The following is a 112,901-nucleotide window of genomic DNA, read 5'->3' as shown; positions in this document are numbered from 1 at the left end:
TTAGCGGGGGCCATCACCTTATTGCTGATGTACATTGTGCCTATTCTGACCTTCAAGCGCTATTTACATCAGGGCTATCCCGTGGCGCTCAGAAGCGTGGCCTTGGCCAGCATCAGCGTGCCGATTTGCTTCATGATTGCGGGCTTTAGCCAGACCATTTTTGCCCACAACAGCGGCGTGCTGTTTTATGTGGTGGCCATTACCATAAGCTGGAGCATCTTGAAGGGCGCGGTTTATGAGCAAACCGGCGCAGCGGCTTCAGGGCGCTAGTACAATAGGGCTTAAAAGCGATATAATGGCCCCCTCACATCTGAATTTAAACACTAAGGAGTCACCATGGCACTGGTATCAATGCGCCAATTACTGGACCATGCTGCAGAACATGCATACGGTTTGCCAGCATTTAACGTTAACAATTTGGAGCAAATGCGCGCCATCATGGAGGCTGCTGACAAGGTGAATGCCCCTGTGATCGTTCAGGCCAGCGCCGGTGCGCGTAAATATGCGGGTGCACCGTTTTTACGTCATTTGATTTTGGCCGCGGTTGAAGAATTCCCCCACATCCCAGTGGTGATGCATCAAGACCACGGCACCAGCCCCGCCATTTGCCAACGTTCGATTCAATTGGGCTTCAGCTCAGTGATGATGGACGGCAGCTTAATGTCTGATGGCAAAACCCCTGCTGATTACGACTACAACGTCGGCGTGACGCGTACCGTGGTTGATTTCGCCCATGCATGTGGCGTGTCGGTTGAAGGTGAGTTAGGCTGTCTGGGCAGCTTAGAAACCGGCATGGCCGGTGAAGAAGACGGCGTCGGCGCAGAAGGCGTGATGGATGAAAGCCAACTGTTGACCGATCCTGAAGAAGCGGCTGACTTTGTGAAAGCCACTGGCGTAGATGCTTTGGCGATTGCCATCGGGACCAGCCATGGTGCCTACAAATTCACCAAACAGCCTACTGGCGACGTTTTGCGTATTGACCGCATCAAGGCGATCCACGAACGCATCCCAAATACCCACTTGGTGATGCACGGCTCAAGCTCTGTGCCCCAAGAATGGTTGGCGGTGATCAATGAGTTCGGTGGCGACATGCCTGAAACCTACGGCGTGCCGGTGTCTGAAATCGTTGAAGGCATTAAAAACGGCGTGCGTAAAGTGAACATCGACACCGATTTGCGTTTGGCCAGCACGGGCGCGGTTCGTCGCTTCTTGGCACAAAACCCAAGCGAATTTGACCCACGTAAATTCTTGCAGGTGAGCACCAACGCCATGCGCGATCTATGCGTAGAACGCTACTTAGCCTTTGGTTGTGAAGGCATGGCGAGCAAGGTAAAACCTGTCTCATTAGACGCGATGTCTATGGCCTATGAGCGCGGCGAATTGAAACAGTTGGTTAAATAATCACCCGTTTAAACGTCAAAAAAGCGAGCCTAAGGCTCGCTTTTTTATGGTTTATGAGGCTGATCTCTACGAAGAGCAGGGCTAGGCCATCGTGGTTTACCGCCGTCGACCAGCATCGTGAACGGGGGAGAACATGATTTAAGTAGAAGCCTTTGCCTTCTTAATCGGCTTAGGCTGAATCGTCGCCGCCGCACCAGCAGAAGCGCAAATCACCGCCGCCAAAGCCAGCCACTGACCAAAGGACAGATACTCTTGTAGAAACACCAAGCCCAAGATGGCCGCCACCGCCGGCTCTAAGCTCATCAGCGTGCCAAACGTTTTGGCTGGCAGTCGCGTCAACGCCATCATTTCTAAAGTGTAAGGCACCGCCGTCGACATAATCGCCACGGCCACCGCCGTAGGCAAAATTGCACCATCAAACAGCGCCAAGCCATTATTCACAAAGCCCACTGGAAAAAAGATTAACGCACCAATCAAGCTACCGACCGCCACCGCGCTCGGACCATGCATGTGGCCTGCCTTTTGGCCAAAAATAATGTATACCGCCCAACAAACGCCCGCACCCAACGCATAGAGGCAACCGACAAGATCGGCCTCTTGGGCATTACCCAATGGCAATAAATAATAGAGGCCCACCACCACCAACAGCACCCATAAAAAGTCGATCGGACGCCGAGCAGAAAACATCGCCACCGCCAACGGCCCGGTAAATTCCAAAGCCACTGCGACGCCCAAAGGGACGGTATTGAGCGATTGATAAAACAAAAAATTCATTCCGCCCAAAGATAAGCCATAGATCAACAAAGGTTTTTTATCCACACCCCGTAGTTTAATACGCCAGGGCTTAAACACCACCGCCAGCATCACGCTGGCAATAGACAGGCGCAAGGCCGTCACGCCATGCGCCCCAATGACGGGGAATAAGCTCTTAGCGAGTAGGGCGCCTGATTGTATCGACAGCATTGCCGTCATTAAAATAGCAATGGGAAACCAGATGGCTTGTTTGGTAGCGGTCATGAATGGCTCTTGATAGATAAGTATGTGTAAACAGTCAGGAAAAGTAAGTTTTCCCGTCTCAGGCGCATCATCACCCTTACGCCTTAGACTGTCAATAAAAGCCCGCTCTTTTTTAAATCATTTGGCATTAAATAGACAGTCCAATCTCAAAAATAAAGCCATCATCATTAATGCCTTATTAATAAATAAAACCTTTTTGAATAATTAAACATCATTTAAAAATAATATTGTCATTTAAAATAAGTTGGCCTAAATATAATCCATTATCATAAAAATGTGCTTTTAACCGCTTAAGGCCAACATCAGGCTTTATTTAAACCATCCGCCGTCAAATCCCAAAATAACCCATTTCCCTCATCAAATCATTTATTATTACCTGAGCAAATGCTCGTATTATTTAATACTGGTGTCTCCAACGAACAATAACCCAATAGCCCTTCTCCAGAATGAATCTTATGCATGGAAAGCCCATCAACAGGCCCAAGATTCACCAAAAAATCAACCGATTGATTACAAAGAGATTTTGAAGAAGCATCCGTTTCACGTGGAACAACGTCAGCAATCCACCCTCAACCCGCCAAATATCGCCCAACGTCAATCATGCGCTGATTGCTGGATCCTACAAAAGGCTGCGTTAAGGTTTTTAGGCTTTGTTCAAAACGACCGTCAATCAACCAGTCTGAAGCCAATACCAATGGTCGACGCTCTGGATCCGCCAACAAGGCTTCAATGGTATAGCCTGTATAGGTCACCACATTTAGTCCCAAAGCTTTAACAGCCAAAGCTAGTTCTGTGCAGGCCGCAACCTGCTCAAATGGGTCACCGCCGCTGAGCGTTAGCCCATCCAAAAGAGGATTGTTCTGCACTAAAGACACGATCTTGCTCGTCTCCCATAAGTTCTGTGGGCGCATCGACCACGTTTTGGGATTATGGCAACCTCGACAGTGGTGGCGACAGCCCTGGGTAAATACGGTCAAGCGTAGCCCAGGTCCGTCAACGATGGATTCAGGCACCACGCCGGCGACATTTAACAGTAGCGCCATGGCCTATTGATGCTTCACTCGATCGCGCTCTTCCGCTCGCTTAGCGTCATTAAAGCGCGCTAACGTCCCCACCAAATAGCCGGTGATGCGACGGATGCGTTCAAATGCTGGGCCACCATCACCTTCGCTGCGGCCACACTGGGGGCATTCATCATCAATGATGCCGGTGAAGCCACACGCAGGATCACGGTCAACCGGATGGTTAATCGATCCATAGCCGATGCCTGCTTGCTTCATCGCCTGAATGATTTTTTCAAACGCGGACAGATTTTTACTGGGGTCACCGTCTAGCTCCACATAGGTGATGTGGCCCCCATTGGTCAATGCATGATAGGGCGCTTCGACGTTGATTTTGGCAAAAGCCGTGGTGGAATGATAGACCGGGACATGGAAGCTATTGGTGTAATAATCCCGATCCGTGACGCCAACAATGGTACCAAACCGACGCCGATCCATTTTGACAAAACGCCCCGCAGTGCCTTCTGCTGGCGTGGCAATCAAGGAATAATTCAAGCCATAGCGCTGAGCATATTCATCCATGCGCGCACGCATGTGGCCAATAATCGCCAAACCCAAGCGCTGCGCTTCGGCCGATTCGCCGTGATGGGCCCCACATAAGGCCTTAAGGCATTCTGCCAGGCCAATAAAGCCCACAGTCAGCGTACCGTGCTTTAATACCTCACCAATACGGTCTTCAGGGCCTAAATGCTGGGCATCCATCCACACGCCTTGGCCCATGAGGAAGGGAAAATTCTTTACTTTTTTCTGTGCCTGTATCTGATAGCGTGCCCACAGCTGAGCCACCACCAAATCAATTTTTTGGTCCAAGGACGCATAAAAACCGGCCACATCTTGCCGATGTAAGAGGCCTAGGCGTGGTAGGTTGATGGTGGTAAAGCTCAAATTACCGCGACCGCTGACAATGGCGCGCTCAGGATCATGCACATTACCCATCACCCGAGTACGACAGCCCATATAAGCAACTTCTGTCTCTGGCTGATCGGGACGATAGAACGCCGCATTAAAAGGCGCATCAATAAACGAAAAATTAGGAAATAGGCGTTTAGCGCTGACCTGACAGCTTAACTGCAATAAATCATAGTTAGGATCGCCCGGCAACCCATTCACGCCATCCTTCACCTTAAAGATTTGAATGGGGAAGATCGCAGTTTCACCTTGTCCTAGACCGCGCTCCGTTGCCAATAATAGGTTACGCACCACCATACGCCCAGCCGCCGATGTATCGGTACCATAGTTGATGGATGAAAACGGTATCTGTGCGCCCGCTCGAGAATGCATGGTGTTGAGATTATGAATCAAGGCTTCCATAGCTTGGAAGGTGCTCTTATCGGTGTCTTGCCAGCTAGCGGTCGCCACATGTGCCTGTAGCGTGTCGATGAGCCTTGTGGATAAGCCAAAGGCCTTGAGGATTTCTGCTTCAGCCTGTTGATAAGACGAGACATCAGCTAATCCAGGGCCGGCACCCAAGCGCGCCTGACACGCCTCTATCATTTTATTCACAGGCTCATGAGTCAACAAAGCCAGCGCTTTGGCCACATTATCCCGATAGTGCTTGGCATGGGTTTTATCCACACCCGCAGCCATGGCAAAATCAAACATGGGCACCGATTGGCCACCATGCTGATCATTTTGGTTAGACTGTATGGCGATGCAGGCTAGGGCAGAGTAGGCGTGAATGCTTTGCGGCTCACGTAAAAAGCCATGGCCCGTGCCAAAGCCGCCCGCAAACAGCGTTTTTAAGTCGATCTGACAACAGGTCGTGGTCAGAGTTAAAAAATCCAAATCGTGAATGTGAATGTCGCCCGTCTGATGCGCTTGGGCATGCTGTGGCTGCAGCACGAATAGATCGTAGTATTTCTTGGCGGCCTCAGAACCATATTTAAGCATGGTACCCATGGCCGTATCGGCATCAATATTGGCATTTTCCCGCTTTAAATCAGAATCCGCCGCATCAGTGCTGGAAAGGTCGGCAAACACCTGCATCAACGCCCCATTCATTTCGCGCATGCGCTGACGATTCGCCCGATACAGAATATACGCCTTAGCCGTCTTCGCGTGACCAGCTAAAATCAGCTGCCGCTCCACCTCATCTTGGATGGATTCAATCAGCACGCATTCCGACCCTAGAGCCGACACCACTTTTTCAGCCAGCTCATGGGCTTGACCTAGGTTGTCACCACCCACGGCCTCAGCCGCCTTAAAAATGGCCGCAGCTATTTTATCCACACAAAAAGGCTCTACCCGACCATCTCTTTTCTGTATCATCTCCGTCATGACTTCCTCCAAAATACACAATATATTGTGTTAATAATAATTAACAATACAAAATATGGTATCAGAAGCCCATTTTCATGCAGGCGTAAAAAAGCTTTGTTTGCGCTATCACAAATAACGATGTCTTCCACTCAATGCCCAAATCAAGCTCAATCCCTGTCAGAGTCTAGCCTCGACCACGATCAACCGTTTAAACAACACCAGCCGTATTTATGTTCCTGATGGCCGAACATGGTTTCACGTGAAACGTGATAATGGCCTAGGCCAGTTCAATGCAGGCTGCGCTTTAACCATGGTTTGTTGGCCGCTTGTAGGGTGGTGCAAAGCGCAGCGTGCCCACCGTTTTGAATCATTTGTTTCATAATGCTTCGGCTATTTCGCTATTGATTAGTTGTTTTGTTTCGCCCCTTGGGCGACGTCATTTCTTTTGGATGTCCAAAAGAAACGAAGCAAAGAAAAAACACCCCACTTTATCCGCCCGCTACGCGGGTGCCCTCGTTGGCCCGCGCATTGCCGGCGGCAAGAAGCCATGCTTGCCTTAACCGCCCCGGCCCTGCACGAACCGCCTCGGCGGCTAAAAAGGGGACGGTACTTCACCTAAGGGAGACGTGGTGAGTTGTCACACAAGGTAGCTAAAGGCAACCTTCAATCAATAGCAAGATAACCGAAGCAGTAGCGGTTGTTTTCATATTTAGATACCTCCTCATAATGCCAACAAACCATCCTATACAGCATGCACGGCGGGCTTTATAAACGCTGTCGCGATCAGCACAGCCCCAGCAAGCCTCATCCACACCATAAAAAAAGCGCTGCTCCATCGAGCAACGCTTGTCAGATTCACACAGCCATTCTTAGCCATACACCAAAGTTAATGCCCCCAGTAAGCAAAATAAGGCACAGGCGCCATAGCGCGCCAAATACAATGGGATGCGGTCCATAATCCATTTACCACAATACACCACCGGCACATTCGCCAACATCAGCCCCAAGGTGCTGCCTGCGACAACGGCCAATGGCGCCTGGTACTTTGCGGCCAACACAATGGTGGCGATTTGGGTTTTATCGCCGATTTCGGCAATGAAGAACAGCACGCAGGTCGCCACAAAGGCCCCGTATTTTAAGGCGCCACTGCTGGCATCCTCATCCTTATCGGGAATCAACACCCACAAGCCCACGGCAATAAAGCTTAAACCAACGGCCCAGGGAATGACGTTGGGCGGCACAAACTGAATCACCCAGTTGCCCACATAGGCAGAGACGGCATGGTTGATTAAGGTCGCCACCAGAATGCCCAATATAATGGCGTGGCGCTGGCTGAAACGAGCGGCTAGAAATAATGTCAGAAGTTGTGTTTTGTCACCGATCTCGGCAATGGCCACGGCTAGAGTAGAAGATAAGAAAGCTTCCATTGTTTTGACCTCGGTGGGCTTGATTTCGGCAAAAGACACGCATCATGCGCCCACCAAAAGCGCAATGCATGTCTTAAGTCTCATCAATCCCACTGAGTAGGACGTACTGACCATGAGCAAGTGGCTCAAATATGTTGATCAGCACTTTTGGCCAAATGTTGCGCCAAAAAGATTACTCCCCTAAGAGTTAGGCGGATTATAGCCAGCCCCTGTCAAAAACTCAAGCCTTATGTCCATCTTGTAGTATTTCAGCGATCTTAGCGAAGTTGGCCAACCTGTCTTGGTGATCATACATCTGAGCCGTCACCATCAGTTCGTCCGCCTGTGTTTGGGCTAACAGTGCTTGAATGCTGTGGCGCACCTGCGCCTCATCACCCACGATCGAGGCCCCCAGCATGCTGTCCATGTGCATCAATTCATGCGGCGCTGCCACGGCGGTAATGTCGTCAATCGGGGGCGGCAATAGCCCGCCTTGCTGACCTCTGAGCAAGCCTAAGAAACGCTGCTGTAAAGAGGAAAACTGGTATTGCGCCTTCAGCTTGGTATCGGCCACAAAAACATTGGTACCAAGGATGACGTGGGGCTTAGCCAATACGGCTGATGGTTCAAACAAGGACCGATACAAATCCAGTGCCTGCATCATCATCTTCGGCGCAAAATGCATCGCAAAAGCATACGGCAAACCCATCTTGGCCGCTAATTGGGCACTAAATAGGCTAGAGCCCAACAGATACAGCGGCACATTGGTGCCCTGTCCTGGCGTCGCGGTATAAGGCAATGAGCTGCTGTCGCTCAACAAGGCCTGTAATTCAGCCACATCTTGCGGAAACTGGTCGGCACTACCATTGATGTCGCGCCGCAGCGCCCTCATCGTGATCTGATCCGTTCCAGGCGCACGGCCTAGGCCAAGATCGATACGGCCGGGATATAGCGTCTCTAGGGTGCCAAATTGCTCAGCAATCACCATCGGTGAATGATTGGGTAACATCACGCCACCGGAGCCCACTCGGATGCTCTGGGTTTGGCTGGCAATGTGGCCGATCAACACCGACGTTGCCGAACTGGCAATGCTGCGCATATTGTGATGCTCTGCCACCCAGTAGCGATGGTAGCCCAAGGCCTCTGCCTGTTGTGCCACCGCAACGGAATGTGCAATGGCCTCAGCCACGCTACTGCCTTCGGTCACCGGCACCAAATCTAAAATTGAATACTGCACCATGCTGTTCTCCTTACCGCACATGCGCCTATGTCTACCCTTCGTCGTCTGCCACCATCGCCCGTTTGGCGTTGATCTGATAAGGGGTTAACACCGCATGCGCCATTAAATCCACAATCGGGCGGATTAAGCCATCTTTCGCCTTCCACACCTTAGGCGTGAGGCTGCCGGACACGCTAATGGTGTCGCCCTCATCTAAGGTCAACAAGGTGTGACACACCTGTTCGTCAAAAGCGATTAAATTCACCTGAATCATTTCGTTTTGGTAGGTCGCGGCCTGAAAACGAGCCGTCACAAAAGACTTATTCTGGCTGTCTAAACGTTTCATGGGTTTTGCGGTTAAACGGCCGCTGACTAAAGCATCAATCATGACAAACTTTCTACAAAAAAGCCCATGAATCAAGGCATGGGCTTAGTCTCATTGATTTAGGGTAAAGTGGGTGAGCGCGCTGAGGGGCTCGTTCACGTCAAAAATTTTACTGCGTATGCCGGTCACGCCAAATGACGTCAGGCGTGCCGTATGCATGCTTAAATAACGCTCTAAGCTGGCCAAATCCGCAAATAAATACACGCCGCCAGCCTCTTGGGTAGCGGCATTTTCCGTCCATATTTTCCAAATCATGCCCGGCTCGGTGGCGATGCTTTGAGCCAGCTCTTTAAAGGCTGCGCTCATCTCGGCACCAAACGGTCCATCGGTAGGAAAATCAATCTGCAATAATTTTTGCGACACAGTCATTCCTTTCATTCATCATCCACACGCCTAACTTAAGGCATGACGTAGCCATTGAGCCAATTCGCCGAGCTCCGATGCGCGCTGCGGCTGCATTGCCGCCTCATCAAGCACGACTTGAACAATCGCCTCTGGCTGATAAGCCGTGCCCACCAGCCGTTCGGCCAATGCTTCAAACACCTCAGGATAAAGGCTGTCGGTAAACAGCTGAGCACGTGATAGAAGGCCTCTATCCACATCAAAGAAGAGCTCAATGCCGCCCCAGCTAAAACGCTCACTCAACTCATGAATAAATGAGGGCGCTTGGCCAAAATTCCAGTCCCAACTGCTTTGTTTTTCAAATTGGGCCACAAAATTAGGCAAATCAGGCAATGCTGCCGGCGAAATATGTTCAGCCGCCACTCGCTCACCATAGTATTCAAAAAATGCCTCGGTGATGGCCGTCACGATGGCCTCATGCGACACATCTGGCACAATTTCAACCAGATTAGCCACTCGGGCGCGCACGGACGTGATGCCTTTGGCCTGTAGTTTTTTGGGGTCAGGGTTTAAGTAATCGCTTAATCGATTTAAGTCTGTCTCAATCAATAACGTGCCATGATGAAAGCCTCTATCTTTGGTTTCACGATAGGCCGAACCGGAGACCTTACGGTCTCCTTCAGCGGTTTTCACCAGCAAATCATTACGGCCTGAGGCTTCTGCATTCAAGCCCAATTTGGCCAAGGCGGCCAAGATCAAATTCGTCGACACCGTCTTATCGTAGCCAGGCTTGCCGGCCATAAAGGTAAAGCAGGTATTGCCTAAATCTTGAAAGACCGCACCACCGCCACTGCTGCGCCGGGCTAATTTCACCCCATCTGCCGCCATTTTACGGGTATTGCATTCTTTCCAAGGATTTTGGGCGCGCCCAATCACCACCGTATCGGCATTTCGCCATAAAAACAATACTTTATGGCCAGGGTCCATTTGGCGAAAAATGCACTCTTCAACCGCGAGGTTAAACCAAGGGTCGTAGGAGTCTGAAATCAACAGGCGTAATGAATTCATGATTGATGTGCTTTTAAAGCGATGTATTCTTTTTGGAATAAATACATTCGGTAGGCATTATGATAACGGCCCCAGACGAAAAACTCATCAATGAGTTCCCCCTCAATTCTGAAGCCCGATTGTTTATACACATGGATGGCTTTTTCATTCTCAACGTCTACAATCAAATATAGTTTGTGCATATTCAAGACGGAAAAAGCGTAGTCAATACCCAAGCGGGTCGCTACTTTAGAGTAGCCATGGCCCTGATGCTTAGGGTCGATGATGATTTGAAACTCGGTACGGCGATGAATGTAGTCAATTTCAACCAATTCTACCAGCCCTAAAATAGACTCATTGTTGTACACAATAAACCGCCGCTCGGTGCGATCGTGAATGTGTTTATTGTATAAATCCAGCAGCTCAACGTAAGACTCATAAGCCTCTTCAAACCAGTACGACATAATGTTGGCGTTGTTCTTTAGCGTGTGGACAAATGCTAAGTCTTCTCTTTCTAGTGGGCGTAACCGAACACCATCACTCATATTGCAATCCTTTTGTGTACAAGAAGCCTTCATTATAGAGGTTTTTACGCCATAAAGCGAAACCCTGAACGGTGCTTAACAGGTTTAACTTAGCCATGCCAAAACGCTATTTTGTGGATAAGTTAAGTTGTTTTGTGTATATCTATATTATTATTAATAATAACTTAACAGACTTAACCACAAAATCCATCCACACCTTGGTTTTATCAATATTGGTAATAAAATATTAATTTATTCTGTTTAAAGGTTAGATTTAATATCTCGCAAAATACTTATCCACAGGCTAAAATGTGGGCAATCAAGAGCCCTAGCCAGAGCCACCCAATGCGAGGGCTAGGGTGTCCATCGAGTATCCACTACGAAGCCATAGGCATTCTGAGCGCGTCGAATTCGACTGGCCAACACGAAATCTGAGTCAGGTGTGCGTCATTGGCGCTCAAAAAGTGCATTCAGCGCCCATTATGCTCTGCCATCAAGTCGAAACCACCGCCATAGAACCATCTGCAGTAACCGAAACCGTCCCTCGACAACAATCGTCTTGATACGGTCCCAAAACCGAGCCTCCTCTACAGCCCTTATTCCATGGCCTTCTAGCTAGGAACAGGCGGTTTTTTAAACAGGATTAAATTGACATAGGCATTTTCTAGAAAATCTTCTCAGCCTAAATACCTGTGGACAAGTCGGTTTTAGACAAGCTGTCCTGATCAAATAGCGCCGTAAAAACAATTGGCTAACGCCATCAGAAAGCGCTCACAAAATCTGAAATAAAAAGTGACAAGGGCATAGTTATTTTGGTTGCATAACTAAAACTTATCCACAACTCTCGCCTAAAACTCTGGGCTCACACACATTTTATCCACGAGTTATCGACAGATTAAATCACACCCTCTAGTCCAGCCTGGTTCGCTGAAAACGCCTCAAAATAGCCTTAAAAGCCTGATAAAATCGGGGTCCTTAGCAGTAAAATCGGCAGTCATGTCCTATAAAAGTTGATCACAGATAAGTTATCCACAGATTTTTAGCCCCAAATAGGGTCCTATACTTTCTGACGGTTATCATGGGCAAACCCTCATCGTCACTAAGGGCAGTCAGCATCGTTCGCACAAAAAAAACCCGATCCACTGATCGGGTTTTGACGAATCTATCGCACTTAATTAAATTTAATGCTCTGAATGATTTGTTCTGCTTGCGTATGATCCGCTGATTCTTGAGTGAGGGCACACACGGTGAAAATTTTGCTTTCACCTACGGCTAAGCGGCACACTTCAAAAGCCGTCACCCCACCTAAATCATTTTCCATAGAGTAGGTGGCTTGGTTATCCACGCCTTCTACCTCTTTAATGCTCATGTTTTTTACGCCGCTCATGCTTTTACTCACAGCTTCAACCTGCTGTGACAAGTCCTTGATGGTTACTTTGGCACCGGCCGGAATGGGCATGCTCAAGCCGTAGACCGCATTACCGCGGTCGTCGTTGCCCGCCATTTGCAATAAAGTAACGTTATCCACAGGCGTACCAGGCATACGCGCAGAAATCACGGCCGCCTTATCGGCGATTTTATCTTTAAAGCTCTCGCCCACGCTTAAGGTATAGGCGCCATCACTAGAGGTTACTTCTTTAAGTGATTCTTCTTTCGAACCAGAACAAGCAGTTAAAGAAACAGCCACTAATAGGGCGGCGGGTAAATAAGTGTATTGACGAATGGTCATATGGGTATCCTTTGGCATAGAAGCGTTTAATCGAAGCAATATGATGAACCCTCATCTTAACGCACTAAGCATAAAATATGCAAAACGAATGGCATTAATCATGAGTTGTCTATATTATGACTACTGTTATTGAATTAAGTTTGATCACATAGGCCTCAAATTTTACCTGACTGCCTCAAGTCTCTCGCAAAATTTGTCCCTACAGCATAAAAGACTGCTACATTAAAAATCCATAGATGATTGATGACAAATCATTATTTATCTATGCAATCAAATCAGGGAAATCAAATCAGAGAAATCAAATCAGGCTAAACTAGGCCATAACCAGCACAATCTTTTCACAGTCCAAAGAGTAGGGCGACACCACACTTTCACGGTACACTAGCGACATCCTTTAAGCCAGAACAGAGCCCAACCATGATTTTCAACCTAGAAGAACACGGCAGCGCCACCGCCTATCGATTACTGTCTGCCACCATTACGCCCAGGCCCATCGCCTGGGTCACCACCTTGGCCGCTGACGGTACCCCGAATGCTGCGCCCTTTAGTTTTTTCAACATCATGGGCCATAATCCACCTACCGTCGCCATTGGCTTGGTTCGCCAGGCCAACGGCCATGCAAAAGACACGGCGGCCAATATACTCGCCACCCAAGAGTTTGTGATCAACCTCGTCTGTGAGGCCCAAGTGGAGGCCATGAACGCCACCAGCGCGGCCTTCGGCCCCGAAGTCAATGAATTGGCTGCGGGCCAAATTACCACCCGTGCGGCCACCTATGTGGCCCCGCCCTTAATTGCCGACAGCCCCGTGTCGTTTGAATGCGTGAGCCAAGCCACCGTGGTCACAGGACCGAATCAAATGGTCGTGATTGGCCGAGTACGCGCCGTTCACGTGGCGGATGCCTATGTACAAGATGCAGAAAAAGGCTATGTCGATACGCTGGGTTTAAATCTGGTCAGCCGGCTACACAATAATTGGTATGGCCGCAGCACGGATTTATTCCCTCTAGACCGCCCATAATGAGCCTTAAGGCCGCAAAAAAACCATGCCTAAGCATGGTTTTTTTGCTTTGAATCAATAAGATATTACTTACCAATACAAAACCGACTAAAGATCACGCCAAGTAAATCATCAGCGGTGAATTCACCGGTGATTTCCCCCAGCGCCATCTGCGCCAAACGTAAGTGTTCAGCCAGCAACTCAATTTCCGTATCAATTTGGCTGGCAAACAGCAGCTCTTCTTGCGCCTGTAGCAACGCCTGAACATGGCGCTCACGCGCCAAAAAGAGGCCTTCTTGCTCACCTTGCCAACCCACTTGCGCCAACAGAGCCTGCTTGAGTAAATCCAAGCCTGCGCCTGTTTTGGCCGACAGCTTAATTAAATCTGAGCCTGTTTCACGTGAAACATGCGCCGGTTGCTCTTGAGTCAAATCAATTTTATTCTGTACTTCAATGCGCTTCAGCTGTTCCGGTAGCTTGGCCAAGATCGCCTCTGTCGTGGCGTTTAGGCCTTCACGTGGATCAACCAACACCAGCGCCACATCGGCCTGTTTGACCGCAGCTTCACTGCGCTCAATGCCAATTTTCTCCACCACGTCGTCGGTATCGCGTAGGCCAGCGGTGTCAATGATGTGTACCGGCACGCCATCAATGATGATGTGTTCCTTTACCGTATCACGCGTGGTGCCCGCGATGTCGGTGACAATGGCCACATCATCACCGGCTAAGGCGTTCAGCAGCGAAGACTTACCCACGTTGGGGGCACCCACCAATACGACCTGCATGCCTTCCCGCAGAATGGCGCCTTGGCTGGCGCTGGCCAAAACGCGCGTCAGCTGGCTCTGAATATCGGCCAGCTTACCTTTGGCATTCGCTGCCTCGAGAAAATCAATGTCTTCTTCTGGAAAATCTAAGGTGGCTTCCACCAACATACGCAGGGTGATCAGCTGATCGACCAGGGCATGAATGTGCTCAGAAAAAGCCCCTTTTAGCGACCGCAACGCCGATCTAGCCGCGCTTTGACTGCTGGCATCAATTAAATCCGCTACGCTTTCTGCTTGGGCCAAATCCAGCTTATTATTTAGAAATGCCCGTTTGGTGAATTCACCGGGCTGCGCCATCTGCGCGCCCAGTGCCAAACAGCGTTTCAGCAACATATTCAACACCACCGGCCCACCATGGCCCTGAAGCTCAATCACGTCTTCGCCAGTAAAGCTAGCTGGCGCTTTAAAATAGAGCATCAAACCATTATCAATGGCCTGACCGTCAGCATCATAAAAGTCGGTATACATCGCCATGCGTGGCTTAGGGGTTTTGCCTTGGCTTAAAGCCTCGGCCAGCGGCATCAGGTTCTGCCCAGATAGCCGAATCACGCCCACGCCGCCGCGCCCAGGCGCGGTGGCGATGGCCACAATGGTGGGGGGGGTTAAGCTCATGTTTACGCTTTTTTCATAAATTCAGATTTAAGCATCATGCTTTGGCCATCAACCTTACAATCAATGTCGTGATCGCCGTCCACAATGCGGATATTTTTCACCTTGGTGCCTTTTTTGATCACCATCGATGAACCCTTAACTTTTAAGTCTTTAATCAAAATCACGTCGTCTCCATCCTGTAATGGATTACCGTTGCTGTCTTTGACTACTTTCACGTCTTCTGCTTCAACGCTGTCCTCTTCACCCGTCCATTCATGGGTGCAATCAGGACACACAAACAAAGTGCCATCGTGGTAGGTATGGGCGAGGCCACAAACTGGACAATCAGGTACGCTATGCATTATCTTCCCTTTAAAAAAATACCGCTTCATTGTTATCGTCTTGGTATTGTACTTTAAATCGTCACAGCATAGTCTAACGCATGATTTTAAATGATTTTTCCAGCAAGCAATAAAAAAGTTGCCTCCAAATTGCAGGCAACTTTCTGTGATTTCGCTACATTTAACCGACTTGGATCAGCTCAACGTCAAACACCAAAGTGGCATGTGGTGGAATCACACCGCCAGCACCGCGTGCGCCGTAGCCCATTTCTGGTGGAATGGTCAATTTACGTTTGCCGCCCACTTTCATGCCGTTGAATCCTTCATCCCAACCTTGAATCACCATACCTACCCCAAGGGTAAAGCTCAATGGCTGTTTACGATCCAAGCTAGAATCAAACTTAGTACCGTCGGTTAAGTAACCTGAATAATGCACGGTAATCTCTTGGCCTTTAACGGCTTCTGCGCCGGTTCCCAACTCAATATCTTCAATCACTAGGCTCATTTTAAACTCCTCAATAATGAAGTCCTAATGGTAAACGAAATTGGTCGCTTCGGGTATCTTTAATGCGGCCAAGCCTGCCGTAGTCTGCTACGATAAGGCTCTTCACTCGTCGTCTTAGGAACCCACCATGACCTCCATCGTTTGCCTAGACCGCCACAGCATTGAGGCGCGTCCCTTTACCTTCAATTTCCCCCACCAGCTCACCGAGCATGAGGGCTGCACCCCTGACGCCGTAGCCGGGCTAATAGAGGGCCATGAAATTGTGATCAGCAACAAAATGCCCATTAATGCCGCCGACATGGACGCCAACCCACAGTTAAAGATGATTGCCATTGCCGCCACCGGCTATAACCACATCGACGTAGCTGCCGCACGCGAACGCGGCATCGTGGTGAGTAACATCCGCGCCTACGGCAACGATACCGTCGCCGAGCACGCCTTTATGTTGATGATTGCGCTGATGCGTCAATTGCCCGCTTACCAGCGTGACGTGGCCGCCGGCCTATGGCAAAAAGCCAATACCTTTTGCCACTTCGGCGCCCCCATGCGCGACCTCAGCGGCAAAACCCTGGCCATCTTTGGTAAAGGCGGCATCGGCCAAGCGTTGGCCAAACGTGCCTTGGCCTTTGACATGAACGTCATCTATGCCGAACACAAGCAAGCTAGCGGCTGCCGTACTGGCTACGTCTCATTTCAAGAGGCTTTAACCACGGCTGATGTGATCTCTTTACACTGTCCGTTAACGACCGAAACCGAAAACATGATTGACGAAACGGCTTTACAGCAGATGAAGCCAGGCGCCATTTTAATTAACGTCAGCCGCGGTGGTTTGGTCGACGAATTAGCGCTCGTAGCGGCGCTGAAATACGGCCAGCTAGGCGGTGCCGGCGTTGATGTGTTAACCGAAGAGCCGCCCGTTAACGGCAATCCACTGTTAAAAGCTTATTTACCCCACCTCATTGTGACCCCTCACATGGCCTGGGGCAGCGTTGAGGCCCGTAACCGCCTGTTTGACATGCTGTGCGACAACATCAATCAGTTTATGGCAGGCACGCCCATCAGCGTGGTCTAGAGTCATTTAAGCCGAGGATGAGGCGGTAAGCACACCACCAGCTTAGCGCCACCTAATAAGGCGGATCGATCAATACGCAGCGTGCCTTGATGCAGGGCGACAATTTTTTGCACCATTGCCAAACCTAAACCATAGCCAGGCTGTGGCGCTTCGACCGTAGGTACTCGATAAAAGGGCGCCAACACGCGCGCATACTCAATTTCAGGAATACCAGGGCCATCATCTTCAACGCACACCAGCAGGCTGTGATCGGATAGGCGTTGCGCAGAAAAACGGATGTTACTGTGTCCATACTTCACGGCATTACCCAATAGGTTTTTCCACACTCGCTCTAATAAAGCCACATCGCCTTCATACTGGCCTATGCCATCTGGGACAGCAACGGTGATGTGCTTATTTTGAGGCAGTAGGGGTGAAGCGGGCACACAGGCAAGCAAGGACGCCTGTACGTCAAATGATTGTGGACGACCTAAATACTGTTGGCCAACGGAAGCGAGCTGCAATAGCTCATCCACTAAGGTGGCCAATTCATCTACATCGCCAAGCAAGGCTTGAATCCTGGCCTTTTGTTCTGATGCGCCGTCATCCAGCAACACCAGGCCAAAGTTTAGGCGCGCAATCGGCGTTCTTAGTTCATGCGACACAGAATGAATCAGTTCACGCTGACCATTAACCAAATGCTCAATATAGCTCGCCATTCTATTAACCTTATACGCCACCATATAGGTGCTGGCGTAACGGCTCAGCCGCGCACGGGCCGAAAAGTCACCGGCCCCAATGCGGTCCATGGCCTGCATCAGCTTTTTTAATTCTGCCCAATGAAAAGCCGACCACACGGATAAAAAGAATAGAAATAAAGCCAAGACGCTCAAATTAGCCAATAACAAAAAGTCTTCTAACTCACCTAAATCATTAGCACCCGCCGTCACATCGGCCAAGTGCATGATTTGTCCGGTGGCTAATGGAAAATAATACTGCCCGCGTAAGTCCATCGAAGTGGCGACCTTAATCACCACTACCGTTTCTCCACGCTGTAATTGAGCGCGCTGCTCTGGCGTCAAAGCCGCGCCATCGGTTAAGCCAAAACTGCCTTGGTGACGACTCTGATAGGCCGCAATACGCTGATTTTGGGCTTCTGACCCAGCAACGGCCGTTAAGTAGTCCTGTAACACATAAATCTGCGCTTCTTTATCTTTAAGTAAAGCTTCTTCAACCTCATCTGCCATAAAAAAGTACAGCGCATAAACCACAATCATCAAGGCGGCAACCATCGACAATAAGGCTAATGGAAACACCCGTAACACTAAACGCCACATGATTTAATCCCATAAAGTGGGGCAAAATAAATAGCCCTCACCCCAAACCGTTTTGATTTTCTCACCTTGTTCGTCATCAAATTTACGCCGTAAACGCGAAATATGATTGTCAATGCTGCGATCTAAGCCATCAAACTCAAAGCCACGCAGTTTTTTAAACAGCTCATCCCGGCCCAGTGTTTCACCCGCTCGATCCGCCATCGTGATCAATAATTTATATTCAGAACTGCTTAAATCAACCACCTGACGACGCCAAGTAACGGTTCGATCAGCCTTAAAAATCAACAACTGCCCAAAGGCCAATGTTGATGTCGAGCCCATATGCACTGGCTGCTGACGACGCCTCAAGAGCGCCCGTAGGCGAGCCAATAAAACCCTAGGCTGTATCGGCTTATTCACGTAGTCATCCGCGCCTTGTTCTAGGCCCAGAACTTCATCAAACTGATCCTCGCGCGCCGTCAGCATTAAAATCGGCACCGTACTTACGGCCCTAATTTGGGCGCACACCAGCATGCCGTCTAAGCCAGGCAGCATTAAGTCCAAGACCACTAAATCAGGCTGAAGCGTTTGAAAATGGCTTAAAGCGCGATCCCCCCGATCCACAATACTCACCTTAAATTCATAAGTGGATAAATATTCTGCCATTAAGCTGGCCAGACGCACATCGTCCTCAACCAATAACACTGTATACATAACGTTCCTTTCACCCAGCTAGGCGCCTGAACATTATATAAAATTCACGCCTCAGAAACTGCTTTGACGACAATTCAGGACAATTTGACGACACGCCCCGACAATTCCACATCAATTTCTCAATATTTCAATCAGTTAGCCAATGCTAACCTAGCGCTTAACCTTATTTATTACGTTAAGAGGATTTGTCATGACCCCCACCCCTACATCTTGGCCATTAAGCCTCGCCTTACTGAGCCTGTCTACTGCACTTTGGGCCGCTCCCCCTTTAAACTCAAGCGTTCAAGAAGGGCGCTTCTATGCCGGCGTGGGCCTTGCAACGGCTCCTGAATACCTAGGCAGTAAACGGCTCAAGGTTGGCCCAGCGGTAGACATCGGCTATGATTTTGGCAATGGTTTAAGCGTGGGTAGCCAAGGCTTAGGCTTTCAATACGCCTATCCTTTAAATGCGTCTCTTTCTTTATTAGCCGGCGCCCATATTGGCTATCTTCCTGCACGTGAAGACAAAAAAGAACTCAAAGGCATGGGCAAAGTAAAAGGCTCCGTCACCAGCACCTTTAATACGGGCTTACAGCTAGATGATTATCTGGCCCTGCACGCTGGCGCAGAATTGGCCCTATCCGAAAGTAAAAATGGCCACAGCTATTATGTCCGAGCGGCCATCCCTGTACTCAAAAAAGAACACGACCAAATCACTCTGAGCGGGAGCGCCCATTATTTTGATCAAAAACGCATGCAGACGTATCTAGGCGTCAGCACCGTACAAAGCCGCCGCAGTGGCCATCAAGCTTATAGCCCCAAAGCCGGTATTGGCCAAGTAGGCGCTGAATTAGAATGGGTGCACCAGTTTAACGGCCCGTGGTCTCTGACCATGACGGGCGGCATGACACAGTTGGTGGGAGACGCTAAAGACAGCCCTCTGGCCAAACGCAAAACGGCCCCCGTGGCGTCTGTTTTGGCAACCTACACGTTTTAAGCCAGCCATCACAAAAAAGCCGACCTCTATGGGTCGGCTTTTTTAGGGTCACACTCTTTAATCCTCACTCAAACAGGTAAATTAAAGTAACCCATCCATTTCAATATAATTTTCTAAGGCCTTAATTCTATTTTCGGTCGCTTCAGTCAAACAACCCTGCCTCACTAAGGGAGCCATGCTTCCGCCGCGATAAAAATCAGCCTCATAAGTACAGCTTAAATCACGAAACTTAAGCCAGGCTTGCTGCGCCACCTTAAGCTGCTGTTTGCGCTGATCGTCTAATCCTTGGCGATGCTGTTGATACAGCTGATTTAATCGTTGATCTGCTTTTTTAAAATCCAAATAGGCGCATTCATTCATGTCCACCTGGGTAAGGGCACGATCGCAGTCTAGGGCATACACACCGCTGGCCAAACCAAGCGTGAAGAGGCCAATACATCCCTGGATCAAAAAACGTTGCATATTGTGAAGCATAGAAAACCTATTCGTCCTTTCCTGAAAATCACTTTAAAGGTGTAACTCTGTAAGCGTATGTATGACCGCTAAGAAAAAATGCAGCCTAACCCAAACCGCTATTTTTTTCGAATCAATTCATACAGCTCATAACCCGCTTTGTCTTTATTAGGCTGAATCAAAATCATCTGGTTGGCCGAGATTTTTCGAAGCACGCCCACGGCATTATGATTTTGATGAGCAGGTATATTATCTGGCTGGTTTAAATCATAGCTGCGTAAAGGATCGTCATTCACCGTAGCGCCACCAATAAACACCTTTTGTTGGCCCTGACCCTGATGCAGATAGCCACTCACACGCTGTGAGCCCGTTGTTTTTTGAAACCATAGGCCCTTAGCTGTTTGCTTGATTTGGCAGTTAAAGTATGGATAGCGCCCTAAGAATCGGGCACTGATCTGAGTCGAACGACACTGCCAGCGCCCGATCAACTCTTTATTTTTAATTAATTGAGGCTCAGCCTCTGCAAATTTAATCGCCGCCAAATAGGGCTCAACCTCATCGCTTGCCAACGCTTGGTTTTGATAAAGCCCCAAGGTTGTGTGCATGATTTGGTCTACTTCATCAATTAATTGAACATCAGCCTGGGTCACCATCCCTCGCCAAGCCGTATTTTTTGGGGCAGCAACCAATAAAGTCGCCATGAAACACATGGCCAAACCCGTTACGATACGCATCATCACCTCTATACAATCATTCGATCTGAATCCATTCACACGCCTTATCCACGCCTAGCGTTAAGCCAAACGAGCTGTGGGTAAGATAAGGCTGTGGTTAACTTTTCAAGCCACTGATGAAAGCCAACAATGGCATCTATGATCAAGCCTGTGCATAAAAAACCCACGGCCGTTACAAACCCCTGTGGGTAAGATAAAGTCCACAGCATGAAGACATCAATTGGGCGCTTTAACGCTGATGCTCTTGGGTGCATGACCACTGTGGACCAAAAAGCGTAAAAAATCCGAATAAGCAATGCACACCGTGGCGTGATTGACCAAAGGGTGAAAGCCCAATAATTCATCTTGCTTAATGTTTTGATCGAGCAACACCGTTACTTTATGCTCGGTATCAAATGGCAAAGCAAAAGGCGTCACGCATCCAGCCGCCACATTTAAGGTCGACGCCAGCGTCTGGGTAGACGCAAACGACAGCCTAGACTCACCAACTTGCTCGGCAATGTGGCTTAAATCTGCTGGCTGGTGTTCATCCATGACAACCAAGTATAAACGATTGCCTTTTTTATTCTTTAAAAATAAATTCTTAATGCCTTGATCAGGCAATTCAATGTTCATTTTGTAATAATCATCAATTGCCCCTAATGCCGGATGCTCAACCCTCACGTATGCAATGTCTAAATCCGTCAGCAAACTGAGTAAAGACTGTTCCGTCATGATGTCTTACCCTGCACGCGTGCCGTTAGGCACCATTTTTTCAGGCTGGGCGAGCACGGGCACAATGCCATCCTCATAGCCTATGTCAAACAGCATGCCTTCAGACATCTCGCCGGCCATTTCTCTGGGCGCCATGTTCACCACAAATAAAGCTTGTTTACCGACAATCTCCTGAGGATTGTCACGTTCACCACGCATCGCCGACAGAATAGAACGGCGAAAAGAACCAAAATCAACGCTTAATTTCAATAACTTACGCGATTTTTCAACGTCAGAAACGGCCGTAATGGTACCGACCCGAATATCCAGCTGATTCAACACATCAATTTCAATATTAGGCTTCACCTGACTCATGATTTTTCCTTGAATATAATAGATACTCTTACCATACTTCGATTAGTCATAATAAGGTTAGATCTTAATCAAGTTCATGAAATCCAGGCGGCACATCCTCAGGATTTTTAAAACTCACCCATTCAAACGCTTCAGGCTGAGCCATTAAAGCACGCATTAACTTATTATTGATGTCATGGCCAGATTTATAGCCCTCAAACGCCCCGATAATCGGGTGGGCAATCACGTATAAATCCCCCATGGCGTCTAGAATTTTATGCCGCACAAATTCATCAGCATAGCGTAAACCATCCGGATTTAAGACGTCGTCTTCATCAATCACAATGGCATTGGTTAAATTACCGCCCAAGCCTAAATTATGGCTACGCATGAATTCAACCTCTTGCATGAAGCCAAAGGTTCGCGCTCGCGCAATTTCATCTAAATAAGAAGCACCTGCAAAATCAATGGTAAAGGTTTGATTACCACGATTAATGACGGGATGATCAAAGTCGATGGTTAAAGTCATTTTAAATCCGTTATAAGGACTTAAACGAACCCATTTATCTGCTTCTTTAACCTCAACCACTTCTTTAATGCGTAAGAATCTTTTTAATTCCTGCTGATCAACAATGCCCGCATCCTGCAATAGGTATAAGAAAGGCAGGCTAGAGCCATCCATAATTGGGGTTTCAGGTGCATTTAATTCGATACACACATTGTCGATGCCAAAAGCGGCTAGGGCCGACATCATGTGCTCAATAGTCCCCACACGAACCCCAAGCGGCGTCACAATAGTGGAAGACAGACGAGTATCGTTAATTAATTCAGGCACCATTTTTATCCAAGCACCTTCATCACCGGTTAAATCCGTACGTCTGAACTGAATGCCACTATTGCTGGGCGCTGGTTTCAACGTTAATAACACCCGCTCACCTGAATGTAGGCCAACGCCAGTTGCGCTCACTTCTTTGGCTAAGGTTCTTTGTAACATAAGCTTCTCTTTACAATACATGACTATTCCTTTGATTCTAACAAATATTCACCCATTTATTTCATTATTTTAAAATCAAGAAGGGTCAGACCAAGGTCTGTCATAGCTTTTAACTATAACGGTATCTGATTAACTTCGGGGGTAAGCACAGCATAAGTTGAAACTTATCCACAGCAAAAACGATCGTCTAAAATTGTCTACAAAAGGTATACAGTGCACACCGATCTTATCCACAGCCTTAAAAAGCAACTAAGTTGCTCATTTTAAAAGTTGATTAAAGTTATGCACAGGAAAATCGTTTCTTTATCATTATCATCAGTATTTATATATAAAATCATTGATTGAATCATTAAAAACGAAAAAAAGAAAAAACATGAGACAATTAAGTTTTAGTCGATAAAAATAAACCCATCCAACGCTAAAAAAGCAATAACGGGGATAGAAAAGAAATAGGCAGGGGATAACAGAAAAGTTATCAACATGAAAAAAACGTCTGCAAAAGTATCCACAATACGCAACAATGGCTTAGACTAAGTTATACACAGGCTAAAAATAAAGCTAATACCTTGTAAAATAAAAGCATTAAAGGTTATCCACAGAAAAAACCAGACTTCATTAGCATCATCTTTTTTTAAATATTAAAATACTATATTAGTCATAAGCGTTACCCAAAACATAAAAGGGTTAATAAACAGGACACACATCATGAATTTAGCTCAATACTTACAACAAAACCGTATGCAACAATTACCTAAACTATTTTATGCACCGGTTAAAACAGAAAAACTAAATCAGCCCACGCTGTTATTAAGTAACCAACCTTTGGCAAACCAATTTAATTTAAGTCCTGCTGATTTTTTAGCTGGGGATAATTTAAAAGCGTTATCAGGTGACCCAAAAAGTTATCGACAGGCACCGATTGCTACCTTGTATTCAGGCCACCAATTTGGACATTACACGCCACAATTAGGCGATGGCAGAGCCGTCATCATTGGTGACCTTGTGGATAAATATAATGAACGGTGGGAATGCCAATTAAAAGGTGCTGGCCAAACGCCCTTTTCTAGGCATGCTGATGGTCGAGCCGTTTTACGCTCCAGTATCCGAGAATATTTATGTTCTGAAGCGATGGCAGCGCTACACATACCCACCACAAGGGCTTTAAGCTTGGTGGCCTCTGATGACCCTGTTTATCGTGAACGCGTTGAAACAGCGGCGATTGTGGCTCGGCTAGCGCCTAGTTTCATTCGCTTTGGCCACTTCGAAGTGTTTTACCATCGAAAGTTACACACAGATTTACAATTACTGGCTGATCATGTCATTGCTTTATATTATCCACAGTGCCTAAGCGCACCTAATCCCTACCTGGCTTTTTTTGAAGCTGTGAGTAAGATAACTGCCCACACCATTGCTCAGTGGCAGTCGGTTGGGTTTTGTCATGGCGTACTCAATACGGACAATATGTCTATATTGGGTTTGACCTTGGACTATGGCCCATTCGGTTTTTTAGACGGCTTTCATTTTCAACACATCTGTAATCATTCTGATCATGGCGGCCGCTATGCATTTAACCAACAGCCGTTTATTGGGCAGTGGAATTTATCTTGCTTGGCGTCAACCTTATTGCCATTTGTCCCTGAAGCAGAATTAGTAACGGTACTCAATCAATACGCTCAAGAATATCAACAAGCCTATGATCAACGGATGGCTGATAAATTGGGGTTACAAATAGTGCCAGAGGCGGGCTTTGTGCAGCGTTTATTAAAGATCATGGATGCACAGACGGTCGATTTTACGATTTTCTTTAGGCAGCTGGCCCAGTTTGACCCTCATCAAGGCACGTTACCGGACGCTGTAGCGGTTTTATTTACCGAACCTAGGGCTATGGACGAATGGTTAGCTGAGTACGCTCAGCGGCTGTTACAGGAGGGCAGGGCGCATTCAGTTAAAACAGAGGCGATGAATCAAGTTAATCCCAAATACATATTACGCAATCATTTACTGGAAATAGCCATCAAAAAAGCTGAAGATAAGGATTATAGTGAGTTAAATCAGTTGTCTATGATCATTTCTGACCCCTACGCCGAGTGGCCAGAATACGAACAGTATGCGGCATTACCGCCCATCTGGGCCAAAGACATCAGCATCAGCTGTTCCAGCTAATGGTTTCACGTGAAACAGTGCTGGAAACAGAATGGTACAATGAAGCTTATTTAAATTAAAAGAGACACCATGACGGTTTTAACTTATCAAACGTTGGCTGCCCCTTGCTATGCGGAGTTTAAAGACAAAGGCAGCAAATTTATGGCTTTTGCCCATCCGATCAGCAGCAGCGATGAGGTTAAAGCTTTATTGGAGCCACTAAAAAAAGAACATTTTAAAGCCGTGCATTTTTGTTATGCCTATCGCTTGGGCCCAGATGGGGCTGATTTTCGAGCCAATGATGATGGCGAGCCTTCAGGTAGCGCGGGTCGTCCTATTTTGGGCCAAATAGACAGTGCCGAATTGACCGATGTGGTGGTCATTGTGGTGCGTTATTTTGGCGGGACTTTATTAGGCGTGCCTGGGCTGATTCAGGCGTATAAAAGCGCCACAGCATTGGCGTTGGCTGAGGGGGAGGTGTTGTCGAAAAACGTCACCCATCATGCGTTGCTGTCGTTTGAATACGCCACCATGAATGACGTCATGCGCTTAATTAAAGGCCATGATGTGGCTGTTTTATCGCAAGAAATGACCTATGACTGCCGTTTAAAAGTCAGTATCCCGTTGGCACAAAAAGAAGCTTTTTTAAATGCCATCACTCACTTAAGAACGGTTAAAATAAGCTCAACTAACTCAGAATGTCTGCCTGAATGAAAAAAATACTGTTGTTGAAAATGTCGTCCATGGGGGATTTGATTCACTGTTTGCCGGCTTTAACCGACTTACAAAAAGCGCCAGAATGGGCGGATGCTGAAGTCACGTGGGTGGCTGAAGAAGCGTTTATTGACATTCCTACGCTACATCCACGCGTAAAAAACGTTGTGCCGGTGGCGTTAAGACGCTGGAAAAAACGGCTGGGCGATGCGCAAACGTGGCGTGATTATCGGGTATTAAAGCAAAGTTTACGCCAAGAGCATTGGGATGTGATTGTGGATTGCCAAGGTTTATTAAAAAGCGCATGGGTCGCGAGAATGGCTAAGCAACCGGTTAGTGGCTATGACAAACACAGCATTAAAGAGCCGGTGGCTGCTTTTTTTTATCAGCATCGCTACGCCGTATCTAAAACATTACCCGCCGTTGAACGCAATCGTCAGCTGCTGGCCCAAGCCCTAGGCTATCAAATCAGTGGCAAACCTGATTTTGGCTTACCCATATTGGCGCCGCATGCGCTAACGCCCGAACGTGCTTTTGTGACGCTGATTCACGGCACCAGCGCAGAAGCCAAAGAGTGGCCTGAAGCGGCATGGGTGGCGCTAGGGCAGCGATTAAATCAAAACGGCCTTGCCTGCGTGCTGTTTTGGGGCAATGAGCGTGAGCGTTTACGGGCAGAGCGCATTGCCGCGGCATTAGAGGATGGTTTAGTCATGCCTAAACTCAGCATTGCCGCCGCAGGACAAATTATTGCTGCTGCGGTGGCGGTCGTGGCGGTTGATACAGGCTTAGCCCATTTAGCCAACACCCAAAATCGCCCTCTAATTACCTTATATTTAGACAGTGAACCCGATTTAACCGGCGCCATCGCCACGGCTCATACCGATAAAGTCCGTAACTTAGGTGGCAAAGGGCAGCAGCCAAGCGTTGAAGACGTGTGGTCGATTTTGTGTCATTACGATTTATTTTAAAAAGCGTTTATGCAATTAACCATTGAAACCATCGGAGTAATTGAATCTCCGTATCAACAAAAATTTGGCATTGCTCGCCAGCCAGGCTTAGTCGATGCAGCTAAAGTTTGGCTGGTGTTCGCGCCTGAGTTTAATGAAGAATGCGTGCGCGGCTTAGCCGGCTTTGACTATGTTTGGGTGCATTTTGTGTTTCATGCAGCGATCAAAGACGGCTGGTCACCTTTGGTGAGGCCACCCCGTTTAGGGGGCAAGCAAAAAATGGGTGTATTTGCTACCCGTAGCCCCCATCGGCCTAATCATTTAGGCCTGTCTTTATTGCGTTTAGAGGCGGTGGACACCAGTAAAGGGGTGCGCTTATTGCTCAGCGGCGCTGATTTATTAGACGGCACGCCCGTGGTGGACATCAAGCCGTATATTCCGTTTGTTGAGGCCAAACCAGAGGCCCGAAGTGGATTCGTGTCGGGTTCGCCCCCATTATTGACGGTGGTGTGGTCTGAGTTAGCCATGACCCAATATGAGGATCAAGGGCTGACGCCTGAATTTAGAGCCTTGGTGAGTCAAAGCGTGGCACAAGACCCTCGTCCTGCCTATCAAGAAGACGAGCATCGAGTGTATGGCATGCTGTTGGCTGGAGTGAACGTGTCGTTTCAGATTAAGGCCGATGTAGCCACCATCGTGGCATTGGATGTCGCATAAAAAAACCTCGGTTAATCAACCGAGGTTTTTTATTTAGTTGGGCATGGAGCTGGTGAGGAGAATGCTGCCAAATAATAAGAAGATGATGAAGTATACTGCCAAGGCAATCACCATAATCAATAGGTTGGCCTTACAGAAGTTGGCCCGCCACTTTGGGCCCTCGCCAAAGGCCCACACCAACATCATGATTAGGTTAACCAAGGGAATCATTAAAATGATTAAGGTTAAGACCCATTCTTTAACTGACGGAGGGGCCTCCTGCGGCATCCCTAAATGGCCAGAAGCTGTTGATTGTGTGAAGCCGTGATTGTCGTTATTTGACATGGTAATCCTTAGCTAAATACACCTTATTTTAAAGGCGTGGTTTCCCCAGTTTGGGCATTGGTTTTTTCCAAGATTTTCACTAGGCTCCAGCGTTTACTCGGTGCATCGGCCGGTACCTGTTTTGGGTCTAGGTCTTGTACATGAACTTGTAACTTATATTGATAGCCTTCTTCATAATCAAAGCCTTGAATGCCGCCGTAAAAATAAGTCCATTCGCCATCGGCGCCTTCTTTAACCTGCATGCATTTCATCGGCCCTACGCCCACACAGTCGGCAAGTTTTGGCGCGACGTAAAGGGTTTTTTCCTGGTTCGCTTGAGCCGCCGTGGCGGCACAGCCGCTTAAGGCTAATAGGGCGGTTGCCCACATAATGGTTTTCATGAATTGATCTCCTTTAAGGCATGCAATTTATAAGGTTCGTCTGACGCAGCTTAAGTACGGGACATGGGGCATCTTTTGAATGCTTACAGCCATTTAAAATTAATATCTGTTTAGAATAGATAATCTAATAAACAATAAGTTCAGTCAATAAGATTATAGAATAAAAAAAGGTGGCCGTAACGGGCCACCTTTTTTTCTAGGCTTTTGTTTAACGAAGCTTTTTACCGGTTTTTAAATCAAAAATAGTGCTGGGACGGTGATCGCCGCCAATGCGCCCCGCAACCATCAGAGCCTCATGGCCAAATAGCTTTTGGGTTTGACGCGTGTTTTTACACGACACGCCGCCTGAAAAATTCGCCGACGTTGAAATCAAGGCGGTGTTTAACCGCTGACACAATTGTCGGGCCACGGGGTGAGCGTCTACACGCACGGCTAAAGTGGTGTTTTGTTGGCCACGCAAACTGGGTAGTACTCGCCCAGCGCTGGGGCATAAAAAGGTATAAGGCCCTGGCCAATATTGATTAACCTGAGCCTCTTGGGCTTGGCTCAGCGGCTGGATCAATCGATTGAATTGGCGTGAGTGCGCGCCAATGACGATTAAACCTTTATGTTGTGGTCTTTTTTTAAGCTTAATGATGTGGCGAATCGCCCGAGGGTGGGTGGGTAAGCCGCCCAAACCAAAGCAGGAACCGGTTGGGTAGGCAATCACGCCGCCCTGTTTTAAATGAGCTTTTAACGCTTGTAAATAGGCGTGGCTGGCGACGCGAGGAGCAAAGGGACGATGAGGGTGATTAGTCATGGTAGGGGTCTGATTCAGTGGCCGTCAGGCAAATATTGGCCTAGGGCCACTGAAATAAGGTTTAAAGTGCTTTGGCACCAATGTCGTGACGGTAGTGAGCGCCATCAAAGTGCAGTTCATTCACCACACGATAGGCCTGTTCTTGCGCTTTGGCAATGTTTTCACCCAGACCGACGGCACACAGAACACGGCCGCCGCTGCTGATCAAATCGCCATTGGCGTTGAATTGGGTACCGGCATGAAATACCTTACCCAATTCATTAGCAGATTCAATGCCGCTGATGGTGTCGCCTTTACGTGGCGCCTCTGGATAGCCTTGAGCCGCCAACACGACCCCAACGGCCACGCGTTCATCCCACTTGGCTTCTACTTCATTTAAACGGCCGTCGATGCCAGCTTGAATCAGGCTAGGGAAGTCTGATAATAAGCGGCTCATAATCGGTTGGGTTTCTGGGTCGCCAAAGCGGCAGTTAAATTCGATGGTGTAGGGTGCGCCGCTGGCATCAATCATCAGGCCGGCGTATAAAAAGCCCGTATAAGGATGGCCTTCTGCCGCCATACCGCGTACGGTAGGCATGATGATTTCATCCATGGTGCGTTGGTAGACAGCATCGGTCACCACTGGCGCTGGGCTGTAGGCGCCCATCCCGCCTGTATTTGGGCCTTGGTCTTGGTCGTGTAGGCGTTTGTGGTCTTGGCTGGTGGCCATTGGCAAAACATGTTCGCCGTCGACCATGACGATGAAGCTGGCTTCTTCACCGGTTAGGAAATCTTCAATCACCACGCGTGCGCCCGCATCCCCCATGCTGTTGCCCAGTAACATGTCGTCAATGGCGCTGTGCGCTTCTTCTAGGGTCATGGCCACGATGACGCCTTTACCCGCGGCTAGACCGTCGGCTTTGATCACAATCGGTGCGCCTTTAGCGTCTACATAGGCATGGGCTTCTGTCGCGACTTCAAAGGTTTGGTAGCCGGCGGTGGGGATGGCGTATTTGGCCATAAAGGCTTTGGCAAAATCTTTAGAACTTTCTAATTGGGCGGCAAATTGAGTGGGGCCAAAAATGGCTAAGCCAGCAGCGCGAAAATCATTGACCACGCCCGCAGCCAAGGGCGCTTCAGGACCCACGACGGTGAACACCACCTGTTCATCACGACAGAACTGAATCAGCTCATCATGTTGGCTTAAAGGGATGTTTTTTAATTTAGGTTCTTGGGCGGTACCGGCATTGCCTGGGGCCACAAAAACTTGGGTGACTTGCGTTGATTGAGCCAAACGCCATGCCAAAGCGTGTTCGCGGCCGCCTGAACCTAAAACCAAAACGTTCATGAGAATAATCCTTTAATTAGTGATTGAGCAGTAAGCGTGATGGGCTGTATTTTAAGCATGATTGGCTTAGGTTGAAAGGACTTCCCCTTTTTTCAGCCCAGATAAACGTAAAAAAGCGGTTGATGATGAAGAAATCAACCGCTTGTGGGGATGGTTAGCCTATTTAGCCAACATGGCCCGAATTTTAGGCAGCGCCGCTCGGGCGGCCTTTTCGCCTAATTCGATGGCTTCTTTTTTCTGGTCAAAGCCGCTGACGGCGCCCATAGACAAAACATTGGGTCGAATCACCACATCGGCCTTGGCCAATTCATTGTTTAAGGCCGAGGTGTTCATGATGTTGAGGCTTTGGTCTAAATAAGACCAAAAACCATCGCCTTTATTTTTACTGGGCTTCGCGGTGATGTCGACAGCAATCACTTTAGTTGCGCCTAGCTGGCGTGCAGCCGTTACGGGTACTGGTGCCACTAGGCCGCCATCGACGTATTGACGACCGCTGATGGTGGCGGGCTGAAAGACATTTGGAATGCTGGCTGAGGCGCGTACGGCTTGGCCGGCCTTACCCTTATTAAACACCACCATTTTACCGGTTGAAAAATCGGTGGCCACGGCCCCAAATTTAATCGGATAGTTTTGCATCAGCTGCTGTTTGGTTTTGACGTTAATGTATTGCGCCAGCTTTTCGCCTTTGATTAAGCCTTTAAAGGAGAGGGCAAAATCAATCACGTCGGCCTTATTCATGATTTCGGCCTCTAATTCTAGGCGATCAGGGCTCATGCCGGAGGCGTACATGCTGCCCACCACCGCGCCGGCACTGGTGCCGGTGACGATCTTAACCGGGATACCCGCTTCTTTTAATACCTTAATCACCCCAATGTGGGCAAACCCCTTAGATGCGCCGCCGCCTAAGGCTAAACCAATCACTGGGGTCGGTTTAGGGGCAACGGGCGCGGGTGCGTTGGTGACGCCACAGGCGGCCACAACCAAACTACTGAATAACACACTGATGCGTTTTAACATAACCAATATACTCGTAAAAAAACTACTATAAAGGCCTTAGGCCTCGGGACGTTTGGGGTAGAAGTTCACCACCGATTGTTGATCCGGTAAGGTGATTTTTTTCAACCCATGACCATAGACCACTTCTAAAGTGATTTGGTTGAGTTCACCCTGGTAAAAACCTTGATCAATGAGTGATTTTATCGAACTGTTGGCGCTGATGTCTTGATCAAATAGGTTTTGGGCCTGAAGAATGTGGTAGTCGCGCCAAAAAGAAGCCGCACTTTGATAGCTGAGGTTCATTTTTTCCATGTCCATCACGGGTTCGTTAAAACCGTTGTAAAACATCATGTCACCTAAATCATGCATGTCCCATAAACGTTTTGATTCGAGTACAATGTCATGTTTGGCTAAGTAGGCCACAATTTCTTGTAGCGTGTCTGGTCCGAAGGTGCTGAAAAACAGTAGACCCTCTTTTTTTAAGGCATCAGACCATTGAGGAAACACCGCGACAGGGTCGGCCGCCTGATACAGGGCTAAATTACTCCACACAAAATCGGCACTGGCTAGCGGTAAAGGCTGTTCAAGCGTCTGTTGAGTATGAGGTAAGCTTTTTTTGGTGAGTTTTTGCCACATAGATTGCTGCTTCTGATGATTGGCTTGGCTGTTGGCTAAAAACTCAGCCCGCGGATCAAAAATACTTAAGCGTGCATCGGGATAGCGTTGGCTTAAACGCTGTGGGCTTTCATTGAAATCGGCGCCCACCAGCAGGATGTGTTCGGGCTGTTTTTTGATCAGCAATAAGCGTTCGTCCATGCGCTTGGCGAGTTCGGCGTAAATAAACCAGTCTTTGGCTTGCCAGGGCGTGTCGGTTTGAGAGGTGGTGGTCATAATGTGGCCCAAAATTGAGTCAGCGCTTGGGCAAACTCATCTGCGTGTGAGAGAAAAGGTGCGTGTGAGGCACGTTCGAATAAATGCAGCTGGCTATTAGCTAGGTGCTGGTGTAGGTAGTGGCCCATCTTTGGTGGGGTAATGGCGTCTTTTTGGCCAAACAATAATAAGGAGGGCGCTTGAATCAACGCCAAAGAGGCACGCGCGTCAGAATTTTCAATGGCCTGTAGTGCCATGGCCAAAGCCGGCGGCGGGCCATATTGGCACACCAGCGGCAAAACCTGATCTAAGGTGGCTAGGTGTTCTTTGGCGTACAAAAATTGCAGCTGAAAAAACTGCGTCATGTATTTGTCGAAATCTTGATTGAACAGCGTCACCATTTTCGCCAAGGCCGGATTTGTGAGCCCTTCTGGATAATCGGCGCTGGCCATGAATTTAGCAAAACTTGCGGTTAAGCACAGGCTTTTTACCAAATGAGGATGGCGGGCGGCTAAATACAGGGCGATGTGGCCACCTAAAGACCAGCCAACTAAATGCACAGGCTCGGTTAAGGTGGCGGCTAATTCGTCGGCGATGGCTGCTACGTCAAACTTCGAAGGCATGGGTGTGCGGCCATGGCCAGGTAAGTCAGGGGTTAAATACACGCCGTCAGAAGGTAATCTGTGAATTAAATCAGCAAAAACATGGTGATTGGCCGCCCAGCCGTGGAGCAGCAAAATAGGGGAAGAAAGGGGCAACATGTTGAATAAAATACTCCGCAAAAGCCAACAAGGATTAAACCAAATCCTTGGATCAATCTGCGTATTATGCCACGAAAAAATTCACGCCAGCAGCTTAGGCGTGTGCGGCGCCTGTCAAAAGTGCCTGACGTTTACCGAAGACGTGTGCCCTTTATGTGCGCGTGGCAGCTTTGACAGCCAGCCTTGCGGCCAGTGTCAGCAAAAGCAGACATCGTTAACCCAGTGCTTTGCCAGCTACGATTATGCCTTTCCTTTGGCTGGGCTGGTACAGGCATTTAAATATCAAAAAAATCTCATGTTGGCGCATGCGCTCGGGCAATTAATGCAAGAAAGGCCGCCGCCGTTTATTGAAATGGATTTTCAACACGTACTGGCCGTGCCCATCAGCGCCGCAAAGTGGCGAATGCGTGGGTTTAATCAAAGTGAAGAGTTGGCAAAAAGCATTGCGAGACATTGGCAGATTCCTTTAATATCGTCGCATTTGTGTGATCGGGTGGATACCCCTTCACAATCACTATTAAATGAATCACAAAGAATTAAAAACGTGCAAGGCGTGTTTTCTTTTAATAGGGTAAAATTTAATGCAGATCAAGGTAAAATTTTGCTAATCGACGACGTTTTGACCACTTGTGCAACAGTTTCGGAAATGGCGGCTCAGCTCAAGCATCATGGGCGATTCGAGGTGTATGTGTGGGCCTTATTAAAAAAACAAATCGTAAAAATTTGACTAGACTGTTCTTTTTATTGCATATTGCCGAGTAATTATTATGTTCACAGTAGTACTGTATCAACCTGAGATCCCACCGAATACGGGCAACATCATCAGATTATGTGCCAACACCGGTGTGGATTTACATTTAGTGAAACCCTTAGGGTTTCCTCTTGATTCCAGCAAAATGCGTCGCGCAGGGCTGGATTATCATGAGTTTGCTCATGTAACGGTACACGAAGATTTTAACGCCTGTTTAACTGCGTTAGCGGGCAAAAGAATCTTTGCGTTAACCACAAAAGGTCACACCAGACCAGATCAAGTTCAGTTTCAGGAGGGCGATGTGTTTTTATTCGGCCCTGAAACCCGCGGTTTGCCAGCAGACATTCTGGATGAGCTACCCGCGGCGCAAAAGGTGAGATTACCCATGATGCCGGACAGCCGTAGTATGAATTTATCCAATACGGTTGCGGTTATGGTGTTTGAAGCTTGGCGACAATTGGACTATGTGGGTGGGCAATAACACTTTAAGGTTTATTTTAAAGTGACTAAAGACAGGGGGATCGTACGTTTAGGAGGTTAGTTTTCTGAATACGATTTTTTTAAGACTGATGATGTGTGTGGGCTTGTTGAGCTTCGCCGCCGTAGCGCCTGCCGCTAAAGTGGTTCAGCCTAAGCTTGCTGCAGCAGCTAAAAAAAATAATGTTGTTATCATCCCCAAAGAGCCCTTACATCGTGCCGCCAATATGAGCTACAAGGTCGCCGGTAAACGCTACACCCCCAGTAAGGAAATCGTGAAGTTTGCCCAAGAAGGCCGCGCCTCTTGGTATGGCAATCAATTCCACGGTCGCAAAACTACGTCAGAAGAAGTCTACAATATGTATGACTACACGGCTGCCCACCCCACTTTGCCGATCCCAAGTTATGTTAAAGTAACCAATTTGGCCAACAATAAAGAAGTGGTTGTGCGCATTAATGACCGTGGTCCTTTTAGCAAAAGCCGCATCATCGATTTATCTTACGCGGCTGCGAAAAAACTAGGCTACATCAATCAAGGCACTGCTGAAGTGCGGATTGAACAAGTCACGCCAGGCGAGCAAATTGCGGTCAATACTCAAGATCCTCGCTTCGTGCCGGTGATGGTGCGTCAGGAACAAGAGGCGGCAGATTTCGTGAAATACGTGAACGACGCCAACCGTAATAAAAAGCCTTTAGACGCGGTGAACCCTCGTGTCGATGCGCTAAAAGACAAAGTGATTTAATCGATTTTTGTCGTTCAAAAAAAAGACTGAGCTTTAAGCTCAGTCTTTTTTTATGCGTGTTTGGGGTGGGTTTTACTGTACCAGCCGCTGAGTAAATAGAGCACCACCGCAATCCACACCAGCACAAACCCCATAAAACGATTCCATTCAAAAGCCTCATTAAAGACCCATAGGCCCAAGATGAATTGAATAGTAGGGGAAATGTATTGGATGATGCCCAATAAGGATAGAGGGATGCGTTTCGCGCCGGCGGCAAACATCAATAGGGGGATGGAGGTCACCACGCCCGAAAACAGCAGCACCAGCATGCTCAACGTGGGTAGGCTAGCAAACATCACGCGGCCATGCAGGCCTTCATACATTAAATAGAGTGCCGCCAGCGGCGTCATTAAGAAGGTTTCCACTGCCAGCCCAGGAATGGCACCCAAAGGCGCCAGCTTGCGTAACAGGCCATAAAAACCAAAGGATAAAGTAAGGCCAATGGCAACATAAGGTACGGTGCCTGCTAACCAAGTCAGCCATAGGATGGCGCCGGTGGCGATAGCCATCGCAAAATACTGCAGGGTATTTAAAGATTCTTTAAAAAATACACGGCCCAAGAAAATGCTGAATAAAGGGGTCATGAAATAGCCCAAGCTCGCGTCTAAAACGTGGTGGTTGGCAATGGCCCAGAGATAGATAAGCCAGTTCATCGACAGCATAAAGGCCGATAGGCCCAAAATGGTTAAGGTTCTTTTTTGAGAAAAAGCTTTATAGACTGCTCGACCCTCTCTTAAAAAAATAACCAATAAGGTGGCAAATAAAGCCGACCAACAAATGCGCTGTGCCAAAGTTTGTAATGGGTCTAAGTCGCCCAGTGGATACCAATACAGGGGAAATAAGCCCCAGATGATGTAACAACCTATGGTGAAAAGAATGCCTTTTTTATATGCGGATGGATTAACCATGGTCGCGTTAGCCTTTTGTGTGTGTGAGAATGAGATGAGTGAGCCACAAGGATAAGACTTAGGGCCTAAAAAACCAAGGTGGGATGAATGAATTCAGCGCTTTTTTAAATGGATTGGTGAGATTGGTCTTTAAATAGTGATGAATCGATCCATTAGGTGATCGATCTGCATCGACCTGCATCAACAAGATGGCTAAATGAGCTGCTGCTGGCTTAAGCGGGTCAATGCCTGCGCCATGGTTTGCATGCCTTGAGCCTGTTGCGTTTGTAAAATAGTGGGAATCTGGACCACTTTACGTTCGCGGATTAAGTGGGCAATAGCAGGCGTGTTGATCAAGACTTCAAAGGCTGCGATACGACCCGGCGGCTGCTTTTTCTTGACCAGCGTTTGCGAGACAATGGCCACGAGGCTGGCGGCAAGCTGGGCCTGAATCAGGTTTTTCTCCCTGTCGGGAAAGACGTCGAGAATTCGGTGAATGGTTTGGGCGGCGCTGGCGCTGTGTAGGGTGGCCAATACCAAATGGCCAGTCTCGGCGGCAGTGAGGGCTAGGCGAATGCTGTTTAAATCACGCAGCTCTCCCAATACCAATACGTCAGGATCGGCTCTGAGGGCTTGGTTTAAGGCTGCGGCTAAGGCCTCACTTTCTAGGCCTAAATCACGCTGCTGAATTAAGCTTTGGTCGCTTTGGTGTAGGTATTCAATGGGTGCTTCTAAAGTGAGGATGTGTTTTTGCTGGTGTTGGTTGATCGTGGCGATTAAAGCCGCTAAGGTGGTAGACTTTCCAGAGCCTGTCGGGCCTGTGCACAGAATCAAACCTTGGTGAGCATGGCTAAATGAGGCCAACGCGGGCGGGGCATGTAAGGCGGCCAGGCTAGGTGGCTTTGGGTTAAGGTAGCGAAACGCCAGGCTTGGGCCTAGGCATTGCTCAAAGGCATGACCACGAAAGCGTTGTCCAAAATCGCTGGTGTAGGCAAAATCCACCGCACCTTGCTGTTTTAGCCACTGCGCCTGGGGAGGATTCAGCGCTTGCGCTTGCAGCTGGTTCATTAAGGTTGGCGTGAGCCGTGGATGAGCCAAGGCAGTTAAGTCACCGTCTATGCGTAGATAGGGTGGGTGGCCACAGCTTAAGTGTAGATCAGAGGCCTGTTGCTGGTGACACATGAGCAACAGCGTCGTTAAGGTCAGCATGATGACGGCTTTAGGCTTAATAGAGGCCGATTATGACATTTAATTTTAATGAAACCAAGTCATTTGAGTGAGTATTGACATGAATCTACAACAACGTTATCAGCAACTCATGCAGCGGTTGCGTGCCGCCCAAGCGTCCTGTCAGCTCGTGGCGGTGAGCAAAACCTTCCCCAGCAGCGATATTGAAACGCTGTATGCAGAAGGGCAGCGAGATTTTGGTGAAAACTACGTGCAAGAGTGGTATGAAAAATCACAGGCCTTGCAAGGGCTCGACATTGTGTGGCATTTTATTGGCCCGCTCCAATCGAATAAAACCCGTCAGGTGGCAGAAGGCGCCCATTGGGTGCACACCATCGAGCGTTTAAAGATCGCTACGCGTCTGAACGATCAGCGTCCGGACAGCATGCCTGCGCTTCAAGTGTGTATTCAGGTCAATGTGTCTGCCGAAGCCAGTAAGAGTGGGGTAATGCCGAACGAAGTAGCGGCTTTGGCTAAGGAGATTGAAGCCTTACCGCGGTTACGCTTACGCGGTTTAATGTGCATTCCAGAAGCCACTGAGGATGAGGCAGCCTTGGCGCAGCAGTTTGCCGTCATGCAAACGCTTTTACACGACTTGAATCAGCAAGGCCATGCGTTAGACGTACTGTCTATGGGGATGTCGGCCGATTGGCCGCTGGCCGTTGCCTATGGGGCAACCCACATCCGCATTGGCCGAGAACTGTTTGGTCAGCGTGATTAGGCTTAAAAGACAACCGTAAAGATAACAACCATTACAAGGATAAAACATGATTTACTTTTTAGGCGGCGGTAATATGGCATCGGCCATCATCGCGGGTTTAGTGAAGGGCCCGCATCAAGTGGGCGTGATTGACACCAATGAGGCTAAGCTGGTTGAGCTGGCTGAACGGTATGGGGTTGAAACTTTCGCACAAGTCCCCACCTTAAGCGCTGCTGATGTGCTGGTGTTGGCGGTGAAACCGCAGGATTTGCAGGCCAGCTGTGCCCAGATCGAACCAAATGGGGCGTTGGTTGTGTCTATTGCTGCCGGCGTTGATCTGGCCACCTTAAGCCACTATTTACATCAGCATCAACGGTTGATCCGCGTCATGCCCAATACGCCGGCCCAGGTGGGTTTAGGCGTCAGCGGCGTGTATGCACCCGCTCACGTTAATGCCGATGATCGAGAAATGGCTGAAAGCATGATGGCTGCAGTGGGTGAGGTGATTCGTTTAGAAGAAGAAGACCAAATCCACGCCATTACCAGCATCAGCGGCAGTGGCCCTGCTTATGTGTTTTATTTACTCAATGCATTGGCTCAAGGGGCTCAGGCACAAGGCTTTGATGCCGATACGGCGCGGCAGCTGAGCTTGGCCACGTTTAAAGGAGCTGTGACCTTAGCTGAGCAAAGCGGCGAAGATTTTGGCGTGCTGCAGCAAAAGGTGACTTCAAAAGGCGGCACGACTCATGAAGCCATCGTGACCTTTACCGAGCGAGGAGTGGATGAAGGCATTAAGGCGGGCGTCGAAGCGTGTCGCAAACGCTCCGAAGCCATGCAGGCTGAATTCAAACAAGGGTAACCATGTTATTTTTAAAATTTATATTGCGAACCGGTGCCGATATTTTCGGTCTGATCTGCTTTATGCGCTTTTTTTTACAGATTGCCAAGATTCATTACGGCCATCAGTTGGCCCAGTTTTGCGTGAAGGGTTCTAACTGGATCGTGCTGCCGCTGCGCCGAGGCTTGCCCGCCATTAAACAGTGGGATACGGCTTCGGTGATAGCGGCGTGGGTGGTTTATTTTGTCTCATTTACACTCATCACGGTGTTGGGCATTATAGAAGGCGGTCATTTTAGTGGTAAATTGGTGTTATTTAACGTATTAATATCGGTACTCATGACGATTAAATCAGCGGCCTATGTGTTTATTGGTGCCTTGCTGTTGCAAGCCATACTCAGCATGACGGCGCCGACAGCCGATATCTTGCCTGCCTTACATCGTTTAACCGCCAAAAGCCGGGCGCCTTTTCATTTTTTACGCCTAGGGCAGTTCGATTTTTCGGGTACTGTGGTATTGTTGATTCTACTGTGGCTAACCGGCACCATTTTGCCGCTTCTGACTAGGCTCTTGGAAGGTTATTTATTTGTGTAATTAGAAGTAGTTAATAATAAAGATTTCAGGTAAGATCAAAAAAAATTAACCTTAGTTTTATTGCATAAAATACGGTTTTTTTTGATAAAAACTAACATTAATTGGTTGTGTATTGTGGTACGATGCGCAACTTTGGCATATAGGGCATCGTTCAGCCTCAGGCTGGGCCCTAAAATGTTTACTTAGAAGAGGTGGAAGCATTATGGCTAAATTAACCGAACAAGACATTGTCAACTGGAATGGCTCAGAAGACGATTACATGAATGAAGATCACTTAGAGTTTTTCAAAGAACTTTTGATTAGCTTACAAGAAGAAATGATTCATAACGCCAACGCAACAACCAATCATCTGAAAGAGCAAGTGTCTACGCCAGATCCTGCGGACCGAGCGACTCAAGAAGAAGAATACGCTTTGGAGTTGCGTACCCGCGATCGTGAGCGCAAGTTGCTGGTGAAGCTGCAAGCGTCTTTACGTCAAATTGAAGACGGCAGCTACGGCTTCTGTGTGGATACGGGTGAGCCGATTGGCTTGCGCCGCCTGTTGGCGCGGCCAACCGCCACTTTATCTCTAGAAGCGCAAGAGCGTCGCGAACAAATGAAAAAACAGTTTGCCGGTTAAATCACCGTCAGCAGTTCCGAAAAAAACGACTCGATAGAATGCGAGTCGTTTTTTTGTGCTTTTTAAAAGTAAAACCATTAAAATGATTCACTTAATTATTAATAATAAAGGGCCATTATGTTCCGGTTGTTTGAACGATTGATTAACCCCTATCCCAAAAAAGCCCCCAGTATTCCGCCTAAAGCTTTTTTTGCCTTTATTTGGCACTGTACGGAAGGCGTGCGTGGCCACATTGCCCTCATGAGCATTTGTTCCATTTTCTTTGGTATGTTTGAAGCCGCGTTATTTGCTATGCTGGGTCAGGTTGTTGACTGGTTGGCCAATACCAGCCCTGCTCGGCTGTGGCAGGACGAAGGCAAAAACATCATGATCCTCACGGCCATCATCATCGGCAGTATTGGCCTGGTGTCGGTACAAAGCATTTTGAAGCACCAGACCTTGATGAGCAACTTCCCAATGCGCCTGCGCTGGAACTTCCATCGCCTGATGTTGAACCAAAGCATGCATTTTTTCCAAGACGAGTTTGCTGGGCGCATTTCGGCCAAAGTGTTACAAACTGCTTTAGCCGTACGCGACGTGTGCTTAATTTTGACCGACATCATGGTGTTCATCCTGATTTACTTTGTCACCATGATTACCGTGGTCGGTGGTTTTAATACCCAAATGCTGTGGCCATTTTTGGCTTGGCTGGTGCTGTATGTCGCCGCGCTCTACTGGTTTGTGCCGCGCCTTGGACGGGTGTCTAAACATCAGGCCGACACGCGTTCATTGATGTCTGGGCGCATTACCGATGCCTACACCAACATCACCACGGTGAAGCTGTTCTCTCATTCTGGTAAAGAGGCCGATTACGCCAAAAGTGCTATGGATTCGTTCTTAGAGGCCGCTAAAGCCCAAATGCGCTTAATCAGCGGCATTGAAATCGTGAACCATATTTTAAGCGTGGGCCTGATTTTAAGCTCGGCTGGTATCGCACTGTGGTTGTGGTCACAGGGTCAAGTAGGCGTCGGCGCCGTGGCGGCGGCCACGGCCATGGCTTTACGTTTAAACGGCACGTCACATTGGATTATGTGGGAAATGACCTCGCTGTTTGAAAATGTGGGTACGGTTGAGGATGGCATCACCACCTTGACCCGTGAAGCCAAAGTGCAAGATCGCCCAGAGGCGGTGACCTTAAACGTACAGCAAGGGGAAGTCGTGTTTGAAAACGTGGGTTTTCGCTACGATAAAACTCAGCCGCGTGGCCTGATTCATGAACTTAGCCTACGCATTGAGGCCGGTGAAAAAATTGGCCTAGTGGGACGCTCAGGTGCCGGTAAATCCACGCTGATTAATTTATTGCTGCGCTTTCATGACATCGACTTTGGCCAGATTCGTATTGATGGCCAAGACATTGCCCAGGTTAGCCAAGACAGCCTACGCGGCCAAATTGGCATGGTGACCCAAGACACCTCGTTATTACACCGAAGCATTCGCGACAATATTATGTATGGCCGGCCTGATGCCAGTGAGGCCGAGATGATTGCGGCAGCTAAAAAAGCCGAGGCCCATGAGTTTATTATGGCCTTAAGCGACCCCAAAGGCCGTACGGGGTACGACGTGATGGTGGGCGAGCGGGGCATTAAGCTGTCTGGTGGTCAGCGTCAACGCATCGCCATTGCACGGGTGATGCTCAAAGACGCACCGATCTTACTCTTGGATGAGGCCACCAGCGCTTTAGATTCAGAAGTCGAGCACGCCATTCAAACCAGCCTGTATCAGTTGATGCAGGGTAAAACCGTGGTGGCAATTGCGCATCGCTTGTCGACCATTGCCGCCATGGATAGGCTGATTGTGTTGGATCAGGGCAAGATTGTTGAAGAAGGTAGCCATCAGCAATTATTGGCCAATGGTGGGCTGTATGCCCAGCTGTGGTCACATCAAAGTGGCGGCTTTTTGCCTGAGTAAGTAAAGCCTTTAAGAGGCAGCCCAAACCGCTTTAACCTAAGGGTTGAAGCGGTTTTTTTATGGCCATTTAACGCATAGCCCTAGGGCATTGATATAAGGCAACCCATTGGTTAATTAAATAGCCCTTTGAAAAACAAGCGTTTTTTTGTGATAGACTTAAGCGTTTATAATCAATATGGATAAGCATGCAAACAGATAAACCACAACAAACCGCATCGGTTGATCTGGCTAAGCCCGTGATCGATACCAGTATTGACCGTTTTACCTTTTACGGGGTGATTGTGATTTTACTCAGCGTGACGCTGCCCTTGGTGTTTTTTCCCACCCAAGGGGCCGAATGGGTCGCTTATGTGAAAGGGTTTGTCACTCAGAAGCTTGGGGTGATGTATTTGGGTATGGGGGTTTTATCGGTGATTTTCGTCACCTATATTGCGTTTTCCGACATTGGCAACATTAAGGCCGGTAAGCCAGAAGACGAGGTTGAGTTTAAAACGGCGTCCTGGGCCTCTATGCTGTTTTGTGCCGGTATTGGCGCCAGTATTTTGTATTGGGGCCTGATTGAATGGGCCTATTATTATCAAAGCCCACCGTTCGATCTCGTGCCGCGTTCGCCTGACGCCATCCGTTGGGCGTCGACCTACGGCATCTTTCACTGGGGGCCTGTGGCCTGGGCCATTTATCTGGTGCCCGCCATTCCCATCGCCTATTTCTACCACGTCCGCAATAAGCCCATCTTAAAAGTCAGCCAATGCTTGGCGCCAATCTTAGGCGATAAGCTGGCGGCTAGCCGCTGGGGCCGAACCGTTGACGTCTTTTTTGTGTTTGGCATGATCGGCGGTGGGGCAACGACTCTGGGCTTGGCTACACCGATGATTACCGAAGGCCTGCATGAACTCTTTGGCGTGCCCAAGGAGTTATGGGTACAGCTGTTGGTATTGTTATTTACCACGTTGATCTTTGCCTACAGTGCCTATCAAGGCATTAAAGGGGGGATTCAGTTTTTATCCAACATTAACTTTTATCTGGCCATCGCTTTCTTGCTGTTTGTGCTGGTGGTCGGCCCGACGGTGTTTATGCTCAACGTGGGCCTGGAAAGCCTAGGTCGCTCGATTAGCAATATGTTCCGCATGATGACATGGGTGGGCTCCTTCGGTGAGTTTACCGAACACGGCTTTAAGCGCACCACCTTCCCACAAGATTGGACCGTGTTTTACTGGGCCTGGTGGCTGGTGTTTGCGCCCACTATCGGCCTTTTTATTGCCCGCATTTCTAAAGGCCGCACCATTCGCCAAATTGTAGTCGGTTCCATCTTTTTTGGCAGCCTAGGCTGTTCGCTGTTTTTCATCATCCTGGGCAACTATGGTTTATACCTACAGTTAACCGGTGCCTTAGACGTGGTGACGATCTTGAATGAAGTCAGCCCAACGGCCGCGATTTTTGCTATTTTGCACACCTTGCCGATGGCCAAGCTGGTCGTGGCCGTGTTTACGCTCTTGGCCATTATTTTTACCGCCACTACGTTTGACTCGATTTCTTACATTCTAGCGGCAGTGGTGCAAAAAGAGGTGGATGATGAACCTCATCGTTGGAACCGATTGTTCTGGGCCTTTGCGCTGTGCTTTATGCCGGCTGTGCTGATGTTCTTTGGGGATTTAGCCACGCTGCAAACGGCGTCTATTTTCTCGGGGGCACCGCTGATCATCATCATGAGCGCCATGATGGTGGCCACCATTAAAGCTGCTAAGTATGATTTACACTTTCAGCCTGACTATAGCTTGAAGACGATTCACATTGAAGAGATCGCCGAAACGGCGCCATGGCAAGAGGGAGAAACCTCAACCGCGCCTGAGGGCTCTGTATTGCATACAGAGGCCGTCTACGAGGCGATCAGACAGCAACAGTGTGATGAGGCTGCTTGCGCTGAGGAAGACGCCGCCGCAGGCCTTAGCGACGATGAGCCGTCCGATCAAGCGCCGAAAAGCTAGGCGTGTGATGTAGGAGGGAAGGAACGCTGCTGAAGGGCAGCGTTTTTTTGTTTATACTATATATAGCTTAAAAATAGCTCATTCACTTTGTGCTGGTGTTTATTGATCAGTGAAGTGGTAGGGTGGGTCGAGACCCACCATCGCATTCTATTGCCCGTAGGTGGGCGCAAGCCCACCTACGGGTTTGGTTTTACTGCCAGCCAATGCAGATTTGCTGTCGTTTCCAAAGTTTTTCCCATTATTTTGCGCTTTTTTGCATTATTTTCGCCTTTTTGATTTAAATTTCAGCCACGGTTAACGCCAACAACCACAGGCTTTTCGCCGTTTTCCAGCACTGCCTATAAATTCTTTTAAAAAAGATGCCGCATAAAACCCAGTTAAAACAGTCTTTTGCTTATTTTTGGTGGTTTTTTAGCAAATTAATGGCAAATAGGGGTTGACGATTATCAGGGGTTCGTCCATAATTCGCTTCCTCTGCTGATGACGGAACGAAACAAACCCAGTCAGCAACGCTCTTTAACAGAACAGATAACCGATAAGTGTGAGTGCTTCGAGCCTCACACTGCAATTTAAGATTTATGTATGAGATAGAAATATCTCGTTAATGAATTTGAGAAAGCAGACCAGAATTAGTAATAGCTTAGAGATTAAACATAAGAGTTTGATCCTGGCTCAGATTGAACGCTGGCGGCATGCTTTACACATGCAAGTCGAACGGTAGCGGGGAAGAAGCTTGCTTCTTCTGCCGACGAGTGGCGAACGGGTGAGTAATATATCGGAACGTGCCAAGTAATGGGGGATAACTATCCGAAAGGATGGCTAATACCGCATACGCTCTACGGAGGAAAGCAGGGGATCTTCGGACCTTGCGTTATTTGAGCGGCCGATATCTGATTAGCTAGTTGGTGGGGTAAAAGCCTACCAAGGCAACGATCAGTAGCGGGTCTGAGAGGATGATCCGCCACACTGGGACTGAGACACGGCCCAGACTCCTACGGGAGGCAGCAGTGGGGAATTTTGGACAATGGGCGAAAGCCTGATCCAGCCATGCCGCGTGTATGAAGAAGGCCTTAGGGTTGTAAAGTACTTTTGTTAGGGAGGAAAAGCTATAGGTTAATACCCTGTAGTCATGACAGTACCTAAAGAATAAGCACCGGCTAACTACGTGCCAGCAGCCGCGGTAATACGTAGGGTGCAAGCGTTAATCGGAATTACTGGGCGTAAAGCGAGTGCAGGCGGTTTGTTAAGCTAGATGTGAAAGCCCCGGGCTCAACCTGGGAATTGCGTTTAGAACTGGCAAGCTAGAGTGTGTCAGAGGGGGGTAGAATTCCACGTGTAGCAGTGAAATGCGTAGAGATGTGGAGGAATACCGATGGCGAAGGCAGCCCCCTGGGATAACACTGACGCTCATACTCGAAAGCGTGGGTAGCAAACAGGATTAGATACCCTGGTAGTCCACGCCCTAAACGATGACAATTAGCTGTTGGGGAATTAAAAGTCCTTGGTAGCGTAGCTAACGCGTGAAATTGTCCGCCTGGGGAGTACGGTCGCAAGATTAAAACTCAAAGGAATTGACGGGGACCCGCACAAGCGGTGGATGATGTGGATTAATTCGATGCAACGCGAAGAACCTTACCTAGCCTTGACATGTACGGAAGTCCGATGAAAGTTGGATGTGCCTTCGGGAACCGTAACACAGGTGCTGCATGGCTGTCGTCAGCTCGTGTCGTGAGATGTTGGGTTAAGTCCCGCAACGAGCGCAACCCTTGTCATTAGTTGCTACCATTTAGTTGAGCACTCTAATGAGACTGCCGGTGACAAACCGGAGGAAGGTGGGGATGACGTCAAGTCCTCATGGCCCTTATGGCTAGGGCTTCACACGTCATACAATGGTCGGTACAGAGGGTAGCCAAGCCGCGAGGTGGAGCCAATCTCTTAAAGCCGATCGTAGTCCGGATCGCACTCTGCAACTCGAGTGCGTGAAGTCGGAATCGCTAGTAATCGCGGATCAGAATGTCGCGGTGAATACGTTCCCGGGTCTTGTACACACCGCCCGTCACACCATGGGAGTGGGGGATACCAGAAGTGGGTAGGATAACCGTAAGGAATCCGCTTACCACGGTATGCTTCATGACTGGGGTGAAGTCGTAACAAGGTAGCCGTAGGGGAACCTGCGGCTGGATCACCTCCTTTCTAGAGAAATAAAAAGTGGGGCAAAGAAGTACTCACACTTATCGGGAATCTGTAAGTAAAAGATGCGTAAAGTTAAGACACTTTAACGAGACCTAAGGGTTTGTAGCTCAGCTGGTTAGAGCACACGCTTGATAAGCGTGGGGTCGGAGGTTCAAGTCCTCCCAGACCCACCAATCATTAGGAATCATAGGGTATCAACCCCAAAGAGGGGGCATAGCTCAGTTGGTAGAGCACCTGCTTTGCAAGCAGGGGGTCATCGGTTCGATCCCGTTTGCCTCCACCACTGATTGACTTAACTTTGCAAACGAACCCGACGGTTCAAATTAAATCGTGAATGCGATTGACAAGCTTTGTAAAAAGCTTATAATGCGCAACTCAATTTAATTTGCACCGTCTCTTAGTCTCCGATTCATCGGAAACTTAAGCAGACAACGCATCGATCTTTAACAAATTAGAAGCCGAAATCAATCAATGTTAGTTTTACCGATTTCGTCACGTTAGCTAGCTAGTATTTATACTGAGTTAGCGGCAACACGAAATCAAAAATATATATTGGGTGATTGTATCGAAGTAGCTCATACGAAACTAACAAAAGGCGTATGAGATACACACAACAGCAGTAAGCTTTGTCAGAGTAGAAACTTAAGCAAGTGGAGGGGCGTCAACCCCCAAAGCAAGCAAAGTCAATAGGTTCTTGAAATGATAGAGTCAAGTGAATAAGTGCATCAGGTGGATGCCTTGGCGATTACAGGCGATGAAGGACGTGTAAGCCTGCGAAAAGCGTGGGGGAGCTGGCAATAGAGCTTTGATCCCACGATGTCCGAATGGGGAAACCCACCATGAGTGATCATGGTATCCATGACTGAATACATAGGTCATGTGAAGCGAACCTGGAGAACTGAACCATCTAAGTACCCAGAGGAAAAGAAATCAACCGAGATTCCGTAAGTAGTGGCGAGCGAACGCGGATCAGCCTGTACGTGATACATAGTGTGTTAGGAGAACAACCTGGAAAGGTTGGCCATAGTGGGTGATAGCCCCGTATCCGAAAACACATCATGCTTACTAAGCGTACGACAAGTAGGGCGGGACACGAGAAATCCTGTCTGAACATGGGGGGACCATCCTCCAAGGCTAAATACTCGTAATCGACCGATAGTGAACCAGTACCGTGAGGGAAAGGCGAAAAGAACCCCGGGAGGGGAGTGAAATAGAACCTGAAACCTGATGCATACAAACAGTGGGAGCGGACTTGTTCCGTGACTGCGTACCTTTTGTATAATGGGTCAACGACTTACATTCAGTAGCGAGCTTAACCGTATAGGGGAGGCGTAGGGAAACCGAGTCTTAATAGGGCGTCTAGTTGCTGGGTGTAGACCCGAAACCGAGTGATCTATCCATGGCCAGGATGAAGGTGCGGTAACACGCACTGGAGGTCCGAACCCACTAATGTTGCAAAATTAGGGGATGAGCTGTGGATAGGGGTGAAAGGCTAAACAAACTCGGAGATAGCTGGTTCTCCTCGAAAACTATTTAGGTAGTGCCTCAAGTATTACTTCTGGGGGTAAAGCACTGTTATGGCTAGGGGGTCATTGCGACTTACCAACCCATGGCAAACTCAGAATACCAGAAAGTACGAGCTTGGGAGACAGACAGTGGGTGCTAACGTCCATTGTCGAAAGGGAAACAACCCAGACCGCCAGCTAAGGTCCCAAATGATCAATTAAGTGGTAAACGAAGTGGGAAGGCTTAGACAGCCAGGATGTTGGCTTAGAAGCAGCCATCATTTAAAGAAAGCGTAATAGCTCACTGGTCGAGTCGTCCTGCGCGGAAGATGTAACGGGGCTCAAATTGATAACCGAAGCTGCGGATATGACACAATTTATTGTGCATATGGTAGAGGAGCGTTCTGTAGGCCGTTGAAGGTGGATTGAGAAGTCTGCTGGAGGTATCAGAAGTGCGAATGTTGACATGAGTAGCGATAATGCGGGTGAAAAGCCCGCACACCGAAAGCCCAAGGTTTCCTACGCAACGTTAATCGGCGTAGGGTGAGTCGGCCCCTAAGGCGAGGCAGAGATGCGTAGTCGATGGGAAACAGGTTAATATTCCTGTACTTTATATTAGTGCGATGTGGGGACGGAGAAGGTTAGGTCAGCAAACTGTTGGAATAGTTTGTTCAAGCCGGTAGGCGTGAAGGGTAGGCAAATCCGCCCTTCTTTAACGCCGAGAAGTGATAACGAGGATCTACGGATCTGAAGTGACTCATACCACGCTTCCAGGAAAAGCCACTAAGCTTCAGCTAATATAAAACCGTACCGCAAACCGACACAGGTGGGCAGGATGAGAATTCTAAGGTGCTTGAGAGAACTCAGGAGAAGGAACTCGGCAAATTGATACCGTAACTTCGGGAGAAGGTATGCCTTTGTTGGTGATTTGCTTGCGCAATGAGCTGACAGAGGCCGCAGAGAATAGGTGGCTGCGACTGTTTATTAAAAACACAGCACTGTGCCAACACGAAAGTGGACGTATACGGTGTGACGCCTGCCCGGTGCTGGAAGGTTAAATGAAGGGGTGCAAGCTCTGGATTGAAGCCCCAGTAAACGGCGGCCGTAACTATAACGGTCCTAAGGTAGCGAAATTCCTTGTCGGGTAAGTTCCGACCCGCACGAATGGCGTAACGATGGCCACACTGTCTCCTCCTGAGACTCAGCGAAGTTGAAGTGGTTGTGAAGATGCAATCTACCCGCTGCTAGACGGAAAGACCCCGTGAACCTTTACTGTAGCTTTACATTGGACTTTGAAGTGGTTTGTGTAGGATAGGTGGGAGGCTATGAAACCAGCACGCTAGTGTTGGTGGAGCCGTCCTTGAAATACCACCCTGACCCCTTTGAGGTTCTAACCCAGGTCCGTTATCCGGATCGGGGACCGTGTATGGTAGGCAGTTTGACTGGGGCGGTCTCCTCCCAAAGAGTAACGGAGGAGTTCGAAGGTTACCTAGGTACGGTCGGAAATCGTGCTGATAGTGCAATGGCAAAAGGTAGCTTAACTGCGAGACCGACAAGTCGAGCAGGTGCGAAAGCAGGACATAGTGATCCGGTGGTTCTGTATGGAAGGGCCATCGCTCAACGGATAAAAGGTACTCCGGGGATAACAGGCTGATTCCGCCCAAGAGTTCATATCGACGGCGGAGTTTGGCACCTCGATGTCGGCTCATCACATCCTGGGGCTGTAGTCGGTCCCAAGGGTATGGCTGTTCGCCATTTAAAGTGGTACGTGAGCTGGGTTTAAAACGTCGTGAGACAGTTTGGTCCCTATCTGCAGTGGGCGTTGGAAATTTGACAGGGGCTGCTCCTAGTACGAGAGGACCGGAGTGGACGAACCTCTGGTGTACCGGTTGTGACGCCAGTCGCATCGCCGGGTAGCTAAGTTCGGACGAGATAAGTGCTGAAAGCATATAAGCACGAAACTCTCCTGAAGATGAGATTTCCCTGAGGGTTTAACCCTCCTAAAGAGTCGTTCTAGACCAGGACGTTGATAGGTCAGGTGTGGAAGCACAGTAATGTGTGGAGCTAACTGATACTAATTGCTCGTGAGGCTTGACTCTATCATTTGAAGAACTTGTGTAAGACATAAGTGAAGAATTCAGATGAAGCTTACAGGCTGTATGTGTGTATATTACCCGATACATCACCTTATATATTGATACGATAAAATCGACTAAATTGATTAGGCTTTTAATTTGTTACCGTTTTTTGTTTGGCGGCCATAGCAAGTTGGTACCACTCCTTCCCATCCCGAACAGGACAGTGAAACGACTTAGCGCCGATGATAGTGTGGATGCCCATGTGAAAGTAGGTCACCGCCAAACTCCCCATACTTAAGCCCTGTTGCGATTGCAACAGGGCTTATTTTATTGGTAGTGCACAACCGTAGGGTAGTGCCCATACCGTAGGGTGGCGCAAATATGGTAGGGTGGCGCAAAGCGCAGCGTGCCCACCGATGGTGGCCTTAAGCCCTGCTGAAGCGCACAGCCTGACCCCGTACACCCAAAACAAAGCCCACCTGCCGGTGGGCTTTGTTGCGTCTGGCGTTTGGTGATTCATGGCTGTGCCGCTATAAGTCATGGTGGGTAGGCTGCGCTTTACCCACCCTACGCGGGGCCGTGCGGCCGGTAGGATGGGTCGTGACCCACGCGTTGAACCGATAGACACAGCCTTACCCCGTACACCCAAAACAAAGCCCACCTGACGGTGGGTTTTGTTGCGTCTGGCGTCTGGTGATTCATGGCTGTGCCGCTATAAGTCATGGTGGGTAGGCTACGCTTTACCCACCCTACGCGTGGCGGTGCGGCTGGTAGGGTGGGTGTACATAAAGCTGATCTGATGACTCATTTCAAAATGATGTCTCAAGGTATTATCGACTCAAAAAATTCACAGGTTTATTTTATCCACAACCTTTAAGCAGCGGTAGTGCTTAAGGGTGTAAACGCTTTAGCTGTGGATGATTTAAACCGATTATTCAAAGAAGTATGTTATCCACAGGCCTTGAGCCTAGTGATGATGAGCGTGCTAAGCCATGTTTCTAGACTTACTGCTGTTGATGATAGTGAGCCAAGTCTTGAGGGCTGATTTTGTGCCATTATGGCCATATGATGGGGATAAGTTAGTGTTATAGGGCTTGTTTTTATCGCGGCTAGGCATGACGTGAATTAAAATTAGCTGCTGAACCAAGCGTCTATAAGCATAGCTATAAACTGAGCGGGATTGTGTATAACTCTGTGGATATCATGTTGGTGTTATCTTTATATGATCTTTGTGCGTTAAAAAATGATTGTAAAACGATAATAAAAAGATTACTATAGGCACTTCTTAATGGAGAATCGCTTATGGAAACAAAAAAACTGGCTCAAATGGCCAAACGCATGGCCTTATTGACTTTGGTGCTCATGGCGGCCATGTTGCTGTTAAATACGGCCTATTGGGTATGGCCGAATCTGACCTCTGTTGACGGCGGTTACGGCTTTGGCTTTGGTTTAACCGATCGATTAGTGCCCTCGCTTGGCATTGACGTCGCGGCGATGCCTTGGTGGCAGATCTTGGGTGCCATGCTGATCTCTGGCCTACCGCTATGGGTTTTGGCATTGGGTTTGTATCAGCTATACTTGCTGTTTACCTGCTATGCGCGCGGTGATTACTTTACCGTGGGTGCGGCCGTACATTTAGGTAAGATGGGCAAGGCGGTGGCGCTGTGGGTGGTGCTGGTCTTTGTGTGTGAACCCTTGCTGAGCTTATGGCTGACCATGATGGCGCCACCGGGGCATCGTATGCTGAGCTTAAGCTTACAGCCCTCAGCCTTTGTGGCCTTGTTTATTGCGGCCAGCGTGGTGATGGTGGCGCGTATTTTAGGTGCTGCGAGTGAGGTGGCTGATGAAAACAAACAATTTATTTAAGGCGAAACATGGCGATTGAAATTCAATTGGATGTCATGCTGGCTAAGCGCAAAATGAAGTCTAAGGATTTGGCCGCGCTGGTGGGCATCACTGAGCAGAACCTCTCTTTGCTGAAGCAAGGAAAAGTGAAAGGCTTACGCTTTTCTACACTGCAAGCCATTTGCCAGCATTTGAACTGCCAGCCTGGTGACCTCTTGGTGTATCTACCCGATGAGGCAGAGGACATTGGCTAAGATAAGGTGCTATTTAAAACACGCTACGGCGTGTTTTTTTACGTGGGTAGGGTCCAGCCTGTTGGGTTGAGGTGGGCGCGTAAAAAGTCGATAAACACCCTGGTTTTTTGCGGCAGGTAGGCTTGATTCGGATACAAGAGTTGAATGCTTTGCTGTGGCAGGCGGTAATCTGGCAACACCTGAATCAGGCGGCCTTGGGTCAGATCGTCGGCAACCAGCCAAAAGGGGCAAATAGACACGCCCAGCGCCTCAAGGGTTAGGCTACGAATGGCGCTGGCGGTATTGGCTACGTAGCGTCCACTTGGTGGCGTTAGGCTGGCGTTGGCTAAAGTGGGGTGGGATAGCGGCCAGCTGCCATGAGCTTGAAGCGCGCTGTGGATAACCCACGGGCAGTGCTGTAAATCCTGTGGCTGGGTTAAGGGGTGGGCGTGCACAAACTCTGGTGCGGCCACCAGCACGATGTCGTAGTGGCCGAGGGTGCGGCTTTTAAAGGCGGAATCTTTGAGCGTGCCCAAGCGAATCACGAGGTCTAATTGATCATGGATGAGGTCGTTGAGGCTGGAATCGAAAGCAAAGTGGACGTCTAATGCTGGGTATTGGCGACAGAAGGTGCCGATGAGGGGTAAGACGTATTGGCTACCAAACTCATAAGTGGACGTGATTCTCAGGGTGCCGTTGATGGCGTGGTGGTCTTGCTGTACGCGTTCGAAGGCCTGGGCCATTTGGCCTTGGATGGCTTTAAAGTCATGATAAAAAGATTGGCCGGCTTCGGTTAGGGCGAGGCGGCGAGTGCTGCGTACCAAGAGGCTGACGCCTAGCTTTTGTTCTAAGGTTTTGACGTCAATACTGGCCATGGCTCGGCTGATGTTGAGGTGGTCGGCTGCCTTGGTAAAGGAGCCAAATTCCACCACCTGTAAAAACGTTTGGATTTGTTTTATTTGGCTTTGCATAATCGGCCTATTGTTTAATTGGATCAAACAATTATTTTAATCTAACTGCATCGACCTTGATAGCACTGACTCGTAAAATCGCAGCCTGGAGGAAACACCATGAGTTATCGACATCAGGTCGCGCTGATTTTCTTAATCGGCTTTTTCATTGATTGCATCAATATTTTTATGTCGGCCATTGCTTTACCCGACATTGCCGCCGCGATGGCGGTGTCGCCGGCATGGGTGACGTGGGTGACCAATGCCTATATTTTAGGCTTAACCGTGATCATGCCCTTGTCGCCCTGGCTGGCGGCGCGTTATGGCAGCCGGCGTTTACTGACCGCAGCCATGCTGATTTTTTCGGTGGCGGTGGCACTGTGTGGTCTGAGCCAAAGTTTTTATGGTTTGGTGCTGTGGCGCTTTGTGCAGGGCGTGGGTGGCGGTTTGCTGATTCCGGTTGGCCAGGCCTTAACCTTTGGCCTTTTTCAGGGACGACAGCGCAGCCAGATATCAACCGTGGTGATGGCGGTGGCGCTGTTGGCGCCGGCGCTGTCGCCCTCGATCGGTGGGGCGATTGTTGATCATGCTTCTTGGCGCTGGGTGTTTTTCAGTAATGTCCCCTTTTCACTGTTGGCGGCGAGCTTGGCCTGGCGATGGTTGCGCCCAGAGGCACCTCAAACAGTGGCCAAACCAGATGTATATGGCTTGGGGTTAATTGGCCTAGGCTTGGCGCTGCTGCTGTGGGCGCTGTCCTTATATGGCGATCAGGGGGAAGCGGCCTGGGCGTTGGGGCTGCTGGCCGTGAGCGTGATTTTTCTGTGGGCTTATCGGCGGCATGAGCAGCGCCAGCCAGATCGTGCCATCGTGGCGCTGAGGCTGTTGCGCAATCGGCCGCTGCGGGCGTCTATTGCGGTGTATTACGCGATACCTGGGATTTTTACCGGGGTGAACGTGTTGACGATTTTTTATTTGCAACAGTACATCGGCTTTAGCGCAGAGGTCACGGGCCGCTTTATGTTTGTGTATGCCGTTGGCGCGCTGATGGCCATGCTATTGGGTGGGCGTAGCTATGTTCGGCTAGGGCCACGGCTGCTGTTTGGCTTAGGTATTGTGGTACACAATCTCGGCATTGCCAGCCTGTTTTGGGTGGTCAGTCAAGCGGATTTGAGCCTCTTATTGGGCGCTTATGCGCTGATGGGCATCGGCGGGGGGCTGTGTGCCAATACGGCCCAAACCACGGCCTTAATCGATTTTGAAGGCGTTGACATGGCCAAAGCCAGCGTCATTTGGAACATCAATCGGCAGGTGTCGTTCAGCATTGGGGTGGCGCTTTTAACCATGATTCTGGGCATCTTTAGTCAGCACCTCGCGCCTGCATTGGCCTATCAATACACCTTTATTTTTGCCGCTCTGCTGGGATTATTGTCCCTCGTGGCGGTGGCTAAACTCAATAAACCAAGGAGCGTTGTATGAACCCTAAACTTAGCCCTGAAGCGTTGGCCCATCACAGCGTGGTGGCCTTACATGATTTGATTGCCGCCGTTTTTACCGGGGCAGCCTCTGCTCAGTCGGCTTATGCACAGCTGCTGCAGCATTTTGATCCTGAATTTAATATGGTGACCATTTCAGGCGCCAAGGTTAATTTAGCGGCAGTCACCCAGCTGTTTCACAGTGGATTGGGTAAGCGTCCTGACTTGGTGATCAGCATCAGCCACGTGACCACGTTGAGCGTGGCCGAAGATCAGGTGTGGGTGCAGTATCAAGAAACCCATACCTTAGGAGAGGTGGAGACGCGGCGTGTGGCGGTGGCGCAAGTTCAGGTGTCGGCGGATGGGCAGTGGCGGTGGCGCTATCTACACGAAACCCCCGTATTAGCTTAAATCACGCGTTTTATCGACCCCTGTGTGCCCTTAATGTGGTGTATAGGGGTTTTTTACGGCCTCGATAGTAAGGCGGATGCGGCGGTGGTCAGGTGGCTTAGTTTGGCGTACAGTAAATGGGTGAATGAATCCAAGGGCTGGCGGGGAAGATGCATGGGTCTGACGTACGTTGGCTTGATCAATTCTTTTTTTAAAGGACACCGTATTCATGAGTAATCGTATTGAACGAGATTCTATGGGCCCGATCGACGTGCCTGCCGCCCAATTATGGGGCGCTCAAACCCAACGTTCCTTAGAACACTTCCGTATTTCCACTGAAAAAATGCCTACCGCTTTGATTCACGCCTTGGCCCTGACCAAGCAGGCGGCTGCCGCCGTTAACTGTGATCTGGGCCTGTTGCCGAAAGAGCGTGCAGACGCCATCATTTCGGCCGCCGATGAGGTGTTGGCTAGCCAGCACCCGACAGAGTTTCCATTGGCGATTTGGCAAACCGGTTCGGGCACCCAAAGCAATATGAACATGAATGAGGTTTTGGCCAACCGTGGCTCTGAGCTATTGGGCGGTGAGCGCGGCATGGCGCGCGTGATTCACCCCAACGACGATGTGAACAAAAGCCAAAGTTCAAACGACGTGTTTCCCACGGCGATGCATGTGGCAGCGGTGTTGGCCGTGCGTGAGCAGTTATTGCCTGAGCTACACGCTTTACAGGCGGTTTTAGCGGGGAAGTCGGCCGCGTTTAAAGACGTGGTGAAGATTGGCCGGACCCACTTACAAGACGCTACCCCCTTAACCCTAGGCCAAGAGATTTCAGGCTGGGTGGCGATGTTGGGCAACAGCATCCGCCATATTGAACAAAGTCTGCCTCATCTGTCGGAACTGGCCTTAGGCGGTACGGCCGTGGGGACAGGCTTGAACACCCACCCTGAATACGCGGTTCGGGTGGCCAAACGATTGGCTGAATTAACCGGGGCGCCGTTTGTGACTGCGCCGAATAAGTTTGAAGCGTTAGCGACTTGTGATGCCTTGGTACACAGCCATGGGGCCTTGAAAGGCTTGGCGGCATCGTTGATGAAAATTGCCAACGACGTGCGCTGGCTGGCATCAGGCCCACGTTCGGGCATTGGCGAATTGTCTATTCCAGAAAACGAGCCAGGCAGCTCCATCATGCCGGGTAAGGTGAACCCGACTCAGTGTGAAGCGTTAACCATGCTGTGTGCGCAAGTGTTGGGCAACGATGTGGCCATCAATATTGGCGGGGCGTCGGGCAATTTTGAGCTGAACGTGTTCCGTCCGATGATCATTGATAATTTCTTGCAGTCGGTACGTTTATTGGCTGACGGTATGCGTAGCTTTAATGAGCATTGCGCCATCGGCATTGAGCCTAATCGTGAGCGCATTACCCAGCTATTGAACGATTCGTTGATGCTGGTGACGGCGTTGAACACCCACATTGGCTACGACAAGGCCGCTGAGATTGCCAAAAAAGCGCACAAAGAAGGCACGACGCTTAAAGCATCGGCCTTGGCTTTGGGCTATTTAACCGAGGCTGAGTTTGACGCTTGGGTACGCCCGGAAGACATGGTCGGCAGCATGAAGTAGGCTGTAAACATAAAAAACCCACCGCTTAGGTGGGTTTTTTGTTTGGGCCGTGGTTAGGATTCTAGCCCTTGCATGAAGGCCGTGAGGTTGTCGGCCAGCTTTTCGACCAGATAGCCGCCTTCGACCAAGACCATGGTGGGCTTATTGATGGCGGCGATTTTTTGCGCCAGGCGGCGAAAGCCTTCGGTGCTGACGGCGCTTTTAGACTGTGGGTCGTCGACGTAGACGTCGAAGCCAAGGATGTGCACCACCACGTCGGGGTTAAAGGTGTGGACGGCTTCAATGGCTTGGTCAACGTGCTGGAAAAAACCGGCTTCATCGATGCCGTGCGGCATGGGGAAGTTGAGGTTATAGCCTTCACCTGCGCCGCGGCCGCGTTCATTTTCAAAGCCGGCGACGGCAGGATAAAAATTAACCGGACTGCCGTGTACTGAGGTGTAGAGGACATCGCTACGGTCGTAGAAAATCTCCTGTACACCTTGGCCGTGGTGCATATCGGTGTCGATGATGGCCACTTTTTGATGAGTGGCCCGCATAAACTGGGCGGCAATGGCGGCGTTGTTCAGATAGCAAAAACCGCCGGCGCCGTCTTTACGGGCGTGGTGGCCGGCGGGGCGCGTGAGCGCTACCGCCATTGGAGCGCCATCCAGTAAGGATTGAGCAGCGCCTAGAGCAGTTTGAGCGGCCCAATAGGCCGAAGTCCAGGTGTGTTTGCCGATGGGGGCGCTGCCGTCGGCCAGATAGCGCCCGGCTTTGGCAAGGATGCCGATTAAAGGATTGTTTTCACGCACAAAAATATTTGATTGGACTTCTTCCCCCCAGTCTTCCGGCAAGTCATGCCATTCCTGATAGGCGGTTCTTAAAAAATGCACAAAGCCCAGATCGTGGACGGCGGTAATGGGGTCGATGCCAAAATCTTGTGGCTCGGTTAAGGTCAACGCTAGGCTGTCGATGGCTTTTAAAAACTCGCTCATGCGCTCGGGTTTTTCCTGTGGCGTGCGCATTTTGCCGCGCGAATAATAGTTGAGCGGCTGGTGTTTCATTTGTTCGGGGTGATAAAAAACGTTCATGTCGGGTCCTTAATCAACGGATTCGTAAAGTGGATAGCGGCGTGGATGCAAAATGGTGATCGACACGAGGCTAATCAGGGCTAAAAAGGTAAAAAATAGGGCCAAGGGCAGCCAGTTGCCGACGAACTGCTGGGCAATGGCGGTGGCGATAAGCGGGGTCAGGCCGCCGGCGATGGCGGCGCAAAACTGGTAGGCCATGGAGATGCCGGTGTAGCGTAGGTGGACGGGAAACAGGCTGCTGGTGTAGCCAGCGATTAAGGAGAAAAAGCTCGACATACACAGCATGGGCAAGGCCAGGCCGAGCACAATCCACGGCAGCTCACCCGTGTGCACCAAGATAAACATGGGGTAAGGCGTGAAGGCACATAGGGCTGAAATCAGCATGAGAAAACCGCGAGTGCCGCGTTTTTCGCCCCACCAGGCTGAAAAGGGGGTATTGATGAGGTGGAAAAACGCCACAATGAGGAGGGCGTTGAGCACCATGCTCTTGTCGATGCCGGCGTATTGAGTGGCGTAGGCGACCATAAAGGTGCTGACAAAGTAAAAGCCCGCCACGCTGATGACGTTGGCGCCCATGGCCAATAGGATCAGTTTTTTGGAATGAGCCAAGACGGCCATGATGGGGGCTTGGGTTGGGGTGGTTTGGGCGTCCTGTTCAGCCTTTTGTGCCAGAAACTCCGGCGATTCATGCACGCCGTTGCGCACCCAAAACCCCACCACCAGCAGCACAAAGCTGGCTAAAAACGGCAGCCGCCAGCCGTAGCTATTGAAGACGTCTTCAGGCATGCTGGAGATGAGCTTAAAGGCAAAGGTGGCGAGAATCAGGCCAGCGGGGCTGCCCAATTGGGCAAACGAAGCAAAAAAATTACGGCGCCCTTTCGGGGCGTGCTCGCCGGCAATTAAGACGGCACCGCCCCATTCGCCGCCAATGGCCAAGCCTTGGATGAGGCGCAGCACGACCAGTAAGATCGGCGCCCAAATACCGGCCTGGGCATAGGTGGGTAACAGACCGATGCCCACGGTGGCACCGCCCATCATGAATAGGGTGATCACCAGAGATTTTTTACGGCCGATTTTGTCGCCGATGTGGCCAAACACCACACCGCCTAAGGGCCGAATGAAAAGACCGATGGCAAAGGTGGCAAATGCCGCCATGGTGCCAATGAAGGTATTGTCGGTGGCAAAGAATAAATGGCCGAAGATCAGCGCTGAGGCCAAGGCGTAGATATAAAAGTCATACCATTCGATCATGGTGCCGACGAAGGCGGCCGTGGCCGCCCGCACCGGTTGTTTTTGTGGCAGTGTAGACAAGGGACGCTCCTTTGTGAAAGCTTTAGGGTGACAACGGTTTTTTGTGATTATTTTATGTCCAGCTATTCTGTTGTAACGTAAACCCTGTACCTGCTCAATGGTTTTATTTTAATATTCAACATTAAAAAAATTAATATAACAAAGGATGAGGCTGTGGATAAAAGATTTGCCGATCGGTTGAATTGGTCGTTATTGCATACGTTTATGGTGATTGTGCAAGAAGGCAGTATTAGTAAAGCTGCGGTGCGGTTGCACTTAACCCAATCGGCGGTGAGCCAAAGCCTGAAGCGTATGGAGGCGCAGCTAGGGCATCAATTGATTGAACGCACGCGGCAAAAGTTTTTGCTGACGCCTTTAGGCGAATCTTGCTTTCAAGCGGCCCGTTTGATGTATGGGGAAGTGGCCAATCTAGAGAGCCAAATCACCAGCCCTCATGCAGCTGAAGCGCTGGCTGGGCATTTAAAGCTGCTGGTGGTCAGCCGTATTCAAAGCCAGGCCTATGATGCTTTTTTAAGTGGATTTAAACAGCGCTATCCCTTGGTCAGCTTAGACATTGAGGTGATTAAAAGCGTCGATATTTTGCGTTATTTGACTCAGAAAACCACGGCGCTGGGGCTTGGTCTGTGTCGGGTGGCGCCGGATAAAATTGAGCAACGGCTGCTGTTTAATCAACGCTATGGCCTCTATTGTGGTCGTCACCATCCTTTATTTAATGAGCCCAATATCACCCAAGAGGTGTTACGCCGACAGGATTTTGTGGCTTTTCAAAGCGCACAAATTGGCGATGTGCTGTCGCCGTTAACGGTGTTTCGCGACAATCACGGCTACACGGGTAAGGTGATGGCGGTGACCAATAGTCTGGATGAGGTGGTGCGGCTGTTAAGCGCTGGTTACGGCATTGGCTGCTTGCCTGATCATGTGGCCCAAAGTGAATATGTGGCGCCGCTTTTACGCGCGCTGTTGCCGCAGGAGCCAGTGGCAACGATTCCGGTGTATTTACTCTGGCATAAGGAGCGGATGCTCAGCCAGGTGGAGCAGCGTTTCATTGAAGAACTGTCGCAGGTGTCTTTTGCCATAGACAGTCTTTACAAGACTTGATTAAAAGAGGTGATCTAATTGATTAAATTAGGTTATATTAACAGCATAAGCAAGAAGCTTTGATTGATTGAGCGGAGCTCAATAGCCATTAGCTATAATAAAAATAGTTTCAATAAGTTTTTTATTGGCTTACTATGAAGATAGTGCATTCGCATTAACCCATAATACTGATAAGGAGCACGACATGAACCAAAAAAAATCAGCCATTACCTTAACCCATGGCTCGGGCGCGCCCGTTGTGGACAACGATAACAGCCTCACCGCCGGCCCTAAAGGCCCGATTCTGTTACAGGATGCATGGCTGTTGGAAAAGCTGGCCCACTTTGACCGTGAGCGGATTCCTGAACGTGTCGTGCATGCCAAAGGGTCTGGCGCTTACGGTGTGTTTGAAGTGACGCACGACATCAGCCAATACACTAAGGCCAGTATTTTTAGCCAAGTGGGCAAAAAAACCGATATGTTCATTCGGATGTCGACGGTGGCGGGCGAGCGCGGTGCGGCCGATGCCGAGCGCGACGTGCGCGGCTTTGCGATGAAGTTTTACACCGATGAAGGCAATTGGGATTTGGTTGGTAACAATACGCCGGTATTCTTTATTCGTGATCCGCTTAAGTTTCCTGATTTCATCCACACCCAAAAGCGCGATCCTAAAACCAATCTGAGAGACAACACCGCCGCTTGGGATTTTTGGTCGCGTACGCCAGAGAGCTACCATCAAGTGCTGATCTTGATGTCGGATCGTGGTTTACCCACTGGCTTTAGAAACGTTGATGGTTTTGGTAGCCACACCTATAGCTTCATCAATGCTAAAAATGAGCGTTTTTGGGTGAAATTCCACTTTAAAAACCAGCAAGGCCATAAGCACTTTACCGATGCAGAAGCCGCTGACAAAGTCGGCCAGACGCGCGAATCAGCGCAAGAAGATTTATTTAATGCGATTGAGCAAGGCGACTATCCTGTTTGGAAGCTGTTTGTGCAAATCATGCCCGAAGCCGAAGCCAACAGCTACGCCATCCATCCGTTTGACCTGACCAAAGTATGGCCGCACGGCGATTATCCTTTGATTCCGGTGGGGCAGTTTACGCTGAACCGTAACCCTGAAAATTACTTTGCCGAAGTAGAGCAGGCTGCGTTTACCCCTGCCAATATTGTGCCAGGCATCGGCTACTCACCGGATCGCATGCTGCAAGGGCGGATTTTCTCCTATGGCGATACTCAGCGCTATCGCTTGGGCATCAACCACACCCAAATTCCCGTGAATGCACCACAATGCCCGTATCACAATACCCATAAAGACGGCGCCATGCGCGTAGACGGTAACGGTGGCGGTAACGTCAACTATGCGCCTAACCGTTTTAATGATTATGTGGCGACCGGCGATCAAGAGCCACCATTGGCCTTAGAAAAAACGGCTTTACACTTTGATTTTAGAGACTACGATACCGACTACTTTAGCCAGCCCGCAGCGCTCTATAACCTATTTGACGCGGGTCAGAAAGACCGCACCGCACAAAATATTGCCCGCCATATGACGGGCGTGAGTGATCCGCAGGTTGTGGATAAAGCCATCGATTTGTGGCGTCAGGTGGCGCCACAGTTGGGGGACGACGTGCGCAAGTATTTAACCCAATTCAAGGGTTAGACACGGTTTTTTAAGTTTATTTTAAAGAAAAGCCCAGCATTTGCTGGGCTTTTTTGTGGGTGTGGGTAACTCTGTGGATAAGTCTGTGGGTTAGCTGTGAGGGAAAAGGGCTTTGAAGGCCGCAATAGCCGTGCGGTAGTCTTCTGCCTCGGTAACGCCGCGCACTACGGCCACGCTACTCACGCCTGTGGACAGAACGCCGGGCGTGCGGTCTAAATCAATGCCGCCAATGGCCACGGTTGGGGTGTCGCCAGCTTGCTGTACATAGGCGCGTAGGCGCTCAAGGCCGCGCGGGCTGGCGCTCATTTTTTTGGTGGTGGTTGCGTAAATCGGGCCGCAGGCTACATAGCTTGGGTGAACGCTGAGGGCACGATCCATCTCTTCGGTGCTGTGGGTGCTTAAGCCTAGGCGTAGGCCGGCAGAGGCAATAGCGGCTAGGTCGGCCACGTCCATGTCTTCTTGGCCTAAGTGGACGCCGTAGGCGCCGCATTCGATGGCTAGCTGCCAATAGTCATTGACGAAAAACTGGCTGTTGCTGTTGCGGGTTAGATCAACGCAGGCTTGAATAGCGGTGCGTAAGTCTTCACCCTGTAAGTCTTTATTGCGTAGTTGAATGGTGTCGGCGCCAGCGTCAACGCAGCGAGCCACCCATTCGACGCTGGGTACCACGGCGTAAAAGCCTAAAGGCGCAATGCAAGGCGGAAAGTTAAACGGATTCATCATATAGATTCCTTGTGTGGGTAACGACGGAGCAAACGCCAAGCGGATGGCGCGCGCAGTCAGCGCAAGGCCCCAGTCGAGAAGGGCGCGACCCCGATTAGTGAGCCGCGCCCTCAGACGCTGCACGAGGCAGCGTGATTAGAAAAGAGGGATTACTGAGTGTGCCAAAAAGGCATGCCCACGGTGGGCGTACTGGCTTGAGCGGCTTGGCGCTCGGCCATTGGGCTGGCCAAATAAGCCGCTCGTCCGGCGCTGATGGCCTGGGCGAACGCTTGGGCCATCATGGCAGGGTCTCCAGCCTTAGACACGGCGGTGTTTAACAGCACCGCATCGAAGCCCCATTCCATGACTTGGCAGGCATGTGAGGGTAGGCCTATGCCGGCATCAATGATGAGGGGGGTATTGGGCAGTCGCTGGCGCAATAGCTTTAGGCCGTAGGGGTTGACCGGGCCTTTACCCGTGCCAATGGGCGCCGCCCAAGGCATCAATACCTGACAGCCCACATCGAGTAAACGACGGCAGGCAACGAGGTCTTCGGTACAGTAAGGTAACACATAAAAGCCCTCTTTGATCAATTCTTCTGCCGCCAGGGCTAATTTTTGCATGTCGGGCTGGAGGGTGTCGTCGTCGCCTAAAAGCTCGAGCTTAATCCAGTTGGTGCCAAACACTTCGCGCGCCATATGAGCAGTGGTGATGGCTTCGGTGACGTCAAAGCAGCCAGCAGTGTTGGGCAATAGCGGGGCGTCCATGGCCTGTAATAAAGCCCAGAAGGCCTGACCATTTTCAGCGCCGACCACGCCTTGGCGACGCAGTGCCGTGGTGATCATGGCCGGTTGGGTCAGGGCCACGGCTTCTTGGAGTACGGTTGGGGAGGGGTAGCTGGCCGTGCCCAACAGCAATCGACTATTAAATGTATGGCCATACAGCTTAAGGGTATCGTTCATGTGGCCTCCTTAGCCACCGACTACGGGCTGAACAACGTCGACATAGTCGTCGGCCTGCAGCCAGGTATCGGCATAGCGCCCTTTGGGCACAAAGGTTTTATTGAGGGCGACGGCAAATGGCGCTTGGGCGTCGATGGCGACGAGCAGTTCGGCCAAGCTGTAGCGTTCCGGTACGGTTTTGGCCTGGTGGTTGAGGTAAATATTCATGGTTGCTTCATCCAGGTAAATAAATCAGGGCGGGGTTGGCTGAGGGCCCAGTCGGGCGTGATGCGCTGGTGTAGGCGAGCCAGGATCAGTTGAGCGGCAGCATCAACCACCACCGGCGCAATCAAAAAGCCGTGGCGGTAGAGGCCGTTAACGTCAATGATGGGGCTGTCGGCGTGGTGACGAATTTCCGGTAGGTGATGCGACAGGGTTGGCCGACAGTGGCTGCTCATGTCCAGAATGCGCGCTTCGGCAAAGGCTGGGTGCAAGGTGTGTAATGCCGACAGCAGCTCTAGGGCCGAGCGTACCGACACATTAGATCGGTCTTCGCTTTCCAGTTCGGTGGCGCCAATCACAAAGAGGCCGTTTTGCTTGGGCGCACAGTAAATGGGATAGCGCGGATGCAACAGCCGCACTGGGCGATTGAGCGACACCTCGGGTGCCGACACGCGCACCACTTCACCACGTATGCCGCGTAGGGTAGACGATTTTGTCGGCGATTGGACGGTGTTCCAGCGTTTTTTGGCGCCAAAGCCGCGGCAGTCCACGATGAGGGTTGCTGGCTGAGGCAGCGCATCGGGGGTGACCGAAGTGTGCCAAGACAGCTGAACGTTGGGGCGTTGTGCTAAGTCGGCAAGTAAAGCCGACAGCACCTGACGGTTGTCCAATTGGCCTTCGCCTTTAAGGAGCAGCGCTTCTTTAAAGCGCGTGGCTAAGGCCGGCTCCAAAGCGGCCAGCTGGGCTTCACTTTGGCCGACGACTTGAGCGGCTAAGGCTTCAGGGCTTAAATAGCGCTGTAAGCGTCGATAAAACAGGCTGGCTTCGGCGCCGTCTTGTGGGTGCCAGACTAAAAGGCTGCCGGCCTGTTGAAAAAACACCGGCTGCGTCAGCTGCTGAATGATGTGTTGCCAGCGCTCGACGCTGGCTAAACCCATTTCGATGATCTGCGGCTCGGCTGCCGTGGCTTCCGCTAGGGGCGTGAGCATGGCTGCGGCCACATAAGCAGCGGCGCCTTCGCCTGCGGGGCTGCCAGCTTCATAGAGGTGGAGGGTGAGGTTGGCTTGGGCTAACTGCCAAGCCAATAAACGGCCCACCAAGCCGCCCCCGATGATGGCCACATCACAGGCGTGGCCATCATTGGGGTGGTTGGGGGCCGCTGCGTTGAGGGCGGTATTGATCATGGTTTAGCGATAAATTTCGGCGCCTGACTTCACGAATTCAATCGACTTTTCGATCATGCCTTTATTGGCGGCCTCGAGGCCATCAGCGTAGTCACGCACCTCTTGGCTGATTTTCATCGAACAGAATTTAGGCCCACACATAGAGCAAAAGTGGGCGATTTTGGCGCCTTCTGCCGGTAGGGTTTCGTCGTGATACTCACGCGCGCGTTCAGGGTCTAGGCCAAGGTTGAACTGGTCGATCCAGCGGAACTCAAAGCGGGCTTTCGAGAGGGCATTGTCGCGCATCTGCGCGCCTGGCCAGCCTTTGGCCAAGTCGGCGGCGTGGGCGGCCACTTTATAGGTGATGATGCCGGTGCGCACGTCTTCTTTATCGGGTAGGCCCAAATGCTCTTTGGGGGTGACGTAACACAACATGGCGGTGCCGTACCAGCCAATATTGGCCGCACCAATGCCGCTGGTGATGTGGTCGTAGCCGGGGGCAATGTCGGTGACCAAGGGGCCTAAGGTGTAGAACGGGGCCTCAAAGCAATGCTTTAATTCTTCGTCCATATTGGCCTGAATGCGCTGTAGCGGCACGTGGCCTGGGCCTTCAATCATCACCTGTACGTCGTGTTCCCATGCTTTGGCGGTCAATTCACCTAAGGTGTGCAATTCGCCAAACTGGGCTTCGTCGTTGGAGTCGGCTAAGCAGCCTGGGCGTAGGCCGTCGCCCAAAGAGAAGGACACATCATAGGCCTTCATGATCTCGCAGATCTCGTCAAAGTGGGTGTATAAGAAGTTTTCTTTGTGGTGAGCCAAACACCATTTGGCCATGATGGAGCCGCCGCGCGACACGATGCCGGTGATGCGCTTGGCCGTCATCGGTACGTAGCGCAGCAGCACGCCTGCGTGCAAAGTGAAGTAATCTACGCCTTGTTCGGCTTGTTCCACTAAGGTGTCGCGGAACATTTCCCAGGTTAAGTCTTCGGCAATGCCGCCAGTCTTGTCTAGGGCTTGGTAAATAGGCACGGTGCCGATTGGCACCGGTGAGTTGCGGATGATCCATTCACGGGTTTCGTGAATGTGTTTGCCTGTGGATAAATCCATAATGGTGTCGGCGCCCCAGCGCAGTGACCACACCATCTTTTCTACTTCTTCAGTGAGCGATGAGGTCACGGCAGAGTTACCCAAGTTGCCGTTGATTTTCACGCTGAAGTTACGGCCGATGATCATCGGCTCTAATTCTGGGTGGTTGATGTTGGCTGGGATGATGGCACGGCCAGAGGCCACTTCTTGGCGCACGAATTCAGGCGTGATGTCTTCAGGGCGTAGCGGAATATTGGCGCCAAAGCTAAAGCCTGGGTGCTGTTTGGCGATGTCTTGGTATTCGGCTTTGGCAAACAGCTCTTGTAGGTTCATGGATTCGCGTAAGGCGATGTATTCCATTTCTGGGGTGATGATGCCTTGACGCGCATAGTGCATCTGGGTCACGTTTTTGCCGGCAAGGGCACGGCGTGGTTGGGTGATGTGGTTAAAGCGTAGGTCGGCAGTGGCGGGGTCGTGGGCGCGGGCTAAGCCGTAGTCAGACGACAGGCCAGCCAAACGTTCGGTGTCGCCGCGCTCGGCAATCCACGCTTCACGCAGGGGGTTAATGCCTTTTTTGAGGTCGCAAGGCGAATTAGGGTCGCTGTAGGGGCCTGACGTGTCGTAGACGCGAATCGGTGGGTTAGGCGTAGTGCCTTTGTCGGTTTGGGTGTCGGTTTGGGCAATTTCGCGTACCGGTACCTGAATATCTGGGCGGCTGCCGGGCAAATAAATGCGGGTCGAGGCCGGGTAGGCAAACTGGCTGTTGATGTCTTGGCTTAGGGCGTCAAACGATTGTGACGGCTTATGGGTTTGGCTCATGCTTGTGCTCCACTAGGGTATGGTTTTTTAGGGACCAAAACAGGAGCATTAAAGCGCATACGCACCCAAACGCTGAGGCCAAAGCCAACGCGTTCAAGCATATGGGAAGACATGGCCGAGCGGCCACGTGCTTTAGGTTCTGAAATCTTCTCACGCCAGTATTATCTGGATCGAGTTAAAAGGGACTCTCTCAGCGCACATCAATGACCCGATGTTTTGCACCCCTGTTTCGTCTTTATTTATTTAAGCACGCTTGTGTAGAAGAAACAAGGCGTTAGCCCGAATGGGCGCTTTTTTGATGATAAGCCTTTGATCCTGATGGTAATTTATTCTTTTGGTGAGTCGTAGGATGATTTGGGGCGCTATGACGATGGCTCGGGGGCAGAAGGGGCGTGGCTTTGCCGCCAGAATCACGCGTTCAGACAGAAATAGGCAAACGTAAAGATGGGTTTAGCGTATAATCTAGGGTTTCCTTTTTCAAGATGTGCGGTTATGTCTATTCCTGCTATTTCCATAAAAAATGCACGCAAAACGTACGCGAATGGCTTCACAGCTTTGCAAGAGGTCAGTTTTGATGTGCAACAGGGTGAATTTTTTGCCCTTCTCGGGCCTAACGGCGCCGGTAAAACCACGTTGATCTCGGCCATGGCTGGCTTGGGCCGGCTGACTTCGGGCAGCATTGAAGTGATGGGCCATGACGTGGTCAAAGACGCGTATAAGGCGCGCATGAATTTAGGCGTGGTGCCGCAAGAGCTGGTGTTTGACCCGTTCTTTACGGTGCGTGAAGCGCTGAAGTTCCAGTCGGGCTATTTTGGAATCAAAAAAAACGACGACTGGATTGATGAAATTTTGTTTAAGCTAGGCCTGTCGGACAAGGCCAGCACCAATACCCGAGCCTTGTCTGGCGGCATGAAGCGCCGCGTAATGGTGGCTCAAGCCTTGGTGCATAAGCCGCCAGTAATTGTGCTGGATGAACCCACGGCCGGCGTAGACGTGGAGCTGCGGCAAAATCTATGGCAGTTTGTGAGCGAGCTCAACGAAGCCGGCCACAGCATTGTGCTGACCACCCATTATTTGGAAGAGGCCGAAGCCTTGTGTAGCCGGATTGCCATGATGAAGCGCGGCCAGCTGGTTGCTTTGGACGATAAAGAGCATTTGCTGCGCGGCGACGTGGGCGCGGCCAAGCGCATTTGGCTGAAAATTGATCAGGCCAAGCTGCCACCAGAAGTGGAAGCGCTGTGCGTGGCGGAAGACCAAGACGGGTTTATTTTAGAGCTGCCGACATGGGCAGGTCTAGAAGAGGTGTTGGGGGCCTTGCGTCAGGCCAACATCAACGTGGTGGACATGGATAATTATGAAACCGACCTAGAAGACGTGTTCTTACGGTTGGTTGAAGAGCCTAAGGCAAACGCGCTTAAGAAGGAGCCGCAATGATCATGACGGGTTTTTATACCTTATTCAAAAAAGAAATTTTACGTTTTTGGAAGGTGGGGTTTCAAACCCTGTCGGCGCCAGTGCTCAGCGCCTTGCTGTATCAATTGATTTTTTCGCACGTGATGCGTAATCAGCCGGAGGTTTGGCCCGGTGTCACCTATGCGGCTTTTTTGATTCCAGGCTTGGCGATGATGTCGATGACGCAAAATGCCTTTGCCAATGCTTCCAGTAGTTTGATACAGTCGCGCATTACCGGCAACCTAGTGTTTATTTTGCTGCCACCGATCTCGTCGACGGCATTTTTTGCCGCCTATGTTGGCGCCGCTATTGTGCGGGGCTTGCTGGTGGGTTTAGGCGTTCTGGTGGTGACCGCTTGGTTTGGCTTGACTTGGCCGGTGGCGCCGCTGTGGGCGCTGGTGTTTGCCTTCTTGGGCTGTGCCGTATTGGGCTCGTTTGGGCTATTGGCCGGGATTGTGGCCGAGAAGTTTGACCAGCTGGCGATGTTTCAAAACTTTTTGATCATGCCTTTGACCTTTTTGTCAGGGGTATTTTATTCGATTCAATCGCTGCCGCCTTTTTGGCGCAGCGTGAGCCATTTTAATCCGGTTTTTTACATGATTGATGGCTTTAGATATGGCTTTTTTGGGTATAGTGATGTGTCACCGTGGCTGTCTTTGGCAGTTGCCGGTTCGTTCTGGCTGGTGCTGAGCATTGCGATTACGCTCATGTTAAAATCAGGTTATAAGTTAAGGAGTTAGTATGTTAAGCCCCAGTGAAGTAAAAGAAATGATTGCCAACGTTGTGGCGTGTGAACACATTGAGGTTGAGGGCGATGGCCACCACTTCTTTGCCCACATCGTGAGCTCTAAATTTGAAGGCCTTGGCCGCTTGGCCCGTCATCGTTTGATTAAAGATGGCCTAGCCGACAAGATTGCCAGCAATGAGCTGCACGCATTATCAATTGCCAGCGCCTGCACCCCAACTGAGTGGGCGCAAAAATAAGCCGGAACAACTTGTCTGAACCAAAAGCGGGTAATGGGTTCATAAAGAAGATCATGCTTGTGTTTTTCTTATAAGGATTTTAAGTGGATAAATTAAGAATTGTGGGCAACGGCCCATTGAACGGCGAAATCACCATTTCAGGCGCCAAGAATGCGGCTTTGCCGATTTTGTGCGCTTCGTTGCTGACGAAAGACACCCTTAAGCTGACCAATGTACCGATGCTGCGTGACGTCATCACCACCCAAAAACTGCTGCAAGGCATGGGTGCCAAAGTGTTGACCGACAATGTAGAAACCTTCGAGTTGACCTGCGGCAGCGTGAATAACCTAGTGGCGCCCTATGATTTGGTGAAAACCATGCGCGCCTCGATTTTGGTGTTGGGCCCAACTTTGGCCCACTTTGGTGAAGTACAAGTGAGCCTGCCTGGCGGTTGCGCCATTGGTTCTCGTCCTGTCGATCAGCACATTAAAGGGCTGATTGCGATGGGCGCCGAGGTGAAGATTGAACACGGCTATGTGCATGCTAAGGCCAAACGCCTGAAAGGCGCGCGCATCGTGATGGACGTCGTCACCGTTACCGGTACCGAAAACCTCTTGATGGCGGCTACCTTGGCCGAAGGCACCACCGTATTGGAAAACTCAGCGATGGAGCCAGAAGTATCTGATTTGGCCGAATGCCTGAATAAAATGGGCGCTAAAATCACCGGCATCGGCACGCCGACGCTGACCATTGAAGGCGTAGAGTCTTTGCATGGCGCAGAACACAGCGTGGTGCCTGATCGTATTGAAGCCGGTACCTTCTTATGTGCCGTGGCCATGACCGGTGGTAAAGTGGTGTTGCGTAAAGCCGCGCCTAAAACCATGGAAGTGGTGTTGGATAAGCTGGTTGAGGCCGGTGCCATCATTGAAGCCGGAGACGACTGGATCAGCATCGACATGCAGCAGCGCCCTAAGGCGGTCAACCTACGCACCTTGCCTTATCCTGCCTTCCCCACCGACATGCAGGCGCAGTTTGTGGCCATGAACGCCATTGCCGAAGGCTCTGGCGTGGTGACCGAAACCATTTTTGAAAACCGCTTCATGCACGTGCCTGAGCTGAATCGCATGGGCGCCAACATCAGCACCGAAGGCAATACCGCCGTGATGCATGGCGTGACCGGCCTGTCTGGTACGACGGTTATGGCAACGGACCTACGCGCTTCAGCCTGTTTGGTGAATGCCGGCTTGGTGGCAGAAGGCGAAACCATTGTTGAGCGTATTTATCACTTAGACCGTGGTTACGAACACATTGAAACCAAGCTAGGTGGTGTGGGTGCCAAGATCGAGCGCATCAGTTAAACCATCCTTAAACTTAGTCACAGCCGCGATTAACCTCGCGGCTTTTTTGTGCCCATCACACCACAATAAAGCCTTTTTAGAGCCGTTTTCTATTATTCTTATGTCATTTTTATGGGCGTGTGCTAGCCTTAATTATCCCTAGTCAACGCACATGAGTGAGGAGGCCGTATGCACGCGCGCCGAAGCCAGCAAGGCTTTTCCCTGATTGAATTGATGATCGTGGTCGCCATCATTGCGGTCTTGACCGCGGCCGGCCTACCCACCTACCGACACTACATCAGCAAGGCTCAGATCACCCGCGCTTATGCTGAATTAAGCGGCATTCGTACCTGGGTCGACGTACGCTTATTTGAGGGCGGCGCACTGGGCGTGGCCGAACTGGATGCGTTTAACCAAGATGAGGGCGGTCTGTTGCTGCTGAGCCTGGCCGGCGGTGGCACCAGCCCGTTTGCCGACGGCAGTGGCCAGCTCATCGGTACGTTTAAGCCTGATGCGGGTGGCGGCTTGGCCGGTGGTCTGTTGCGTTTTGAACGCAATCAGCAAGGCCATTGGCGCTGCGTGGTCGATGGCCAAGGGGCGCAAAACGGCAGCCTGATGAATGCCAATACCGTCCCAAAGGATTGCCTCTTCGTCGAGTAATCAAGGGCATGCTCACCACAGCCGTCGGGGCCTTCGAGTTGATGGTCGCAGCAGGGGTGAAAATAATCCGCCCTAAACGGGGCAAAGTGGTGGGGAAACGACTATAATGGATGATTAACATTCGGTTTTTAAAAAGATTCATCGTTCATGCTGACCCAACTCGAAAAAAACGCCATTTCTGATCACTACAAGGCCATTTCCCAAAATTTGCCTGGTTTTTGCCCCCGCTCGTCTCAGCGCCAGATGATTGCGGCCGTGGCCAAGGCGTTTTCACGCAGCATCAAAAAGAGCGATGACGAAGAAGTGACCCGCCAAGGGGAAAGCATCGTGGTGATTGAAGGCCCCACCGGGGTCGGTAAAAGCTTGGCCTATCTTTTGGCCGGCGGCATCATGGCGCAAACCCGCGAGAAAAAGCTGGTAGTCAGCAGCGCCACCGTGGCGCTGCAAGAGCAGTTGGTGAATCGAGACCTGCCGTTTTTGATTGAAAAAAGCGGCCTAGAATTGACCTTTGCCCTAGCTAAGGGGCGCGGTCGCTATCTGTGCCCGTATCGCCTGTATCAGCTGACTCAAGACCATGCTCAAGGGGCGTTGATGGGCTTTGAAGAGCCCGCCGCGGTGTGGACGGATAAGCCCCGTCCTGAAGACGTGGCCCAGCTGCGCGAATTGGCCGACGCTTTTGGTCAGCGCCATTTCAATGGTGACCGCGACACCTGGCATGAAAACATTCCCGATGCGCTTTGGGCCAAGACCACGAATGATCGCCACGGCTGCCTTAAGGCGGCCTGTCCGAATAAGCCCGAATGCCCGTTTTATCTCGCCCGTGAAGTGTTGGAGACCGTCGATGTGGTGGTGGCCAACCATGACCTATTGTTGGCCGACATCAGCATGGGCGGCGGGGTGATTTTGCCGGCACCCAGCCAAAGCTTCTACTGCATCGATGAGGCCCATCATCTGGCCAAAAAAGCCCTCAATCAGTTTGCCGCTGAACACAGCCTGAATCAAAGCCAATGGTTCTTGGAGCGTTTGCCCAAGCTGACGGCGCAGCTGGCGTCGATCACCGATAAAGCCGAGCTGGCGAACAACGCTGACGATGCCGCCGAAGCTTTACTGGAGCATTTTTCTGAATGGATGTGGCAACTCAATGATGCGCCTCAGCTGTCGGGCAGCAACGATGTCGACATGCCCATTTGGCTATGGGACGACGGCGCTATTCCTGAGGCGCTGGCGGTGTTGGTACAGAATACCGCTATTTCAGCGCGTATGCTGGTGAAAAACCTGCATGGCTTAAGCGAAGCCTTGAGCAATACCCGTAAAGAAAAGGGCAGCGACAGCGCCCTGATCGACAAGGTGTCGAGCGAGGTCGGCATGGCCATCGCTCGCGCCGAGCAGATGAACGCGGTGTGGGACTTAATGGAAGAAGTGCCGAAAGAAAATGCCCCACCGTTGGCTAAATGGATCACCAGTAAGCGCCACGATAAGAACGACTACGTATTTAACGCTTCGCCGGTTTCGGCCGCCAGCCATTTGGCCAACAGCCTCTGGCAGCAGGCCGCGGGCGCACTGCTGACGTCGGCGACGCTGCAGTCGTTGGGTAACTTTGATTTATTGCTGAAGCAAACCGGCTTGCTGTGGTTTAAAGACACCGAAACCGTGGCCTTAGAGAGTCCGTTTAATTTTCAAGAGCAGGGCGAGCTGTATTTGCCGCCTATTCAAGCCAGCCCGAAAGACGCGCTGGCGCACACCAATGATTTGGTTGAATGGTTGCCTAAGCTGATCGATTTAACCCAGGGCGTAGGCTCTTTGGTGTTGTTCTCATCGCGTAAGCAGATGCAAGACGTGGCACTGCGCCTGCCAGACGATTATGTGGCCAAGCTGCTGGTTCAGGGCGACATGCCCAAAGCGACGTTACTGGCGCGCCACCATGAGGCCATTGCCAACCAAGAGGCCAGCATTATTTTTGGCCTCGACAGCTTTGCCGAAGGCTTGGATTTACCAGGACACGCCTGCGTGCACGTGATCATTGCCAAACTACCGTTTTCGATGCCGGATAATCCCATCGACAAAACCTTAAGCCGCTGGATTGAAAAAAATGGCGGCAATCCCTTTGTGGAGCTGACGGTGCCAGAAACCAGCATCAAGCTCATCCAAGCGGTGGGGCGCCTGATTCGAACCGAAACCGATCATGGTCGCGTGAGCATCCTCGACAATCGGGTGAAAACGGCCGGCTACGGCAAGCGCCTATTGGCGAGCTTGCCTAATTTTAAGCGGATCTGAGGGCTTAAATGTTGATTGTGTTAAAGGCTTTGGTATTGTTTCAGAACCTTAGGTATAATGAGCTCGCATCAGACATTAATGATTTTTATAAATTGGAAGCAATATGATTTGTAATCCGTATGAAATCGTGATTCAAGGCATCACCTCATCAGGGAAAACCTTTCGTCCATCCGATTGGGCAGATCGATTGTCAGGGATTTTATCTAATTTTGACAGCGCCAACCGCCTGTCTTATCACCACTATGTTCGACCCATGTTGTTGAATAATATTCGTTGTGTGGCCATCGATAAAAAATTAGAGAAGCTCAACCCACCAATGTTTCAGTTTTTAATGGATTTTGCCGGTGACAACGACCTGCGCGTGGTGGATTGTCGTACCCTTATCGATGAAGTTTATCAGCCAGAGGCACAAGGATAATCATGCCCCATTGCATCATTGAACAGTCGGCCGATTTGGCTGAACACTCAGCCGCGTTTTTAAGCGGCGTACACCAAACCGTATGCGACAGCGAGCTATTTGATTTAGACTCCGTAAAGTCTCGCCTGCGCGTTTATGAAGCTTTTTGTGCCGGTGCTGAAGCCGCGCCAGAATCCTTCGTGCACGTCACCATTAAGCTCTTGCAAGGCCGTAGCGCCGAGCAGAAAAAACTGCTGGCGGCAGCTGTGGTGTGTCATCTGTCTGGGCTAGGCTTGCCCTCGGGAGTGAGTTTGACGACCGACATCGTTGACATGGATGCAGTGGCCTACGCCAAATACATCATGCCCACCGAATAAATCGACGTTAAGATTAAAAAAAGCCGCTGAATCGTGAAGATTCAGCGGCTTTTATCATGGTGTGGGCTTAGCTTTTCAGCGCCGCTACCAATTCTGGTACGGCGGTGAATAGATCAGCTACCAAGCCATAGTCGGCCACGTTGAAGATCGGCGCATCAGGGTCTTTATTGATGGCGACGATGACTTTACTGTCCTGCATGCCGGCAATGTGCTGAATCGCACCCGACACGCCAATGGCGAAATACAGCTCAGGGGCCACGATCTTGCCGGTTTGGCCAACCTGGTAGTCGTTCGGTGCGTAGCCGGCGTCTACCGCAGCACGAGAGGCACCAATGGCGGCGCCTAAAGTGTCGGCTAATGGCGTCAGTACGCTGTCAAACTGGTCTTTGCTCTGTAGGGCACGACCGCCGCTGACGATGACGCGCGCCTGAGTCAACTCAGGACGGTCTGATTGGGTCAGTTCGCGGCTCACAAAGCGGCTGAGGTTTTTGGCTGGGGTGGCAGTTACTTCAGCAGCTTCGGCGCTGCCGCCTTCTGCTTTTGCAGCGTCAAAGGCGGTGGCGCGGATGGTCAACACCAGTTTCGCTTCTTCTGAGCGGACGGTTTCAAACGCGTTACCTGCGTAAATAGGGCGCTCAAAGGTTTGGCCATCGACGATTTTAGTCAAATCGGAGATTTGCGACACGTCCAGTAGGGCCGCAACGCGCGGCATCACGTTTTTACCAAACACGGTGGCGGTAGCGGCAAAGTATTGGTAGTCACCGGCCAAACTCACGATTAAGGGGGCTAGTTCTTCAGGCAGCTGGTGGGCAAAGTGAGCGGCTTTAGCCACCAATACTTTGTTCACGCCAGCCACGGCTTGGGCTTGAGCCACGACGGCGTCAGCGCCTTCACCGGCCACTAAAACGTGTACATCACCCAGTTTGGCTGCCGCTGTCACCGCGTGTAGGGTGGCTGGGGCCAGGGTTTGATTGTCGTGTTCTGCAATAATTAATGTGGTCATCTTGGGCTCCTTAAATCACTTTGGCTTCGGTTTTTAGTTTAGCCACCAGTTCGGCCACATCAGCTACTTTAATACCGGCGCTACGCGCTTGTGGTTCGGCTACTTTTTGTACGCTTAGGCGGGCTTTAGTGTCCACGCCTAGGCTGCCTAAATCAACTTTGTCCAAAGGTTTTTTCTTGGCCTGCATGATGTTGGGTAATTTCACGTAGCGCGGCTCGTTTAAGCGTAAGTCGGTGCTTAACACGCAAGGCAGGTTCAGGCTGAGGGTTTCTAAACCCCCGTCGATTTCGCGAGAAATCACCACTTCACCGTCTTTAAGCTCTACGCTGCTGATGAAGGTGCCTTGAGGCGCGTCCAATAGGGCGGCCAACATTTGAGCGGTTTGGTTGGCATCGTTGTCGATGGCCTGTTTGCCCAATAGGTAGACGTCAGGTTGTTCATTTTTGCCGATGGCGGCCAAGATTTTGGCCACGGCCAAAGGCTCCACTGCGTCGTTGGTTTCAACGTGTAAGGCACGATCAGCACCCATGGCCAGTGCGGTTCTTAGGGTTTCTTCGCACTGTTTCACACCGATAGACACCACCACTACCTCAGACAGTTTACCGGCTTCTTTTAGGCGAACGGCTTCTTCAACCGCAATTTCGTCAAAGGGGTTGATCGACATTTTTACGTTGGCGATATCGACATCACTGCCGTCGGCTTTAACGCGTACTTTTACGTTGTAGTCCACAACGCGCTTGACTGCGACTAATGCTTTCATAAGGCTCCTTTTATAGCTGCTGTATCTTTTTGAATAATGGGATAAGAACGGTTGGGCTGTGTTTTTGCAAAATCGTATCAAAACAAAAGGTTAAAAACGAATCGCGCAACGAAATCAATTCTCTTGCTTATTATGGTCGTTTTAAGAAGACTTGTACACCCAGCGGCGCGACCTTGGCTGGGGCGGTTGCGGTTCGGCCTGACCCAAGTCAAAGGTTGGCGCCCATTATTTCATGGCTAATCATAGCGGCGAACGGATTCCACGTTGACGTTCATGCCTGCCTCTACTATCATCGTCGACCGAGTAATTTATTGTATTGATTTGGCATAAATGTTATTAAGTTTTTTGTATTTAGTGGGCATCACGGCGGAAGCCATGACCGGTGCTTTGGCGGCTGGCCAGCGTAAAATGGATTGGTTTGGCGTCATCATCATCGCCTCAGTGACTGCGATTGGTGGAGGCACGGTTCGAGACATTCTGTTGGGCCATTATCCTTTAGGCTGGGTGGCCAAGCCTCAGTACATTGTGGTGGTGGCCGTGGCTGCCCTAATCACGATTGTGGTGGCACCGCTGATGCGGCATTTGCGGCGTTTGTTTTTGGTGTTGGATGCGATAGGTCTGATTGTCTTTGCCATTATTGGCGCTCAGGTGGCCTTGGATATGGGCTACAGCGTGATCATTGCCGCGATTGCGGCAGTGGTGACCGGCGTGTTTGGCGGCGTGCTGCGCGATTTACTGTGTCATCGCCTGCCGTTGGTGTTTCAAAAAGAGCTGTACGCCGGCATCGCTTTTGCGGTGGCATGGCTCTATATGGGTCTGCAGCAAACCGATTTGTCGCCGCACTGGGTGGTGTGGATTACTTTGGCAGTAGGCTTGGGGGCGCGGCTGTTGGCGCTGCGCTTTAAGCTGGGCCTGCCAGTGTTTCATTATGAGCAAAGGGGCCATTAGATAGTTGGGGACACAAAAAAACCGTGATCAAAGTCACGGTTTTTTTGTGTCAGGGCTTAGGGCAGATTAATTTTTGGTAAGGTTAAGTGATAACGGTAGGCGATAAAGCGTACGGCCAAGCCACCAAAAAAGACTAAATTCATGGTCATGGCGTTGAGCCAACCGATGGCGTCTAAGAGATAGAGGGAGAGGCTCACCAGAACCGCAATGGAGCCGTAAAAATCTTGGTGTAAAATGATGGGGATGTCGTTGACCAGAACGTCACGCACCATGCCGCCACCGACGGCGGTGACAAAGCCCAGTAAAATCACCCCAAACAGGTTTAAATCCAACAATAGACCGACTTGGGCGCCGGTGATGCTGAAGGCCACCAGGCCAATGGAGTCGGCCAGTAAAAACAGGCCGGCGCGCAGGCGGCTGGCTTTTAGATCGAGGTGTAATAAGGTTTTGACGATGAATAGGGTCAAAATAATTGCAATGAGCGAAGTGTTGTCGGAAAACACAATCGGCAAACGGCTCACCATGACGTCGCGGATCATGCCGCCGCCGATGGCGGTCAATAAGGCCAAGACCAAGACGCCGAGCCAGTCGAGCTGTTTGCGCACGCCCACCAAGAAACCCGATAGGGTGAAGGCGATGGTGCCGACGATGGAAATCACTTCGGTCATGAATAAATGAATATTGGTCAAAGGGGTTTGCTCCAGCCATGACGGCCATTAATTAGGCCCACTTCTTTTCGACAAAAAAGTGGGCCCGATCTTAAATGATGCTTTTCGTTAAAATAGGTTGTCGATGTTTTCAGACGTCACGGCTTTTTTCTGAGCCGGCTTATTGCGTGCTTCTTGTTGCTTTTGCTGCACCAGTTGATTGATTGGGTCAGCCTCTTTAGCAGCATTGGTCGCTTTTTGCGCGTTGCCGCCATTTTTGCCGTTTTGGCTTGGCTGCATCAGGGCGGCGGGCGATGTATTTTGAGGCTCAGATGTGGCCACCTGGGCCTCGCCATCTTTCGCCAACAGACCGTCTTGGGCGGCCTGCTTGGCTTTAAAAGCTTCGTTAATGCTTTCACCCGGGGTGAAGGTCGGCACTACGTCTTGCGCGCCTTTAGGCAATAAAATTTCCACCTGTTCGTCTGGTGACTGAGTGGTGATGTGTTCTTCTTCGTTCGCCTTAGGCAGGCTCATGACCAGATACACGATGGTCACAATGACGGCCACGATGGCGACCATAAAGGTTTTTAATAACCAGCCACTGCCTTTTTTAGGGGGCGTTGGGCTATGGCCAGTAGGTTGTTGTAGCTTGTGAAGGTCTTGTTGCGCACCCTTGACGTCTTGGGCATTGCCAGACAGCAATTTAGCCTTTAACTGGGCAAATGCAGAGTCCCCAATAGCGCCTTGCTGGCGTAAAGCCTGTAGCTGCATTAGGTCGGCAGAGTGTTCAGAAGTGGGTTGGTGTTCAGCCACGGGTGTATCCCTCAAATTAGCAATCACGTTTTGTGAAACACCGTATTATGACACAGCTTGTGCCGTAAGTCTCGATGTCTGTGCTTTTCACATTATGAATCATACTCTTATGGATGATGGCGTGGCAAGGCTTGGCGGCGGTTTTACGGGCAAAGAGGGCGGCGCTGACCAGAATGCTACACCGCCCCACGCTTAGCCACTAGGGTAGACACAGACGGCCTTTTATCGGTATAAACAAAGCATCATCAGCAGGCAGTTTTTATGGAGACAATATGAGTGCTCAGCAACCATCCGATTTGGCTTTAGCCACCCAGCTCGTTCACATGGGCACCGCGCCCAGCGATCAATACGGTTTTGTGAATACGCCGATTTACCGCGGTTCGACCGTGGTATACCCAGACTACCAGCATTTAAAACAGCGTGACATGCCTTTTGGTTATGGCACCGATGGCACGCCTACGATTAAAGCTTTAGAGGACGCGTGGACCACCCTAAGCGGTGCAGCGGGCACGGTGATTTCACCCTCAGGCCTAGGCTCGATTAGCTTGGCCTTATTGAGCGTGCTCAAGGCCGGCGATCATTTGCTGATGACCGATTCTGTTTATCGGCCCACGCGTATTTTATGCGAAGGTATGCTGAAGCGATTTGGGGTCGAAACCACTTACTACGATCCTACCTTAGGGGCGGACATCGAGGCGCTGATTCAGCCCAATACGCGGGTGATCTTTACCGAGTCGCCCGGCTCTCAGTCGTTAGAGATTCAAGACATTCCCGCCATCGTGGCGGTGGCTAAGGCCCATAACATCATCACCATGATGGACAATACCTGGGCCACGCCGATTTTCTTTAAGGCCCACGCCCATGGCATCGATCTGGTGATTGAGGCGGGGACGAAGTATTTAAGCGGCCATTCTGACTTATTAATGGGCTTGGTGTCGGCCAATGCTGTGACGTGGCCTGCGCTACGGGAAACCTACGATGCGATGGCGATGTGTCCTGGTCCAGAAGATTGCTTCTTGGCCCTACGCGGCTTACGCACCATGCATCTACGCTTGAAAGAGGCGGAAAAGCAAGGTTTGGCCATGGCCAAATGGCTACAGGCTCGCCCAGAAGTGGCCCAAGTCTTGCACCCCGCCTTGCCAGAAAGCCCCGGCCACGAGCTGTGGAAACGAGATTTTCTGGGCTCGTCAGGCTTGTTTTCGATTATTTTAAAGCCTGGCCAAACCGAGCAAGATTTGGCGGCGTTCTTAGATGGCCTCCAGCTCTTCCGTATGGGCTTTTCTTGGGGCGGTTACGAAAGCTTAATCATTCCGTTTGACTGCAAGCCTTACCGCACCGCTACCGCTTGGCAGCCCGGCGGCATCGCACTGCGCCTACAGATCGGGTTGGAAGCGATTGAAGATTTACAGGCTGATTTGGCCGCGGCGTTTGCCCGACTAAGCTAGGTTTTAATCTGCTACATTATTGTAAATTTTAATTAGCACCAAGTATAAGCATCTTTTTTACTGTTAAGTTATTTTCATGTGGCTTGGGTTTAATCTGCCACAAAAAACGCCAGCCGATGAGGGCTGGCGTTTTGCTTTTGATGTGTGGTTTGGGTGTTATTGTGGTTGGAATACGGGGCCTAGCGGCTTGAGGCGAATACCTGGACGCAGGTTTTGCCAAGGCAGGTCGACTGGATCGGCTAAGAGGGGGCCGGGCGCTTTGGCGATCAGCACGGCGGCGGCAATGGGTTCAAAGTCGGCCCTAAAATGCACCGAGCTTTTGACCACCACGATGGCCATGTCTTCGGGATGAACGCCGGCCATGCGAAATAGGTTGCGGTCGAGCATTTGCGCCTTGTCGGTGCTGACGACCACGGCAATGTCGTCAATCATCAAGCAGGCGCTGCGCCCAACGTCGACTAAAACGCCATGCATCATGGGGCCGCCGTATTGGCAGCGGCCGTCAGATAACGCTTTTACCGTAAACGTTGCGTGCAGCGGGCTATCCCCCTCGATGCCCGAGGTGCCGGCCAGTGCGAGCGTGATCTTGGCGCCTTCTCCCGCCGCATAAGCCGCCTCAACGGCCGCGGGGTCGACGATGAGGCCGATGGCGGCCTTTTGCGCTTTAGCCGCCACTAAGGCTTTGAGCACGCCCATGGTGTTGGCATCGCCGCCAGCGCCAGGATTGTCTTGGGTGTCGGCGATCACGATGGGTTTGTCTGCGTCTGCCGCCAGCGCCATGGCCTGCGCCACGGCTGCTTCAGGACTTAAAAATGAGATGTCCCACGCCGCTTCATTGTCGACGATTTGGGCGTAGATTTGATTGACTTTTGCTTGGGCCAATTCGGCCGTAGGCGCATAGCCCCACACCACGCCACCACATTCGCTAAAGTCGGCTGCTGGGAAGCCAGTGGCAAACGACATGGACAACATACTGGTGTGTTCTAGTTCGGCCACGGCGGCGTAAACGCTGCGGGCCGGTTCGACAAAGGTACATTGGGCATTGATTGGGGTGAGGAAGGGCAGGCGGCGGCTGACCAAAACGGCAGCTTCGCCCTTTAGACAGGCGTCTAGCTGTACCGCTGCGCGTGCGCCGGTTTCGGCCATGTCGACGTGGGGATAGGTGCGATAGGCCACCAAACGATCGGCGCTTTGGAGCATTAAGTCGGTTACGTTGGCGTGTAGATCGAGGCTGGCCACTAAGGGTTTTTCTGGGCCGATTAAGGCCCGTAGACGAGCGAGCAGTTCGCCTTCGCCATCATTAACGTGTTCACATACCATGGCGCCATGCAGGTCTAAATACACGGCATCGGGCTGATGCTGGGCCACGGCGGCGGTAATGTCGCCACAGATCCGTTCAAAGGCTGCTTCGGTCACGTGGGCTGATGGGGCCGCCGCACACCAAAGCACGGGTATTAACTCGTGGCCGTCTTGCTGGGCTTGTTTGATGAAGCCAGCGACGGGGATGTTCATGTCTGTTAAGGCAAACAAGTCCTCGCCGTGGCATAGGGGCGGGTAGCCGCCGCCGTGTTCGAATTTATCGTAGGTGGCCTTGGTCGGGGCAAACGTATTGGTTTCGTGTTGGAAACCAGCAATGATGATGCGCATGATCGGGTGTCCTCTTGTGTGTGTTGTGATGATCCCAATGCCGTCTTGATTAAGCCTCAAACGACATCAGGACGTTGATGAGGGTTAAGCTTTTTTCTTTTTCTGGGCCACGAACAGCAAGGTCAGCGCGCCTAGGGCCAAAACCCCAGCAATCGAGAACCAGCCTGCCATGAGTGAACCAGTGGCCTCTTTCACAAAGCCCATCAGCATCGGGCTGACCAAGCCGCCCAAAAGGCCGATGCTGTTGATGAGGGCAATGCCCCCAGCGGCGGCTGAGCCTTCCAAGTATTGTGATGGGATGGCCCAAAATACTGTGTAGGCTGCCCACATCAAGCCAGTGGCCAAGGAGATGGCGGCCAATGACACGGCAAAGTGGTCACCAAACACAATGGCCAAGCTTAGACCGATGGCGGCGAATAGAGCGGGTAAAGTACTGTGCCAGCGACGTTCTTGATGTTTGTCAGAGCTTTTGGCAAACCACCACATAAATAGGGCGGCGCAAAGATACGGAATGGCCGAATACAAGCCCACCTGCTTTAAGTCGGTGACGCCGCTGTTGCTGATAAGGGTGGGCAGCCAGAAGGCCACCGCATAAATGCCGCTGATGATACAAAAATAGGCAAAAGCCAATAGGTAGACCCAAGGATCACGTAAGACGGTTTTAAAGCCGTGGTGGCTGGTTTCTTTGGTTTGGCCAATGTCTTGGGCCAATAGGGTGCGTTCCGTTGGCGACAGCCATTTGGCTTGGCCAGGTTTGTCGTCTAGGTAAAAGAACGCCATTACGCCTAAGAACACGCAAGGCAGCCCTTCAATCAAGAACAACCATTGCCAGCCAGCCATGACAGTGCTGTCGCTCATGGTGGCCATGATCCAGGCCGAAACCGGGCCGCCGAGCATGCCGCCTAAAGGGCCAGCCAGCATCACAATCGACATCACGCGGGCCATGCGGGCGCCTGAATACCAATAGGTCAAATAGAAAATCATGCCGGGGGCAAAGCCGGCTTCAAACACGCCCAACAAGAAGCGCAGGATGTAAAAGCTGGTTTCGTTGGTGACAAACAGCATTGAGGCTGATGTCAGCCCCCACAACACCATGATGCGGGCGATGGATTTACGCGCACCAATTTTTTCCAGCAGCAAATTGCTGGGCACTTCAAACATCACGTAGCCCAAGAAGAAAATACCGGCGGCAAAGCCGTAGACGGCATCAGACATGCCAAGGTCGCTTTGCATTTGCAGTTTGGCAAAGCCAATATTGACGCGGTCTAAATAGGCAAAAAAGTAGCACAGCAGCAAAAAGGGCAGCAGGCGCAGATTAATCTTGGCGTAGATTTTGGTAAGGGCGGGGTTGCTGTTGGGCACAGAGCCCGCGGCGCTTGGGTTAGGGTTCATGGTAACTCCTCTAAGAGTATGTGTTTATTGTAGATTCATTTAACCCAATGAATCTTATGTGAAATCAGTATAGGCACAAAAATATTGCGCTTCAATGAACAAAGCGGTAGTTTAATGATGCTTAAAAGTCATCAAGGAAAGTCATCATGGCCATTCATTTTCCGTTCGGTACGGCACCGCAAGGGCTGAGCGAGCGGCGCTTACGTTATTTTTACGCCACGGTTCAGACCGGCTCCATGCGCCAAGCCGCCGACCAGTTAGACGTGGAACAATCGGTCATCAGCCGCCAGATCCAACAGTTGGAAACCGATTTAAACACTACTTTATTTGAGCGCCGCGGCAATCGCCTCAAGCCAACTGAGGCGGCTTGGGTGGTGATGGCCTATGTGAAAGAGCGGCTGGAAAAAGAAGAGGCGCTGATGAGTGCTTTGTATGAGCTCAGCCAATCGCGCCGTGGTCGGGTCAAGCTGGTGTCGGGCGAGGGCTTTGTGCCCGAGCTGATCAACCGCACCCTGTGTGATTTTGGCCACGACAACCCCAATATTGAGATTGCCTTGGATTTAATGAATATGAATGAGCTGGTGCGCCACGTGGCCGAGGATCGTGCCCACATCGGCCTCGCCTATGCGGCCACCTTGCCGCCCAATATTGAGGTGATGGCCGATCATTTGGAACCCATTTGCGTGTCGGTGCGCGCTGACCATCCTCTGGCTGCACATTCAGGGCCGATTGAGCTGAAGGCCTTGTTGCCCTACCGCGTCGGCATCATGCCGCCTGGATTTGGGTTTCGGCAAATGGTGGATGCGGCCGAGCTGCACGATCAGGTAAAGTTAACCCCTGGCTTGGTGACCAGTTCGGTGATGGCGCTGCGGCAGTTTGCCCGCGCTGGTCTGGGGGCAAGCCTGTTACGCGAACGCGACGTGGTTGAAGAAGTGGCCAGCGGGGAGTGTGTGGTGTTGCGCACCACCAATCCAGTTTTTGAAAGCGCGCGGGCGCAGCTCATTGTGCGGCGTAATCGATTGTTGCCGACCTCGGTGCAAGATTTACTCAAGGCGCTGATGGCATCGGAGCTGTTTCGCTGAGGGCATAGAGGCAATGTGCTGGTTTTTGACCTATCCCTGTATGGATGGTCCGATCTTTATTTATAATCATGGCTGTGATGAGGAGCCTTGGCATGAAAAAAATGACGCAACAGCCCCAGATAGATGGGTCGATCGGGTGGTTTGAAACCGCCGCTAACAAAAACGAAACCTTGGGTACGCCGTTAGCGGGCGAGGTAAGCTTTGACGTGGTGGTTATTGGCGGCGGATACACCGGCCTGTCGGTAGCGGCGCGGTTAAGCGAGCGAGACCCAGAATGCCGTATTGCGGTGGTTGATGCCCTTAAGATTGGCCAAGGCACGTCTGGGCGCAACGCCGGTTTCATCATTGACTTGCCTCACAACATCGACAGCAGTGCCCAAAACCTTGAACATGATTTATGGGTGCATCGCCTGAATACCTTTGCCATTGAGCGCTTACGCGGATTTAAAACCGAGTTTACGATTGATTGCCAGTGGGATGAGGCGGGGAAGTATATGGCGGCGCATGAGCCTGAGCACCTGCAAGGCCTAGAAGGGTTTATGAGCACCCTTAACAAGGGGCAGTTTGCCTACGAGTATCTTGAGGGTGAGGCGCTGGCCCAGCGCTTAGGCACGTCTTATTATCGAGCCGCCGTATACACGGCAGGCAATATTTTGATGAATCCAGCCGCGTTGATTCGCGGCATCGCCAAAGGCTTAAGCACTCGTATCAGCATTTATGAACGCACGCCGGTACACGCCATAGACTATGGGCAAACAGGCCAAGCGACGCGGCTCTATACGGCCAACGGCATCATCAATGCGACCAAGGTGGTGGTCACCGTCAGCGCATTTGCTGAGGCCTTTGGCCTTGCCAAGCATAGGCTGGCACCGGTGTTTACCTATGCCAGCCTAACCGATCCCTTACCTGCCTCTCAGGTGGATGCGCTGTTTTCAGGCGTGCGCGCTTGGGGCTTAACCTCGGCACATCCCGCTGGCAGCACCGTACGGCTAACTCCAGATAACCGCATCATGGTGCGCAACAGCTTCGATTTTGCCCCCAAGCTGAGCCACACCGAAGCCCAGCGCCAGCGTGCCCGAGAACAGCATAAACGTTCGTTTCAGGCGCGGTTTCCCGAGCTGAGTCAGGTGCCTTTTGCCCATACTTGGGGCGGCTTGCTGTGCATGACGCTGAATCATCATTCCGTGTTTCAACAAGTGGCCGACAATGTGTTTGTGGTGTGTGGCTGTAATGGAGTGGGGGTGGCCAGTGGTACCTATTTAGGCTATTACATGGCCGAGTACATGCATGGCACGGACAGCGAGGCGCTGCGTTTTATTCAGGCCAATAGCCAACCGCGATGGGTGCCACCGGATCCGATCCGCAGCCTGGGGGCGACCTTAACGCTAAAGAATGAGATGAGGAAGGCTAAGGGCGAAGTGTAAGTCGCGAACTTCAAGACGGTCGAGGCTGTGGTAAAAGAGGCACCCAAACAGGGGCGCCGCTTAATATAAATAGACGTCTATACGTTTAGATGGTTATTATGGTTGTTTTAAGCGGGATGCCGTGGTTTGAGGAGGCTAGGATGAGTGTGCATTTAGAAGGGGCGTTAAACCGTCAGCGCATGACGGGGTTTCAGTGGCAGATTGTGGGGCTGTGCGTGCTGTTGAACATTATTGATGGCTTTGACGTCATGGTGATGGCGTTTACCGCGGCAGCCGTGTCTGAACATTGGGGTTTATCGGGGACTGAGCTGGGTTTTTTGCTGAGCGTTGGCCTCTTGGGCATGACGGCGGGTTCATTGGTTTTGGCCCCCTGGGCTGATCGGTTAGGCCGTCGGCCTTTGATCATGATTTGTTTGTTGATTTCGGGCATGGGCATGGTGGCGTCTAGCTTTAGCCAAACGCACACCCAGCTTGGCTGGCTGCGCTTTGTGACGGGCTTGGGCATTGGCGGTATTTTGGCCAGTGCCAACGTCATTGCCTGTGAGTATGCATCGGCCAAGTGGCGTAACTTTGCCATCAGCCTGTTGTCGGTAGGCTATGCCCTTGGCGCCACGTTTGGTGGACTGGTGGCGGTGTATCTGGTGTCCCGCTTCGGCTGGCAAAGCGTGTTTATGGTGGGCGGCGTGGCCACGCTGTTGATGGTGTTGTGGGTGTATTGGGCGCTACCTGAGTCGTTGGCTTTTTTGTTGGCCAAGCGTCCGCGCCATGCCTTGAGCAAGGTGAATGATCTGAATGCCCGGTTGCAGTTGCCGCCTTTAGCCGAGTTGCCGTTGGTGCCGAGCGCGCAGGCGGCGGCCAAACAATCCTTGAGCGCTTTGTTAAATCGTGAATTTAGAGGGGCCAGCCTAGGCTTGTGGGTGACTTTTTTCTTAACCATGTTTGGTTTTTATTTTGTCATGAGTTGGACGCCTAAGCTATTAACGGTCTCAGGGCTTTCGGCTGAGCAGGGCATGACGGGCGGCATTTTATTAAGCATAGGCGGTATTTTTGGTGCCGTTTTGTATGGTTTAGTGACCACCCGCTTTTCGGTATTTCATACTCAGCTGGTGTTCTTTATTTTGACGGCAGTGCTGATGGTGGGTTTTGTGTACAGCATTGACCTAGGGGCATTGGCTTTTCTATTTGGTTTGGGCTTGGGCGTTTGTGTGAACGGATGCGTGGCCAGCCTGTATGCAAAGGCCCCGACGCTGTATCCTTCTCATATTCGTACCACCGGGGTTGGATTCGGTATTGGGGTTGGCCGCATTGGCGGTATTTTGTCGCCTATGGTGGCCGGCTCTTTGCTTGATCAAAACTGGACCCCGACCACCTTGTACGGCGTGTATGCCCTATTGTTTTTATTGGCGCTGCTGGGCTTGCTGTACATGCATACTCAATCGGGATTGGTCACGCGTAAAGGCGCGTAGGCTGTGCCTCATGCCGCCGCCTTCTGCAAAGATGATGGAGGTTTGGGTGTTGACAATGAGGGGGAATCTTGTTTATATTTAAGATATATAGACGTCTATACGTCCAAAAAAGGGAGGCAGTATGAGCAATACAACAACGGCGGCTAAGCAGCGCTACGCCGGCTATAAAGCAGATCATGTGGGCAGTTTTTTACGCCCAGAGTCAATTAAGCAAGGGCGTTTAGATTTGGCCGCAGGCAAAATCAGCCCAGAACAGCTACGGGCGATTGAAGATCAAGAGATCATCAAACTCGTGGCCGAGCAAAAAAAAGTTGGCATTCAGGCCATTACCGACGGCGAGCTACGGCGGGCATGGTGGCATTTCGACTTCATGGAAAACCTAGTGGGTGCCGAAGGCTACGAGGCCGAGCAGGGCATGGCGTTTAAGGGTGTGGTCACCAAACCTCATAATGTACGCGTTGTGGGGCGCTTAGATTTTGATGAACACCATCCTCATTTAGCCGATTATCGGTTTTTGCATGGAGCCGTAGGCGATGGTGGCGAGTTTGTGGCCAAAATGACCCTACCCAGCCCCAATATGATGATGCGCCCTAATATTCGCAACAACGCCTATTATGGTGACGACATTGAGGGCTATGTTCGGGATTTAGGTTTGGCGTATCGAAAAGCGATTAAGGTATTTTATGATTTAGGTTGCCGTTATTTACAGTTAGATGACGTCTTTTGGGCCTATTTATGCAGTGCCGAGCAGTGCGAAAAAGAGCGTGCTTTAGGCATGGACCCTCAGCGCTTAGCGCAGTATTGTGTGGACACTTTAAACATTGCGCTCGAAGACAAGCCGGATGATCTCGTCATTGGCATGCACATCTGTCGCGGTAATTTTTCCTCAACCTGGCATTATGAGGGCGGATATGACGTGATTGAAGACTTTATTTTTAAGAATTTGGTGAATATTGATCGTTATTTCTTGGAATATGACACTGAGCGTGCCGGTGGGTTTGCGCCCCTCGCCAAGCTGAATGGTTCTGATGCCGAAGTGGTTTTGGGCTTGGTGACCTCCAAAGTGGGCGAGCTTGAATCAAAAAAAGACATTTTGGCGCGCATTCATGAGGCTGCTCAATACCTACCGTTGTCACAGTTGGCCTTGAGCCCACAGTGCGGTTTTTCTTCAACGGAAGAGGGCAATAAAGTGTCGATTCAGTCGCAGTGGGATAAATTGACTTTTATTCGTGAGGTGGCTCAGACGGTTTGGCCCGTTTAAACGGTTATTAAGCGCTGTTCGAGTAAGCCCATGATGCCCTATTGAGGGGTCATGGGCTTTTACTTGTGTCTGCACTAGAAGGTTGGATTAAATTTGGCATTCGGGGGTGGTGACCACCAGCCCATCGAGTTCCGCCGTGACCGTGATCTGACAGGACAGGCGCGAGTTGGGCTGCTGATTCATCACAAATTTCAGCATATTTTGTTCTTTTTCGGCAATGGGGGGCAGCTTGTCTAGCCACGCCTCATCGACGTAGACATGGCAGGTGGCGCAGGCACAGGCGCCCCCACAATAGGCTTCAATGCCTTCTAGGTCGTGGTTCACGGCGCCGAGCATCACCGAATCGCCAATGGCGACGTCAAGCGTACGGGCATGGCCCTGATGGTCAATATAGGTAACGGTGGTCATAAACAGGCCTGTGGTGGTTACGTCGCAAAAGTTGCGGCTAATGCTATCAAAAAAGTGAACTAGGTGCCAGTCATGTACGGCACGGGCATGGTGCGACTGTGAGGGTGGCCAGATGGGGGCTGCCTCAGTAGCGTGCGGGGGATGGTGACGATTTTTTAAATGACAATGGCGTTTTGTGTTAAGGTCGATAGTGTGATTGTGTGGCTCATTTTTAGCGGTGGGTGGGCTCAAACGGGGCATGACCATGAAGCAAACACACGAAGGCGATGGGCTGCCCTTAGCGCACATGCTGCGTGGCTATCGTTGGCAGACGTTGCGGCAAGATCTAGGGGCGGGCCTAACCGTGGGCATGATTGCGGTGCCGCTGTCGATGGCCTTAGCAATTGGCACCGGCGTGCCGCCACAATATGGCTTATACACCGCCGTGGTGGCGGGGTTTGTCATCGCCCTGTGCGGCGGCTCACGCTTTAACGTTTCGGGCCCGACGGCGGCCTTTGTGGTGGTGTTACAGCCCATTGTCGCCACGTTCGGCTTCAGCGGCTTGCTGATGGCCAGTTTTTTGGCGGGCATGGTTTTGGTGGTCTTGGGCCTATTGCGGCTGGGGCGATTCGTGTATTGGGTGCCAGAACCCATCATCAGCGGGTTCAGTGCCGGTATTGCGGTGGTGATTGTGGTGGCGCAACTGCCTGACTTTTTAGGCGTGACGGGGGCCGCCAGTGGTGATGTGGTGAGCCGTATAGGCCACGTTGTGGCCCAGCTGGGGCATGTTTCCGTAGTGGACGTCTGCCTCGGGGCGCTGACTCTAGCGGGGCTGCTGCTGTGGCCGCGTTGGGTTCGTCGGCTACCGCCACACGTGGTGGTGATGGGCGCCAGTGCGCTATTGGGCATGGCGTTCACGGGGCTGGGGTGGCCGCCACGCACCATTGCCTCGGTGTTTACGTATTGGTTGGAAGGCGTGGCCTATGCCGGCATCCCGTCGATGTTGCCGACGCTGGTGTGGCCGTGGCAGTCGGAAGACGGCCAATCGTGGTGGGCCGCCAGCGGGCTATGGGCCCTGGCGCCGAGCGTGTTGGCCATTGCTTTTTTGGGTGCGGTTGAATCCTTGCTGTGTGCGGTGGTGGCCGATGGTCTGACCAACACGCGGCATCGGCCGAACGCCGAGCTGGTCGGTCAGGGACTAGGCAATATGGTGGCGCCGTTTGTGGGCGGCTTTGCCGCTACCGGTGCCTTGGCGCGTACGGCGGCCAATATTCGCGCTGGGGCGCAAACGCCAGTGGCGGCGATGATTCATGCCCTGTTTGTATTGCTGAGCCTGTTGCTGCTGGCGCCGTGGTTGGGCTATTTACCCATGGCCAGCTTGGCGGCCCTATTGTGGCTGGTGGCTTGGCATATGGCCAATGTTTCGGCGCTGCGTCGCCTGTGGCGGATTGCGCCCGTCGGGGATCGTTGGATTTTGGTGACGTGTTTGGCGCTGACGGTGGGCTTTGGCATGGTGGTGGGGGTACTGGCGGCCATGGGTTTGGCGCTTTTGTGGCTGTGGGTGCAGCTGTGGCGCTTACCTGCATCATTGCCTTCATCTGGGCCGATGCCCCTATCTGAATCGGTGTGTTTAGATGTCCTGAGGGGGCCGCTGTTTTTTGGTTCGGCGCAGGCGCGGCTAGGCGCCGTGTCGCAGCGACTGGCCGTACGGCCAGAGGTTAAAGGCGTGGTTTTAATCGGTGTGAACGTGGCGTTTATTGACGTCACGGGGCTGTTGGCGCTGGCGGCGTTTGTGGACGAACAGCAGGCCTACGGCCGTAGGGTGGTGTTGGTGGGCTGGAGCGCTCAGGTGCGGGAAGGCTGTCAGCGTGCGGGGCTGGTGTCATCCGAACGCATGGGCTTGTATTGGGCCGAGGATCAGGCGGCGGCGCTGCGGTTGTTGACGAGGTTGGGCGCCTAGGTTAAATACTGGGCACAAAAAAGGGCTTAGAGCAAACTCTAAGCCCTGCTTAAGCTTACCGCTTAAAAATCAAACTTCATGCTCATGTAGTAAGCGCGACCAGCTTCGTTATAGGTACGGGCGGTGGCAGAGCCACTTTCAGAGGTTTCGCGATACAGTTTTTTATCAAATAAATTGCTGATGCCGCCGTGAATCTGGGCATGTTTATTGAATTTATAACCAGCGCTTAGGCCCACAATGGTGTAGGGGTCTTGCTTGGAAATGACGGCTATCTTGCCATCAACCGTGGTGTTACTGTTGCTGGTGGGGTATTTTTTCGGCTCTTGCTTACCGTAATGGGTCACGGTTAATAAGGCATTAAAGCGTTCGGAAATCTCCCAATCGAAGCTAGAGTTGATGGTGTATTTCGGAATAATGGATAAGGGGTTGCCCGTGGTTTTGTCCTCAGACTTATGCATATAGGTAAAATTGTTGTGCCACATTAGGCCGGTGGTGAGTGGTACGGCAATGTTGCCCTCAAGGCCTTCAATTACGGCTTTGCCCGTATTCTCCCAGCGTAAGATCTTGGCGCCAGAGGCAGAGGTGCCCACAATCTCGCTACCAGAGACAATCTTATTGTCGTAGTCGTTTCTAAACCAGGTGAGTGACGCGTTCCAGCGGTCTTTGGCGAACTGAATCCCTACCTCTTTATTGATTGAGGTTTCTGGGTCAAGGTTTTCGTTACCCAATAGATAGCAAGGCCCTGTTATGCCAGTTGGGCAGCCTGTCCCTTTCGTCAAGAGCATGTAGTTGGGGGCACTTTGGTATAGGTTAGGCGCTTTATAGGCCTTGGCGATGCCGCCTTTTAGGGTAAAGTAGTCGCCCAGTTTTTGTGCCACGTTTAGGCTGGGGCTCCAGTTGTTGCCGGCCTTGGAGTGGTGATCAAAACGCACGCCCGGAATCAATTGAGTGGTGTTGGTTAAAGAAATGTTGTCCTCTAGGTATAAGGCCCAGGCCGAAGCGTCCATTTTGGCTGAACGGGCATTAGGAACCTCGGGGATTGATGAGTTCTGTGCCGTGCTGGAAGGGTCGTTAAAGGTATCTTTAGACCATTCGGCCCCAATGGTGGCCACGTGGGCCACGCCTAGGTCAAACGGAATGTTGGCTTCACCGCTGAAGCGGGTGGTTTTGAGTTCAGAATCTACAATCGAACCATCGCCTTGAATCGAGCCTTCACCCCCACCAGCCATGCCTTCTTTCATGCGCGAGTTAATGGTCTTGTCGTATTGTGCCATCAGCTTGGAGTCACCCCAGTCCCACGAACCATCATGGGTGAGTGAGAAGCTCTTGCGGTACATGCGGTTGGTTTCTTGACCGTAGATGAAATCGTTTTTATGGACGCCGCCAAACTGGGTGTCGCCGGCGTAGATATTGCCTTGGCGGCTGTAGTTGGCGTCGAAGGTGAGGTATTGCTGCGGATCGATTTTCCACACCAGTTTGCCGGAGACATCTTTGTTTTCAACGCCTTCACGGCCGGCTTGGCGCTCACCGTGGATTAGGGGGTTGATGTCGGCCGCATCGCCTTTGGTTTTGTTGTAGTTACCGTAGACGCGGTAAGACAAAGTGTCTTCAATAATGGGGGCACTGAGGTTGAAACCAATACGGTGGGTCATGCCTTCTTTACTGTTTTCGGGCAGATTGGTGTACCAGTTGGCTGAGCCCTTAAATTCTTTCGAAACGCGCTTGGTGGTGATGTTGACCACGCCGCCAGCCGCGCCGGAGCCATAACGAGCGGCGGCAGGGCCGCGGATGACCTCGATGGATTCAATTTCTTCAACCGGCACCCAGTTGGAGTCGCCACGGGTGTCGCGTTCGCCGCCCCAGCTATAGCGAGTGGCGTTGCGTGAGCTCACCGGCTTGCCGTCAATCAGGATCAAGGTGTTTTCAGGGCCCATGCCGCGGATGTCAATTTGACGATTATTGCCGCGCGCGTTGGAGGCGGTATTACCCGTTAGATTGACACCCGGCATGGTGCGAATTAAGTCTTTAATGTCGTTAACCGGGGGGCGTTTTTCAATTTCTTTGGCGTCAATTTTAGACACGCCGAGCGATTGTTTCAGCTGTCTTTCGGCCGTGACCACGACGGTGCTGAGCTCTGCCGTGTCCTCTTCTTCGGCGGCGTGAGCCAAAGTGGGTACGGCGCTAAAAGACAGGGCCAAAATGGCAGTAGCCAATAAAGTGCGTTTGCTGGCAGGTGACGTGAACGTCGAGTTTTCCCTAATGTGAGACATGATAACTATGGTCCTTATTGCGTGAGTGAGTGTAGTCTTTCTTTAAAAAAGTGAGTTTTTTTAAACACAAAGCGGACAGCATATCATTTACTAATAGAAATAAGAATTATTATTAATCGCATTTGCAATAAAGAGACAGATTGGGGGAGACTATGGTTAGGGATGAGCGGTGGCACAGAGCGTGTCTAGGATAGGCAAAGCGCAGACTGTTTATCGTCTGTTCTTCATTCTAAGCATCAAATCGAGAGGGGGACCGAATTGATGGCTCAGAGGACATGGGGCAACCGAGCAGAATCATGCAGCGTGTGGGCCAAAGGCACGATAGAGCATGGTTAGTTTATTGATTTTAAATAGCTAAGTGATAGATTAAAGGGGGCGCATCAGGTATAGGCGAAAAAAAACCAGCTCGTGAGCTGGATTTTTAATCTTAACCTTGTGTTGCAGACCAAAGCGATTGAGCTTTGGTGCCCAGGGACGGACTCGAACCGTCACACCTTGCGGCGGGGGATTTTGAGTCCCCTGCGTCTACCAATTTCGCCACCTGGGCAGGTGAAGATTTGTTTGAGGAGCGTATTATAGCTGAAAACAGATCACTGTAAAGGCCTTTTTTAATCTTTTTTCAAGCTTAAGGCGTAATCGTATAATACCTTTTTGTTTTCATTGGTGATTTTGCTGCCGAGCTCGGCTGCTTGTTTGGTGGGTAGTTGCGCCGCCAGCACCTTCATCACGTGTTCTGTGGCTTCAGATAGCGCACTTTGGGTTACGGCAGGGGCTGCATCCAAAATCAACACCATCTCGCCGCGGGTTTGGTTGCGGTCGGCTTTTACTGCGGCCAGCACTTCAGCTACGGTGCCGTCAATGAAGGTTTCGAAGGTTTTGGTGATTTCGCGCGCCATCACTAAGCGGCGATCAGGGCCAAGTACCTCTAGCATGTCGGCGAGGGTGGCTTCGATGCGGTGAGGGGTTTCGTACATGATGACGGTGTAGGGGGTTTCTTGCCATTTTTGCAACAGAGTTTGGCGCTCTTTGGTTTTTGGGGGCAAAAAGCCGGCAAAATAAAAGTTGGCGCTGGTCATGCCGGCTACGCTCAAAGCGGCAATCACGGCGCTGGGGCCGACGATGGGAGAAACCTTATAGCCTTTAGCGCGAATGGCTTGGGCCAGCTTAGCGCCTGGGTCGCAAATGGCGGGCGTGCCCGCATCGGAGACCTGTACCACCACTTGGTCGTTGGCCAGCGCTTCAGCCACCTTGTCGACCATTTGGCGCTCATTGTGTTCGCGTACGCTGATGAGTTTACTTTTGATGCCGTAGGCCGCTAATAGTTGGCCAGTGACGCGGGTGTCTTCGGCGCAGATTAAGTCGGCGCGTTCTAAAACCGCCAGCGCGCGTAGGGTGATGTCACTTAAGTTTCCAATTGGGGTGGCTAACACATATAATGTTTGTGTTTGAATGGTTGCTTGCGCTTGTGAATAATGTGTTTGCACGCCAGGGCTTTCTCTTGAAAAATGGGGAACCAGCCCTTAACTATACCACTGATGCGCCGCATCATCTTGACAATCATGTGGGCCGCGAGACGGATTAAAATCGATCGGCTGCCCAGATGAAAGGCCGCTGATGAAACTAAATCATCCTGTAGGTGCCCAAGCAGAAGACCGTGCGCTGGCGTTTTTAGGCCAGCAAGGCTTGCTGCTGGTGGCGCGTAATTGGCATTGTGCTTACGGTGAAGTGGATTTGGTGATGAAAGAAGGCAACACGTGGGTCTTTATTGAAGTAAAATATCGTCAACGGGCCCATTTTGGTGGCGTGGCCTACAGCATTACCCCGCGTAAGCTGGCAAAGTTACAGCGAACCATACTGCATTACATGCAGGTGAATAAGATACACAACGCGCCGTGTCGATTGGACGCGGTATTGTGCCAAGCGCAGGATGCGCCGGTTTGGCTAAAAAACATATTGGAATAAACAATGAGCATAGTTGATAGAGTCAGTGCCCACTTTGCCGAGAGCATTGAAGCAAAAAAACAGTGTCAAGACATCCTGCCTGAAGCGGTGGCCGAAGGCGTTCAGCTGATGGTGAACACCTTGATGATGGAAGGCAAACTATTGGCTTGCGGTAACGGTGGATCTGCCGCCGACGCCCAGCATTTTGCCGCCGAAATGGTGGGCCGGTTTGAACAAGAGCGCCCAGGCTTGGCGGCCATTTCTTTGGCGACCGACACCTCAGCCTTAACCGCCATCGGTAACGATTACGAATTCGACCTGATTTTTTCGAAACAAGTACGTGCTCTGGGTAAAGAAAATGACGTGTTGCTGGCCATTTCTACGTCGGGCAACTCGGCCAACGTGGTGGAAGCGGTGAAAGCGGCCCACGAAAAAGGCATGAAGGTGATTGCGCTGACCGGTAAAGACGGCGGCAAAATCGCGGCTTTACTAAATGGCGACGACGTATTGCTCAACGTGCCGCATCCGCGCACGGCCCGGGTGCAGGAAATTCACATTTTATTGATTCACGCCTTATGTGATGGCGTGGACTACATGCTGTTGGGCGCAGATTAAGCCAACAACCAAACCAGTAGAGGATGCTTTATGAAAAGTTGGATCAAGACTTTAGTCGTCAGCGCCGTGATGGTGAGTGGCCTAACTGGCTGTCCTGCATTTATTGTGGGCGGTGCTGCCGTGGGTGGCTTAGCCGCTACTGATCGGCGCAGCGTCGGCGCACAAACCGATGACAGCGTGATTGAGGCCCAAGTAGCCGCCAGCATCGCCAATTATTGGCAGGCCAACCCTGTTGCTGCTGGCCAGCCTCAGCCCAATGTGAAGGTCATCAGCTACAACCGTCATGGCCTATTGTTGGGCTATGTCACCAGCGAAGCTGAAAAAACCATGGCCGAACGCGCTCTGCGCGCCCAGCCTAATGTGGCCAAGATCTACAACTACATTAACGTTGCGCCTGGCGATCGTAAATTTGGTGACGTCAGCCAAGACACGTGGATTACCTCAAAGATCCGCACCAACTTGCTGAATGCGAAAGGGTTTATTCCTAACCGCGTCAAAGTGGTGACCTATGATGGCGTTACCTACGTGTTCGGGATCTTAACGCCCGCAGAACAGGCTGCCGCCACGGCACAAATCAGTGCGACTTCTGGCGTACAGCGCGTGGTGACGCTGTTTGAAACCTTTACCGAGACAGAACAGCCGGCCGCCGAAGCCGCGCCGGCATCTTAATGCCTCAGTGAGCATGAACAAGCAGTAATGCCCAGCATTACTGCTTTTTTTTGGTTTGGGCTTGAGGTGGGGCCAATAAGTCTAAAAGTGTCTGAGCTTGCTCAGGGCTTAAGGCGGCCTTTGCTAAGCCGACAGTGGCCACGCCTAAGGCTTGATAAAGCGGGGTTTCTGCCGGGGTTAAGGCGTCAAGATGGCTGGCGACAGTGGCGGCATCGCCGCGCACAATTGGGCCGGTTAAGGCGGCCTTAGGCCCCAAAGCTTGATAGTTGTGGAAACTTTGCTGCATTAAACCACTCACTAAAGCACGACTTTGTGATTGGGGTAGGCCTAGTGGCGCTAAAACGTCTTCGGCAAAACCGGCTAAGGTCACCAAGAAATTGGCGCTGATGGATAAGGCTGCATGATAGCGTGCTTTATGCGCTGCATCGAGGTAGAAGGGCTGTAGGCCTAAGGCTTCGGCCAGCTGCGTCATAAAGGCCTGTTGCGCTGGCTCGGCTTCAATGGCCACTAGGTGGCCAGCCAACGTACGAATGCTGGCGTCGACGTCGGCAAAGGCAAAAACAGGGTGTAAGCTGGCGGTTTGAACGCCTTTAGCAGCTAAGCTGGCTAAGGCGCTGCGGCTTTTAGCACCGCTACAGTGACACACCAAGGTTTGTGGTGACAGCCAGGCACAGGCGGCCAGGGCTTCGGCACTCGATTCAATGGCGTCGTCGGGGGTGCTGATTAAGACCACATCTGCTGCGGGCAAGTTGCTGATTTGTGTTACTATTTTTGCTGTGGTAAAACGGTGCGTCCACGGCGCGGCCTCAAGATTGCAGCGGCGGACAATATGGCTCAGTTGCAGTAGGCCAGATTGCTGCCACAGATGGCCCAAGGTTTGGCCGACGCGGCCTGCCCCAATAATGTGAAAAGTAAGCGACATCTCGGTTTCCTCGGCTTAATTGCTCATTGAATCTTTAAGATTATAAATGGTAAACTTGAGTGATTGAAAAAAACTATATAAAGTTAAAAAGTGACCCTATGAAATCGGTTTTAGAGGTTAAATCAGCGCGACTTGATGCTTTATGCATCCAGCTGAAAACAACAGACGCTGAACGGCTGGCTCAAGAGCTGGCGGTTCGATTCAAACAGTTGACCGATGTGGGCAGCGTGCCCTTCGTCTTAGACGTGAATGAGCTGGAAGACGTATGGTCTGTTGACTTTGTCCAGCTATTGGCCTTATTTACGCAATATGGTTTGCGCATCATTGGCCTTCGCCACTATGATAAGCAGGTGTCGGCCTTAGCCGCCAAACACCAACTGGCGTTTAGCCTGTTGCCAGAAACCAAAGCCGATGAGGCCATCCAAGCCTTAGTGGGCGAGGCCAAGGAGGCCAGCGACGAGGCCGCCGCGGCAGAAAGCGCAGCCGCAACCGCAGCGGCTACGCCTGAGCGCCAGCCAACGGTGGTCATTAGCCGGCCGATTCGTACCGGCCAGCAGGTGTATGCACAAGGTGCAGACCTCATTGTGTTAGATATGGTATCCGAAGGGGCAGAAGTGATTGCCGATGGCAATATTCACGTGTATGCACCGCTTCGGGGCCGTGCTTTAGCGGGGGCTAACGGCAACCGCGAAGCCAGAATTTTCGCTCAAGACATGCAGGCTGAACTGGTGTCGATCGCGGGGATTTACCGTAGTATTGAGCAGGATTTGCCTGAAAGCTTGGCCAATAAGCCTACGCAGATTTATCTCGAAGAAAATCGTTTAGTGATGAGTGCGTTAAGCACCAAATAGAAAAAGGAACTCTATTGTGGCAAAAATTATTGTCGTAACATCCGGTAAAGGTGGCGTAGGCAAAACCACAACCAGCGCCAGCATCGCAGCAGGATTAGCTTTACGCGGTCACAAGACCGCCGTGATTGACTTCGACGTGGGTTTGCGTAACCTTGACTTGATCATGGGGTGTGAGCGCCGAGTGGTGTATGACTTAATTAACGTGACTCAGGGTGAAGCCACGCTGAACCAGGCGCTGATTAAAGACAAGCATTGTGATAATTTATACATTTTACCTGCGTCACAAACCCGCGATAAAGATGCGTTGAAGCGCGAAGGGGTTGAAAAAGTATTGAAAGAACTCACTGAGAAAATGGATTTTGAGTTCGTGATTTGTGATTCACCGGCCGGCATCGAACAGGGCGCCTTGATGGCTTTGTATTTTGCCGATGAAGCGATTGTGACCACCAATCCTGAAGTGTCGAGCGTACGTGACTCAGACCGCATTTTAGGCATTTTAGGCAGCAAAAGCCGTCGGGCAGAAGAAAGCCAAGAGCCAGTGAAAGAGCATTTGTTGATTACCCGCTACTCACCAGAGCGTGTGGAAAAAGGCGAAATGCTGTCGGTTGAAGACATTTGTGACATTTTACGCATTCCTTTGATTGGGGTGATTCCTGAGTCGCAAACGGTTCTGCAAGCGTCGAATGCAGGCTCGCCAGCGATTCACATGGAAGGCACACCTGCGGCAGAAGCCTATCAGGATGTGGTGGCGCGTTTATTGGGCGAAAATCGCCCGATGCGCTTTACTGAAGCGGATAAAAAAGGCTTCTTCTCACGTTTATTTGGAGGGTAGGCATGTCCATCATTGCTAAGTTGTTTGGTAAGCGAGAAAAAAGTGCCAGCGTGGCGCGCGACCGTTTGCAAATCATCATCGCACAAGAGCGGGTAAAAAGTCAGGCACCTGACTATTTGCCTACATTACAACGTGAGCTTTTGGAAGTGTTGTCTAAATATGTGACCGTGTCCCCCGAGGACATTCGGATTGCACATGAGAAGCAAGACGGCATGGACGTATTGGAATTGAATATTACCCTACCAGAGGACAATACCAGTACGGCCACAGAGGCAGCAAAGGCATAACATGACGTTAACTGAGCTACGCTATATTGTGGCGGTTTCTCAAGAGAAACATTTTGGCCGTGCGGCACAACGCTGCTTTGTCAGCCAGCCCACGCTTTCAATTGCGATTAAAAAGCTGGAAGAAGAGTTAGGGGTGACCCTGTTCGACCGCAGCAGTAATGAAATCATTACCACCGATGCGGGCGAGCGCATTGTGGCGCAGGCCCAGCGTGTTTTGGATGAGGCCGACCTCATTAAAAGCTTGGCCAGTAAAGAGCAAGATGAATTAGAGGGCGCGTTTAAACTGGGCCTGATCTTTACTGTGGCGCCGTATCTATTGCCCAAATTGATTATGGCGCTGCGTGATTCAGCCCCGTTCATGCCGTTGATGCTGGAAGAAAACACCACTCAGGTGCTGACGGAAAGCCTCAAGCGCGGTGAGTTGGACGCCATTGTCGTGGCCGAGCCGTTCCAAGAGCCCGGCGTGGTGACTTACCCCTTATACGATGAGCCGTTTTTCATCATTACCCCTAAGGGCCATCCGTTCGAAGAACTGGATTCGGTCAGCACGGAAGTGTTCTCAAAAGAGCAGGTTTTGCTTTTGACCGAGGGCAACTGCATGCGGGACCAGGTTTTGGACAACTGTACTGAGTTGGCGAGCCGGCAAAAAATCTTGGGCTTAACCAATACGCTTCAAGGCAGCTCGATCAATACCATTCGCCACATGGTGGCCAGTGGTTTAGGGATCAGCGTGTTGCCGGCAACGGCTTTAACCGAGAATGATCATATGTTGTTCAGCATCATTCCGTTTGATATGCCGATTCCGTCACGTAAAGTGGTGTTGGCGGCTAGGCGGCATTTTGTCAGGCCCAAGGCCTTAGAAGCCATCCGTCAGGCGGTGTATGATTCCCACCTCGCCGGCGTTAAGTTCCTACGCGATTAGGCAAAATTAAAGTCAAGACTCGAAGTCTTGGCTTTTTTTTATGCCGATGATTTGATATAAGTAGTAAAGTCCGTGATCAATTAATGCTAGAGTGATCCGATGATAGGATGAGCATGCTATGGCTCATCACCACAGCGGTCATTGCTGGCCCCTAAAACTACCTAGGAGAATAATAATGAGTTACCAAGCCCCTTTAAATGATTTACGTTTTGCCCTGCACACCCACGCCAAGATTTCAGAGATTCTTACCTTGCCGATTGGCCTAGGCTTAGATGATGAAACCATTGACGCCATTTTGGAAGAAGCAGGCAAATTCAGCGAACAAGAGCTGGCCCCCACTAACCGTTTAGGCGACGTCAACGGCGCCAAAATCGTTGACGGTAAAGTCGTTAGCCATGAATCATTGCGCGCCGCGTTTGAAGCCTATCGCGCCGCAGGCTGGAGCGGCCTACGCGCCCCTGCCGACTATGGTGGTCAAGGATTGCCCTCAGTGGTGTCAACGGCGTGTGAAGAGCTGTTTACTTCGGCTAACCTGGCGTTCTCCTTGATGCCCATGTTGACCATGGGCGCGGCTGAGGCGCTATTGCACCACGCCAGCGACGACATCAAGCAAACGTATTTACCCAAAATGAGCGAAGGCCTATGGTCGGGTACCATGAATTTGACCGAGCCACAGGCAGGCTCAGACTTAGCTCAAGTAGCTGCTAAAGCCATCCCCAATGACGACGGCAGCTATGCCATTACCGGCCAAAAAATCTTCATTACTTGGGGTGAGCATGAGTTGACCGAAAACATCATTCACTTGGTGTTGGCGCGTTTGCCAGATGCCCCTGCGGGCGTGAAGGGCATTTCGCTGTTTGTGGTGCCAAAATTCTTGGTGACCGATAGTGGTGATGTGGGTGAGCGCAACACTTTAGAAGTGGTGTCGTTGGAGCACAAAATGGGTATTCATGCGAGCCCGACCTGCGTGATGCAGTTTAACGGCGCCAAAGGCTTCTTAGTCGGCACGGCCAACCGCGGTTTGAACCATATGTTTACCATGATGAACCATGCCCGCTTAGGCGTGGGCGTGGAAGGCCATGCCGTGGCCGAACGCGCCTACCAAATGGCGGTGGCCTATGCTAAAGAGCGTGTTCAAAGCCGCGCCGTGGATGGTGACAGTCATGATGCCGTGGCGATTATTCAGCACCCAGACGTGCGCCGTCTGCTGTTGACCCAAAAAGCCACCATTGAAGCCCAGCGCGCCTTGATCTTTGTGGCCGCCAACCTTTTAGATAAGGCCACCGACCACCCCGTAGCGAGCGAAAAGGCCTTGGCCTTGCAAACGCTGAGCTTCTTAATTCCCATCATTAAAGCCTGGTGTACGGAAAACGCCAACGTGCTGACCAATCAGGCATTGCAGGTGTTTGGCGGCATGGGCTATATCGAAGAGACCGGCGTGGCGCAATTGGTGCGCGATGCCCGTATTACCGCCATCTATGAAGGCACCACCGGGATTCAAGCCTTAGACTTAGTGGGCCGTAAAACCGCCATGGATCAAGGCGCTGCGGCTAAAGTCTTTTTGGCTGAAGGGGTGCGCATTGCCGAAGGTTTGGCCAAGGCTGGTGAGGCGCGTTTAGCCGAAGCCTTGAGCCACGCTTTAAACTTGGCGAAAGAGTCGGCCACCTATGTGGTGATGGCATTTGGCCAAGGTAAAGCGGCAGACGCCGCTGCCGGCAGTGTGCCGTTTTTGATGCAAATGGGGGTGACCTTGGGCGCCATCGAGATGGGCCGAGCCTATTTAGCCAGTAAAGAGGCGCTGCAAGACCCCGTAGCGGCCATGTTGCCAGAGTCTTTTTATGCTGAAAAACAACAGACGGTGGCGGTGTATTTTGACCACATTTTGGTACAGATCGAAACCTACAGCCGTCAATTGTTAAATGGATCAGATAGCATTTTAAAGTACAACTTGGATTCTTTCTGATGTAGCCGCTGCCTTTGGGCGGGTCAGAGCAAACCACCTTCGGGTGGTTTTTTTGTGGCATCAGTCAGTTACCCTTGCTGTAAATAGCCTTTTGTCATTTTAATTTATTCGATAATAGATATTTAAACACCTGATTTTTTTAAATAAATAGATCAAATTTTAACAAAACCCAACTTTTCCTTTACGCAAATTAACATTTTACTCTGTTAGGATAAGAATCCTATTAGTCATGGGATAATTCTTATCATAAAGGTCAGAGTATGAACGGGTCACCAAAACAGGCATTGGGCGAATTTATTCGCGCACAGCGAGAACGAATTTTACCAGTACAGGTGGGCTTGCCTTCCGGTACGCGCCGCCGTACGCCTGGGCTTAGGCGTGAAGAGGTGGCAGCATTGAGCGGCATCAGCACCACTTGGTTGGCTTGGCTAGAGCAGGGCCGTACCGAAACGGCGTCGGCGAAGGCCTTGTCGCGTTTGGCCAAGGCCTTACTGATGACGCCGGCTGAGCAAAAACACCTGTTTGAATTGGCTGGCCTACACCTAGACCCGAAAGAGCCGACCCAAAAGCGAGAGGTTGAGCCATTGTCGAGCGTGTTGCAAAAAACTGTCGATAATATTTTGGTGCCTGCTATGGTCTATGACCGCTATTGGGATTTAGCCTATGCTAACGCCACTGCGGCAGATTTGTTTGCCCACTGGTTTGAGCAAGAAAAAGCCGGCATTAACCTTTTAGATTATTTGTTTTTAGACCCACACAGCAAGTACTTCATGGGCGATTGGGCGGCCTTGGCCGACCGCGTCGTCGTGCAGTTACGCGCCGAATTCAATAACCATGCCGACGACGAGGCGTTACAGGCTTATGTACGGGGTTGGATGGGTAAGAGTCCGGAGTTTGCCGCGTTTTGGAACGAAACCGACGACGCTGCGTTAACCAAGAGCAGCCACCTGCGTAAGATCAAGCATCAGGTCAGCGGTGAGATGACGTATCACTCGGTGACCCTCAACCTAACAGAGGCTCCGGGTTTGAAGCTGGTTGTCTTAAATCCTTGTCATTAAAAAAATAATGAGGGAACTTATTAGACAACGTTGGTTCTTATGGATAGTCTAATTGAGTTCTCATCAGCTCAATAGGTTAAACACAATGGCAGTTAGCAGCCCCTCTATAGGCACACCATTATTTTATGGTGTGTTTTTTGTTGCCGTCCTCATCATGATCGCCATCGACATGTTGTCGTTGAAGAAAAATGGCCCCCATAAAGTCAGCATTAAAGAAGCCTTAATCTGGACCTTGGTCTGGATTGCCGTTTCCTGTAGCTTTGGCATTTGGTTGTATTTTGAACTAGCGGGTAACCCTCTGTTTGGCCCTGTGGTGGCGAAGGAAAAAACCCTCGAGTTCTTTACCGGCTACGTGATTGAAAAAGCCTTGTCGGTGGACAATCTGTTTGTGTTCCTGATGATTTTTTCATTCTTTAAAGTGCCGCCGCAGTTCCAGCACCGTGTGCTGCTCTACGGTATTTTTGGCGCCATCGTCTTACGCGCCGTGATGGTGTTCTTAGGCGCCTATCTGGTGCGCGAATTTGCCTGGATTTTGTATGTGTTTGGTGCTTTTTTGGTGTACACCGGCCTGCATATGTTTAAGCCTGAGCCAGAAGAAGCCCCAGACCTTTCGCAGAACAAAGCGCTCAAATGGATTTCTGCTCGTTTGCGCATGGTGGATGGTTTTCGCGAGGAGAAATTTTTCGTGGTGGAAAACGGCATTCGTTATGCCACACCGTTGTTCTTGGTATTGATCATGGTGGAATTGAGCGACGTGGTGTTTGCCGTCGACAGCATTCCGGCGATTTTTGCGATTACGACCGACCCCTTCATTGTGTTGACGTCTAATATTTTCGCCATCTTAGGTCTGCGTGCGATGTATTTCTTATTGGCCGACATGGCCGATCGCTTCCATCTGTTGCGCTATGGTTTGGCGGTGGTGCTGACCTTCATCGGTGTGAAGATGCTGATTGCGAAGTTTTACCACATTCCGGTCGGGATTTCTTTAAGCTTCGTGTTCTTGACCATTTTCTTGTCGATCATTGTGTCGTTGATTGCCACCAAGAAAAAAGCCTAAACGACGATTGTCAAAACGCCCCAATCATATTGGGGCGTTTTTTTATGCCTGAATCTCTGGTTCATGCAGCCATTCGTAGCGGCTAAGATCAATGCTGTCATCGGCCGCAAACACAATCCCTTCTGCCATAAGGGCCTTTTTTTGACGTTGATGATCCTGGCCGCTCAATGAGATTTGGCCGTGTCGATTGACCACACGGTGCCACGGTAGCGTGTGGCCGTCGGGCAGATGTTTGAGGATGGCACCGACTTGCCGCGCCGCTCGGGCGCTGCCTGAGCGACGGGCCACTGTGCCATAACTACAGACATGGCCATAAGGAATGCTGGCGACGGTGTGTAAGACGCGCTGTTTAAAGCTGTCTAGGGGATGGGCGTAAAGTGGCTCATTCATGCCGTTTTCACCTGTCGTGGCGGCAGGCCCATGATGGTGACCCACTCTTGGTTTAGAAAGCGCTCTTCGATCGGCAACCAGCCTTTACGGGCGTACAGAGCCTGTTGATCGGGCGTGTATAAATAGAGGGTTTGGTCTGGGTGTTGGGTTTGAAAATGCTCGACCAAACCGCGAATTAAAGCGCTGGCCACACCTTGACCACGGGCTTCGGGGTGGGTGAAAATTTCACCGATCCACCAGGGGCGTTGTGGTTGGTCGTTGAGCTCATAGGCAATGATGCTGGCTGTGCCTAAGAGGGCCTGTTCTGATTCATCCAGCGCCAGCCACACCTGCTCTCCCGTGGCGTTGCGGCTGCGTTGAGTGAGGCGCGCGGCGGTTTGTGTTGGCTCGGCCCATTGCGCCCAGGCGCCCCATTCTTGCTGCAGCAATAGGCTAAGGGGCTGGGTGTGTTCGGTGGCGAGGGCGAGAGAAATGAGCTGCATGATGGGCCTTGGGTTTATTTGGTGGCTTCGAAGGTGATGAGACGCTCGGTGGCGCTCGGGGCTTGGCCAAATTGATAGCCGGCAGACACGACAATGTCACGAAAGCCTAATCGCTGTAGTAGCTGTTTAAACTCTTCAATGCCGTACCAGCGCATGTCAAAGCGCTGTAACTCCGTCGCCACCAGCGTGCCTTGTCGCCAAGCTTCATACTTGAGTAGGGTATGAGTCGTTTGCTCGACCCAGTTCATTTCTTGGGCGTGGTGGGTGAGGGTGATGCCATAGTCTGGCGCCAGCTCAAAGGTGCTGACGGTTTGCTGGTGGTTTTGCCAGTCTACGGGCAAGTCTAAATCCAGAATCAGGCGGCCGTTAGGCTGTAGCGATTGCTGAAAATGGGCCAAAATACGTTCAGCCGCCTGCCGGTCGGTGATGAGGCCAAAGGAACCGGTCGGGACAATAATGGCTTCATAAGTATGCGGGTAGGGGTAGGTGCCCATGTCGCCTTGATAAAGCATGGGCTGTATATTGGCCTCTTGGCAATTGTGCTGACACATAGCCAACATGTCGGCCGATAGATCAATGCCGTCGATGTTGAGACCAGATTGATAAAAAGGGATCAGCATGCGGCCGTTGCCCACGCCGGCCTCTAGTATTGGGCCGGTGACGCTGCTCAGGCGGCTGTGGTAATAGTCAATGTCGCCCGCAATGGCGTGGCCAACGGGCTTGGTGTGTTCGTAAATTTGGGCGCATAAAGGGCCGTATTGGGCGTACATATGGCGAGATTTCTGGTTTATTAGGAATGATTTGATGATAAAGGAGGCTGGGGCGTTTTGCCAGAGGACGCTTGGCGTGGCTTAGGAAGGCTAAATCGAGCGTTATCTGAGCGTTATTTAAGCCATTGATTTAAATATTATTTAAATGGTTTATGGATTAAGGGAGGGCGGCTGTGCCCAAAAAACAACAGCCATTGATCTGTCGATCAATGGCTGTGGTCGCAATAGGGTGCGTAAAAGTCGGTCGATAAGCCGGGTTCTGTCTAGGACAGTCATTCATCTAGGCGTACCGTTACCAGCACGCTCAAGCAACCTACCCGAAGACGATACGAGCCGCATCATGGCCTTCTGTTTGGTCTTGCTCCAAATGGGGTTTAGCTTGCCGCTTCGGTTACCCGTTGCGCGGTGCGCTCTTACCGCACCTTCTCACCCTTACCTGTGCTTCCGAAGAAGCCATCGGCGGTCTAAGTCTCTGCACCACTTTCCGTTGCCTTTCGACACCCAGCCGTTAGCTGGCATTTTGCTCTATGGAGCCCGGACTTTCCTCCCCGTGTAAACACGCGACGACTGTCTGGCCAACTTTTACGCCGGCAGATTTTAACACGGCTGGCCTATTAGGGGCGGGTTTATTTTACCTTGGGAATGCCCAAAGCCGCCCAACCGTCGTGGCCCATCTCTTCTAAGAGGGCGATGTTGCGCTCAAAAATAGCGTCAGCGTTGGGGATGGCGGCCACGGCCTTGTCGATGCTGCTTTCGCGAATGAGGTGGAGCGTTGGGTAGGGGGCGCGATTGGTGTAATTGCTGATGTCGTCTGGCTCGGTACCGTCGAATTGAAACTCAGGATGAAAAGGGGCAATTTGCAGAATGCCGCTTAAATCGTGTTCTTCAATAGCCTGATCGGCCACAAACACCATGTCGTTGAAGGTTAAAAAATCGTCGAATAGGCTGGGGTGAACCAATAGCGTGGTGTCGGTCACGTTTGGATCGCATTCGGCTAAATGGTCTAGCTCACGGTCTAAGTCTTCTAAAAACCCATCTAAGTGTTTGGCGTGGCTCACCACGATGCGGACTTGGTCTTTAACGTAGACGGCTTTGGCAAAAGGGCACAGATTAAGGCCAATGATGGCTTTTTCGAGCCAGGTTTTGGTGTGTTCGATGACGGTAACGTCGGTGGGGGCGGTAGACATGATGTAGGGCCAAAACGCAAAAGTTGAAAGGCCTTCATCATAGCAAAGGCTGCCTGAAAAAGGGACATTCAGGCAGCCTTAATCACGTTGTCGTTGCGCTTAATCTAAATGTAGATGAGCCAGCGGCAATGACGTGGTGGATTTGATTTCTTTGAGGACGAAGCTTGATTTTGCATCGTTGACGCCAGGTTGAGACAATAAAGTGTCCAACACAAAGTGGGAGAAATCTTCCATGTCGACAAAGAAGGTGTGCAGTAGATAGTCGGTTTCGCCGGTCAAAGCAAAGCAAGACAATACTTCAGGCCATTCTTGTACCGCTTCATCGAAGAGGCCGCGGGCGTTGTCGCCCTTATTTAACGACACCCGAATGATGGCTTGCAAGCCTAGGCCCATGCTTTGAGGCTCTAGTAAGGCGGCATAGCGGCGAATCACGCCCGCATCTTCTAGCTGTTTCAAGCGGCGCAGGCAAGGTGACGGGGACAAAGCCACACGTTCAGACAACTCTACGTTGGTCAGGCGACCATTCTCTTGTAGTACTTGTAAGATCTTAAGATCGGTTTTATCTAAAATCACATTTTTCATGAAGCTTTCTCCTGAGCCCAATCTTATTGTTGGGCTACGAATGGGTGTCACTAGAAAAGTAAACGTTGGTATTAGTATATATAGGGAAAGAATACCTGAAAAAGCGAGGCTGAAGCAAGAATATGTTTTCGGGGGTGGTGTTTATAAAACAATATGGCAATGAGTGGCGTTGCCACGTGGCCCGACGATGCTTTGTAAACCCTGCCCTGATTGTGTCACCGTCGCCTTGCAATCACCAGTGAGAGGATGGTAATTGATGCCTATAGGTTCTGTTCCCGGCGTCTATAATAGAGGAATAAAAGCATAATTTGCAAAAATATCTAACATATTTTATCAATTTTAGTTACTTTGTGAGCGCGTCATGCTCCGAGAGGGTGAATTTTACGCCGTGCTTTTCTGCGTCGGCGCGCGCTTTGGCTTGCCAAAAACAGGCAAACAAAAGATAATAGTGTCAGTTTAGCAGGAGAGCGTGCATAGGCACCACCGAAGGCGCATACACCCTTGTAATCGCTCAGGTAACCGGACTGTTAAATATCGAGCGTTGATGCGCTCAAGCAAATCTGGAGAGTGGCCAAGCCTGGCCCACCGAAGGGGGAAAGAAGCCAAGTGTCGTAAAAAAGCGGCACGGGTTTCGAAAATCTCAGGTTTCAGGACAGATAGGGTACGCACCTTTATTGATAAAAAGGGCGTTCTTATTTACATTGGAGCCATCAAAATGTCACAACTTTTACACACCCCGTTCTACCAAGCCCACGTTGATGCCGGTGCCAAACTGGTTGATTTTAGCGGTTGGGAATTACCCATTCATTACGGTTCACAAATTAAAGAGCACGAAGCGGTACGTACCGATGCAGGCATGTTTGACGTGTCTCACATGACCATTACCGATGTGGTTGGCGAACAGGCTCAAGCCTGGTTGCAAAAACTGCTGGCCAACGACGTGGCTAAATTGAAAGTCGTGGGTAAGGCCCTTTATTCACCCATGTTGAATGAACAAGGTGGGGTGATCGACGACTTAATCGTGTACTTGACCGAAGGTGGCTACCGCATTATTTCTAACGCTGCGACCCGTGAAAAAGACGTGGCGTGGTTCCAAAAAACAGCCGCGCCTTTTGGCGTGCAGCTAAGCGTACGCACCGACCTAGCCATTTTGGCGGTACAAGGCCCGAACGCAATTGCCAAACTAGAAGCCGTGAAGCCAGAATGGAAAGAAATCGTTGATGGTTTGAGCCTATTCCAAGGCGCTCAGTTGGCCAACGATTGGTTTGTAGCCCGTACTGGCTACACCGGTGAAGACGGTGTGGAAGTACTGTTGCCGAATCAAGAAGCGCTGGCGTTCTTTGCCGCCCTACAGGGCGCAGGCGTCGTGCCTTGTGGTCTGGGCGCGCGTGACACCTTACGTTTAGAAGCTGGCATGAACTTATATGGCCACGACATGGATGAAGACATCACGCCGCTAGAAGCCGGTATGGGTTGGACCATTGCGTGGAATGACCGTGATTTCATTGGTAAAGCGGCGCTAGAAGCCAAAAAAGCCACTGGCGTGGAAGTGAAGCAAGTGGGTTTAGTGATGAGTACCCGCGGCGTGTTGCGTGAAGGCATGGAAGTGAACATTCCAAACGTGGGCACTGGCGTGATCACCAGCGGTACGTTCTCACCCAGCTTGAAATTATCGATCGCGATTGCCCGCGTGCCTGCCGCCACAACGGATATGGCCCAAGTTGACATTCGCGGTACCTTAACCGATGTACGCGTGATTAAGTTGCCATTCGTTCGTCAAGGCAAGGCAATGTTTGAATTGTAAGCATACTTCGGGCGGGCGCAGAGCATCTGTGGCCGGCCTGAATGTTGGCTATTGAGTTTGGTTTTCGTTTAATGATTGTGTCTTTTATACATACACTGGAGAATTAAGATGAGCAATATTCCTGCAGATTTAAAATACGTTGAGTCACACGAGTGGTTGAAATTGGAAGCCGACGGCACTGTGACCGTGGGCATTACCGAGCACGCACAAGAAGCTTTGGGCGACATCGTGTTTGTTGAATTGCCAAACGTGGGTGATGACTTAGGCGCTGACGACCAAGCTGGCGTGGTTGAATCGGTTAAAGCCGCTTCTGACATCTACGCACCGATCGACGGCGAAATCGTGGCCATCAACGAAGAGTTGATCGCCAGCCCTGATTTGGCCAACACCGATCCTTACGGCGCAGGCTGGTTCTTCCGCGTGAAGCCACGCAATGCGGCTGACCTAGACGGTTTGATGAGCGCAGAACAATACGCTGCTGAAATCGCCTAATATCCTTGAAGCCCGCTGTTGCGGGCTTTGTTTTGCCTTGCATGTCAAACGATTAACGTTTGGTCATTCTTGATTATAAAAGGGTTTAACTCATGAGTATTCAATCATTGTTCTTCAATGAAGAGTTCGTTGGCCGCCACATTGGCACCTCTGCCGCCGAACAAAGCAGCATGTTGGCCGATTTAGGCTTGAACAGCATGGCCGAGTTTGTGGCCCAAACCGTACCGGACAGCGTGTTGATGCCGCAGCCGTTTGGTTTGCCTGACAGCCTAAGCGAAGCCGATGCCTTGGCTAAACTAAAAGCCATTGCCAGCAAAAACAAAATTTTTAAAAGCTACATCGGTATGGGCTATTACCCAACCCGTTTGCCTAACGTTATTGCGCGTAACGTGTTGGAAAACCCAGGCTGGTATACAGCCTATACGCCTTACCAAGCTGAAGTGTCACAAGGCCGCTTAGAAGCTTTGTTGAACTTCCAACAGGTGTGTATTGATTTATCAGGTTTAGAAGTATCTGGCGCGTCTTTATTGGACGAAGCCACCGCTGCTGCTGAAGCCATGTCTATGGCCAAACGTGTGTCGCGCTCTAAGTCTAACCAGTTCTTTGTGGACAACCGCGTGTTGCCACAAACCTTGGCGGTGATGCAAACCCGCGCCAAATACTTTGAATTCGACCTAGTCGTGGGCGATTTGGCTCAGGCTGCTGAAGGCGACTACTTTGGTGCTTTATTCCAATACGTGGGCGTGAACGGCGACGTGGTGGATTTGACCGACGTGATTGCTGCGGTTAAAGCCAAAGGCGCTTTGGCCTGTGTGGCCGCCGACATCATGAGCTTGGTATTGTTGAAATCACCAGGTGAAATGGGCGCCGACGTGGCCTTGGGCAACACCCAACGTTTTGGCGTGCCGATGGGCTTTGGTGGCCCTCACGCAGCATACTTCGCCTTTAAAGACAGCATGAAACGCTCTGCCCCTGGTCGTTTGATCGGTGTATCGGTTGATGCCGGCGGCAAACCAGCCTTGCGCATGGCTTTGCAAACGCGTGAGCAACACATTCGTCGCGAAAAAGCCAACTCTAACATCTGTACCTCGCAAGTATTATTGGCTAACTTGGCCGGTATGTATGCTGTCTACCATGGTCCAGAAGGCGTGAAACGTATTGCTAACCGTATCCACAGCTTGGCCAGCGCATTTGCCAACACCGTTGTGGCCGCCGGTGGCAAAGTGGTGCATGAGGTTTTATTTGACACCGTTCAGGTTGATTTGGGTGCTAAAGCCGCCGACGTTTACGCCGCTGCGCAAGCTGCGGGTTACAACCTGCGCCAAGTGTCTAGCAGCGTATTGGCCGTCGCCTTCCATGAAGAGTCTAGCCTAGACGACCTAAACCAATTGACCCAGCTGTTCGTAGGTAAAGACGCGTTGATCGACAGCATCACGACCCGCTTGCCTGCGGCCGTATTGCGTACCGACGCGATCTTGTCTCATCCTGTGTTCAATAGCTACCACACCGAACACGAAATGCTGCGTTACTTAAAACGCCTAGAAAGCAAAGACATTGCGCTGAACTTCAGCATGATTTCATTGGGCAGCTGTACCATGAAGCTGAACGCCACGGCCGAAATGTTGCCGATTACTTGGCCTGAATTCTCAAACATGCATCCGTTTGCGCCGAAAGACCAAACCGAAGGCTATATGGGCATGTTGGATGGCTTAGCAGAACAGCTGAAAACCATCACCGGTTTTGACGCCATGTCGCTACAGCCTAACTCTGGCGCCCAAGGTGAATACGCTGGCCTAGTGGTGATTCGTCGCTATCATGAGTCTCGTGGCGAAGGCCATCGCGACGTGTGCTTGATTCCTCGCTCTGCCCACGGCACCAACCCAGCCTCAGCCCAAATGGCCGGCATGAAAGTGGTGATCGTGGCCTGTGACGAATTGGGTAACGTGGACGTGGAAGACCTAAAAGCCAAAGCTGCTGAGCATTCGGCTAATTTGGGTGCGTTGATGATTACCTATCCATCAACCCACGGTGTGTTTGAAGCGTCGATTCGTGAAATTTGCAGCATCATTCACGCCAACGGCGGTCAAGTGTACATGGACGGTGCGAACATGAACGCCCAAGTGGGCATCATGCAGCCTGCCGAAGTCGGCGCGGACGTATTACACATGAACCTGCACAAAACCTTCTGCATCCCTCACGGCGGTGGCGGTCCTGGCATGGGCCCAATCGGCATGAAAGCGCATTTAGCGCCGTTCATGGCCAGCAACATCGTGGCGCCGATTGACGGCTTAGACGCTGAGTTTGGTGCGATTTCTGCTGCGCCTTACGGCAGCGCCAGCATCTTGCCGATCACTTGGATGTACATCACCATGATGGGTAAAAATCTGCGTCAGGCAACTGAAGCGGCTTTGCTACACGCCAACTACATCGCGCATCATTTGAAAAATGATTACCCTGTGCTGTACACAGGCCAAAACGACAAAGTGGCGCACGAATGCATCATTGACATCCGTCCTTTGAAAGAAGCCAGCGGCATCACTGAAGTGGACATTGCCAAGCGTTTGATGGACTTCGGCTTCCACGCCCCAACCATGTCGTTCCCTGTTGCCGGTACTTTGATGATTGAGCCGACCGAAAGCGAAAGCCAAGCCGAAATCGACCGCTTTATTGCGGCGATGAAGCAAATCAAAAAAGAAGTGTTGAAAGTGCAAGCCGGTGAATGGCCACTAGAGGACAATCCTTTGGTGCATGCTCCACACACGCACGCCAACGTGATTGCCGACGAGTGGACCCACGTTTACAGCCGTGCAGAAGCCGTGTATCCATTGCCATTCGTGGCGGCCAATAAATACTGGCCGACCGTGAACCGCGTGGACGACGTGTACGGTGACCGTAACTTGATGTGCAGCTGCCCTAGCCCTTCTGAATACGAAGACTAAGCGTACGCTTTTCACGTTCAGCAAAACCCCGTCATAGACGGGGTTTTTTTATGGGCGGCTAGGGCGGTGTGAGCTGATGCTGGCTGCGATGGGGTTGGCCAAAGTCATCCAAAGTGGTGAGGGTGATGGTTTGACCGATCTTTAGAGCGGCTGTGCGGCTCAAAGGGTGGCGCTGGGTGCTATTTGGGGCCACCATCACCGGTTCGGCCAACAGTTTCTGGCCGCTTTGCCAGCGGCTAACCGTCACATGATAGGGCGTTGGGTTGCGGATCAGCAGCTGGGCGTGGGGCGCATCTAGCGCAATGCTCAGCTTGGTACCGCCGCCTAGTCGGTTGTTGTTGAGGTGTTTGGGACGTAAAAATAATTTCACCATGCTTAAATACTGCATGGTATCGGGTTTACTCAGGGCCTTGAGCGGGGTTTCTAAAAAGTAAAAGTAATACACTGCTTCTTGGGTCTTGGGGCAGGTCTGCGGCGTACCGGTATACAGCAGTACCGCTTTTTGCGGGGTTTTGGGCTGCATTTTAAACTGGGCTGGCAGTACCATAAAGGGCGCTTGTGCCTGATCAGGCAGCAGCTGGTGCGGGGCTTCATCCACCCAAGTGGTCAGAACGCTGGGGCTTTTGACGTAGTCGGCTAAAAAAGTGAGGGTTTGCTTTTGCTGTTGGCAATAGTGAAACAGGCGCGTACCCATAAGGGTAGCGCTCGCCTGGGTGTGAAGCGGCCAGCCTAAGAGCCATAGGCAGGCCACCGCAAAGGCAGTGAGTCGACGCATGATGTGTGTGGTTTCGGCTCTGGGCCTGAATGGTTTTTATAAGTAAGCGGCAAACACCACATTGGGGTTTGCTGGCTCGATTTTACCACTGTCTACACGCGCGAGTTCACCTTTTTCTAAGTGGTCGCTGTTGATTAAATGCACCGACATGTGTTCTTTGATGTTGGCGGCACAGGCTTCAACGGCCACGGCTTCGGCTGATTTGACGACAGGTGCTTCTACATTAAGGCTACAAGAAAGATCGACGACCTTACCTGAAATGGCGATGTTGCCACCATCGGCGGCCATGACGGCGCCAGATAAGACCAAAAGCAATAGGGCGGGTAGGTATTTTTTCAT

General features: G+C 50.9%; 106 protein-coding genes, 3 tRNA genes, 3 rRNA genes, 1 other RNA gene, 1 pseudogene and 3 riboswitches (1 of these 117 only partly in view). Of the genes and pseudogenes, 58 read left to right on the top strand and 56 right to left on the bottom strand.

Features of this window, described 5'->3' with window-relative positions:
- Together AB8Q18_14435 and fba are read left to right on the top strand one after the other, a co-directional pair.
- Nucleotides 1-270, top strand: the 3' end of a protein-coding gene (locus AB8Q18_14435; protein XDZ51346.1) for an O-antigen ligase family protein. Its footprint begins 990 nt before the window's first position; the window shows 270 of its 1,260 coding nt (coding positions 991-1,260); its start codon lies off the left edge, out of view; the stop codon is at nt 268-270.
- Between the two features lie 66 nt (nt 271-336).
- Nucleotides 337-1,401: a class II fructose-bisphosphate aldolase gene (fba, locus tag AB8Q18_14430; GenBank protein ID XDZ51345.1), complete on the top strand. Its 1,065-nt coding sequence runs from the start codon at nt 337-339 to the stop codon at nt 1,399-1,401.
- 138 nt (nt 1,402-1,539) lie between these two features.
- Here fba and rhtA read toward each other — a convergent pair whose 3' ends face one another.
- The 10 genes from rhtA to AB8Q18_14380 form a co-directional block, all read right to left on the bottom strand.
- Entirely contained in the window at nt 1,540-2,418 is an 879-nt protein-coding gene (rhtA, locus tag AB8Q18_14425) for a threonine/homoserine exporter RhtA (GenBank protein ID XDZ51344.1), read from the bottom strand.
- Nucleotides 2,419-2,987: 569 nt separating this feature from the next.
- Nucleotides 2,988-3,461 carry an anaerobic ribonucleoside-triphosphate reductase activating protein gene (gene nrdG / locus AB8Q18_14420; GenBank protein XDZ51343.1) on the bottom strand — a complete coding sequence of 158 codons (474 nt, stop codon included), beginning with the start codon at nt 3,459-3,461 and terminating at the stop codon, nt 2,988-2,990.
- Between the two features lie 3 nt (nt 3,462-3,464).
- A complete protein-coding gene (locus AB8Q18_14415; GenBank protein ID XDZ51342.1) occupies nt 3,465-5,756 on the bottom strand; it encodes an anaerobic ribonucleoside triphosphate reductase in 2,292 nt (763 codons plus the stop codon).
- An 851-nt stretch (nt 5,757-6,607) separates the two neighbouring features.
- Nucleotides 6,608-7,165 (bottom strand): TMEM165/GDT1 family protein, encoded by a 558-nt coding sequence (locus AB8Q18_14410; GenBank protein ID XDZ51341.1) that lies wholly within the window; start codon nt 7,163-7,165, stop codon nt 6,608-6,610.
- A gap of 220 nt (nt 7,166-7,385) precedes the next feature.
- Nucleotides 7,386-8,384 carry an LLM class flavin-dependent oxidoreductase gene (locus tag AB8Q18_14405; GenBank protein ID XDZ51340.1) on the bottom strand — a complete coding sequence of 333 codons (999 nt, stop codon included), beginning with the start codon at nt 8,382-8,384 and terminating at the stop codon, nt 7,386-7,388.
- Between the two features lie 31 nt (nt 8,385-8,415).
- A complete protein-coding gene (locus AB8Q18_14400; protein XDZ51339.1) occupies nt 8,416-8,751 on the bottom strand; it encodes a hypothetical protein in 336 nt (111 codons plus the stop codon).
- 48 nt (nt 8,752-8,799) lie between these two features.
- Entirely contained in the window at nt 8,800-9,126 is a 327-nt protein-coding gene (locus AB8Q18_14395; protein ID XDZ51338.1) for a monooxygenase, read from the bottom strand.
- 15 nt (nt 9,127-9,141) lie between these two features.
- The gene (locus tag AB8Q18_14390; protein ID XDZ51337.1) at nt 9,142-10,158 is read right to left on the bottom strand and encodes a lipoate--protein ligase; all 1,017 of its coding nucleotides are present in this window, start codon (nt 10,156-10,158) and stop codon (nt 9,142-9,144) included.
- Entirely contained in the window at nt 10,155-10,682 is a 528-nt protein-coding gene (gene speG, locus AB8Q18_14385) for a spermidine N1-acetyltransferase (GenBank protein ID XDZ51336.1), read from the bottom strand. The genes AB8Q18_14390 and speG overlap by 4 nt, the downstream gene beginning before the upstream one ends.
- Nucleotides 10,683-11,832: 1,150 nt before the next feature.
- Nucleotides 11,833-12,390, bottom strand: a complete 558-nt coding sequence (locus tag AB8Q18_14380; GenBank protein ID XDZ51335.1) for a hypothetical protein — start codon at nt 12,388-12,390, stop codon at nt 11,833-11,835.
- 417 nt (nt 12,391-12,807) lie between these two features.
- On the opposite strand from AB8Q18_14380, the gene AB8Q18_14375 reads away from it, so the two are divergent.
- Nucleotides 12,808-13,410, top strand: a complete 603-nt coding sequence (locus AB8Q18_14375) for a flavin reductase family protein (protein ID XDZ51334.1) — start codon at nt 12,808-12,810, stop codon at nt 13,408-13,410.
- A 65-nt stretch (nt 13,411-13,475) separates the two neighbouring features.
- On the opposite strand, the gene mnmE is transcribed toward AB8Q18_14375, so the two are convergent.
- The 3 genes from mnmE to AB8Q18_14360 all read right to left on the bottom strand — a co-directional run bounded on the left by mnmE (nt 13,476) and on the right by AB8Q18_14360 (nt 15,650).
- On the bottom strand, nt 13,476-14,825 hold the full coding sequence (gene mnmE, locus AB8Q18_14370) for a tRNA uridine-5-carboxymethylaminomethyl(34) synthesis GTPase MnmE (GenBank protein ID XDZ51333.1): 1,350 nt from the start codon (nt 14,823-14,825) through the stop codon (nt 13,476-13,478).
- A 2-nt stretch (nt 14,826-14,827) separates the two neighbouring features.
- Complete coding sequence (locus tag AB8Q18_14365) at nt 14,828-15,166, bottom strand: zinc ribbon domain-containing protein YjdM (protein ID XDZ51332.1); 339 nt, start codon at nt 15,164-15,166, stop codon at nt 14,828-14,830.
- A gap of 160 nt (nt 15,167-15,326) precedes the next feature.
- Nucleotides 15,327-15,650 carry an FKBP-type peptidyl-prolyl cis-trans isomerase gene (locus AB8Q18_14360; GenBank protein ID XDZ51331.1) on the bottom strand — a complete coding sequence of 108 codons (324 nt, stop codon included), beginning with the start codon at nt 15,648-15,650 and terminating at the stop codon, nt 15,327-15,329.
- A gap of 127 nt (nt 15,651-15,777) precedes the next feature.
- On the opposite strand from AB8Q18_14360, the gene AB8Q18_14355 reads away from it, so the two are divergent.
- On the top strand, nt 15,778-16,722 hold the full coding sequence (locus AB8Q18_14355) for a D-2-hydroxyacid dehydrogenase (protein ID XDZ51330.1): 945 nt from the start codon (nt 15,778-15,780) through the stop codon (nt 16,720-16,722).
- Nucleotides 16,723-16,724: 2 nt separating this feature from the next.
- Here AB8Q18_14355 and AB8Q18_14350 read toward each other — a convergent pair whose 3' ends face one another.
- On the bottom strand, nt 16,725-18,038 hold the full coding sequence (locus AB8Q18_14350; GenBank protein ID XDZ51329.1) for an ATP-binding protein: 1,314 nt from the start codon (nt 18,036-18,038) through the stop codon (nt 16,725-16,727).
- A 3-nt stretch (nt 18,039-18,041) separates the two neighbouring features.
- Nucleotides 18,042-18,731: a response regulator gene (locus AB8Q18_14345; protein XDZ51328.1), complete on the bottom strand. Its 690-nt coding sequence runs from the start codon at nt 18,729-18,731 to the stop codon at nt 18,042-18,044.
- Between the two features lie 190 nt (nt 18,732-18,921).
- Here AB8Q18_14345 and AB8Q18_14340 point away from each other — a divergent pair, with 190 nt between their 5' ends.
- Nucleotides 18,922-19,707 (top strand): MipA/OmpV family protein, encoded by a 786-nt coding sequence (locus AB8Q18_14340; GenBank protein XDZ51327.1) that lies wholly within the window; start codon nt 18,922-18,924, stop codon nt 19,705-19,707.
- Nucleotides 19,708-19,788: 81 nt separating this feature from the next.
- Here the strand turns inward: AB8Q18_14340 and AB8Q18_14335 are convergent, their stop codons facing one another.
- The 5 genes from AB8Q18_14335 to lpxC form a co-directional block, all read right to left on the bottom strand.
- Nucleotides 19,789-20,181 carry a lysozyme inhibitor LprI family protein gene (locus AB8Q18_14335; protein ID XDZ51326.1) on the bottom strand — a complete coding sequence of 131 codons (393 nt, stop codon included), beginning with the start codon at nt 20,179-20,181 and terminating at the stop codon, nt 19,789-19,791.
- Nucleotides 20,182-20,279: 98 nt separating this feature from the next.
- A complete protein-coding gene (locus tag AB8Q18_14330) occupies nt 20,280-20,894 on the bottom strand; it encodes a DUF4893 domain-containing protein (protein ID XDZ51325.1) in 615 nt (204 codons plus the stop codon).
- Between the two features lie 216 nt (nt 20,895-21,110).
- Nucleotides 21,111-21,608 (bottom strand): prolyl-tRNA synthetase associated domain-containing protein, encoded by a 498-nt coding sequence (locus AB8Q18_14325; protein ID XDZ51324.1) that lies wholly within the window; start codon nt 21,606-21,608, stop codon nt 21,111-21,113.
- Between the two features lie 6 nt (nt 21,609-21,614).
- Complete coding sequence (locus AB8Q18_14320; protein ID XDZ51323.1) at nt 21,615-21,962, bottom strand: tRNA-binding protein; 348 nt, start codon at nt 21,960-21,962, stop codon at nt 21,615-21,617.
- 64 nt (nt 21,963-22,026) lie between these two features.
- Complete coding sequence (gene lpxC / locus AB8Q18_14315; GenBank protein XDZ51322.1) at nt 22,027-22,935, bottom strand: UDP-3-O-acyl-N-acetylglucosamine deacetylase; 909 nt, start codon at nt 22,933-22,935, stop codon at nt 22,027-22,029.
- Between the two features lie 705 nt (nt 22,936-23,640).
- Between lpxC and AB8Q18_14310 the strand changes: the two genes are divergently transcribed.
- The 4 genes from AB8Q18_14310 to tsaA all read left to right on the top strand — a co-directional run bounded on the left by AB8Q18_14310 (nt 23,641) and on the right by tsaA (nt 27,455).
- Nucleotides 23,641-25,098, top strand: coding sequence for a YdiU family protein (locus AB8Q18_14310; protein ID XDZ51321.1), 1,458 nt, complete (start codon nt 23,641-23,643; stop codon nt 25,096-25,098).
- 69 nt (nt 25,099-25,167) lie between these two features.
- A complete protein-coding gene (locus AB8Q18_14305) occupies nt 25,168-25,791 on the top strand; it encodes a YigZ family protein (GenBank protein ID XDZ51320.1) in 624 nt (207 codons plus the stop codon).
- A complete protein-coding gene (waaC, locus tag AB8Q18_14300; GenBank protein XDZ51319.1) occupies nt 25,788-26,759 on the top strand; it encodes a lipopolysaccharide heptosyltransferase I in 972 nt (323 codons plus the stop codon). The genes AB8Q18_14305 and waaC overlap by 4 nt, the downstream gene beginning before the upstream one ends.
- A 9-nt stretch (nt 26,760-26,768) precedes the next feature.
- Nucleotides 26,769-27,455 (top strand): tRNA (N6-threonylcarbamoyladenosine(37)-N6)-methyltransferase TrmO, encoded by a 687-nt coding sequence (gene tsaA, locus AB8Q18_14295; GenBank protein XDZ51318.1) that lies wholly within the window; start codon nt 26,769-26,771, stop codon nt 27,453-27,455.
- A 33-nt stretch (nt 27,456-27,488) separates the two neighbouring features.
- On the opposite strand, the gene AB8Q18_14290 is transcribed toward tsaA, so the two are convergent.
- From AB8Q18_14290 to bioH, 7 genes are all read right to left on the bottom strand, one after another.
- Nucleotides 27,489-27,779: a hypothetical protein gene (locus tag AB8Q18_14290; GenBank protein ID XDZ51317.1), complete on the bottom strand. Its 291-nt coding sequence runs from the start codon at nt 27,777-27,779 to the stop codon at nt 27,489-27,491.
- 23 nt (nt 27,780-27,802) lie between these two features.
- On the bottom strand, nt 27,803-28,159 hold the full coding sequence (locus tag AB8Q18_14285) for a DUF4377 domain-containing protein (protein XDZ51316.1): 357 nt from the start codon (nt 28,157-28,159) through the stop codon (nt 27,803-27,805).
- Nucleotides 28,160-28,367: 208 nt separating this feature from the next.
- Nucleotides 28,368-28,958, bottom strand: coding sequence for an L-threonylcarbamoyladenylate synthase (locus tag AB8Q18_14280; protein ID XDZ51315.1), 591 nt, complete (start codon nt 28,956-28,958; stop codon nt 28,368-28,370).
- Nucleotides 28,959-29,019: 61 nt separating this feature from the next.
- Nucleotides 29,020-30,285, bottom strand: coding sequence for a phosphoribosylamine--glycine ligase (gene purD / locus AB8Q18_14275; GenBank protein XDZ51314.1), 1,266 nt, complete (start codon nt 30,283-30,285; stop codon nt 29,020-29,022).
- Nucleotides 30,286-30,444: 159 nt separating this feature from the next.
- Nucleotides 30,445-31,302, bottom strand: coding sequence for a patatin-like phospholipase family protein (locus AB8Q18_14270; protein ID XDZ51313.1), 858 nt, complete (start codon nt 31,300-31,302; stop codon nt 30,445-30,447).
- A gap of 36 nt (nt 31,303-31,338) precedes the next feature.
- On the bottom strand, nt 31,339-32,172 hold the full coding sequence (locus AB8Q18_14265) for a methyltransferase domain-containing protein (protein XDZ51312.1): 834 nt from the start codon (nt 32,170-32,172) through the stop codon (nt 31,339-31,341).
- Complete coding sequence (gene bioH, locus AB8Q18_14260; GenBank protein XDZ52943.1) at nt 32,169-32,909, bottom strand: pimeloyl-ACP methyl ester esterase BioH; 741 nt, start codon at nt 32,907-32,909, stop codon at nt 32,169-32,171. Before bioH ends, AB8Q18_14265 begins: the two co-directional genes overlap by 4 nt.
- A 298-nt stretch (nt 32,910-33,207) precedes the next feature.
- Between bioH and AB8Q18_14255 the strand changes: the two genes are divergently transcribed.
- The 3 genes from AB8Q18_14255 (at nt 33,208) to AB8Q18_14245 (ending at nt 34,883) form a co-directional block, all read left to right on the top strand.
- The gene (locus AB8Q18_14255; GenBank protein ID XDZ51311.1) at nt 33,208-33,639 is read left to right on the top strand and encodes a ComF family protein; all 432 of its coding nucleotides are present in this window, start codon (nt 33,208-33,210) and stop codon (nt 33,637-33,639) included.
- A gap of 40 nt (nt 33,640-33,679) precedes the next feature.
- Nucleotides 33,680-34,144, top strand: coding sequence for a tRNA (uridine(34)/cytosine(34)/5-carboxymethylaminomethyluridine(34)-2'-O)-methyltransferase TrmL (gene trmL, locus AB8Q18_14250; GenBank protein XDZ51310.1), 465 nt, complete (start codon nt 33,680-33,682; stop codon nt 34,142-34,144).
- 88 nt (nt 34,145-34,232) lie between these two features.
- Nucleotides 34,233-34,883, top strand: a complete 651-nt coding sequence (locus tag AB8Q18_14245; protein XDZ51309.1) for a septal ring lytic transglycosylase RlpA family protein — start codon at nt 34,233-34,235, stop codon at nt 34,881-34,883.
- Nucleotides 34,884-34,933: 50 nt separating this feature from the next.
- Here the strand turns inward: AB8Q18_14245 and rarD are convergent, their stop codons facing one another.
- Together rarD and AB8Q18_14235 are read right to left on the bottom strand one after the other, a co-directional pair.
- Nucleotides 34,934-35,830 (bottom strand): EamA family transporter RarD, encoded by an 897-nt coding sequence (rarD, locus tag AB8Q18_14240; GenBank protein ID XDZ51308.1) that lies wholly within the window; start codon nt 35,828-35,830, stop codon nt 34,934-34,936.
- 192 nt (nt 35,831-36,022) lie between these two features.
- Complete coding sequence (locus tag AB8Q18_14235) at nt 36,023-37,018, bottom strand: type IV pilus twitching motility protein PilT (protein ID XDZ51307.1); 996 nt, start codon at nt 37,016-37,018, stop codon at nt 36,023-36,025.
- A 79-nt stretch (nt 37,019-37,097) separates the two neighbouring features.
- Between AB8Q18_14235 and AB8Q18_14230 the strand changes: the two genes are divergently transcribed.
- The 13 genes from AB8Q18_14230 to AB8Q18_14170 all read left to right on the top strand — a co-directional run bounded on the left by AB8Q18_14230 (nt 37,098) and on the right by AB8Q18_14170 (nt 51,593).
- A complete protein-coding gene (locus tag AB8Q18_14230) occupies nt 37,098-37,757 on the top strand; it encodes a YggS family pyridoxal phosphate-dependent enzyme (protein XDZ51306.1) in 660 nt (219 codons plus the stop codon).
- 46 nt (nt 37,758-37,803) lie between these two features.
- Complete coding sequence (proC, locus tag AB8Q18_14225) at nt 37,804-38,595, top strand: pyrroline-5-carboxylate reductase (protein XDZ51305.1); 792 nt, start codon at nt 37,804-37,806, stop codon at nt 38,593-38,595.
- Between the two features lie 2 nt (nt 38,596-38,597).
- Nucleotides 38,598-39,167, top strand: coding sequence for a YggT family protein (locus AB8Q18_14220; protein ID XDZ51304.1), 570 nt, complete (start codon nt 38,598-38,600; stop codon nt 39,165-39,167).
- Between the two features lie 202 nt (nt 39,168-39,369).
- Entirely contained in the window at nt 39,370-39,786 is a 417-nt protein-coding gene (dksA, locus tag AB8Q18_14215; GenBank protein ID XDZ51303.1) for an RNA polymerase-binding protein DksA, read from the top strand.
- Nucleotides 39,787-39,903: 117 nt separating this feature from the next.
- Nucleotides 39,904-41,733, top strand: coding sequence for an ABC transporter ATP-binding protein (locus tag AB8Q18_14210; GenBank protein XDZ51302.1), 1,830 nt, complete (start codon nt 39,904-39,906; stop codon nt 41,731-41,733).
- A gap of 185 nt (nt 41,734-41,918) precedes the next feature.
- Entirely contained in the window at nt 41,919-43,718 is a 1,800-nt protein-coding gene (locus AB8Q18_14205) for a BCCT family transporter (protein XDZ51301.1), read from the top strand.
- A 649-nt stretch (nt 43,719-44,367) separates the two neighbouring features.
- Nucleotides 44,368-45,911: ribosomal RNA gene (locus AB8Q18_14200) — 16S ribosomal RNA — on the top strand.
- A gap of 96 nt (nt 45,912-46,007) precedes the next feature.
- A tRNA-Ile gene (locus AB8Q18_14195) sits at nt 46,008-46,084 on the top strand.
- Nucleotides 46,085-46,118: 34 nt separating this feature from the next.
- Nucleotides 46,119-46,194 (top strand) — tRNA-Ala (locus AB8Q18_14190).
- Between the two features lie 423 nt (nt 46,195-46,617).
- Nucleotides 46,618-49,515 (top strand): 23S ribosomal RNA (locus tag AB8Q18_14185).
- A gap of 151 nt (nt 49,516-49,666) precedes the next feature.
- Nucleotides 49,667-49,779: ribosomal RNA gene (rrf, locus tag AB8Q18_14180) — 5S ribosomal RNA — on the top strand.
- The 16S, 23S and 5S rRNA genes sit together here with 2 tRNA genes alongside, the layout of an rRNA operon.
- A gap of 1,017 nt (nt 49,780-50,796) precedes the next feature.
- Complete coding sequence (locus AB8Q18_14175; protein XDZ51300.1) at nt 50,797-51,360, top strand: DUF2975 domain-containing protein; 564 nt, start codon at nt 50,797-50,799, stop codon at nt 51,358-51,360.
- An 8-nt stretch (nt 51,361-51,368) separates the two neighbouring features.
- Nucleotides 51,369-51,593, top strand: a complete 225-nt coding sequence (locus tag AB8Q18_14170; protein XDZ51299.1) for a helix-turn-helix domain-containing protein — start codon at nt 51,369-51,371, stop codon at nt 51,591-51,593.
- Nucleotides 51,594-51,631: 38 nt separating this feature from the next.
- Here the strand turns inward: AB8Q18_14170 and AB8Q18_14165 are convergent, their stop codons facing one another.
- Nucleotides 51,632-52,543, bottom strand: coding sequence for a LysR family transcriptional regulator (locus tag AB8Q18_14165; GenBank protein XDZ51298.1), 912 nt, complete (start codon nt 52,541-52,543; stop codon nt 51,632-51,634).
- 99 nt (nt 52,544-52,642) lie between these two features.
- On the opposite strand from AB8Q18_14165, the gene AB8Q18_14160 reads away from it, so the two are divergent.
- The 3 genes from AB8Q18_14160 (at nt 52,643) to fumC (ending at nt 56,005) form a co-directional block, all read left to right on the top strand.
- Nucleotides 52,643-53,998 carry an MFS transporter gene (locus AB8Q18_14160; GenBank protein XDZ51297.1) on the top strand — a complete coding sequence of 452 codons (1,356 nt, stop codon included), beginning with the start codon at nt 52,643-52,645 and terminating at the stop codon, nt 53,996-53,998.
- A complete protein-coding gene (locus AB8Q18_14155; GenBank protein ID XDZ51296.1) occupies nt 53,995-54,405 on the top strand; it encodes a nuclear transport factor 2 family protein in 411 nt (136 codons plus the stop codon). The genes AB8Q18_14160 and AB8Q18_14155 overlap by 4 nt, the downstream gene beginning before the upstream one ends.
- A 208-nt stretch (nt 54,406-54,613) precedes the next feature.
- Nucleotides 54,614-56,005: a class II fumarate hydratase gene (fumC, locus tag AB8Q18_14150; protein ID XDZ51295.1), complete on the top strand. Its 1,392-nt coding sequence runs from the start codon at nt 54,614-54,616 to the stop codon at nt 56,003-56,005.
- 53 nt (nt 56,006-56,058) lie between these two features.
- Here the strand turns inward: fumC and AB8Q18_14145 are convergent, their stop codons facing one another.
- Nucleotides 56,059-57,075: a histone deacetylase family protein gene (locus tag AB8Q18_14145; GenBank protein ID XDZ51294.1), complete on the bottom strand. Its 1,017-nt coding sequence runs from the start codon at nt 57,073-57,075 to the stop codon at nt 56,059-56,061.
- A 9-nt stretch (nt 57,076-57,084) separates the two neighbouring features.
- A complete protein-coding gene (locus tag AB8Q18_14140; protein XDZ51293.1) occupies nt 57,085-58,386 on the bottom strand; it encodes an MFS transporter in 1,302 nt (433 codons plus the stop codon).
- A gap of 153 nt (nt 58,387-58,539) precedes the next feature.
- On the opposite strand from AB8Q18_14140, the gene AB8Q18_14135 reads away from it, so the two are divergent.
- Nucleotides 58,540-59,484, top strand: a complete 945-nt coding sequence (locus tag AB8Q18_14135) for a LysR family transcriptional regulator (GenBank protein XDZ51292.1) — start codon at nt 58,540-58,542, stop codon at nt 59,482-59,484.
- A 184-nt stretch (nt 59,485-59,668) separates the two neighbouring features.
- Nucleotides 59,669-61,126: a catalase gene (locus tag AB8Q18_14130; protein XDZ51291.1), complete on the top strand. Its 1,458-nt coding sequence runs from the start codon at nt 59,669-59,671 to the stop codon at nt 61,124-61,126.
- 90 nt (nt 61,127-61,216) lie between these two features.
- On the opposite strand, the gene thiE is transcribed toward AB8Q18_14130, so the two are convergent.
- The 5 genes from thiE to thiC all read right to left on the bottom strand — a co-directional run bounded on the left by thiE (nt 61,217) and on the right by thiC (nt 66,059).
- Nucleotides 61,217-61,846: a thiamine phosphate synthase gene (gene thiE / locus AB8Q18_14125; GenBank protein ID XDZ52942.1), complete on the bottom strand. Its 630-nt coding sequence runs from the start codon at nt 61,844-61,846 to the stop codon at nt 61,217-61,219.
- Between the two features lie 152 nt (nt 61,847-61,998).
- Nucleotides 61,999-62,790: a thiazole synthase gene (locus AB8Q18_14120; protein ID XDZ51290.1), complete on the bottom strand. Its 792-nt coding sequence runs from the start codon at nt 62,788-62,790 to the stop codon at nt 61,999-62,001.
- Nucleotides 62,791-62,799: 9 nt separating this feature from the next.
- A complete protein-coding gene (thiS, locus tag AB8Q18_14115) occupies nt 62,800-62,997 on the bottom strand; it encodes a sulfur carrier protein ThiS (GenBank protein ID XDZ51289.1) in 198 nt (65 codons plus the stop codon).
- Nucleotides 62,994-64,175, bottom strand: coding sequence for an FAD-dependent oxidoreductase (locus tag AB8Q18_14110; protein ID XDZ51288.1), 1,182 nt, complete (start codon nt 64,173-64,175; stop codon nt 62,994-62,996). Before AB8Q18_14110 ends, thiS begins: the two co-directional genes overlap by 4 nt.
- Nucleotides 64,176-64,178: 3 nt before the next feature.
- The gene (gene thiC, locus AB8Q18_14105) at nt 64,179-66,059 is read right to left on the bottom strand and encodes a phosphomethylpyrimidine synthase ThiC (GenBank protein XDZ51287.1); all 1,881 of its coding nucleotides are present in this window, start codon (nt 66,057-66,059) and stop codon (nt 64,179-64,181) included.
- 129 nt (nt 66,060-66,188) lie between these two features.
- Nucleotides 66,189-66,295, bottom strand: a riboswitch (TPP riboswitch).
- Nucleotides 66,296-66,551: 256 nt separating this feature from the next.
- Here thiC and AB8Q18_14100 point away from each other — a divergent pair.
- From AB8Q18_14100 to AB8Q18_14065, 8 genes and pseudogenes are all read left to right on the top strand, one after another.
- Complete coding sequence (locus AB8Q18_14100) at nt 66,552-67,493, top strand: ABC transporter ATP-binding protein (GenBank protein XDZ51286.1); 942 nt, start codon at nt 66,552-66,554, stop codon at nt 67,491-67,493.
- Between the two features lie 2 nt (nt 67,494-67,495).
- Nucleotides 67,496-68,251 carry an ABC transporter permease gene (locus tag AB8Q18_14095; GenBank protein XDZ51285.1) on the top strand — a complete coding sequence of 252 codons (756 nt, stop codon included), beginning with the start codon at nt 67,496-67,498 and terminating at the stop codon, nt 68,249-68,251.
- A gap of 1 nt (nt 68,252) precedes the next feature.
- Complete coding sequence (locus AB8Q18_14090) at nt 68,253-68,495, top strand: BolA family protein (protein ID XDZ51284.1); 243 nt, start codon at nt 68,253-68,255, stop codon at nt 68,493-68,495.
- Between the two features lie 83 nt (nt 68,496-68,578).
- Nucleotides 68,579-69,832 (top strand): UDP-N-acetylglucosamine 1-carboxyvinyltransferase, encoded by a 1,254-nt coding sequence (gene murA, locus AB8Q18_14085; GenBank protein ID XDZ51283.1) that lies wholly within the window; start codon nt 68,579-68,581, stop codon nt 69,830-69,832.
- A 168-nt stretch (nt 69,833-70,000) separates the two neighbouring features.
- A complete protein-coding gene (locus AB8Q18_14080) occupies nt 70,001-70,471 on the top strand; it encodes a prepilin-type N-terminal cleavage/methylation domain-containing protein (GenBank protein ID XDZ51282.1) in 471 nt (156 codons plus the stop codon).
- A gap of 147 nt (nt 70,472-70,618) precedes the next feature.
- Nucleotides 70,619-72,745: an ATP-dependent DNA helicase DinG gene (dinG, locus tag AB8Q18_14075; GenBank protein ID XDZ51281.1), complete on the top strand. Its 2,127-nt coding sequence runs from the start codon at nt 70,619-70,621 to the stop codon at nt 72,743-72,745.
- Nucleotides 72,746-72,848: 103 nt separating this feature from the next.
- Nucleotides 72,849-73,136 (top strand): annotated as a pseudogene (locus AB8Q18_14070) (DUF3579 domain-containing protein).
- Between the two features lie 29 nt (nt 73,137-73,165).
- The gene (locus tag AB8Q18_14065; GenBank protein ID XDZ51280.1) at nt 73,166-73,519 is read left to right on the top strand and encodes a 5-carboxymethyl-2-hydroxymuconate Delta-isomerase; all 354 of its coding nucleotides are present in this window, start codon (nt 73,166-73,168) and stop codon (nt 73,517-73,519) included.
- A gap of 67 nt (nt 73,520-73,586) precedes the next feature.
- On the opposite strand, the gene AB8Q18_14060 is transcribed toward AB8Q18_14065, so the two are convergent.
- Both AB8Q18_14060 and AB8Q18_14055 read right to left on the bottom strand, forming a co-directional pair.
- On the bottom strand, nt 73,587-74,522 hold the full coding sequence (locus AB8Q18_14060; GenBank protein ID XDZ51279.1) for an electron transfer flavoprotein subunit alpha/FixB family protein: 936 nt from the start codon (nt 74,520-74,522) through the stop codon (nt 73,587-73,589).
- 10 nt (nt 74,523-74,532) lie between these two features.
- On the bottom strand, nt 74,533-75,282 hold the full coding sequence (locus AB8Q18_14055) for an EtfB protein (GenBank protein XDZ51278.1): 750 nt from the start codon (nt 75,280-75,282) through the stop codon (nt 74,533-74,535).
- Nucleotides 75,283-75,612: 330 nt separating this feature from the next.
- Between AB8Q18_14055 and AB8Q18_14050 the strand changes: the two genes are divergently transcribed.
- A complete protein-coding gene (locus AB8Q18_14050; protein XDZ51277.1) occupies nt 75,613-76,230 on the top strand; it encodes a trimeric intracellular cation channel family protein in 618 nt (205 codons plus the stop codon).
- A gap of 56 nt (nt 76,231-76,286) precedes the next feature.
- Here the strand turns inward: AB8Q18_14050 and AB8Q18_14045 are convergent, their stop codons facing one another.
- The gene (locus AB8Q18_14045; protein ID XDZ51276.1) at nt 76,287-76,919 is read right to left on the bottom strand and encodes a trimeric intracellular cation channel family protein; all 633 of its coding nucleotides are present in this window, start codon (nt 76,917-76,919) and stop codon (nt 76,287-76,289) included.
- Nucleotides 76,920-77,006: 87 nt separating this feature from the next.
- Nucleotides 77,007-77,690, bottom strand: a complete 684-nt coding sequence (locus tag AB8Q18_14040) for a hypothetical protein (GenBank protein XDZ51275.1) — start codon at nt 77,688-77,690, stop codon at nt 77,007-77,009.
- A gap of 272 nt (nt 77,691-77,962) precedes the next feature.
- Between AB8Q18_14040 and metC the strand changes: the two genes are divergently transcribed.
- On the top strand, nt 77,963-79,135 hold the full coding sequence (gene metC, locus AB8Q18_14035) for a cystathionine beta-lyase (protein XDZ51274.1): 1,173 nt from the start codon (nt 77,963-77,965) through the stop codon (nt 79,133-79,135).
- A gap of 156 nt (nt 79,136-79,291) precedes the next feature.
- Here metC and AB8Q18_14030 read toward each other — a convergent pair whose 3' ends face one another.
- Together AB8Q18_14030 and AB8Q18_14025 are read right to left on the bottom strand one after the other, a co-directional pair.
- Entirely contained in the window at nt 79,292-80,782 is a 1,491-nt protein-coding gene (locus tag AB8Q18_14030) for a M81 family metallopeptidase (GenBank protein XDZ51273.1), read from the bottom strand.
- 84 nt (nt 80,783-80,866) lie between these two features.
- Nucleotides 80,867-82,174, bottom strand: a complete 1,308-nt coding sequence (locus AB8Q18_14025; protein XDZ51272.1) for an MFS transporter — start codon at nt 82,172-82,174, stop codon at nt 80,867-80,869.
- 146 nt (nt 82,175-82,320) lie between these two features.
- On the opposite strand from AB8Q18_14025, the gene AB8Q18_14020 reads away from it, so the two are divergent.
- The 4 genes from AB8Q18_14020 to AB8Q18_14005 all read left to right on the top strand — a co-directional run bounded on the left by AB8Q18_14020 (nt 82,321) and on the right by AB8Q18_14005 (nt 87,407).
- Entirely contained in the window at nt 82,321-83,256 is a 936-nt protein-coding gene (locus AB8Q18_14020) for a LysR family transcriptional regulator (GenBank protein ID XDZ51271.1), read from the top strand.
- A gap of 92 nt (nt 83,257-83,348) precedes the next feature.
- Entirely contained in the window at nt 83,349-84,680 is a 1,332-nt protein-coding gene (locus tag AB8Q18_14015; protein ID XDZ51270.1) for an NAD(P)/FAD-dependent oxidoreductase, read from the top strand.
- A 140-nt stretch (nt 84,681-84,820) separates the two neighbouring features.
- Entirely contained in the window at nt 84,821-86,146 is a 1,326-nt protein-coding gene (locus AB8Q18_14010) for an MFS transporter (protein ID XDZ51269.1), read from the top strand.
- Between the two features lie 121 nt (nt 86,147-86,267).
- Nucleotides 86,268-87,407: a 5-methyltetrahydropteroyltriglutamate--homocysteine S-methyltransferase gene (locus AB8Q18_14005; GenBank protein ID XDZ51268.1), complete on the top strand. Its 1,140-nt coding sequence runs from the start codon at nt 86,268-86,270 to the stop codon at nt 87,405-87,407.
- Nucleotides 87,408-87,494: 87 nt separating this feature from the next.
- On the opposite strand, the gene AB8Q18_14000 is transcribed toward AB8Q18_14005, so the two are convergent.
- On the bottom strand, nt 87,495-87,815 hold the full coding sequence (locus AB8Q18_14000; protein ID XDZ51267.1) for a 2Fe-2S iron-sulfur cluster-binding protein: 321 nt from the start codon (nt 87,813-87,815) through the stop codon (nt 87,495-87,497).
- A gap of 244 nt (nt 87,816-88,059) precedes the next feature.
- Between AB8Q18_14000 and AB8Q18_13995 the strand changes: the two genes are divergently transcribed.
- Nucleotides 88,060-89,754, top strand: a complete 1,695-nt coding sequence (locus AB8Q18_13995) for a SulP family inorganic anion transporter (protein ID XDZ51266.1) — start codon at nt 88,060-88,062, stop codon at nt 89,752-89,754.
- A 62-nt stretch (nt 89,755-89,816) separates the two neighbouring features.
- Here AB8Q18_13995 and AB8Q18_13990 read toward each other — a convergent pair whose 3' ends face one another.
- The 3 genes from AB8Q18_13990 to rsmI all read right to left on the bottom strand — a co-directional run bounded on the left by AB8Q18_13990 (nt 89,817) and on the right by rsmI (nt 93,508).
- Nucleotides 89,817-92,024, bottom strand: a complete 2,208-nt coding sequence (locus AB8Q18_13990) for a FepA family TonB-dependent siderophore receptor (GenBank protein ID XDZ51265.1) — start codon at nt 92,022-92,024, stop codon at nt 89,817-89,819.
- A 462-nt stretch (nt 92,025-92,486) separates the two neighbouring features.
- Nucleotides 92,487-92,571, bottom strand: a tRNA-Leu gene (locus tag AB8Q18_13985).
- Nucleotides 92,572-92,632: 61 nt separating this feature from the next.
- A complete protein-coding gene (gene rsmI, locus AB8Q18_13980; GenBank protein XDZ51264.1) occupies nt 92,633-93,508 on the bottom strand; it encodes a 16S rRNA (cytidine(1402)-2'-O)-methyltransferase in 876 nt (291 codons plus the stop codon).
- A 130-nt stretch (nt 93,509-93,638) separates the two neighbouring features.
- Here rsmI and AB8Q18_13975 point away from each other — a divergent pair, with 130 nt between their 5' ends.
- The 3 genes from AB8Q18_13975 to AB8Q18_13965 are packed head-to-tail and all read left to right on the top strand — an operon-like array spanning nt 93,639 to nt 95,249.
- On the top strand, nt 93,639-93,986 hold the full coding sequence (locus AB8Q18_13975; protein ID XDZ51263.1) for a YraN family protein: 348 nt from the start codon (nt 93,639-93,641) through the stop codon (nt 93,984-93,986).
- A 3-nt stretch (nt 93,987-93,989) separates the two neighbouring features.
- Complete coding sequence (locus AB8Q18_13970) at nt 93,990-94,580, top strand: phosphoheptose isomerase (protein ID XDZ51262.1); 591 nt, start codon at nt 93,990-93,992, stop codon at nt 94,578-94,580.
- 30 nt (nt 94,581-94,610) lie between these two features.
- On the top strand, nt 94,611-95,249 hold the full coding sequence (locus AB8Q18_13965) for a BON domain-containing protein (protein XDZ51261.1): 639 nt from the start codon (nt 94,611-94,613) through the stop codon (nt 95,247-95,249).
- Between the two features lie 37 nt (nt 95,250-95,286).
- Here AB8Q18_13965 and AB8Q18_13960 read toward each other — a convergent pair whose 3' ends face one another.
- Complete coding sequence (locus AB8Q18_13960; protein ID XDZ51260.1) at nt 95,287-96,171, bottom strand: Rossmann-like and DUF2520 domain-containing protein; 885 nt, start codon at nt 96,169-96,171, stop codon at nt 95,287-95,289.
- Between the two features lie 98 nt (nt 96,172-96,269).
- On the opposite strand from AB8Q18_13960, the gene minC reads away from it, so the two are divergent.
- The 7 genes from minC to AB8Q18_13925 all read left to right on the top strand — a co-directional run bounded on the left by minC (nt 96,270) and on the right by AB8Q18_13925 (nt 103,141).
- Nucleotides 96,270-97,022 (top strand): septum site-determining protein MinC, encoded by a 753-nt coding sequence (gene minC, locus AB8Q18_13955; GenBank protein XDZ51259.1) that lies wholly within the window; start codon nt 96,270-96,272, stop codon nt 97,020-97,022.
- Between the two features lie 16 nt (nt 97,023-97,038).
- Nucleotides 97,039-97,854, top strand: coding sequence for a septum site-determining protein MinD (gene minD, locus AB8Q18_13950; GenBank protein ID XDZ51258.1), 816 nt, complete (start codon nt 97,039-97,041; stop codon nt 97,852-97,854).
- A 2-nt stretch (nt 97,855-97,856) separates the two neighbouring features.
- Nucleotides 97,857-98,141 carry a cell division topological specificity factor MinE gene (minE, locus tag AB8Q18_13945; protein ID XDZ51257.1) on the top strand — a complete coding sequence of 95 codons (285 nt, stop codon included), beginning with the start codon at nt 97,857-97,859 and terminating at the stop codon, nt 98,139-98,141.
- Between the two features lies 1 nt (nt 98,142).
- Nucleotides 98,143-99,063 (top strand): LysR substrate-binding domain-containing protein, encoded by a 921-nt coding sequence (locus AB8Q18_13940; GenBank protein XDZ51256.1) that lies wholly within the window; start codon nt 98,143-98,145, stop codon nt 99,061-99,063.
- Between the two features lie 175 nt (nt 99,064-99,238).
- Nucleotides 99,239-101,026 (top strand): acyl-CoA dehydrogenase, encoded by a 1,788-nt coding sequence (locus tag AB8Q18_13935; GenBank protein XDZ51255.1) that lies wholly within the window; start codon nt 99,239-99,241, stop codon nt 101,024-101,026.
- Nucleotides 101,027-101,286: 260 nt separating this feature from the next.
- Complete coding sequence (locus AB8Q18_13930) at nt 101,287-102,084, top strand: helix-turn-helix transcriptional regulator (protein XDZ51254.1); 798 nt, start codon at nt 101,287-101,289, stop codon at nt 102,082-102,084.
- 85 nt (nt 102,085-102,169) lie between these two features.
- Nucleotides 102,170-103,141 carry a TerC family protein gene (locus tag AB8Q18_13925; GenBank protein XDZ51253.1) on the top strand — a complete coding sequence of 324 codons (972 nt, stop codon included), beginning with the start codon at nt 102,170-102,172 and terminating at the stop codon, nt 103,139-103,141.
- Nucleotides 103,142-103,183: 42 nt separating this feature from the next.
- Here AB8Q18_13925 and AB8Q18_13920 read toward each other — a convergent pair whose 3' ends face one another.
- The 6 genes from AB8Q18_13920 to AB8Q18_13895 form a co-directional block, all read right to left on the bottom strand.
- The gene (locus AB8Q18_13920; protein ID XDZ51252.1) at nt 103,184-103,531 is read right to left on the bottom strand and encodes an MGMT family protein; all 348 of its coding nucleotides are present in this window, start codon (nt 103,529-103,531) and stop codon (nt 103,184-103,186) included.
- A complete protein-coding gene (locus AB8Q18_13915) occupies nt 103,528-104,013 on the bottom strand; it encodes a GNAT family N-acetyltransferase (protein XDZ51251.1) in 486 nt (161 codons plus the stop codon). The genes AB8Q18_13920 and AB8Q18_13915 overlap by 4 nt, the downstream gene beginning before the upstream one ends.
- Nucleotides 104,014-104,027: 14 nt before the next feature.
- Complete coding sequence (locus AB8Q18_13910) at nt 104,028-104,783, bottom strand: class I SAM-dependent methyltransferase (protein XDZ51250.1); 756 nt, start codon at nt 104,781-104,783, stop codon at nt 104,028-104,030.
- Between the two features lie 232 nt (nt 104,784-105,015).
- Nucleotides 105,016-105,366, bottom strand: an RNA gene (gene rnpB / locus AB8Q18_13905) — RNase P RNA component class A.
- A 43-nt stretch (nt 105,367-105,409) separates the two neighbouring features.
- Nucleotides 105,410-105,970 (bottom strand): DUF1415 domain-containing protein, encoded by a 561-nt coding sequence (locus AB8Q18_13900; GenBank protein ID XDZ51249.1) that lies wholly within the window; start codon nt 105,968-105,970, stop codon nt 105,410-105,412.
- 99 nt (nt 105,971-106,069) lie between these two features.
- Nucleotides 106,070-106,552: an Lrp/AsnC family transcriptional regulator gene (locus AB8Q18_13895; GenBank protein ID XDZ51248.1), complete on the bottom strand. Its 483-nt coding sequence runs from the start codon at nt 106,550-106,552 to the stop codon at nt 106,070-106,072.
- Between the two features lie 450 nt (nt 106,553-107,002).
- A riboswitch (glycine riboswitch) is annotated at nt 107,003-107,089 on the top strand.
- A gap of 13 nt (nt 107,090-107,102) precedes the next feature.
- Nucleotides 107,103-107,218: riboswitch (glycine riboswitch) on the top strand.
- 49 nt (nt 107,219-107,267) lie between these two features.
- Between AB8Q18_13895 and gcvT the strand changes: the two genes are divergently transcribed.
- The 3 genes from gcvT (at nt 107,268) to gcvP (ending at nt 111,787) form a co-directional block, all read left to right on the top strand.
- Complete coding sequence (gcvT, locus tag AB8Q18_13890; GenBank protein XDZ51247.1) at nt 107,268-108,356, top strand: glycine cleavage system aminomethyltransferase GcvT; 1,089 nt, start codon at nt 107,268-107,270, stop codon at nt 108,354-108,356.
- Between the two features lie 108 nt (nt 108,357-108,464).
- On the top strand, nt 108,465-108,848 hold the full coding sequence (gcvH, locus tag AB8Q18_13885) for a glycine cleavage system protein GcvH (protein ID XDZ51246.1): 384 nt from the start codon (nt 108,465-108,467) through the stop codon (nt 108,846-108,848).
- Between the two features lie 92 nt (nt 108,849-108,940).
- Entirely contained in the window at nt 108,941-111,787 is a 2,847-nt protein-coding gene (gcvP, locus tag AB8Q18_13880; GenBank protein ID XDZ51245.1) for an aminomethyl-transferring glycine dehydrogenase, read from the top strand.
- A 58-nt stretch (nt 111,788-111,845) separates the two neighbouring features.
- Here the strand turns inward: gcvP and AB8Q18_13875 are convergent, their stop codons facing one another.
- On the bottom strand, nt 111,846-112,562 hold the full coding sequence (locus tag AB8Q18_13875) for a molecular chaperone (protein ID XDZ51244.1): 717 nt from the start codon (nt 112,560-112,562) through the stop codon (nt 111,846-111,848).
- A gap of 36 nt (nt 112,563-112,598) precedes the next feature.
- Nucleotides 112,599-112,901, bottom strand: coding sequence for a hypothetical protein (locus AB8Q18_13870; protein ID XDZ51243.1), 303 nt, complete (start codon nt 112,899-112,901; stop codon nt 112,599-112,601).

It is taken from the genome of Neisseriaceae bacterium CLB008 (genome assembly GCA_041228285.1).
Lineage (GTDB): Bacteria > Pseudomonadota > Gammaproteobacteria > Burkholderiales > Neisseriaceae > JAGNPU01.
The sequence above is the reverse complement of the archived record's forward strand: the minus strand, read 5'-3'. Positions and strand labels throughout refer to the sequence as shown.

What these genes read in the sequence shown, in the direction of transcription:
- fba (XDZ51345.1), top strand. Translation starts at nt 337, where the DNA reads ATGGCACTGGTATCAATGCGCCAATTACTGGACCATGCTGCAGAACAT.
- rhtA (XDZ51344.1), bottom strand. Translation starts at nt 2,418, where the DNA reads ATGACCGCTACCAAACAAGCCATCTGGTTTCCCATTGCTATTTTAATG.
- nrdG (XDZ51343.1), bottom strand. Translation starts at nt 3,461, where the DNA reads ATGGCGCTACTGTTAAATGTCGCCGGCGTGGTGCCTGAATCCATCGTT.
- AB8Q18_14415 (XDZ51342.1), bottom strand. Translation starts at nt 5,756, where the DNA reads ATGACGGAGATGATACAGAAAAGAGATGGTCGGGTAGAGCCTTTTTGT.
- AB8Q18_14410 (XDZ51341.1), bottom strand. Translation starts at nt 7,165, where the DNA reads ATGGAAGCTTTCTTATCTTCTACTCTAGCCGTGGCCATTGCCGAGATC.
- AB8Q18_14405 (XDZ51340.1), bottom strand. Translation starts at nt 8,384, where the DNA reads ATGGTGCAGTATTCAATTTTAGATTTGGTGCCGGTGACCGAAGGCAGT.
- AB8Q18_14400 (XDZ51339.1), bottom strand. Translation starts at nt 8,751, where the DNA reads ATGATTGATGCTTTAGTCAGCGGCCGTTTAACCGCAAAACCCATGAAA.
- AB8Q18_14395 (XDZ51338.1), bottom strand. Translation starts at nt 9,126, where the DNA reads ATGAAAGGAATGACTGTGTCGCAAAAATTATTGCAGATTGATTTTCCT.
- AB8Q18_14390 (XDZ51337.1), bottom strand. Translation starts at nt 10,158, where the DNA reads ATGAATTCATTACGCCTGTTGATTTCAGACTCCTACGACCCTTGGTTT.
- speG (XDZ51336.1), bottom strand. Translation starts at nt 10,682, where the DNA reads ATGAGTGATGGTGTTCGGTTACGCCCACTAGAAAGAGAAGACTTAGCA.
- AB8Q18_14380 (XDZ51335.1), bottom strand. Translation starts at nt 12,390, where the DNA reads ATGACCATTCGTCAATACACTTATTTACCCGCCGCCCTATTAGTGGCT.
- AB8Q18_14375 (XDZ51334.1), top strand. Translation starts at nt 12,808, where the DNA reads ATGATTTTCAACCTAGAAGAACACGGCAGCGCCACCGCCTATCGATTA.
- mnmE (XDZ51333.1), bottom strand. Translation starts at nt 14,825, where the DNA reads ATGAGCTTAACCCCCCCCACCATTGTGGCCATCGCCACCGCGCCTGGG.
- AB8Q18_14365 (XDZ51332.1), bottom strand. Translation starts at nt 15,166, where the DNA reads ATGCATAGCGTACCTGATTGTCCAGTTTGTGGCCTCGCCCATACCTAC.
- AB8Q18_14360 (XDZ51331.1), bottom strand. Translation starts at nt 15,650, where the DNA reads ATGAGCCTAGTGATTGAAGATATTGAGTTGGGAACCGGCGCAGAAGCC.
- AB8Q18_14355 (XDZ51330.1), top strand. Translation starts at nt 15,778, where the DNA reads ATGACCTCCATCGTTTGCCTAGACCGCCACAGCATTGAGGCGCGTCCC.
- AB8Q18_14350 (XDZ51329.1), bottom strand. Translation starts at nt 18,038, where the DNA reads ATGTGGCGTTTAGTGTTACGGGTGTTTCCATTAGCCTTATTGTCGATG.
- AB8Q18_14345 (XDZ51328.1), bottom strand. Translation starts at nt 18,731, where the DNA reads ATGTATACAGTGTTATTGGTTGAGGACGATGTGCGTCTGGCCAGCTTA.
- AB8Q18_14340 (XDZ51327.1), top strand. Translation starts at nt 18,922, where the DNA reads ATGACCCCCACCCCTACATCTTGGCCATTAAGCCTCGCCTTACTGAGC.
- AB8Q18_14335 (XDZ51326.1), bottom strand. Translation starts at nt 20,181, where the DNA reads ATGCTTCACAATATGCAACGTTTTTTGATCCAGGGATGTATTGGCCTC.
- AB8Q18_14330 (XDZ51325.1), bottom strand. Translation starts at nt 20,894, where the DNA reads ATGCGTATCGTAACGGGTTTGGCCATGTGTTTCATGGCGACTTTATTG.
- AB8Q18_14325 (XDZ51324.1), bottom strand. Translation starts at nt 21,608, where the DNA reads ATGACGGAACAGTCTTTACTCAGTTTGCTGACGGATTTAGACATTGCA.
- AB8Q18_14320 (XDZ51323.1), bottom strand. Translation starts at nt 21,962, where the DNA reads ATGAGTCAGGTGAAGCCTAATATTGAAATTGATGTGTTGAATCAGCTG.
- lpxC (XDZ51322.1), bottom strand. Translation starts at nt 22,935, where the DNA reads ATGTTACAAAGAACCTTAGCCAAAGAAGTGAGCGCAACTGGCGTTGGC.
- AB8Q18_14310 (XDZ51321.1), top strand. Translation starts at nt 23,641, where the DNA reads ATGAATTTAGCTCAATACTTACAACAAAACCGTATGCAACAATTACCT.
- AB8Q18_14305 (XDZ51320.1), top strand. Translation starts at nt 25,168, where the DNA reads ATGACGGTTTTAACTTATCAAACGTTGGCTGCCCCTTGCTATGCGGAG.
- waaC (XDZ51319.1), top strand. Translation starts at nt 25,788, where the DNA reads ATGAAAAAAATACTGTTGTTGAAAATGTCGTCCATGGGGGATTTGATT.
- tsaA (XDZ51318.1), top strand. Translation starts at nt 26,769, where the DNA reads ATGCAATTAACCATTGAAACCATCGGAGTAATTGAATCTCCGTATCAA.
- AB8Q18_14290 (XDZ51317.1), bottom strand. Translation starts at nt 27,779, where the DNA reads ATGTCAAATAACGACAATCACGGCTTCACACAATCAACAGCTTCTGGC.
- AB8Q18_14285 (XDZ51316.1), bottom strand. Translation starts at nt 28,159, where the DNA reads ATGAAAACCATTATGTGGGCAACCGCCCTATTAGCCTTAAGCGGCTGT.
- AB8Q18_14280 (XDZ51315.1), bottom strand. Translation starts at nt 28,958, where the DNA reads ATGACTAATCACCCTCATCGTCCCTTTGCTCCTCGCGTCGCCAGCCAC.
- purD (XDZ51314.1), bottom strand. Translation starts at nt 30,285, where the DNA reads ATGAACGTTTTGGTTTTAGGTTCAGGCGGCCGCGAACACGCTTTGGCA.
- AB8Q18_14270 (XDZ51313.1), bottom strand. Translation starts at nt 31,302, where the DNA reads ATGTTAAAACGCATCAGTGTGTTATTCAGTAGTTTGGTTGTGGCCGCC.
- AB8Q18_14265 (XDZ51312.1), bottom strand. Translation starts at nt 32,172, where the DNA reads ATGACCACCACCTCTCAAACCGACACGCCCTGGCAAGCCAAAGACTGG.
- AB8Q18_14255 (XDZ51311.1), top strand. Translation starts at nt 33,208, where the DNA reads ATGTTGGCGCATGCGCTCGGGCAATTAATGCAAGAAAGGCCGCCGCCG.
- trmL (XDZ51310.1), top strand. Translation starts at nt 33,680, where the DNA reads ATGTTCACAGTAGTACTGTATCAACCTGAGATCCCACCGAATACGGGC.
- AB8Q18_14245 (XDZ51309.1), top strand. Translation starts at nt 34,233, where the DNA reads ATGATGTGTGTGGGCTTGTTGAGCTTCGCCGCCGTAGCGCCTGCCGCT.
- rarD (XDZ51308.1), bottom strand. Translation starts at nt 35,830, where the DNA reads ATGGTTAATCCATCCGCATATAAAAAAGGCATTCTTTTCACCATAGGT.
- AB8Q18_14235 (XDZ51307.1), bottom strand. Translation starts at nt 37,018, where the DNA reads ATGCTGACCTTAACGACGCTGTTGCTCATGTGTCACCAGCAACAGGCC.
- AB8Q18_14230 (XDZ51306.1), top strand. Translation starts at nt 37,098, where the DNA reads ATGAATCTACAACAACGTTATCAGCAACTCATGCAGCGGTTGCGTGCC.
- proC (XDZ51305.1), top strand. Translation starts at nt 37,804, where the DNA reads ATGATTTACTTTTTAGGCGGCGGTAATATGGCATCGGCCATCATCGCG.
- AB8Q18_14220 (XDZ51304.1), top strand. Translation starts at nt 38,598, where the DNA reads ATGTTATTTTTAAAATTTATATTGCGAACCGGTGCCGATATTTTCGGT.
- dksA (XDZ51303.1), top strand. Translation starts at nt 39,370, where the DNA reads ATGGCTAAATTAACCGAACAAGACATTGTCAACTGGAATGGCTCAGAA.
- AB8Q18_14210 (XDZ51302.1), top strand. Translation starts at nt 39,904, where the DNA reads ATGTTCCGGTTGTTTGAACGATTGATTAACCCCTATCCCAAAAAAGCC.
- AB8Q18_14205 (XDZ51301.1), top strand. Translation starts at nt 41,919, where the DNA reads ATGCAAACAGATAAACCACAACAAACCGCATCGGTTGATCTGGCTAAG.
- AB8Q18_14175 (XDZ51300.1), top strand. Translation starts at nt 50,797, where the DNA reads ATGGAAACAAAAAAACTGGCTCAAATGGCCAAACGCATGGCCTTATTG.
- AB8Q18_14170 (XDZ51299.1), top strand. Translation starts at nt 51,369, where the DNA reads ATGGCGATTGAAATTCAATTGGATGTCATGCTGGCTAAGCGCAAAATG.
- AB8Q18_14165 (XDZ51298.1), bottom strand. Translation starts at nt 52,543, where the DNA reads ATGCAAAGCCAAATAAAACAAATCCAAACGTTTTTACAGGTGGTGGAA.
- AB8Q18_14160 (XDZ51297.1), top strand. Translation starts at nt 52,643, where the DNA reads ATGAGTTATCGACATCAGGTCGCGCTGATTTTCTTAATCGGCTTTTTC.
- AB8Q18_14155 (XDZ51296.1), top strand. Translation starts at nt 53,995, where the DNA reads ATGAACCCTAAACTTAGCCCTGAAGCGTTGGCCCATCACAGCGTGGTG.
- fumC (XDZ51295.1), top strand. Translation starts at nt 54,614, where the DNA reads ATGAGTAATCGTATTGAACGAGATTCTATGGGCCCGATCGACGTGCCT.
- AB8Q18_14145 (XDZ51294.1), bottom strand. Translation starts at nt 57,075, where the DNA reads ATGAACGTTTTTTATCACCCCGAACAAATGAAACACCAGCCGCTCAAC.
- AB8Q18_14130 (XDZ51291.1), top strand. Translation starts at nt 59,669, where the DNA reads ATGAACCAAAAAAAATCAGCCATTACCTTAACCCATGGCTCGGGCGCG.
- thiE (XDZ52942.1), bottom strand. Translation starts at nt 61,846, where the DNA reads ATGAATCCGTTTAACTTTCCGCCTTGCATTGCGCCTTTAGGCTTTTAC.
- AB8Q18_14120 (XDZ51290.1), bottom strand. Translation starts at nt 62,790, where the DNA reads ATGAACGATACCCTTAAGCTGTATGGCCATACATTTAATAGTCGATTG.
- thiS (XDZ51289.1), bottom strand. Translation starts at nt 62,997, where the DNA reads ATGAATATTTACCTCAACCACCAGGCCAAAACCGTACCGGAACGCTAC.
- AB8Q18_14110 (XDZ51288.1), bottom strand. Translation starts at nt 64,175, where the DNA reads ATGATCAATACCGCCCTCAACGCAGCGGCCCCCAACCACCCCAATGAT.
- thiC (XDZ51287.1), bottom strand. Translation starts at nt 66,059, where the DNA reads ATGAGCCAAACCCATAAGCCGTCACAATCGTTTGACGCCCTAAGCCAA.
- AB8Q18_14100 (XDZ51286.1), top strand. Translation starts at nt 66,552, where the DNA reads ATGTCTATTCCTGCTATTTCCATAAAAAATGCACGCAAAACGTACGCG.
- AB8Q18_14095 (XDZ51285.1), top strand. Translation starts at nt 67,496, where the DNA reads ATGACGGGTTTTTATACCTTATTCAAAAAAGAAATTTTACGTTTTTGG.
- AB8Q18_14090 (XDZ51284.1), top strand. Translation starts at nt 68,253, where the DNA reads ATGTTAAGCCCCAGTGAAGTAAAAGAAATGATTGCCAACGTTGTGGCG.
- AB8Q18_14080 (XDZ51282.1), top strand. Translation starts at nt 70,001, where the DNA reads ATGCACGCGCGCCGAAGCCAGCAAGGCTTTTCCCTGATTGAATTGATG.
- dinG (XDZ51281.1), top strand. Translation starts at nt 70,619, where the DNA reads ATGCTGACCCAACTCGAAAAAAACGCCATTTCTGATCACTACAAGGCC.
- AB8Q18_14065 (XDZ51280.1), top strand. Translation starts at nt 73,166, where the DNA reads ATGCCCCATTGCATCATTGAACAGTCGGCCGATTTGGCTGAACACTCA.
- AB8Q18_14060 (XDZ51279.1), bottom strand. Translation starts at nt 74,522, where the DNA reads ATGACCACATTAATTATTGCAGAACACGACAATCAAACCCTGGCCCCA.
- AB8Q18_14055 (XDZ51278.1), bottom strand. Translation starts at nt 75,282, where the DNA reads ATGAAAGCATTAGTCGCAGTCAAGCGCGTTGTGGACTACAACGTAAAA.
- AB8Q18_14050 (XDZ51277.1), top strand. Translation starts at nt 75,613, where the DNA reads ATGTTATTAAGTTTTTTGTATTTAGTGGGCATCACGGCGGAAGCCATG.
- metC (XDZ51274.1), top strand. Translation starts at nt 77,963, where the DNA reads ATGAGTGCTCAGCAACCATCCGATTTGGCTTTAGCCACCCAGCTCGTT.
- AB8Q18_14030 (XDZ51273.1), bottom strand. Translation starts at nt 80,782, where the DNA reads ATGCGCATCATCATTGCTGGTTTCCAACACGAAACCAATACGTTTGCC.
- AB8Q18_14025 (XDZ51272.1), bottom strand. Translation starts at nt 82,174, where the DNA reads ATGAACCCTAACCCAAGCGCCGCGGGCTCTGTGCCCAACAGCAACCCC.
- AB8Q18_14020 (XDZ51271.1), top strand. Translation starts at nt 82,321, where the DNA reads ATGGCCATTCATTTTCCGTTCGGTACGGCACCGCAAGGGCTGAGCGAG.
- AB8Q18_14015 (XDZ51270.1), top strand. Translation starts at nt 83,349, where the DNA reads ATGAAAAAAATGACGCAACAGCCCCAGATAGATGGGTCGATCGGGTGG.
- AB8Q18_14010 (XDZ51269.1), top strand. Translation starts at nt 84,821, where the DNA reads ATGAGTGTGCATTTAGAAGGGGCGTTAAACCGTCAGCGCATGACGGGG.
- AB8Q18_14005 (XDZ51268.1), top strand. Translation starts at nt 86,268, where the DNA reads ATGAGCAATACAACAACGGCGGCTAAGCAGCGCTACGCCGGCTATAAA.
- AB8Q18_14000 (XDZ51267.1), bottom strand. Translation starts at nt 87,815, where the DNA reads ATGACCACCGTTACCTATATTGACCATCAGGGCCATGCCCGTACGCTT.
- AB8Q18_13995 (XDZ51266.1), top strand. Translation starts at nt 88,060, where the DNA reads ATGAAGCAAACACACGAAGGCGATGGGCTGCCCTTAGCGCACATGCTG.
- AB8Q18_13990 (XDZ51265.1), bottom strand. Translation starts at nt 92,024, where the DNA reads ATGTCTCACATTAGGGAAAACTCGACGTTCACGTCACCTGCCAGCAAA.
- AB8Q18_13975 (XDZ51263.1), top strand. Translation starts at nt 93,639, where the DNA reads ATGAAACTAAATCATCCTGTAGGTGCCCAAGCAGAAGACCGTGCGCTG.
- AB8Q18_13970 (XDZ51262.1), top strand. Translation starts at nt 93,990, where the DNA reads ATGAGCATAGTTGATAGAGTCAGTGCCCACTTTGCCGAGAGCATTGAA.
- AB8Q18_13965 (XDZ51261.1), top strand. Translation starts at nt 94,611, where the DNA reads ATGAAAAGTTGGATCAAGACTTTAGTCGTCAGCGCCGTGATGGTGAGT.
- AB8Q18_13960 (XDZ51260.1), bottom strand. Translation starts at nt 96,171, where the DNA reads ATGTCGCTTACTTTTCACATTATTGGGGCAGGCCGCGTCGGCCAAACC.
- minC (XDZ51259.1), top strand. Translation starts at nt 96,270, where the DNA reads ATGAAATCGGTTTTAGAGGTTAAATCAGCGCGACTTGATGCTTTATGC.
- minE (XDZ51257.1), top strand. Translation starts at nt 97,857, where the DNA reads ATGTCCATCATTGCTAAGTTGTTTGGTAAGCGAGAAAAAAGTGCCAGC.
- AB8Q18_13940 (XDZ51256.1), top strand. Translation starts at nt 98,143, where the DNA reads ATGACGTTAACTGAGCTACGCTATATTGTGGCGGTTTCTCAAGAGAAA.
- AB8Q18_13935 (XDZ51255.1), top strand. Translation starts at nt 99,239, where the DNA reads ATGAGTTACCAAGCCCCTTTAAATGATTTACGTTTTGCCCTGCACACC.
- AB8Q18_13930 (XDZ51254.1), top strand. Translation starts at nt 101,287, where the DNA reads ATGAACGGGTCACCAAAACAGGCATTGGGCGAATTTATTCGCGCACAG.
- AB8Q18_13925 (XDZ51253.1), top strand. Translation starts at nt 102,170, where the DNA reads ATGGCAGTTAGCAGCCCCTCTATAGGCACACCATTATTTTATGGTGTG.
- AB8Q18_13920 (XDZ51252.1), bottom strand. Translation starts at nt 103,531, where the DNA reads ATGAATGAGCCACTTTACGCCCATCCCCTAGACAGCTTTAAACAGCGC.
- AB8Q18_13915 (XDZ51251.1), bottom strand. Translation starts at nt 104,013, where the DNA reads ATGCAGCTCATTTCTCTCGCCCTCGCCACCGAACACACCCAGCCCCTT.
- AB8Q18_13910 (XDZ51250.1), bottom strand. Translation starts at nt 104,783, where the DNA reads ATGTACGCCCAATACGGCCCTTTATGCGCCCAAATTTACGAACACACC.
- AB8Q18_13900 (XDZ51249.1), bottom strand. Translation starts at nt 105,970, where the DNA reads ATGTCTACCGCCCCCACCGACGTTACCGTCATCGAACACACCAAAACC.
- AB8Q18_13895 (XDZ51248.1), bottom strand. Translation starts at nt 106,552, where the DNA reads ATGAAAAATGTGATTTTAGATAAAACCGATCTTAAGATCTTACAAGTA.
- gcvT (XDZ51247.1), top strand. Translation starts at nt 107,268, where the DNA reads ATGTCACAACTTTTACACACCCCGTTCTACCAAGCCCACGTTGATGCC.
- gcvH (XDZ51246.1), top strand. Translation starts at nt 108,465, where the DNA reads ATGAGCAATATTCCTGCAGATTTAAAATACGTTGAGTCACACGAGTGG.
- gcvP (XDZ51245.1), top strand. Translation starts at nt 108,941, where the DNA reads ATGAGTATTCAATCATTGTTCTTCAATGAAGAGTTCGTTGGCCGCCAC.
- AB8Q18_13875 (XDZ51244.1), bottom strand. Translation starts at nt 112,562, where the DNA reads ATGCGTCGACTCACTGCCTTTGCGGTGGCCTGCCTATGGCTCTTAGGC.
- AB8Q18_13870 (XDZ51243.1), bottom strand. Translation starts at nt 112,901, where the DNA reads ATGAAAAAATACCTACCCGCCCTATTGCTTTTGGTCTTATCTGGCGCC.